The organism is Ruegeria sp. K11, from assembly GCF_056531905.1.
In genome coordinates, this window is the sequence record NZ_JBQFMP010000015.1 from 1 (window position 1) to 102485 (window position 102485).

The 102485-nt window shown below is 57.6% G+C and carries 95 protein-coding genes and 1 tRNA gene; 40 read left to right on the forward strand and 56 right to left on the reverse strand.

The window, feature by feature from the left end; all coding sequences use genetic code 11:
- Positions 1–108: 108 nt before the first annotated feature.
- The 6 genes from ACR0K4_RS19285 to ACR0K4_RS19310 form a co-directional block, all read right to left on the reverse strand.
- A complete protein-coding gene (locus ACR0K4_RS19285) occupies positions 109–441 on the reverse strand; it encodes an L-rhamnose mutarotase (protein ID WP_480424497.1) in 333 nt (110 codons plus the stop codon).
- A complete protein-coding gene (locus ACR0K4_RS19290) occupies positions 438–1547 on the reverse strand; it encodes a mandelate racemase/muconate lactonizing enzyme family protein (RefSeq protein WP_480855325.1) in 1110 nt (369 codons plus the stop codon). Before ACR0K4_RS19290 ends, ACR0K4_RS19285 begins: the two co-directional genes overlap by 4 nt.
- Positions 1548–1553: 6 nt before the next feature.
- Positions 1554–2648 carry an ABC transporter ATP-binding protein gene (locus tag ACR0K4_RS19295; protein WP_480855327.1) on the reverse strand — a complete coding sequence of 365 codons (1095 nt, stop codon included), beginning with the start codon at positions 2646–2648 and terminating at the stop codon, positions 1554–1556.
- 4 nt (positions 2649–2652) lie between these two features.
- Positions 2653–3516: a carbohydrate ABC transporter permease gene (locus ACR0K4_RS19300; RefSeq protein WP_480520606.1), complete on the reverse strand. Its 864-nt coding sequence runs from the start codon at positions 3514–3516 to the stop codon at positions 2653–2655.
- A 4-nt stretch (positions 3517–3520) separates the two neighbouring features.
- A complete protein-coding gene (locus ACR0K4_RS19305; protein WP_480855329.1) occupies positions 3521–4414 on the reverse strand; it encodes a carbohydrate ABC transporter permease in 894 nt (297 codons plus the stop codon).
- 69 nt (positions 4415–4483) lie between these two features.
- Positions 4484–5806 carry an extracellular solute-binding protein gene (locus ACR0K4_RS19310; protein WP_480520610.1) on the reverse strand — a complete coding sequence of 441 codons (1323 nt, stop codon included), beginning with the start codon at positions 5804–5806 and terminating at the stop codon, positions 4484–4486.
- A gap of 157 nt (positions 5807–5963) precedes the next feature.
- Between ACR0K4_RS19310 and ACR0K4_RS19315 the strand changes: the two genes are divergently transcribed.
- A complete protein-coding gene (locus ACR0K4_RS19315) occupies positions 5964–6746 on the forward strand; it encodes an IclR family transcriptional regulator (protein ID WP_480520612.1) in 783 nt (260 codons plus the stop codon).
- 363 nt (positions 6747–7109) lie between these two features.
- A complete protein-coding gene (locus tag ACR0K4_RS19320; RefSeq protein ID WP_480855331.1) occupies positions 7110–8114 on the forward strand; it encodes a LacI family DNA-binding transcriptional regulator in 1005 nt (334 codons plus the stop codon).
- A gap of 19 nt (positions 8115–8133) precedes the next feature.
- Here ACR0K4_RS19320 and ACR0K4_RS19325 read toward each other — a convergent pair whose 3' ends face one another.
- The 9 genes from ACR0K4_RS19325 to ACR0K4_RS19365 all read right to left on the reverse strand — a co-directional run bounded on the left by ACR0K4_RS19325 (position 8134) and on the right by ACR0K4_RS19365 (position 18125).
- A complete protein-coding gene (locus ACR0K4_RS19325; protein WP_480855332.1) occupies positions 8134–8643 on the reverse strand; it encodes a hypothetical protein in 510 nt (169 codons plus the stop codon).
- Positions 8644–8652: 9 nt separating this feature from the next.
- On the reverse strand, positions 8653–10170 hold the full coding sequence (locus tag ACR0K4_RS19330) for a sulfatase-like hydrolase/transferase (RefSeq protein WP_480855334.1): 1518 nt from the start codon (positions 10168–10170) through the stop codon (positions 8653–8655).
- The gene (locus ACR0K4_RS19335) at positions 10163–11179 is read right to left on the reverse strand and encodes an ABC transporter ATP-binding protein (protein ID WP_480855335.1); all 1017 of its coding nucleotides are present in this window, start codon (positions 11177–11179) and stop codon (positions 10163–10165) included. The genes ACR0K4_RS19330 and ACR0K4_RS19335 overlap by 8 nt, the downstream gene beginning before the upstream one ends.
- Entirely contained in the window at positions 11166–12179 is a 1014-nt protein-coding gene (locus ACR0K4_RS19340) for an ABC transporter ATP-binding protein (protein ID WP_480855336.1), read from the reverse strand. Before ACR0K4_RS19340 ends, ACR0K4_RS19335 begins: the two co-directional genes overlap by 14 nt.
- Entirely contained in the window at positions 12176–13306 is a 1131-nt protein-coding gene (locus tag ACR0K4_RS19345) for an ABC transporter permease (RefSeq protein ID WP_480520624.1), read from the reverse strand. Before ACR0K4_RS19345 ends, ACR0K4_RS19340 begins: the two co-directional genes overlap by 4 nt.
- Positions 13306–14310: an ABC transporter permease gene (locus ACR0K4_RS19350; protein ID WP_480520626.1), complete on the reverse strand. Its 1005-nt coding sequence runs from the start codon at positions 14308–14310 to the stop codon at positions 13306–13308. Before ACR0K4_RS19350 ends, ACR0K4_RS19345 begins: the two co-directional genes overlap by 1 nt.
- 70 nt (positions 14311–14380) lie before the next feature.
- The gene (locus ACR0K4_RS19355) at positions 14381–16411 is read right to left on the reverse strand and encodes an ABC transporter substrate-binding protein (protein WP_480855339.1); all 2031 of its coding nucleotides are present in this window, start codon (positions 16409–16411) and stop codon (positions 14381–14383) included.
- A 251-nt stretch (positions 16412–16662) separates the two neighbouring features.
- The gene (locus tag ACR0K4_RS19360; RefSeq protein ID WP_480855340.1) at positions 16663–17112 is read right to left on the reverse strand and encodes a MaoC family dehydratase; all 450 of its coding nucleotides are present in this window, start codon (positions 17110–17112) and stop codon (positions 16663–16665) included.
- Entirely contained in the window at positions 17109–18125 is a 1017-nt protein-coding gene (locus tag ACR0K4_RS19365) for an aldo/keto reductase (RefSeq protein WP_480520631.1), read from the reverse strand. The genes ACR0K4_RS19360 and ACR0K4_RS19365 overlap by 4 nt, the downstream gene beginning before the upstream one ends.
- Positions 18126–18281: 156 nt before the next feature.
- Between ACR0K4_RS19365 and ACR0K4_RS19370 the strand changes: the two genes are divergently transcribed.
- From ACR0K4_RS19370 to ACR0K4_RS19385, 4 genes are read left to right on the forward strand one after another with little or no spacing between them, the layout of a single operon-like run.
- On the forward strand, positions 18282–19427 hold the full coding sequence (locus tag ACR0K4_RS19370) for an acyl-CoA dehydrogenase family protein (protein ID WP_480520633.1): 1146 nt from the start codon (positions 18282–18284) through the stop codon (positions 19425–19427).
- Positions 19424–20194 carry a 3-ketoacyl-ACP reductase gene (locus ACR0K4_RS19375; RefSeq protein ID WP_480855342.1) on the forward strand — a complete coding sequence of 257 codons (771 nt, stop codon included), beginning with the start codon at positions 19424–19426 and terminating at the stop codon, positions 20192–20194. The genes ACR0K4_RS19370 and ACR0K4_RS19375 overlap by 4 nt, the downstream gene beginning before the upstream one ends.
- A gap of 9 nt (positions 20195–20203) precedes the next feature.
- Positions 20204–21352, forward strand: coding sequence for a dihydrodipicolinate synthase family protein (locus ACR0K4_RS19380; RefSeq protein WP_480855343.1), 1149 nt, complete (start codon positions 20204–20206; stop codon positions 21350–21352).
- A 3-nt stretch (positions 21353–21355) separates the two neighbouring features.
- Positions 21356–22216: a sugar phosphate isomerase/epimerase family protein gene (locus tag ACR0K4_RS19385; RefSeq protein ID WP_480855344.1), complete on the forward strand. Its 861-nt coding sequence runs from the start codon at positions 21356–21358 to the stop codon at positions 22214–22216.
- 12 nt (positions 22217–22228) lie between these two features.
- Here ACR0K4_RS19385 and ACR0K4_RS19390 read toward each other — a convergent pair whose 3' ends face one another.
- On the reverse strand, positions 22229–24085 hold the full coding sequence (locus ACR0K4_RS19390; RefSeq protein ID WP_480855345.1) for a sigma 54-interacting transcriptional regulator: 1857 nt from the start codon (positions 24083–24085) through the stop codon (positions 22229–22231).
- A 202-nt stretch (positions 24086–24287) separates the two neighbouring features.
- On the opposite strand from ACR0K4_RS19390, the gene ACR0K4_RS19395 reads away from it, so the two are divergent.
- From ACR0K4_RS19395 to cynS, 4 genes are read left to right on the forward strand one after another with little or no spacing between them, the layout of a single operon-like run.
- Entirely contained in the window at positions 24288–25676 is a 1389-nt protein-coding gene (locus ACR0K4_RS19395) for a CmpA/NrtA family ABC transporter substrate-binding protein (protein WP_480855346.1), read from the forward strand.
- A 3-nt stretch (positions 25677–25679) separates the two neighbouring features.
- Complete coding sequence (ntrB, locus tag ACR0K4_RS19400) at positions 25680–26516, forward strand: nitrate ABC transporter permease (protein WP_480855347.1); 837 nt, start codon at positions 25680–25682, stop codon at positions 26514–26516.
- Positions 26517–26527: 11 nt separating this feature from the next.
- The gene (locus ACR0K4_RS19405; protein WP_480855348.1) at positions 26528–27433 is read left to right on the forward strand and encodes an ABC transporter ATP-binding protein; all 906 of its coding nucleotides are present in this window, start codon (positions 26528–26530) and stop codon (positions 27431–27433) included.
- A 45-nt stretch (positions 27434–27478) separates the two neighbouring features.
- Positions 27479–27949, forward strand: a complete 471-nt coding sequence (cynS, locus tag ACR0K4_RS19410) for a cyanase (protein WP_480520649.1) — start codon at positions 27479–27481, stop codon at positions 27947–27949.
- Positions 27950–28053: 104 nt separating this feature from the next.
- On the opposite strand, the gene ACR0K4_RS19415 is transcribed toward cynS, so the two are convergent.
- From ACR0K4_RS19415 to ACR0K4_RS19425, 3 genes are read right to left on the reverse strand one after another with little or no spacing between them, the layout of a single operon-like run.
- On the reverse strand, positions 28054–28365 hold the full coding sequence (locus ACR0K4_RS19415) for a Dabb family protein (RefSeq protein WP_480855350.1): 312 nt from the start codon (positions 28363–28365) through the stop codon (positions 28054–28056).
- An 18-nt stretch (positions 28366–28383) separates the two neighbouring features.
- Positions 28384–29154 carry an enoyl-CoA hydratase/isomerase family protein gene (locus ACR0K4_RS19420; protein WP_480855352.1) on the reverse strand — a complete coding sequence of 257 codons (771 nt, stop codon included), beginning with the start codon at positions 29152–29154 and terminating at the stop codon, positions 28384–28386.
- Complete coding sequence (locus tag ACR0K4_RS19425; protein WP_480855353.1) at positions 29151–30731, reverse strand: acyl CoA:acetate/3-ketoacid CoA transferase; 1581 nt, start codon at positions 30729–30731, stop codon at positions 29151–29153. The genes ACR0K4_RS19420 and ACR0K4_RS19425 overlap by 4 nt, the downstream gene beginning before the upstream one ends.
- 146 nt (positions 30732–30877) lie before the next feature.
- Here ACR0K4_RS19425 and ACR0K4_RS19430 point away from each other — a divergent pair, with 146 nt between their 5' ends.
- The gene (locus ACR0K4_RS19430; protein ID WP_480520657.1) at positions 30878–31696 is read left to right on the forward strand and encodes an aldo/keto reductase; all 819 of its coding nucleotides are present in this window, start codon (positions 30878–30880) and stop codon (positions 31694–31696) included.
- Positions 31697–31768: 72 nt separating this feature from the next.
- On the opposite strand, the gene ACR0K4_RS19435 is transcribed toward ACR0K4_RS19430, so the two are convergent.
- The 8 genes from ACR0K4_RS19435 to ACR0K4_RS19470 form a co-directional block, all read right to left on the reverse strand.
- Entirely contained in the window at positions 31769–33370 is a 1602-nt protein-coding gene (locus tag ACR0K4_RS19435) for a GMC family oxidoreductase (RefSeq protein WP_480855355.1), read from the reverse strand.
- A complete protein-coding gene (locus ACR0K4_RS19440; protein ID WP_480855356.1) occupies positions 33370–34872 on the reverse strand; it encodes an aldehyde dehydrogenase family protein in 1503 nt (500 codons plus the stop codon). Before ACR0K4_RS19440 ends, ACR0K4_RS19435 begins: the two co-directional genes overlap by 1 nt.
- 27 nt (positions 34873–34899) lie before the next feature.
- Positions 34900–35457, reverse strand: coding sequence for a hypothetical protein (locus ACR0K4_RS19445; protein ID WP_480520663.1), 558 nt, complete (start codon positions 35455–35457; stop codon positions 34900–34902).
- A 21-nt stretch (positions 35458–35478) separates the two neighbouring features.
- Positions 35479–36516, reverse strand: a complete 1038-nt coding sequence (locus ACR0K4_RS19450) for a zinc-dependent alcohol dehydrogenase (protein WP_480855357.1) — start codon at positions 36514–36516, stop codon at positions 35479–35481.
- A complete protein-coding gene (locus tag ACR0K4_RS19455; protein WP_480855358.1) occupies positions 36513–37454 on the reverse strand; it encodes an ABC transporter permease in 942 nt (313 codons plus the stop codon). Before ACR0K4_RS19455 ends, ACR0K4_RS19450 begins: the two co-directional genes overlap by 4 nt.
- Positions 37455–37464: 10 nt before the next feature.
- On the reverse strand, positions 37465–38973 hold the full coding sequence (locus tag ACR0K4_RS19460; protein WP_480855359.1) for a sugar ABC transporter ATP-binding protein: 1509 nt from the start codon (positions 38971–38973) through the stop codon (positions 37465–37467).
- A 10-nt stretch (positions 38974–38983) separates the two neighbouring features.
- On the reverse strand, positions 38984–39949 hold the full coding sequence (locus ACR0K4_RS19465; RefSeq protein ID WP_480855360.1) for an ABC transporter permease: 966 nt from the start codon (positions 39947–39949) through the stop codon (positions 38984–38986).
- A 93-nt stretch (positions 39950–40042) separates the two neighbouring features.
- Positions 40043–41149 (reverse strand): sugar ABC transporter substrate-binding protein, encoded by a 1107-nt coding sequence (locus ACR0K4_RS19470; protein ID WP_480520673.1) that lies wholly within the window; start codon positions 41147–41149, stop codon positions 40043–40045.
- A gap of 254 nt (positions 41150–41403) precedes the next feature.
- Here ACR0K4_RS19470 and ACR0K4_RS19475 point away from each other — a divergent pair, with 254 nt between their 5' ends.
- Entirely contained in the window at positions 41404–42078 is a 675-nt protein-coding gene (locus ACR0K4_RS19475; protein WP_480855362.1) for a TetR/AcrR family transcriptional regulator, read from the forward strand.
- 145 nt (positions 42079–42223) lie between these two features.
- On the opposite strand, the gene ACR0K4_RS19480 is transcribed toward ACR0K4_RS19475, so the two are convergent.
- From ACR0K4_RS19480 to ACR0K4_RS19490, 3 genes are all read right to left on the reverse strand, one after another.
- Positions 42224–42844, reverse strand: a complete 621-nt coding sequence (locus ACR0K4_RS19480) for a rhodanese-like domain-containing protein (protein WP_480855363.1) — start codon at positions 42842–42844, stop codon at positions 42224–42226.
- Positions 42841–43041 carry a YgaP family membrane protein gene (locus ACR0K4_RS19485; protein ID WP_480855365.1) on the reverse strand — a complete coding sequence of 67 codons (201 nt, stop codon included), beginning with the start codon at positions 43039–43041 and terminating at the stop codon, positions 42841–42843. The genes ACR0K4_RS19480 and ACR0K4_RS19485 overlap by 4 nt, the downstream gene beginning before the upstream one ends.
- Positions 43042–43106: 65 nt before the next feature.
- Positions 43107–43748 carry a Crp/Fnr family transcriptional regulator gene (locus tag ACR0K4_RS19490; RefSeq protein ID WP_480855366.1) on the reverse strand — a complete coding sequence of 214 codons (642 nt, stop codon included), beginning with the start codon at positions 43746–43748 and terminating at the stop codon, positions 43107–43109.
- A gap of 151 nt (positions 43749–43899) precedes the next feature.
- On the opposite strand from ACR0K4_RS19490, the gene ACR0K4_RS19495 reads away from it, so the two are divergent.
- The 13 genes from ACR0K4_RS19495 to ACR0K4_RS19555 all read left to right on the forward strand — a co-directional run bounded on the left by ACR0K4_RS19495 (position 43900) and on the right by ACR0K4_RS19555 (position 56722).
- A complete protein-coding gene (locus ACR0K4_RS19495; protein ID WP_480855367.1) occupies positions 43900–45135 on the forward strand; it encodes an ABC transporter substrate-binding protein in 1236 nt (411 codons plus the stop codon).
- Positions 45132–46109 carry a GntR family transcriptional regulator gene (locus ACR0K4_RS19500; RefSeq protein WP_480855368.1) on the forward strand — a complete coding sequence of 326 codons (978 nt, stop codon included), beginning with the start codon at positions 45132–45134 and terminating at the stop codon, positions 46107–46109. Before ACR0K4_RS19495 ends, ACR0K4_RS19500 begins: the two co-directional genes overlap by 4 nt.
- Positions 46110–46347: 238 nt before the next feature.
- On the forward strand, positions 46348–47430 hold the full coding sequence (locus ACR0K4_RS19505) for an ABC transporter ATP-binding protein (RefSeq protein WP_480855370.1): 1083 nt from the start codon (positions 46348–46350) through the stop codon (positions 47428–47430).
- The gene (locus tag ACR0K4_RS19510; protein WP_480520689.1) at positions 47427–48293 is read left to right on the forward strand and encodes an ABC transporter permease; all 867 of its coding nucleotides are present in this window, start codon (positions 47427–47429) and stop codon (positions 48291–48293) included. The genes ACR0K4_RS19505 and ACR0K4_RS19510 overlap by 4 nt, the downstream gene beginning before the upstream one ends.
- 2 nt (positions 48294–48295) lie before the next feature.
- Positions 48296–49147, forward strand: coding sequence for an ABC transporter permease (locus ACR0K4_RS19515; protein ID WP_480855371.1), 852 nt, complete (start codon positions 48296–48298; stop codon positions 49145–49147).
- Entirely contained in the window at positions 49144–49866 is a 723-nt protein-coding gene (locus ACR0K4_RS19520; protein WP_480855372.1) for an SDR family NAD(P)-dependent oxidoreductase, read from the forward strand. Before ACR0K4_RS19515 ends, ACR0K4_RS19520 begins: the two co-directional genes overlap by 4 nt.
- On the forward strand, positions 49863–50618 hold the full coding sequence (locus tag ACR0K4_RS19525; protein ID WP_480520695.1) for an SDR family NAD(P)-dependent oxidoreductase: 756 nt from the start codon (positions 49863–49865) through the stop codon (positions 50616–50618). Before ACR0K4_RS19520 ends, ACR0K4_RS19525 begins: the two co-directional genes overlap by 4 nt.
- A 67-nt stretch (positions 50619–50685) precedes the next feature.
- Complete coding sequence (locus ACR0K4_RS19530) at positions 50686–51903, forward strand: ABC transporter substrate-binding protein (RefSeq protein WP_480520697.1); 1218 nt, start codon at positions 50686–50688, stop codon at positions 51901–51903.
- Positions 51904–51985: 82 nt separating this feature from the next.
- Positions 51986–53089: an ABC transporter ATP-binding protein gene (locus ACR0K4_RS19535; protein WP_480855373.1), complete on the forward strand. Its 1104-nt coding sequence runs from the start codon at positions 51986–51988 to the stop codon at positions 53087–53089.
- Between the two features lie 15 nt (positions 53090–53104).
- Positions 53105–54457, forward strand: a complete 1353-nt coding sequence (locus tag ACR0K4_RS19540; RefSeq protein WP_480855375.1) for an amidase — start codon at positions 53105–53107, stop codon at positions 54455–54457.
- A 47-nt stretch (positions 54458–54504) separates the two neighbouring features.
- Positions 54505–55407, forward strand: a complete 903-nt coding sequence (locus ACR0K4_RS19545; protein WP_480520703.1) for a polysaccharide deacetylase family protein — start codon at positions 54505–54507, stop codon at positions 55405–55407.
- Between the two features lie 52 nt (positions 55408–55459).
- Positions 55460–55753 carry a hypothetical protein gene (locus tag ACR0K4_RS19550; protein ID WP_480855376.1) on the forward strand — a complete coding sequence of 98 codons (294 nt, stop codon included), beginning with the start codon at positions 55460–55462 and terminating at the stop codon, positions 55751–55753.
- Positions 55754–56722: a CobW family GTP-binding protein gene (locus ACR0K4_RS19555; RefSeq protein ID WP_480855377.1), complete on the forward strand. Its 969-nt coding sequence runs from the start codon at positions 55754–55756 to the stop codon at positions 56720–56722.
- Here ACR0K4_RS19555 and ACR0K4_RS19560 read toward each other — a convergent pair.
- From ACR0K4_RS19560 to ACR0K4_RS19580, 5 genes are read right to left on the reverse strand one after another with little or no spacing between them, the layout of a single operon-like run.
- On the reverse strand, positions 56719–57690 hold the full coding sequence (locus ACR0K4_RS19560; RefSeq protein ID WP_480855378.1) for a 5-oxoprolinase subunit C family protein: 972 nt from the start codon (positions 57688–57690) through the stop codon (positions 56719–56721). The two genes, ACR0K4_RS19555 and ACR0K4_RS19560, sit on opposite strands and share 4 nt — an antisense overlap.
- Positions 57680–58555 carry a 5-oxoprolinase subunit B family protein gene (locus ACR0K4_RS19565; protein WP_480855379.1) on the reverse strand — a complete coding sequence of 292 codons (876 nt, stop codon included), beginning with the start codon at positions 58553–58555 and terminating at the stop codon, positions 57680–57682. The genes ACR0K4_RS19560 and ACR0K4_RS19565 overlap by 11 nt, the downstream gene beginning before the upstream one ends.
- A 15-nt stretch (positions 58556–58570) precedes the next feature.
- Positions 58571–59938, reverse strand: a complete 1368-nt coding sequence (locus ACR0K4_RS19570) for an acetyl-CoA carboxylase biotin carboxylase subunit (RefSeq protein WP_480855380.1) — start codon at positions 59936–59938, stop codon at positions 58571–58573.
- A gap of 4 nt (positions 59939–59942) precedes the next feature.
- Positions 59943–60179 (reverse strand): acetyl-CoA carboxylase, encoded by a 237-nt coding sequence (locus ACR0K4_RS19575; RefSeq protein WP_480520715.1) that lies wholly within the window; start codon positions 60177–60179, stop codon positions 59943–59945.
- A gap of 21 nt (positions 60180–60200) precedes the next feature.
- Complete coding sequence (locus ACR0K4_RS19580; protein WP_480520717.1) at positions 60201–60980, reverse strand: 5-oxoprolinase subunit PxpA; 780 nt, start codon at positions 60978–60980, stop codon at positions 60201–60203.
- 120 nt (positions 60981–61100) lie between these two features.
- On the opposite strand from ACR0K4_RS19580, the gene ACR0K4_RS19585 reads away from it, so the two are divergent.
- Together ACR0K4_RS19585 and ACR0K4_RS19590 are read left to right on the forward strand one after the other, a co-directional pair.
- Positions 61101–62003 carry a LysR family transcriptional regulator gene (locus ACR0K4_RS19585; protein ID WP_480855381.1) on the forward strand — a complete coding sequence of 301 codons (903 nt, stop codon included), beginning with the start codon at positions 61101–61103 and terminating at the stop codon, positions 62001–62003.
- Between the two features lie 61 nt (positions 62004–62064).
- Positions 62065–62979, forward strand: coding sequence for an AEC family transporter (locus tag ACR0K4_RS19590; RefSeq protein WP_480855382.1), 915 nt, complete (start codon positions 62065–62067; stop codon positions 62977–62979).
- 109 nt (positions 62980–63088) lie between these two features.
- Here ACR0K4_RS19590 and ACR0K4_RS19595 read toward each other — a convergent pair whose 3' ends face one another.
- The 3 genes from ACR0K4_RS19595 to ACR0K4_RS19605 form a co-directional block, all read right to left on the reverse strand.
- Positions 63089–63805: a response regulator gene (locus tag ACR0K4_RS19595; RefSeq protein ID WP_480855384.1), complete on the reverse strand. Its 717-nt coding sequence runs from the start codon at positions 63803–63805 to the stop codon at positions 63089–63091.
- Positions 63802–66027, reverse strand: a complete 2226-nt coding sequence (locus tag ACR0K4_RS19600; RefSeq protein ID WP_480520725.1) for an ATP-binding protein — start codon at positions 66025–66027, stop codon at positions 63802–63804. Before ACR0K4_RS19600 ends, ACR0K4_RS19595 begins: the two co-directional genes overlap by 4 nt.
- A gap of 406 nt (positions 66028–66433) precedes the next feature.
- Positions 66434–67057, reverse strand: coding sequence for a TetR/AcrR family transcriptional regulator (locus tag ACR0K4_RS19605; protein ID WP_480520726.1), 624 nt, complete (start codon positions 67055–67057; stop codon positions 66434–66436).
- Positions 67058–67229: 172 nt separating this feature from the next.
- On the opposite strand from ACR0K4_RS19605, the gene ACR0K4_RS19610 reads away from it, so the two are divergent.
- The 5 genes from ACR0K4_RS19610 (at position 67230) to mtnA (ending at position 72219) form a co-directional block, all read left to right on the forward strand.
- Entirely contained in the window at positions 67230–68159 is a 930-nt protein-coding gene (locus tag ACR0K4_RS19610; RefSeq protein WP_480520728.1) for an AEC family transporter, read from the forward strand.
- A 101-nt stretch (positions 68160–68260) separates the two neighbouring features.
- Positions 68261–69094, forward strand: a complete 834-nt coding sequence (fghA, locus tag ACR0K4_RS19615; protein WP_480520730.1) for an S-formylglutathione hydrolase — start codon at positions 68261–68263, stop codon at positions 69092–69094.
- Between the two features lie 3 nt (positions 69095–69097).
- Positions 69098–70558 carry a Si-specific NAD(P)(+) transhydrogenase gene (sthA, locus tag ACR0K4_RS19620; protein WP_480855385.1) on the forward strand — a complete coding sequence of 487 codons (1461 nt, stop codon included), beginning with the start codon at positions 69098–69100 and terminating at the stop codon, positions 70556–70558.
- A complete protein-coding gene (locus ACR0K4_RS19625) occupies positions 70555–71010 on the forward strand; it encodes a YaiI/YqxD family protein (RefSeq protein WP_480855386.1) in 456 nt (151 codons plus the stop codon). Before sthA ends, ACR0K4_RS19625 begins: the two co-directional genes overlap by 4 nt.
- Positions 71011–71124: 114 nt before the next feature.
- The gene (gene mtnA / locus ACR0K4_RS19630) at positions 71125–72219 is read left to right on the forward strand and encodes an S-methyl-5-thioribose-1-phosphate isomerase (protein ID WP_480855387.1); all 1095 of its coding nucleotides are present in this window, start codon (positions 71125–71127) and stop codon (positions 72217–72219) included.
- Positions 72220–72314: 95 nt separating this feature from the next.
- On the opposite strand, the gene ACR0K4_RS19635 is transcribed toward mtnA, so the two are convergent.
- Positions 72315–73553 (reverse strand): MFS transporter, encoded by a 1239-nt coding sequence (locus ACR0K4_RS19635; protein WP_480855388.1) that lies wholly within the window; start codon positions 73551–73553, stop codon positions 72315–72317.
- Positions 73554–73699: 146 nt separating this feature from the next.
- Here ACR0K4_RS19635 and zapE point away from each other — a divergent pair, with 146 nt between their 5' ends.
- A complete protein-coding gene (gene zapE, locus ACR0K4_RS19640) occupies positions 73700–74758 on the forward strand; it encodes a cell division protein ZapE (protein WP_480855389.1) in 1059 nt (352 codons plus the stop codon).
- Between the two features lie 66 nt (positions 74759–74824).
- On the opposite strand, the gene ACR0K4_RS19645 is transcribed toward zapE, so the two are convergent.
- From ACR0K4_RS19645 to ACR0K4_RS19660, 4 genes are read right to left on the reverse strand one after another with little or no spacing between them, the layout of a single operon-like run.
- On the reverse strand, positions 74825–76099 hold the full coding sequence (locus ACR0K4_RS19645; protein ID WP_480520742.1) for a bifunctional folylpolyglutamate synthase/dihydrofolate synthase: 1275 nt from the start codon (positions 76097–76099) through the stop codon (positions 74825–74827).
- Positions 76096–77028 (reverse strand): acetyl-CoA carboxylase, carboxyltransferase subunit beta, encoded by a 933-nt coding sequence (gene accD, locus ACR0K4_RS19650; RefSeq protein ID WP_480520744.1) that lies wholly within the window; start codon positions 77026–77028, stop codon positions 76096–76098. Before accD ends, ACR0K4_RS19645 begins: the two co-directional genes overlap by 4 nt.
- Positions 77029–77088: 60 nt before the next feature.
- Positions 77089–77985: a CPBP family intramembrane glutamic endopeptidase gene (locus ACR0K4_RS19655; protein ID WP_480855390.1), complete on the reverse strand. Its 897-nt coding sequence runs from the start codon at positions 77983–77985 to the stop codon at positions 77089–77091.
- Positions 77969–81064: an ABC transporter transmembrane domain-containing protein gene (locus tag ACR0K4_RS19660; protein ID WP_480855392.1), complete on the reverse strand. Its 3096-nt coding sequence runs from the start codon at positions 81062–81064 to the stop codon at positions 77969–77971. The genes ACR0K4_RS19655 and ACR0K4_RS19660 overlap by 17 nt, the downstream gene beginning before the upstream one ends.
- Positions 81065–81305: 241 nt before the next feature.
- Here ACR0K4_RS19660 and ACR0K4_RS19665 point away from each other — a divergent pair, with 241 nt between their 5' ends.
- From ACR0K4_RS19665 to ACR0K4_RS19675, 3 genes are all read left to right on the forward strand, one after another.
- Positions 81306–82067 carry a DUF6478 family protein gene (locus ACR0K4_RS19665; RefSeq protein WP_480855393.1) on the forward strand — a complete coding sequence of 254 codons (762 nt, stop codon included), beginning with the start codon at positions 81306–81308 and terminating at the stop codon, positions 82065–82067.
- A 10-nt stretch (positions 82068–82077) separates the two neighbouring features.
- The gene (locus tag ACR0K4_RS19670; protein ID WP_480855394.1) at positions 82078–82443 is read left to right on the forward strand and encodes a hypothetical protein; all 366 of its coding nucleotides are present in this window, start codon (positions 82078–82080) and stop codon (positions 82441–82443) included.
- 93 nt (positions 82444–82536) lie between these two features.
- Complete coding sequence (locus ACR0K4_RS19675) at positions 82537–84063, forward strand: MFS transporter (protein ID WP_480855395.1); 1527 nt, start codon at positions 82537–82539, stop codon at positions 84061–84063.
- 62 nt (positions 84064–84125) lie between these two features.
- On the opposite strand, the gene ACR0K4_RS19680 is transcribed toward ACR0K4_RS19675, so the two are convergent.
- The 6 genes from ACR0K4_RS19680 to ACR0K4_RS19705 all read right to left on the reverse strand — a co-directional run bounded on the left by ACR0K4_RS19680 (position 84126) and on the right by ACR0K4_RS19705 (position 91162).
- Positions 84126–85469 (reverse strand): S41 family peptidase, encoded by a 1344-nt coding sequence (locus ACR0K4_RS19680; protein WP_480520756.1) that lies wholly within the window; start codon positions 85467–85469, stop codon positions 84126–84128.
- 6 nt (positions 85470–85475) lie between these two features.
- Entirely contained in the window at positions 85476–86606 is a 1131-nt protein-coding gene (locus ACR0K4_RS19685) for a murein hydrolase activator EnvC family protein (RefSeq protein WP_480855396.1), read from the reverse strand.
- Positions 86603–88120, reverse strand: coding sequence for a 2,3-bisphosphoglycerate-independent phosphoglycerate mutase (gene gpmI / locus ACR0K4_RS19690; RefSeq protein ID WP_480855398.1), 1518 nt, complete (start codon positions 88118–88120; stop codon positions 86603–86605). The genes ACR0K4_RS19685 and gpmI overlap by 4 nt, the downstream gene beginning before the upstream one ends.
- A gap of 84 nt (positions 88121–88204) precedes the next feature.
- Positions 88205–89875, reverse strand: a complete 1671-nt coding sequence (locus tag ACR0K4_RS19695; protein ID WP_480855399.1) for a sulfatase-like hydrolase/transferase — start codon at positions 89873–89875, stop codon at positions 88205–88207.
- A 15-nt stretch (positions 89876–89890) separates the two neighbouring features.
- Positions 89891–90121, reverse strand: a complete 231-nt coding sequence (nqrM, locus tag ACR0K4_RS19700; protein WP_480520764.1) for a (Na+)-NQR maturation NqrM — start codon at positions 90119–90121, stop codon at positions 89891–89893.
- Between the two features lie 15 nt (positions 90122–90136).
- Positions 90137–91162, reverse strand: a complete 1026-nt coding sequence (locus ACR0K4_RS19705; protein WP_480855400.1) for an FAD:protein FMN transferase — start codon at positions 91160–91162, stop codon at positions 90137–90139.
- A 375-nt stretch (positions 91163–91537) separates the two neighbouring features.
- Here ACR0K4_RS19705 and ACR0K4_RS19710 point away from each other — a divergent pair, with 375 nt between their 5' ends.
- Entirely contained in the window at positions 91538–92062 is a 525-nt protein-coding gene (locus tag ACR0K4_RS19710) for a CBS domain-containing protein (RefSeq protein ID WP_480855401.1), read from the forward strand.
- A gap of 165 nt (positions 92063–92227) precedes the next feature.
- Positions 92228–93241, forward strand: coding sequence for an NAD-dependent epimerase/dehydratase family protein (locus ACR0K4_RS19715; protein WP_480855402.1), 1014 nt, complete (start codon positions 92228–92230; stop codon positions 93239–93241).
- A gap of 33 nt (positions 93242–93274) precedes the next feature.
- On the opposite strand, the gene nqrF is transcribed toward ACR0K4_RS19715, so the two are convergent.
- From nqrF to ACR0K4_RS19745, 6 genes are read right to left on the reverse strand one after another with little or no spacing between them, the layout of a single operon-like run.
- A complete protein-coding gene (gene nqrF, locus ACR0K4_RS19720; RefSeq protein ID WP_480520772.1) occupies positions 93275–94498 on the reverse strand; it encodes an NADH:ubiquinone reductase (Na(+)-transporting) subunit F in 1224 nt (407 codons plus the stop codon).
- A gap of 10 nt (positions 94499–94508) precedes the next feature.
- Positions 94509–95117: an NADH:ubiquinone reductase (Na(+)-transporting) subunit E gene (gene nqrE, locus ACR0K4_RS19725; RefSeq protein WP_480520774.1), complete on the reverse strand. Its 609-nt coding sequence runs from the start codon at positions 95115–95117 to the stop codon at positions 94509–94511.
- Positions 95117–95770 (reverse strand): NADH:ubiquinone reductase (Na(+)-transporting) subunit D, encoded by a 654-nt coding sequence (locus tag ACR0K4_RS19730; protein ID WP_170710614.1) that lies wholly within the window; start codon positions 95768–95770, stop codon positions 95117–95119. The genes nqrE and ACR0K4_RS19730 overlap by 1 nt, the downstream gene beginning before the upstream one ends.
- On the reverse strand, positions 95770–96597 hold the full coding sequence (locus tag ACR0K4_RS19735; protein WP_480520776.1) for a Na(+)-translocating NADH-quinone reductase subunit C: 828 nt from the start codon (positions 96595–96597) through the stop codon (positions 95770–95772). The genes ACR0K4_RS19730 and ACR0K4_RS19735 overlap by 1 nt, the downstream gene beginning before the upstream one ends.
- Positions 96590–97798, reverse strand: a complete 1209-nt coding sequence (locus ACR0K4_RS19740; protein WP_480855403.1) for an NADH:ubiquinone reductase (Na(+)-transporting) subunit B — start codon at positions 97796–97798, stop codon at positions 96590–96592. The genes ACR0K4_RS19735 and ACR0K4_RS19740 overlap by 8 nt, the downstream gene beginning before the upstream one ends.
- A 5-nt stretch (positions 97799–97803) precedes the next feature.
- Positions 97804–99147: a Na(+)-translocating NADH-quinone reductase subunit A gene (locus ACR0K4_RS19745; RefSeq protein WP_480855406.1), complete on the reverse strand. Its 1344-nt coding sequence runs from the start codon at positions 99145–99147 to the stop codon at positions 97804–97806.
- A 291-nt stretch (positions 99148–99438) separates the two neighbouring features.
- On the opposite strand from ACR0K4_RS19745, the gene ACR0K4_RS19750 reads away from it, so the two are divergent.
- Together ACR0K4_RS19750 and ACR0K4_RS19755 are read left to right on the forward strand one after the other, a co-directional pair.
- Positions 99439–100554: a THUMP domain-containing class I SAM-dependent RNA methyltransferase gene (locus tag ACR0K4_RS19750; RefSeq protein WP_480855404.1), complete on the forward strand. Its 1116-nt coding sequence runs from the start codon at positions 99439–99441 to the stop codon at positions 100552–100554.
- 124 nt (positions 100555–100678) lie between these two features.
- Positions 100679–100755, forward strand: a tRNA-Pro gene (locus ACR0K4_RS19755).
- 741 nt (positions 100756–101496) lie between these two features.
- Here the strand turns inward: ACR0K4_RS19755 and ACR0K4_RS19760 are convergent.
- On the reverse strand, positions 101497–102485 hold a 989-nt coding region (locus ACR0K4_RS19760; RefSeq protein ID WP_480855405.1), incomplete at its 5' end, for a Gfo/Idh/MocA family protein.

Sequence of the window (102485 nt, forward strand, 5' to 3'; positions counted from 1 at the left end):
CCCTCGGCCACGTATTTCTCGACGCTCGCGCGGCCAATGCCCTGCCCTGCGGCGGTAATCAGCGCTTTCTTTCCGGCCAGACGGCCCTGTGATTTGCTCATGTCGTCCTCAATCCGTGTGGAATACTTCAATCATGGGTGCCCATTTCTCGCCTTCGGCGCGGCTAGGCAGCGGGTTTTGGCAAGGATCGGTGAAACGCCACCATTCCTGCGTTCTGGGGTCTTGCGCCATGCGGGCCATGTCCCCTTCGAAATCGGTGCCGTGATATTCCCAGTACCCAAACAGCAGGTTCTCGGGCTCGCGCAGGAAGATCGTGTAGTTGCGGATATTGCTGTTGGCGATCTGCGCCAGCACATCCGGCCAGACAGCAGCGTGCAGACGTTTGTATTCGTCCAGTTTTTCGGGCTTCACCCCGATCACCATGCCCATACGTTTCATCATGCGCCCTCGTTGATTGTGATCGCCGTGGACTGGGCCGAAATCGCCTGCCAGTCCCATGCGATGCCCAGCCCGGGCACGTCTGACGGAATGGCAAACCCGTCCTCGATGCGCATCGCGTCGGTGGTCACTCTGTCAAGCTGCGGGATGTATTCCAGCCATTTCGCATTCGGCACCGCGCAGACCAGCGGCAGGTGCAGTTCCATCAGGAAATGGGGGCAGACCATGACGTTATACGCCTCGGCCAAATGCGCCACCTTCAGCCACGGGGTAATCCCCCCGATGCGGGCGACGTCGACCTGCACGATGCTGGCCGCGCCCGCTTGCAGATAGTCCTTGAACTGGCTCAGCGAATACATGCTTTCGCCGACGGCAATCGGCACCGAGGTCCGGCGCGACAGCTCGGCATGGCCTGCGACGTCATCGGCGGGCAGGGGCTCCTCGAACCAGCCGATATTATAGTCTTCCAAGACCTGCGCCCGGCGGATCGCTTCGGACAGGGTAAAGCCCTGATTGCCATCGGTCAGGATTTCATAGCCCGGCCCAACCGCCTCACGCACAGCGGACAAACGGGTGGCATCCTCGCTCAGATGGTCGCGGCCGATCTTGATCTTCGAGCCCCGGAACCCCTGCGCCTGCATCGCCAGCGCGTCATCGACCAGGGCCTGGGTCTCAAGATGCAGCCAGCCGCCCTCGGTCGAATAAAGCGGGATGCGATCCCGCGTCCCACCTGCGGCTTTCCAAAGCGGCAGCCCCTGTTTGCGGCAACGCAAATCCCAAAGCGCAGTATCAATCGCGGCCAATGCCAGCGACGTAATCGCCCCCACCGCCGTCGCATGGGTCAGGAACAGCAGATCGCGCCAGATGCCTTCGATCCGGTCCGCATCGCGCCCGATCAGCGCGGGCGCCAACGTTTTCTCAAGCAGTGCCATCACCGACGGGCCACCGGTGCCGATGGTATAGCAATAGCCCACACCCTGCGCCCCGTCGCTGTCGGTCACGGTCACGATGGGCGTTTCCTGGCTGACAAAGGACTGGATCGCATCGACGCGTTTGACCTTGGGGATCAGGTCGATCATGCGCAGTTCGATATGGGTGATGGTGGCCACGGTTGCTTACCCTCTCAGTGCCTCGCCGGTGCCCGCATCGAAGACGTGGCACTTGTCGAGAACAAGGTGGAACGGCAGCGTCTCGCCGGGATGCACGGGGCGAGGGTTGAACATCTTGGCCTGAACCTCAACCCCCGCCAGTTCGGCGAACAGCAGGGTTTCGGTGCCTAAAGGTTCTTCCAGCGCGACGGGCAGTTCCAGATCGACCAGATCACCCTTTTCCTCGACCGCATGGCCGACAGGCATCAGGTTGTCGGCGCGGAAGCCGAATTGTATCGCCTGTCCGGCCCGCACGTGGTCGCGTGCGGAGGCCGGGACGGGCACCGTGACCGCATCCTTCAGAACGATGGTTCCCGCATCGGTGACGACGCCATCCACAAGGTTCATCGGAGGCGAGCCGATAAAGGTCGCCGCGAAGGTGTTCACGGGTGTGTTGAACAGCTCAAGCGGGGTTCCGACCTGAACGATATGGCCATCGCGCATCAGAACGATGCGGTCGGCCAGTGTCATCGCCTCGACCTGATCGTGGGTCACGTAGACGATGGTATTGCCGACGCGTTGGTGCAGTTTCTTGATCTCAACCCGCATCTGGGTGCGCAGCTTGGCGTCAAGGTTCGACAGCGGCTCGTCAAACAGAAACACATCGGGGTGGCGCACGATGGCACGGCCCATGGCGACGCGCTGGCGCTGACCACCAGACAGTTCCGCCGGTTTGCGGTCCATCAACTCGTCGAGCCCAAGGATCGCCGCCGCCTCGGTCACGGCCTTGGTAATCTCGGCCTCAGGACGCTTGGCGATCTGCAGCGTAAAGCCCAGATTTTCGCGCACGGTCATATGCGGATAAAGCGCATAGTTCTGGAACACCATCGAGATGTTGCGCTCGCGCGGGGGCAGGTCGTTGACCACCCGGTTGCCGATAGAAATCTCTCCGTCGGAAATGTCCTCCAGCCCCGCAATCATGCGCAGCGTGGTGGATTTGCCGCAGCCCGAGGGGCCGACCAGCACCAGAAACTCTCCGTCATGGATGTCCAGGTCGATACCATGCACGGCCTGTTGTTTACCATAGCGCTTGACGACGTTGGTGAGTGTGACTTCGGTCATTTCATTATCCTTTCACGCCGCCAAAGGTCAGGCCGGCGATCAGGTGCTTTTGCACGATAAAGGTCAGGATCAGGGCGGGCAGGATCATCAGCACGGCCAATGCGCACATGCCACCCCAGTTGATGGTGAATTCAGCGGTGAAATCCAGCAGGCCCACGGGCATCGTCTTGGACCCCACCGAGCGGGTCAGCTGCGAGGCCAGCGCGAATTCGTTCCACGAGGTCAGGAAGGCGAAGATCGCCGCTGAGGCCACGCCCGAGCGCGCCACCGGAAACTCGACCCGCCAGAAGGCCTGCCAGCGGGTGCAGCCGTCGATTTCAGCGGCTTCGTGCAGTTCCTTGGGGATCTGGCGGAAGAAGCCATCGGTCAGCCAGATGGTAAAGGGCACATTCATCGCCACATAGACAAGGATCAAGCCGAAATGGGTGTCGATCAGGCCCGCACGGGCAAAGACGATGAACAGCGGCAGCGACAAGGCCACACCGGGTACAGCGCGGAACAGCATCAGGCCGACGAAATAGCCGTTCTTGAACTTGAACCGATAGCGCGCAAAGGCATAGCCGCCGCCCATCCCGATCAGGATGGCAATCGCGGTCGACGTGACCGAGACGATCAGCGAGTTGCGAAAATACTGGAACACCGGCACACCGCCCTCGCCCGCACCACCGAACATGGCGCGGTAATGGTCCAGTGTGAAGGTCGGGGTCCAGACCGGCGGTTTTGCCATGATCTCAACCGTCGGGCGGAACGAGTTCAGCACGATCCACAGGCCGGGAATGCAAATCACGGACATGACCAGAAACAGGCCGGTGAGATGCAGTGCTTTCATCAGGCGGCGCTGGTTGCGGTAGGATTGATTGCGGTCCATGCGCTTAGCCCCCCATGCCCAGCTCGGCGCGTGCGGAGCTGAGTTTGCGGAAGAAATAGATGGTGAAGGCAATCGACAGCAGGATCGAGACATAGCCCATCGCATTGGCCAGCCCCATTCGGGCATCGACATAGCCGGTGCGGCTCATCAGCGTCCACAGCAGCTCGGTCCGCCGTGCCGGGCCACCACCGGTCATGATCTGCACGATGTCATAGGCCCGCGCCACGTCCAGAGAGCGGATGGTCATCGCGATGAAAATGAACGGCATCAGGAAGGGCAGCGTGATGTGGCGAAAGGTCTGCCATGCGGTGCAGCCATCGACCTTTGCGGCCTCAAGCGGGTCACGCGGCATGGCGAACAGACCGGCAAGGATCAGGATCGCGAAGACGGATGTGCTCATCCAGACCTCGGCGAAGATGATCGAGAACATCGCCAGCTTGCCATCCACCAGCCACGGCAGCGCCGCATCGGTGAAGCCCAGTGATTGCAGCACGTTGTTCACCAGACCGATATTGTCGTTGAAGATGAACTTGAACTGAAAGCCCACCAGAATGGGCGAGAACATCATCGGGAACATCAGGATCGTGCGCAGGGTGCGCTGTCCCCATGTGACCTTGTTCATCATCAGCGCGATGCCCAGACCCAGCAGCAATTCCACGTTCAGAGCGATGGTCAGGAACAGAACGGTGCGGCCAAAGGCCGACCAGAATTTCCAGTCTCCAAGGATTTTCTCGTAATTCGCCGTGCCAATCCAGCGCCACAGCGACGACGGGCGCGTCAGCTTATACGGCGTAAAGCTGGAATACAGCGAGAAGAGGAGCGGGATCAAAACAACGGCTGCCATGATGATGAAAGCAGGCAACAGAAGGACAAACCACTCCGGTAAGCGGCGGCGCATAACGTCTTTCCTTGGATTGAGTAAATGGTGCGGGGGTGTCAGCCACCCCCGCTTGGGCCGGAGGAGCCCTTAGTAGTAACCGGACTCGCGCATCAGCTCGTCCACCGCCTCGGCGGCATCGTTCAGTGCGTCCTCGACGGATTTGTCACCGACGATAGCAGCTTGCAGTTCGGGGAAGACGATATTGGTGGTCTCACCCCATTCCGGGATCGGCGGAACCGCGAACGCGTATTCGGCACCGGCAGCAAAGGCGGCCAGAGCTTCGGCGCGGAACGGATCGTCACCCGCTTGAGCGGCTTTTACGTTCGCATCCCAAACAGCGCTACGGGTGGGCAGCGAACCGCCCGAGGATTCAGCCAGCTGGCTGTCTTCGCTGGTCAGGAATTTCACCAATGAAACGGCGGCTTCCTTGTTTTCGCAGTCATTGGTGACCGAGAAGCCGTGATGGCCCGACCAGCCAGTGCGCGTGACCGACCCCATCGGCTGGATCGCAACACCGACATTGCCTGCGGCCTTTGAGGATTCAGGATCGTTGAAGAACCCGGCCCAGCCCGGCCAATCCAGGTTCAGCGCGACGGTGCCGCTGGCAAAGCCCTGGCCCAGATCATCCCAAACATAGGATGTGGTGCCTGCCGGAACCGCTTGCGCTTCGTACAGATCGACGAACCACTGCAATGCGCGCTGGCCCGCTTCCGAGTTGAAGATGGGCTTCTTGTTTTCATCCAGATAGTTGCCGCCCTCAGCCACGACCATCTCGTAGAACCGGCCAACGATGGCCTCGTCCTTGCCGGCATATTGCGTGCCATAGAAGTTCGGCGGATCTGCGAAGAAGATCGCCTGATCCTTCACCTGCTCCCATGTTTCAGGAACGGCCAGATCATAACCGTATTCCGCTTTAAAAGCTGCTGCCTTGTCGGCGTCTTCGTAGTTCGACTTGAGGTAATACAGAACCGAGACATCAAACTGCGCGCGCGGCAGCATCAGAAGCTCGCCGTTCACGGTCGACGCACCGATGTTTCCGGGCACGAATTCTGCAACCGTTTCTGCGGGAACCAAATCGGTCAGGTCAACATAAAGACCTTCGTACTGAGGCGCAAAGGACGAGTGGTTCGACCCCACGCACCACGAGGTGGTGCCCGCCGCCATGTCCGACTTGATTTCCTTGTCGATCTCAAAATGGCTTTTCTTCGAAATGATATCGACCTTTGCCCCGGTCGCGGCCTCCCAGTCCGCAATCCGGCCATACAGCGCTTCGTACTGCTGACCCCCGATCAGCTTGGCCTCGACGACGGCCCCGGGGAACGAACCCCAATCTGATTCGGCGTAAGCTGCACCTGCGGCCACGACGGCGCAGCTGGCAAGCAACCCGCTGATTTTTTTCGACGATTTCATCACTTGCTTCTCCCTAAATTTGATTATGGCGATCCTTGCGCACCGCTATAATTCGTATTTAAAACATTTATTCACAAATAAATCAACATTGACATCCGCCGCTAATTCAAGACAATTTCACGGTCAAAGGTTCGCAAATACGGCCCGGGAGAACATTTTGGTTGCTGCTTCAGAAAAGTACCGCGCCCCTGCGCTGGAAAAGGGGCTGGATATTATCGAACTGCTCTCGCGCCATGCGGATGGACTGGCGCAAGGCGATATCGCGCGCGCTCTGGATCGATCCCAAAGCGAGATCTACCGGATGCTGTCGACGTTGGTGCGACGCGGGTATGTCATTCGATCTACTGAGGATGACCTCTATTCGCTGAGCCTCAAGATGTTTGCGATTTCTCAAGCCTATCCACCGGTGGAACGGCTCCTTGAGATGGCAACGCCCAAGATGCGCGCGGTTACCCGCAAGGCGTGGCAATCCTGTCATATGGGCATGGAAAGCAACGGTGATATTGTCGTCGTGTCCTCAATCGCGTCGCCGGGGAATTGGGGCTTGGCCCTGCGTGTCGGAACGGTGATCGGATTGGGAAACACCGGGACGGGCCGCGTGCTGGCCGCCTTCCGCAGCGATGCCGAGCTTGATGAGTTGCTGGATAAACACCGTCTTGCACAAGGTGAGCCCGACTTGGACCCGGTCGAGTTTCGGGAGCACATCGCCAGAATCCGCGAGTGGGGATACGAACGAATGCCATCAGCGACCGCCGTTGGCGTGACGAACCTGGCCTACCCGGTACTCAACCTTGAAGGGCGGGCCATCAGCGTGGTGAACTGTCCGTTTCTGGAGCGCATCGACCAGTTGGACGTCCCAGGAATTGAAGAAGTTCACTTGCTTTACGAAGCGTTGGCCACGGAACTGACCGATTTCTATACCGGTAAGTCACAAGGTTGACGCGCCGCCAGGTCACGGCACTTCTGTTCTGTCTTTAGCGGAGAGTGAAGTTATCTACGCTATCGTATTCTCCTCTACGGAGTGTCTTGATTGTTTGTCTCTCTCAGAACGGATCGAAAGAACTTCCCTCAAACTCGACGGGATGAGCTCGGTCTTGGTGTTTCAAAACACCTGCCCAGTAGTGCGTCGTGATCATAACGATCAAACATAAACCGACCCTCTACGGACATATTGATTAGTACCTGTAAAACGATAAAATCTTGTTGCGAAATCATTGAATTTGTTCCAGCAAATTCCGGCCTGATCATGTAAGATACACTGGAACGCGTCTTAAGCGTTGGCTTGGATGGACAAGGTGAGACAGTGTTGAAGCGTGGACGGCGTGTTACAGCCCAAGATGTTGCCGAGAAGGCTGGTGTTTCACGCCATACAGTGTCGCGGTGTTTTCGTGATGGCACATATGTTTCAGAAGAAAAACGCCGCGCAATTCTGGCGGCTGCAGATCAGCTGGGGTATCGGCCCAACGCTTTGGCAAGCAGCCTGAAAGGTGCCGACTCACGCCTTGTGGGCATCGTGTCCGGCAACATTTCGAATTTCTACGATACTCAGGTGATCAGTGGGCTGGTCGAGCGCCTGACTCAGATGGGGAAATGGCCTGTTGTTCTAGGCGGTGATGGCGACGGAATTCGGGATTCCCGCGTGCTGGATGTATTATCCTACCCTCTTGAGGCGATGATTGTCCGCGCCGGGAGTATCGACGCCGCCCTTGCCGAACAATGCGGGCGCCTCGGAATACCGCTCATCCTGTCTGGTGCTCAGCCCGAGCACTCCGATTTTGCCGATTACATCGTCTGCAAAAACACGCAGGGTGCCAGCTTGGCTGCGCATTGTTTGATTGAGCGTAAACGTGATCGCATCGCCTATGTCGGCGGACCCACGCAACTAAGTTCGGAAAGAGAACGCTTCGACGGGTTCGTGAACACTCTCAACGAGCACAACATGGAACCCATCAAAATTGTTCACAGTGATTTCAGCTTTCATGGCGGTGAACGAACGGCCACTAAGCTGTTCTCGGACAACGTCGCCCCGGACGCTGTGTTTTGTTCGAACGATGCATTGGCCTTGGGGGTTTTATCGGCGGCGCGGGAGACTTTTGGGATTTCAGTTCCAAGAGAGCTTTCGGTTATTGGGTTTGACGACATCCCGATGGCTGGATGGCCCGTGTTTGAATTGACGACGGTGCGTAATTCGATCACCGAGACCGTGAACGGGATCATCCAGTTGTTAGAGCAACGGCTGGAACACCCCGAAGAACCAACACGTCAGTTGCTGATTGAACCGCAACTGGTTCTGCGTAAATCGCACTGAGTTTTTGTAATAAATAGGCCTATTGCGCGGACAGAGAAAACTTCTCGAGACTGCGCCAATGATCTACTGGGCGGTCCTCGGACGAGGCCATGACGACGAGGTCCGAAAAGCGGGCCACACAACCGGAAAATTCCTGATCGATTCTGCTCAGATGCTCGACCAGCATGTTGATATCATCCACGCCATAAGCCAGGCTGACATGGGGCGGATACTCTGCGGACAAATCGAGTTGCGCCAACAGCGATGACCTAAGCCCGTCCAAAGCCTCGCGCAGTTTTATTGTTAGGAATACCGATTGGAAATATGTCGCCCCAAAGCCGATATTTCCAAATTCGCCAGATTCGTGCTGAAAAGCCAACCGGATCGATTTCGCCAGATGCAGCACCTCGTGACGTGGAAGGTCCAGATCACCGACGACGGTCAGATGCGGCTCAAACACCGGGCCACCAGTTTGGCGGGCCAGTGTCGAAATCTGATCTCTCAGCTTTTGGGCCAGAGTCTCTTCAAAGGTAAGCCAAATCGAGTACATCCTTCGTCCTCAGAGATCTGGCGCACCAACACGTTTCACACCTTCAGGTCCCACGCGCAGGTCTGCCAATGTCTGGTCGTTCCGTCTTTGTCGAAACCGCAAGAGCGCTTCCGCCGCATGCAGACGTTTCCCCTGAAATGACGTCTGCTCGGCGACGTTTTCAGCGCAAATGGCGGTGGCGCCCGTTTCGAACAACAGTGGCGGACTTGCAGGTGAGCTGACATAAAGCATGTCGGCGTCCAACCGCGCCTGAAGGTGGAAATCAGCCAGATGTTCTGTCGCTTCTTCGCCCATTGGAACGCGGTCTCGGTAGTCAAACTCCCAATATGCAGCGTCTTGTCCTGTTTGATCGGTCTGCGCCCGCAGAATCGGGCCGAGATCCTGACCATCCAGGGCGTTGGTCGCGCTGCCGCCGATCTGGCCCAAAAGCGTCGGAAACAGGTCGACCGCTGATGTATAGCTGTTGCACACACGCCCATCTGTCTGGCCCGGCAAGCGGATGATCAGTGGAATTTGCTGGCTGTCCGGGAAAAAACCACCTTTTCCGAACAACCCGTAATCTCCCATCATCTCACCATGATCCGAGGTCATGATGATGATCGTGTTGTCCCATTGCCCTGCCGCTTTGATGTGATCGAACAGCCGCCCCAGTTGCGCGTCCACCTCGCTTATCAAGCCAAAATAAACGCTGCGTATGCGGCGCTTGTCTTCGACACTCAGGTCAGGAAGGTTCCCTTCGACACCCGGCACAAAATCGTCGACGGGTTTGTTCAACAGCATCTGCACGACCGGGTCCGCCATGACCTCGGGACTGGTGGTCTGAAAGTCGCGCCCCAGATCCGGGTCGTACATGTCGTTATAGGGGGCGGGTGCAATAAAGGGCGGATGCGGATGGATCAGGGAAAGATGCGCAAACCAGCCTTGATCCGCGTCATGCTGTTCCAGCCAGTCCATCAAACGTCCTGTCAGATAAGCCGTCTGACTGTGTTCGGCCTTGAACCCGGCAGGGCCGGTGGGCACGCGTTCGTTTTCCTCGGGTGCCAACCAGTAGGGGTCATCGACAATCTCTGGGGCGTAGCCAAGTGACTTGAGCCAGCGCTTCCAGGGGGCCTGATCCCCGATCAGCGGCTGCTCGACGTCAAAACCCGGCAAAACACCTTCATAGGTTCGCCCGGCGGGATCACTCGGATCGTGGGCGCGCGGATCCGCGGCGATATCCGTATAGCCAAACAGTGTTGGCGCATATCCCGCCCGTCGCGCGGCGCGGGCCACATTGTCGAACCGGTGATCCAGAGGAGCACCGTTTGCAACAACCCGATTATTCATCTGATACAGGCCTGTATACATCGCGGCCCGCGCGGGCGAACAAGGTGACGCCGCAGCGTAGTGCTGCATAAACGCTGTCCCCTCAGCAGCCAGCGCATCCATATTCGGGGTCTTTACAACGTCATGCCCGGCATAGCCCAGACAATCGCCACGCCATTGATCGGCCGTAATGAACAGGATGTTCGGGCGTGTGTCAGACATTGGAGGGCTCCAAAGCGTCGTGGAAATGACAGGCAATCGTCCGGTCCTTTGCCACCGTCTCAAGCTGCGGAACATCGGTCCGGCAACGCTCTTGCGCAAAAGGGCAACGGGTGTGGAACCGGCAGCCCGATGGCGGGTTCAGCGGCGAGGGGATTTCGCCTTTCAACTTAGTGCGCTTGCCGCGTTTGCGAGGGTCGAGCTTGGGCACTGACCCGATCAGTGCCTGCGAATAAGGATGCAGCGGCTTGCGGAACAGATCGGCGGGTTTCGCAATCTCGACAATGCGGCCCAGATACATCACGGCCACCATATCGCAGACATGCGCCACAACGCTCAGGTCATGGCTGATGAACAGCACGGTCAGATGCAGCGTCTCCTGCAGCTCGCGCAACAGGTTCAGAATATCTGCCTGCGTCGATACATCGAGCGCCGCGACGCTTTCGTCCGCCACAACATAGTTGGGACCCATGGCCAGAGCACGCGCAATCGAAATCCGCTGCCGCTGGCCGCCCGAAAACGCATGCGGAAACCGGCGGAGATGTTCGAGGTTCAGCCGGCAACGGCGCGCCATCTCGCGCACCCGTTCATCGGTCTCCTTGCGCGAGCGTGTGATCTTCATGATTTCCAGAGGCTCGGCGATAATGTCCCGCACCGTCATGCGCGGGCTTAACGCCGCATAAGGATCCTGAAAGATCATCTGCGCTTCGCGCTGAAAACCCCGCAGCTTGTCGCCTTTCAGATCGCCCAGATCAAACTCGTGCCCGTCATCGCCGGTAAAGTGAATCGACCCTTCGCTGACCGGCGCAGCGTTGAGCGTGGCGCGTCCCAGCGTGGTCTTGCCACATCCGGATTCTCCCACAAGGCCAAAGAAGCTGCCCTTGGGAATATCCAGCGAAACCCCATCGACAGCCGTCAGGTATTTGTGCCCGCCCATAAAAGCACCGCCGACGTCATAGCGCACGATCAGATCGCGGATACTGATGGTCGAGACCGGTTCAGTCGTGGTCATGTACGTAATCTCCGATCTCTTGCGCCAGATGACAGGCGGCACTGTGTCCGGCAACTTCGGTCATCGGGGGAACCTGACTGTCACACAGCCCGGCCTGGGCAAACTGACAGCGCGTATGGAAGACACATCCACCGGGTCGCTCCAACGGGCTGGGAATATCGCCCGGAACAGGCGTCAGTGCAGCCGTCAGATCCGAGAGCTTCGGCAACGCATCCAAGAGACCCCGCGTGTAGGGATGCGCCGGACGCAGGATCACATCCTCGACGGCGCCATATTCGACAATCCGGCCCAGATACATCACGGCGACCTTGTCCGCCGTTTCCGCAATCACGCCCAGATCATGGGTGATGAACAGAACGCTCATCCTGTTTTCCTGCGCCAGTTCTTCGATCAGATCGAGCACCTGCGCCTGAATGGTCACGTCCAGCGCCGTTGTCGGCTCATCCGCGATCAGAAGGCCGGGATGTGTGGACAGGGCCATGGCGATCATCGCGCGCTGCCGCATCCCCCCCGACAGCTCAAACGAATACTGGCCGAACCTCGTGGCCGCATCCGAGATACCGACCCGTTCCAGCATCTGGATCGAGACCTGTTTCGCTTCGGCCTTGGACAGGTTCCGATGCAATTGCAGCTGCTCGACCATTTGCTTGCCGATGGTCAGTGCCGGGGCGAAACTCGCCATCGGCTCCTGAAAGATCATCGACACGCGATCTCCGCGCACCACGCGGCGCTCTTTTTCCGAACGCAGCTGCATGACCTCGACAGGGTCGCCATCGCCACGCACTGCAATCCGGCTGCCATCGCTATAGCGCGTGTTGCCCGCATTCAGCTGCATGATCGCTTTGGCCGTCACCGATTTGCCTGATCCGCTTTCGCCGACCAGACCCAGCACCTCGCCTTCGGCCAGTTCAAAGGAAACATCATCGACCGCAAGCACAGGGCCTTCGCCTGTATGGAAGGTTACAGTCAGGTTTTCGACGCTCAGGATTGGCTCGCTCATCCTTTTCGCTCCGCATAGGGGTCGGCTGCATCGCGCAGGCCGTCACCAACAAAAACAAACGCCAGGACAAGCGTGACGAAGATCGGGACCGGGATGAAATACCAGGAATAGTTCAACAGCACGTCCACATTGGTCACGTTCTGAAGCATGACCCCAAGCGAGTTCACCGGATCCTTCAGCCCCAGCCCGATAAAGCTGAGCGCGGTTTCGCTGAGCACCATATACGGGAAAGAAATCACTAGATCGACGATGATATAGCTGGTGAAGCTGGGCAGCAGATGTCGCCTGATGATGTGACCCGGACGGGCGCCGGCCATCTGCGCCGCCAGTACATAATCTGCCGTACGCTCGGCCAGAACATGGGTGCGGATGCGGCGCGCCAGCGTTCCCCAGCCAACAAGGCCGAGGATCATCGAGATGAAGAAAAACCGCATCTCCGCCGACCATTCCTGCGGGATAAACGCTGCAAGCGCCATGAAAAGCGGAATCGTCGGCACCGCCTTGACCGTGTCCATCAGCGCCTGAAGAACAATATCGACCCGCCCGCCGAAATACCCCGCGCACCCGCCAATGATCAGCGCGAGAACGAAGGAAATCAGCACTCCGACGGTTCCGACCGCCAGGCTGACCCCCACCGCATGCAGGGTGCGCGAAAAGATGTCCTTGCCCCCCGCATCAGTCCCGAAAACGTGGATGAACCCTTCTTCAACGCCGAACAGGTGCCGGTCGAAGGTGATCCCCAGCATTTTGTAGTCCCAGCCTTTGGGCAGAAACGTGAGGTAATTGCGTTCATCAGTTTCGCGGGTCACCCAGCGAAAATTGGTATCCGCGCCGCGGTGTCGTTCCACCTTATGGATAAAGGGCCTCAGGCTGCAGCCTGCTGCGTCACAGAATTTCGGCAGCTGAGGCGCTCCGTTCACGTATTCCGTATCACGCCCCGCCGCATTGGGTTCGTATGGCGACAGAAACGAGGCAAAGATACCGCTAAGGATTATGAATATCAGGATATTGGCAGCAATCCGGGCCGATTTCTTGCGCCGGAACCGTTCCCAGATCAGCTTGCTCTGCGAGGCGGTGAAATAGTCTTCTTTGGACAGGCTGCGTTTCTTGAATATGCTCAAAGCCATCAGAAAAACCCTTTCCGGACACGCGGATCGATAACGGCCAAAAGGATATCGGTCAGAAAGTTGAAGAAGACGATCACCGCAGTCATCATCAGGATGATTGCACCAGCAAGCTGTTGATCATTGGACTTTGCCAACGCGTCCAGCAACAGCGCTCCGGCATCTGTTAAAACCAGAACCGCAGCCACGATAGGCAGATCGTTGAACACGCGATTCAGGTCGAAGCCAAGGCTGTTGATCACCGGTCCCAGCGCGTGGCGTCCGGGATACTTCAGCAACAACCCCGTCCCGGATTGCCCGCGCGCGCGGGCGGCAGTCACATATAATTTGTCCTTTTCATCGGACATCAATGCCCGCACGGTTTGCAGTTGAATTGCCGTGGCCGACCAGGCCAGTATCACGATCGGCAGCCAAGCCCGGCTCATCATGTCCTTGAATTTATCCCAGGACCACGGAGCGTCCCGATATTCGGGACTGAACAGTCCGGTCAGGGTCTCTCCGAACACGATGGTCGAAAACAGCATTACACACAGCGCCAGAAGGAAGTTCGGCAAGGCCAGACCCAGATAGCTGATCACCCGCAGAGAGCTGTCGAACCAGCTGTCACGCATGGTGGCCGAGGCCATCCCGACGGGGATCGAAATCGCATAGGTGAGCATCAACGCGGTAAACGACAGTGCCAGAGACAACACCATCTTGTCTCCGACCAATTGAGTCACATCGACGCGCCACAGACAGCTTTCGCCAAAGTCAAACCGGAAGAAAATGCCCGACACCCAGTTCAGCCAACGGATGACATAAGGACGGTCAAGGCCCATGCGCACCTCTTCGGCGCGAATATCTTCGGCTGTGACCACCACACCTTGCGTGTCTTTGTAGGCCAGAAAGCGCTCGGCGCAGTTTCCGGGGACCAGTTCCATTAGGGTAAACACAAGAAACGACACCAGCAGCATCGTGGTCAGTGCTGCCCCGAAACGAGACAACAGGAAGCGGGCGAAAGAGGACATGTTTGGTAAACTCTTCAGATGCGGCAAGGACGGCCGGCACGGGCCGTCCTTGCCTTGTGGTCATGTTCGATTATTCGTCGAGCCACCACTGGTCAGCGTGATAGGGATAGGTCCGGTAATAGTCATAAGACCATGTCTTGAACTCATCCATATTCTGCAGCTTGTTGGACCGGTAGACGATGTTCTGTGTCTGGACCGTCCCAATATACTGCATGTTAGCCAGCTGCAGGTCGATAATCTTCGATCCAAGCTCATTATAAGCATCCGAGCCCGGCGTGGTTGTCTGCCACTCTTTGGCCAGGGCAGCCAGCTCGACCGTCCATGCGGGCGGCTCAACCCCTTCCGCACCATTGGTTGTCAAATGGCGATCCCACAACATCCCGTTGCGCTGGTGGAAAAACGTGCCGAACGGAACCACCAAACGGTCGATATTGCCCTGCATGAGGGCCGCCGGACGACCGTTGTTCCACGCAGTGATATCCAGCTCGTTGGCCGATTGCGCCGCGCGGTATTCATCCGAGGTGACCTCTTTGATGTTGGTCTGAATACCTGCATCACTCCAGTATTGGGCGACGGCTTCGGCGGTTTGAACGGTCATACCTTGCGTCGAGAATTGCAGGTTCAGGACCAGCTTGGCACCCGACGGCAATTCGCGGAAACCATCACCATCTGTATCTGCCAGACCCAGACCGTCCAAAAGGGTTTTGGTCTTCTCGGGGTCATAGGCGGTAGCAAACGAGGTCTGCTCTTCGCTGGCAAATTCCGGCACCGGATCGAAGGCAATATATTGCGAAGGCTTGCCAAGACCGAAATTGGCCAGCTCATTCAACTCATCCCGGTTGATGGCGTGAGACATGGCCAGGTTGAAGTCCTGCGACGAGAAAATTGCCCGCTTTTCCTCATCCTTGGCTGTGTGGTTGAAACCAAGGGTCGGAATTGTAATCGCTGGGCGCAGGCTGACCGTGTAATTGCCAGCTTCCTGACCGTCCAGCAATGTCGGCGCCTGGGTCAGCTGGTTGGATTGCGATTTATAGTCCGCCTCACCATTCAGCATCTTCAGCAAACGTACTTCCGCGTCTGGGATATACTGCTCGAAGATTTCATTGACATATGGCAATTGCTGACCCGCTGTATCCACGACGTGATAATAGGGGTTTGCAACCACGCGACGGGTTTCCGTCGTGTCTTCGATTACGATATGGCTTTCCAATGTCGGAACAACAGCCGCGGGCAAGCCATCGATCTTGGAAGCATCCTTCAGGTAGGGTGACGGGACATCTTTCCAGTCTGACCCGCCAAAGTAGAAGGCGATGACTTCGTACCCGTTTTCAAACCCGGCTTCTTGCGCCAGCTTGTCCGCATCCGGATTGATCTCGGGATGGAACTGACCCAGGAAGTGCTTTGGCTGAAATGGCTGTCCGTAATATTGCGACAGCGCAGCCAGGAAGCCCGGATTCGGAGCAGCAAAAGTGAACGTGAAAGTCTGGTCATCAATGATCTCGATGCCCATGACCTCATCGGCCACGACCCAGATATCTTTGACCGAACCGATGACGTTCTCGTCCTTGGTCATGTTCTCGAGCCAGAACTCGACGTCAGCCGACGTGAATGGCGCACCATCGGACCATTTGTGGCCTTTGCGCAACGTGAATGTGATGGCGGTAAAGTCATCATTCCATTCGAACGACTTGGCGACATTCGGCTTGATGGTCAGCAAATCGCTGTCGAACCGGGTCAGGTTCACATGACGTACCGACAACAGGTCCGAGGTGCCGGATTCCGTCGCATTCGAGTACCCGTCCAAGACACCGCCATATTTGCCGATCGAGGTGAGAGGCATGACAACCAGCGGCTCTTCCGGCAGCCGGTCCGCGACGGCAGGCAGATCGCCATTCCCGACAATGCGTGCGTTCAGCGCGCCAATATCAGGGTTCTCGCTGAATGCCAGGTCACAGTTTGCAGCCGCTTCGAATTCGGCCAGCTCAAGCTGTTTCGGAAAAGCGCCGCTGATGTTTTGCGGATCGCTGACGGTGATTGCCGGACAGGCTGCAAAGGCGGCATTGGCCAGCACCATGAAGCTGACGGAAGCTAAGTATTTCATTATTGTCCCCACTGGTGTTTCAGTTGCACTGTTATTGTGCTCTCGTGAGCATACTCACAATTAATAACGTTTTTACGACAGAGTCCAAATTTTTTTTGCACCCTTGTTCGGAACGAAACTGAGCCGGTTTACGGCTTGTCAACGAAATGCCTCGCGAATGAGCTGCGCGCAATTTCCATCGGAGTTACCTTAAAAGCAGGCTGATCACTTCTCGTCTGTCCATATACGCACTGCGTACTGAACTCCGGATTTTACTCAAAAATCAAGTCATTGGTGCCGTGCTGCACGCGCTGACCGTCCTGGTTCAGCACGTCAAACCGGAAGGTGGCGATTCCGCGCCCCGACCCTTTTGTGACACGCTTGGATATCACAGTCAGTTCGGCCCGGATCACATCCCCGGCGAAAACAGGTTTTTCAAAGCGCCAGTCCCAACCCAATGATGCCAATCCATCAATTTTTGCATCTGACCGAAATTTCAATCCATCGACCACCGACAAAATCAGTAGGCCATGCGCCACCCGCGATTTGAAACCGCGGGCCTGCGCCGCGTCATCGTCGAGGTGCAGAACATATTTATCGCCAGTCAGATTGGCAAAATCGGATATCAGGTCCGCCGAAATTTCGGCAGACCCGGTGCGAATGACATCTCCGACCTGCAGATCGTGAAACCCATAGACGCCAGAGGGCAACGAATCTGTCATGCCGGAACCGGGGCATCCTCGCGCAGCAACCCTTTTGATTTCAGATCGGCCCAGAACGCGGTCGGGATATCATGGCTGAACCAGTTCAGGTTCTGATCCAGCTGCTCGACCGTCCGGGTGCCGGCCATGAAAGTCGGGACAGCAGGGTGCGCGACAACAAACTGCAGCGCGGCAGCTGGCAGCGGTACATTGTATTCGGCGCACACCGTCTCAATCTTGCGAACCTTGTCCATGATATCTGCGGGTGCGGGTGCGTAATTGTATTTTGCACCCTCTTTCGCACCGGTGGCCAGAATGCCCGAATTGAAGCCGCCACCCACAACAACAGCAGCACCGCGGTCTTCACATAGCGGCAGGAACTTATCCAGCGCGTCCTGTTCCAGCAGCGTATAGCGCCCGGCCAGCAGGAAACAGTCAAAGTCGCGCTGTTCCAACGCGGCGTGGCAGACTTCCCATTCATTCACCCCGACACCAATGGCCTTTACAACGCCCTGATCGCGCAGGCTTTCCAGAGCCTTCCACGCGCCATCCATCGCCTGCCTGAACACCTCGGGCTGCTCGTCGCCGCGCGTAAACACGTCTATATCGTGAATGAAACAGATATCCATCCGCTCCAGCGCCATACGTTGCAAACTGTCTTCGACCGAGCGCATCACGCCATCATAGCTATAGTCGAAATGCATCGTGAATGGCGCGGCGTTGGTCCAGGGCTCATAGGCGATATCCTGACGACGGGCGGGCTTGAGCACACGGCCAACTTTTGACGACAACACAAAGTCATCGCGGTTCTTCCAACGCAGACTTTGACCGGTTCGCAATTCGGACAGACCATGGCCGTACATGGGCGCCGTGTCGAAATAGCGAACCCCCGCATCCCAAGCGTGCTGAATCATGGCATCCGAAGTCTGTTCATCGATTTCACGAAAGATGTTGCCGATCGGCGCGGTTCCAAACCCAAAGGTAGAGACCTCAAGATCGACGCGGCCAAATTTGACCTTGGAATTCGGTGTCATGCAAACCTCCCTGATGCAAACCGCTTTGTTGGATTTGCGTGATTTTAAGTAACTGATTGGTTATTTATATCAGTTTCCCCACGCGATCAACCCACTTGACGAACCAGTAGGTGGCATCATATTAGTAACTGATTGGTTACATTAAGGTGCGATACCATGTTTCTGACCGAAACACATATCCAAGTCCGTGACATGACCCGCCAATTCGCGCAGGACGTTATCCGCCCGGCCGCAGAGGAGCTGGACCATGAGTCGCGATTTCCTTCTGAAATCTATGATCAAATGGCCGAGCTTGGCCTGTTCGGCATCTGTGTTCCCGAAAACCTGGGCGGACCGGGTTTCGATACCCTGACCTACGCATTGGTGATGGAAGAACTGTCGCGTGGCTATGCCTCGATCGCGGATCAGTGCGGGCTGCTAGAGCTGGTGACCACCTTGCTCGTGCGTCACGGGACCGTCGAGCAGCAACAGAAGTGGCTGGGCAATCTGCTCACCGCCAAACTGCGCCCAGCCTATTGCATCACCGAGCCCGAAGCAGGGACCGATGTCTCGGGCATTCGCACCACCGCTGTTCGGGACGGGGACGGATGGGTGCTAAACGGAGGCAAGATATGGATTCACAACGCGCCTGTGGCCGATGTTGGTTTTGTCCTGGCCCGCTCCGACCCCGAGGCCGGGCATCGCGGTATGTCGATTTTTCTGGTCGACCTGCACGCAGATGGGGTAACGCGCGGCCCCAAAGAGATCAAGATGGGTCAGCGCGCCAGTCAGGTTGGGCCGCTGTCTTTCGACGATGTGCGTCTGCCTGCTGATGCATTGCTGGGCACCGAAGGGCGCGGCTTTCATATGATGATGAGCGTTTTGGACAAGGGCCGAGTTGGCATCGCCGCGCTGGCCGTGGGGATCGGTCAGGCCGGGCTTGAGGCCGCCACGGAATATGCCCAGCAACGCAAACAGTTCAACAAACCGATTGCCGATTTTCAGGGCGTGCAATGGTTGCTGGCCGATATCGCCAAGGATGTCGAAGCAGCACGCTTGCTGGTGTTCTCGGCCGCGTACAAGATCGACACTGGGCAGGACGCGACCAAAGCCTGTTCCATGGCCAAGTGTTTTGCCGGTGACATGGCGGTACAGCGCTCGTCCGACGCTGTACAAGTCTTTGGGGGATCAGGTTATATCCGAGGCTTTGAGGTCGAACGTTTGTACCGCGATGCCAAAATCACTCAGATTTATGAAGGCACAAACCAGATTCAACGTATGATTATCGCGAGGGAATTGCTGGCAAAAGGGGCCGCCGCATGAGCAAACAGGCAGCACTTGTAACGGGGTCATCACGCGGTATCGGCCTTGCAACAGCCGTGGCCCTGGCACGAGAAGGGTTTGCGATTGCCGTCAATGGCCCGCAACAGGATGCCGAATTGAAGGCTGCGCTCGAGACGATCCGCGCTCTTGGAGTTCCGGCTATGGCTGCTGCGTTTGACGTCTCGGACATCAAAAGCCACGATGCGCAACTGGCCGCGATCGAAGACCGACTTGGCCCGCTGACCACTCTGGTCAACAATGCAGGTGTCGGCGTCCTGCAACGCGGCGATCTGCTGGAGGTGTCCGAACAGAGCTATGACCGCTGCATGGCAATCAACACCAAGGCGATGTTCTTTCTGTCACAGAGTTTCGCCAAACGCCTGCTCGCGCGCGACCGGAGCGCCGAGGCCTTTCATTCCATCGTCAATGTGACCTCGTCCAACGCTATAGCCGTCGCCGCGCCCCGTGCGGAATATTGTGCGTCGAAGGCCGCGGCCGCGATGATCTCGAAAACCTTTGCCGTGCGACTGGGCCCCGAGGACATTGCGGTCTATGACGTGCAACCCGGTCTGATCGCCACCGAGATGACCGCCCCGGTTATCGAGATGTATGACCAGCGCGCCAAAGACGGGCTGACACTGTTCCCGCGCGTCGGGCAGCCCGAAGATATGGGCAATATCATCGCCGCGCTTGCGAGCGGAAAGCTTCCCTATACCACCGGACAGGTGATCTCGGCTGATGCCGGGATGCTTGTACCCCGTTTTTGAGGTCGACCGATGAAAATCAAACTGCCCGACACCACCGGCAAACTTCACGACTATGCGCTGGTGGGTACGCCGGTTACGCCGTCGAAGCTGAGCGAAAATTCGGCCCGAGTGTTGTATTCCGCCGCGCATGTGGTGGCCGACCCGTTTGGTGATCACGACCCGACCGGCCCGGCCCACGTGGACTGGGCCAAAACCATGGAGTTCCGCCACTATCTGGCAGACATGGGCATGGGCATCGCCGAGGCGATGGACACGGCCCAACGCGGCATGGGGCTGGATTGGCCCGGTGCACTGGAACTCATCCGCCGCACGAAAGAAGAGCTCCCTGACGCATTAGTTGCCAACGGATGCGGCACGGACCACTTGGATCCGAAAGATGCAACATCGTTGGATGATGTCCGCCGCGCCTATTTGGAACAGGTCGAAGCAATTCAGAAACTGGACGGGCGGATCATCCTGATGGCCTCGCGCGCGCTGGCCAAGGTGGCGCGCGGACCGGACGATTATATCTCGGTCTATACGGACGTGCTGAATGCCTGCGACCACCCGGTTATTCTGCACTGGCTGGGCGAGATGTTCGATCCTCAATTGGCCGGGTATTGGGGCGGCAACAGTTTTGACAACGCGCTTGAAACCGCTTTGACCGTGATCCGATCCAATCCCGGCAAAGTGGACGGAATCAAGATTTCGCTTCTGGATGCTCAAAAAGAAATCATTATGCGCCGCCTGTTGCCCGATGGTGTCAAGATGTATACGGGCGACGATTTCAACTATCCTGAGTTGATCGAAGGTGATGATCAGGGCTTTTCGCATGCGCTGCTGGGCATTTTCGACCCCCTCGCCCCGGCGGCGGCCTATGCGGTCAGCAAGCTGAGCGAAGGAGATTCCAAAACCTTCCGCGCGACGCTCGATCCCACCGTTCCATTGGCCCGACACATCTTCCGCGCGCCCACACAATACTACAAGACCGGCGTGGTCTTTCTGGCATGGCTGAACGGGTTCCAGGATCATTTCATCATGTTGAACGGCGCCCAGTCCACACGTTCTTTGCCCTATTTCATCGATTGCTTCAAAATGGCCGACGAATGCGGATTGCTGCGTGACATCGATCTGGCGGTGGAGCGTATGGAGCATATGTTGAAACTCTACGGAGTCTGAGACTTGCGCGACTTCTCGAACGATCATTCCGCACTCGCGCTGAATACAGCAACGCTGGGTCATAACCTGGATGGGCACGGCGCGGGATGGTCGCCCGAGCGGGTAATTGATGCCTGCGCTGCACGCGGCTATGGCGGGATCACCTTCTGGCGACGGGAACTGGACGGGCGCGCAGCCCAGATCGGAGAACGAGTCCGCGCCGCAGGCATGCAGGTGGTTGGCTTGTGTCGCACGCCATTTCTGACCGGCCCGCTTGCGTTGCCCTCGGATCAGCAGATCATGGACGATTTCCACATGTCCATCGATCAGGCGGCAGATCTTGGCACCTCGGTCCTGACCATTGTCACCGGCGGGCCCGAGCCCGGCACCAAGGGCGTTTTGGATAGCCAGAAGATTCTGGCGGACCGCGTCGCGCGCGCGGCCCCATACGCGGCGCAGCGCGGGGTTCAACTGGCGTTGGAGCCGCTGAACCCTGCGACCGCAGGTAACCGAACATGCCTGATGACCGCCGCAGATGCGCTGAACGTTTGTGATGCTGTCGGGGCTGATAACGTGGGCGTTGCCATCGACGTCTATCACGTGTGGTGGGACACGACTTTGGCTGACACGTTAGCCACCCGGGCAAACGGCCGCATCCTGGGGTATCACTTGTGCGACTGGTTGGCGGATACGACAGACATCCTGCTGGATCGTGGCATGATGGGAGACGGGGTAGCCGATCTGCCTGCGATACGCGCCGCAGTCGAACACGCCGGCTACGACGGGTTGTGTGAGGTCGAGATCTTCTCGGCCAACAACTGGTGGAAACGTGACCCGGACGAGGTTCTGGACACCATCGTCACCCGGTTTCGCTGCCAGTGCTAGGCCGGTCTCATCTCACTCCCACTCTGCGTCAGAGATACCCATCGATTTAATGCGCGAATGCAGCGTCGTCGGTTTCACACCAAGCAGGGCTGCCGCTCCAGATGCGCCGGAAACCCGGCCTTTTGTCTCGCGCAATGTGGCGACCAAATTTGCGCGCATCAACTCTTGCATCTGTGTTTCCGTCCGAAATGGCGCGTTGGTCTGTGGCGTCGGTGTTGTGCCTGTCAGTTCGATCACAAGCTTGGTGCCATGTGACACGATCGCCGCCCGTTCGATCACATTGTGAAGCTCGCGAACGTTGCCGGGCCAGTCATAGGCCTGCAACTGCTGCACCCCCAAGGCAGTCAGCACGGGAACCGGCCGGTTCAGGCGGCGACATGCGATGTTCAGCAGATGGGTTGCAAGCAAGGGGATGTCCTCTTGCCGGTCGCGTAACGGCAAACAGGTGATCGGAAAAACGTTCAGGAACAAATAAAGATCCTCGCGAATACGGTCCGCGCGGCGCGCCTGCGAGTCGGTCAGGGATGTCGATGCGATCACGCGAATGTCGATGGGCTTTTCGCGCGTGTCGCCCAGCCTTTTAACCGTTCCATTCTGCAGCGCAGCCAACAGCTTACCCTGCAACTCAAGCGGCAATTCCTCGACATCATCAATGAACAGGGTGCCCCCATGGGCCAGCTCCAGCTTGCCCGGCTTGTCGCGCGTGGCCCCGTTGGGCGCACCGCGCACATGGCCGAAGAGCTCGGCCTCGATCTCGTCCCGTGCCAGCGATCCGCATTTGAAATGGATCAACGGGCGGCGGGCACGTGGACTGGCTTTGTGGATTTCAGTCGCGACCAGTGATTTTCCGGTGCCTGTTTCACCAGACACAAGCACTGTCGCATCTGTTTCTGCCACCAGATCGATCCGGGTTACGATCTGACGGATTGCGGGTGAGGTTCCGATGATGTCGTGATGGGCGCGCTCCGAGGTAATCGCCTCTTGCAAATACGCGTTTTCCTGTTCCAGCCGGTCACGCAACGCGGCCACCTCGTCCAAAGCATCCCGCAACTTGCGCTCGTTTTCCTTGCGGTCCGTTATGTCACGGAAAATCACCACCGCCCCGGCAAGAACCTTTTGGTCGTAGATCGGGGTCGAGACATATTCGACGCGGATCGGCTTGCCATCCTTCCGCCAGAACACCTCATCTTCGATCCGATGCACCTGTTCGAAACGAAACGAGCGGTAAATCGGGCATTGCTGCGAGGGATAGACGTCACCGTTCAGATAATGGTGATGGATCATCGAGTGGATGTCCTTGCCCAACAGATCCTCGGTCGTCCAGCCCAGCATCTCTTGCGCTGCGCGATTGACGAATGTGGTCTTTCCTTCGGCGTTCACACCGTAAATCCCCTCACCCGCCGCGTTCAGGATCAACTGGTTTTGGCGTTCGAGCTCGGCAAAGAAACCCTCCGTACGCCTCCATTCCAGAATACCTGCGCGAAAGGTCTGGGCCGTCGCAGTCAGTTCCGCCCGTTGATCCAGCGCGTCCAGATCGGTGATCGTCATCATCAACCAACCGGCTTTTCCTCGCACAGGACGGGCGCGCAGCTCGACCCGAATGGCTTTTCCCTGCACGGAGGTCAGAGTAACGTCGCGGGTCCAGCTTTCGCACCTGTGATCCACCTCCTCGATAAACACAATAAACTCGGGCAGCGCCCCTTTCAGGTAAGACGAAAAGGCGCGCGGGGATGCGTTGGGCGCACCCGACAACAATGTTGCGGCGGGCCGATTCCAACGAACCACGCGATCAGACGCGGTGTCGAGAACCAGTGCGGCCTCCGGCATAGACAGCAAAACGGAATCAGGTGGCAGTTGATCAAGGGACATGGGATCAGTGTATCGCTGCGATGCAGCGTCAGAAAACGAAATTTCGTAACTTACGATTTATCGTAATATCTAAACCGCACGACTCTCTCTAAGATCATGATATTAATAATTTTTTATGAGTGCACAAATTTTGTGCCCCTACTGTTTCACGCGACATCCGGCTGGCACGATGATGGCAACTCCATTGCGAAAGGGTGAAGCCATGACACTGAAGAGCCTGGGAAATCCGTTTTCCGAGAAAACCGATCTGCGACATGGGGCCGATTGCGGCTGCGAGGGATGCTTGTCGGGGCACGGGCATGACAAGGACCATGTCGAGGCCACAACCATGTCCTCGGAAGAAATGACCGAACGCGTGGTTGAAAGCGCGATCGTCCGGTCGATTTTTGGTCAGAGCGACATCAGCCGCCGCTCATTCATGGGGATGCTGGGCGGTGGCACGGCTGCTGCTGCGCTGGCCTCGGTCTTTCCTCTGGATCAGGCCAAAGCGGCCATTCTGGACAACCTTGGCACACCCGAAAAAACCGATCTGAACATCGGTTTTGTCCCGATAACCTGCGCCACGCCGATCATCATGGCACAACCGATGGGTTTCTACGAACGTTACGGTCTGAACGCGCAGGTGATCAAGACGGCCGGTTGGGCCGTGGCGCGCGACAAATCTCTGTCGGGCGAATATGACGCCAGCCATATGCTAACCCCGATGCCTCTGGCCATGACGTTGGGCGCAGGCTCGGTTGCGACCCCATACATTATGCCAGCGGTCGAGAACATCAACGGACAAGCCATCGTGCTGTCGAACGAGCATCTGGACAAGCGCGACCCGAAGCAGTGGAAGGGGTTCACCTTCGGCGTGCCATTCGAATACTCGATGCACAACTTCCTGCTGCGCTATTACGTGGCCGAGTTCGGGCTGGACCCCGATGTCGATATCCAGATCCGCGTTGTGCCGCCGCCAGAGATGGTGGCCAACCTGCGCGCCGGAAACCTCGATGGCTACTTGTCGCCCGATCCGTTCAACCAACGCGCGGTCTGGGAAGGGATCGGGTTCATCCACACCCTGACCAAGGACATCTGGGAAGGTCATCCCTGCTGCGCCTTCGCCGCGCCGCTGAGTTTTGCGACCGAGCTGCCCAACACCTACGGCGCACTGCTCAAGTCGATCATCGACGCCACTCAGTTCGCGTCAAACCCCGATAACCGCAAGGATATCTCGGAAGCGATTGCGCCGACCAATTACCTCAATCAGCCTGTTCCGGTGATCGAGCAGGTCCTGACCGGCACCTACGCCGATGGTCTGGGCGAGGTGCAGCAAGTGCCTGACCGGATCGATTTCGATCCGTTCCCGTGGCATTCGATGGGGGTCTGGATCCTGACGCAGATGAAGCGTTGGGGATATATCGAAGGAGATGTGGATTACAAAGGTGTGGCCGAGCAGGTTTACCTGGCCGCGGATGCCAAGAAGATCATGAACGATCTTGGGTATGACGCACCCGATGTGACTTACAAATCCCATACAATCATGGGCAAAACTTTCGATCCCAAAGACCCCGAAGGTTATGTCTCCAGCTTTGCGATCGGGAAAGCCTGACAGATGCTGGACACTCTTTCCATTAACCAGCGGGCCGCGCTTTTGTCGGTGGTTATGCTGGTGGTCGGCCTCCTGATCTGGGAGGCCGCCATTCCCGCCCAGAAAGCCGCCGGAGAACTCACTGAATACGAGCGCCTGACAGGTGGAGGAGCGCAAAAGGCTGGCGTCCCCCCGCCTAGCCAGGTCATCGCCAAGGCATGGGAGCAGCTGTCGAACCCGTTCTATGACGCAGGCCCGAATGACAAAGGCATCGGCATCCAGATCGGCTATTCTATCTACCGTGTTCTGACCGGGTATTTCATGGCCGCCCTTGTAGCAATCCCGCTGGGCTTTCTGATTGGTATGAGTCAAGTCGCCTACAAAGCCTTCAACCCGTTCATACAGGTGCTGCGGCCCATATCTCCCCTGGCATGGATGCCATTGGCGCTGTTTATCATTCAGGACAGCGAGGCAAGTGCGATCTTTGTGATCTTCATCTGCTCGATCTGGCCGATGCTGATTAACACGGCCTTCGGAGTGGCTGGTGTCCGGCAGGATTGGGTCAACGTGGCGCGCACGCATGAACTAGGGCCGTTTCGCACTGCCTTTACCGTGATCCTGCCCGCTGCTGCGCCAACGATCATTACCGGCATGCGTATCTCGATCGGCATTGCCTGGCTTGTGATCGTGGCGGCCGAGATGCTCGTTGGCGGCACAGGCATCGGCTATTACGTGTGGAACGAGTGGAACAACCTCGATCTGACTTCGGTCATCTTTTCCATCCTCATGATCGGCGTCGTCGGAATGCTGCTGGATTCGGCTTTTGCCTACCTGCAACGCGCCGTGGCCTACGCGGAATAAGGAGCAGCATCATGAGCAAACCGTTTCTGAGTATCGAATTGCTGACCCAGCAGTTCCCGGATGGACAGGGCGGCACCCTGACCGTGTTCGAAAACGCCAGCTTCGGCATCGAGAAAGGCGAATTTGTCTGCATTCTCGGGCATTCAGGCTGCGGCAAATCCACGATCATGAACATCCTTGCCGGACTGGCCGAGCCGACCTCGGGCGTCGTCAAGATGGACGGGTTCGAAGTCTCTGGCCCGTCGTTGGATCGCGGTGTCGTATTTCAGAACTATTCGCTGCTGCCATGGCTGTCGGCGTTGAAAAACGTAACCTTCGGGGTCAAGGCCCGATATCCGGATTGGCCCGCCGCCAAGGTAGACGCGCATGCCCGGGCCTTTCTGGCCAAGGTCGGGCTGGAGGGGGACGTGGTTCACCGCAAACCCAGCCAGTTGTCCGGCGGTATGCGACAGCGTGTCTCGATCGCGCGGGCCTTTGCCAACCAACCCAAGCTGCTGTTGCTGGACGAACCCTTTGGCGCATTGGACGCTTTAACAAGGGGCACCATTCAGGACGAACTGTTGAAAGTCTGGAGCGAAACCGAACAGACGGTATTCATGATCACCCATGACATTGACGAGGCAATCCTGTTGGCCGACCGCATCCTGCTGATGACCAATGGTCCGTTTGCACGGGTCGCTGAGTCCGTTGAAATTACGATCCCCAGACCGCGCAACCGAACCGAAATCGTCGAGCATCCGAACTACTACGCGATCCGCAATCATCTGGTGCAATTCCTGGGTCAACGCTCGAAAGAACTGGCCGGACAAGCCAGTGATGGTGCGGCGCAGACACCGGACTCGGTCGTTATCGATCTGACCGAAGCCGCCCCGGCCGAAGCTGAAATCAACCCCCCATTACGCGCGGTCAATGACTGACCCGACCGGCGCTTTGACACCACGACCAAGCAGGAGGAACCCCCTATGAAAGATACACTTGAACTGCCTCAAATGATGACCAAAGAAGATGTAACGCTGATGATCCTGTCCGCCAAGAAACAGGCGGGGCTGACATGGGAAGGTATCGCGGAAAAGATTGACATGTCGCCGGTCTGGACCCACTCCGCCTGCATGGGCATGAACGCCTTTCCCAAAGACAAGGCCCAAGCGCTTGTGTCCATGATGGGCCTGCCGCAAGAAGCGGCGGGCGTGCTGGAAGAGCCCCCCACCAAGGTCTGGGAACAAAGCGTCCCGACTGACCCTTGCATCTATCGGTTCTACGAAATCGTCGGCGTCTACGGCCCGACACTGAAAGCGCTGATAGAAGAAAAGTTCGGAACCGGGATCATGTCTGCGATCGATTTCGACATGCAGGTCACACGCGTACCGCACGAAAAAGGAGACCGGGTCAAGGTCGAGATGTCCGGCAAATACCTGTCTTACAATTCCTGGTAGACCAGACCCTTACGCGGTTTTTTTCACTCAGATAAACAAGCCTGTTGGCTGCCTTGCCTCACCGCTTTTGGTTTACGCGGTGAGGCATATTCAGAAGGCCGTCATCAAAGCTCGATATCGCACACGAAAACGCCATCCGCGCCACCTTCTAGCTGCGCGACGATACGGCCACCGATTTCCTGATGAGTCGGGTCTTCAAGATAGGTGTCACGTACAGGTGTGTCGCGAAAGTCGAACCAGAACATATCGGTGAACCCACGCACCAGCGGCGTTTCAACCGAGACGTTTTTGCGGTGCTGAAAGTCCAAAATACCTTCGATATGGCCTGACAAATAGGCCAGATCGGCATAGAGGGCCTGCTTGTCGGCCTCCGGCACGTTTTCCCTGAATCGCAGATGGACGAGGTGGCGGATCATCAAAGCCTCCCTTCGATTTTATTTCCAGAAATCAGGCTTTTTGCGGGCTTTAAAGGCGGACAATCCGGTTTGCAATTCCGGCTGCATGGCTGCGGCGCGACCAGCCAGAACTTCAAACACGCGCTCACGCTCTTCGCCTTCGGCAGCGTTAATCAGCATCTTGACCAACTCGGTGGCAACGGGCCCGCGATGACGCAGGTTTTGGGCCACCTCATAGGCGGCGGCCATACCTTCACTTTGCGGGACAACCTGATCCACCAGCCCCAGACCCGCAGCCTCTGTCGCGTCGAACTGTGCACCAAATACGGCCATACGCCGAACGATCTGCGCCCCAAACCGGCGTACGGTGCGCTGCGTGCCGGACCAGCCCGGAATGATACCCAAAGCAGGTTCAGGTTGACCGATGCGAATATGCGCCTCGGCGATACGCAAATCGGCGCAGGCGGCAAGTTCCAACCCACCCCCCAGCGCATGACCGTTCAAGACGGCAATCACCGGTTGTCGCAGTCGCGCCAGCGCGTCCAGCGCCTGATGCCCGTCCCGCAGCCAATGGCGTGCGAACCCGTCCGCTGAATGATCGGCCCAAGCATCAATGTCACCACCTGCACAAAATGCACGCCCGGCACCGGTCAGGATGACCACATGCGCATCTTCGGCCCGCTCAATACGACGGCACAAAGCCAGCAGATCGTCCATCATTGCTTCGGTCAGCGCATTCAGCCGCTCGGGGCGGTTGAGCGTAAGACGGGCAATGCCGGCCTCAATATCAAGCAGGAAATGGTCCATCATGCGGCAGGCAGCGCCAGACCCATCAAGGCTGGGTCAAACAGATTGGCGTCCATGACCTTCAGATCATCTGCCACCAAAAGTGGCGTTGCCGCCTGATCCAGAATATCCCGCTGCAGAGCAATACCAGGCGCGATTTCCGTAACCATCAGGCCCTGATCGCTCAACCTGATCACGCAACGCTCGGTCACATAGGTCACATCCTGACCCTGAAGCCGCGCCCTTTTGCCCGAGAACGAGATCTGATCAACCTCATCCACGAATTTGGCGACTTTGCCCTCTTGCAGGATATTCAGTTGCCCGTTTTCGATAGTCATCTTGGCGCCTGCGTTGAAGTTGCCAGAGAATACGATTTTACGCGCCCGAGCCGTGATGTCCACAAATCCCCCTGCCCCGGCAGTGCGATGTGGGATAGCCGACAATCGAGACACGTTCACCGATCCGTGCTTGTCAACTTCGAGGAAAGACAACAGCGACGCGTCGAAACCGCCCGCCTGGAAATAGCAGAACTGATGGGGTGACGGCACGAAAGCCTCGGCATTGGCAGAGCAGCCGAATTTGAAATCCAGCAACGGCACGCCGCCTACGGCACCCTGCTCGATCATCCATGTAACCGATCCATGAAGCCCTTCTTCGACCAGAATACGCGGCACGTTGGCCGAGATGCCAAATCCGATATTCACGGCCCAGCCATCCTTGAGTTCCTGAGCGACCCGGCGGGCAATAACTTTGCCGACATTGAATTCCGCCGTGCGGAAACTTTCAATCGGGCGGGTCAATTCACCCGAGATGGCCGGGTCATATTCTGTGGCCGTGGTCTGCAACTGCTCTGGCGCATCGACAATCGCATCTACCAGAATGCCCGGCACATGCACGTCATGGGGGCGAATACTGCCCGCAGCGGCGATACGCTTTGCCTGCGCGATCACCACGCCGCCGTTATTTCGTGCGGCCAGAGCCATTTCCATCGCGCCCAGATACGCCCCTTCATGTTCGAAACTCAGGTTGCCCTTTTCATCGGCCGTCGTGGCCCGAATGATTGCGACGTTTGGGGCCATGGATTTAAAGTACAACCAATCTTCGCCCTCAAACGCCATCCGTTTGACAATGGGTTCGGCGCGGGCTGCCTCGTTCATGGCGCAACCTTCGATATCGGGGTCAACAAAGGTGTCCATCCCAACTTTTGTCAGAACGCCCGGACGTTTGGCTGCCGCTTCGCGCAGCATGTCAAAGATGATGCCCGAGGGAACATTATAGGCGCGCACCTGCTCGGCGGTGATCATTTGCCAGATCAGCGGCGGCTCCGCCTTGCTGGGCCCCGATGGGTACGAGCCGCCTATGATCCGTGTCAGCAAACCCGGTTTGGCGATGTGATCGACCCCTTTTGTGCCGAACATATCCCCCGCCGCAATCGGATGGATCGTAGTCAGATTCCTTGGCGCCCCTTCCGCATCGAACCGCTCGCCCAAACCTTGCAAAACCGCGTCCGGACAGCACAATCCGCTTGAGGAGTTCACCGCCACAGTTGCCCCATCCGGTATCAGGTTGGCGGCATCGCGCGCTGTCATCTGCTTGGTCATAAGGCCCTCATCAAGTAACCGTTTGGTTATATAATGTATGACCCAGCCATCGCCCGAAATCAATACATAATCTGTTACATGGAATGAATTGACCTGACCTCAAGTAACCATTAAGTTACTTTTCAGATCTATATGGGAGACACCCGATGAACATATACTATCAGGGCACAAATCAACGCACTTTCGGCACTTTTCCGTTGACGGGAAACGAATTGCGCGACGCGATGATGATCGCTGCCGAAGTCGGGTATCGATCATTCGACACAGCACAGATGTACGAAAACGAAGCGGAAACCGGCGCCGCGCTGGCCGAGCTTGGATTGCCGCGCGACGAAATCTGCGTCACCACCAAGGTCCATCCCGACAACTTCACTGATCAGGCTTTTCTCGCATCCGTCGAAGAAAGCCTGAAGAAACTGAACCTGGACTATGCTGACGTCCTGTTGTTGCACTGGCCACCCGTCGGAGGCGATATCGGCCCATCCCTGAAACTGCTGGAACAGGCACACACAAAAGGGCTGGCGCGCAATATCGGAGTGTCTAACTACACCGCTCAGATGATGCGGGATGCGACCCAAATCATAGACGTTCCTTTGGTCACAAATCAGGTGGAATTCCATCCGCTGCTAAATCAGGACATCCTTCTGACTGCCGCAACCGAAACTGGCATTCCGCTATCGTCCTATTGTTCGGTTGCGCGCGGAGAAGTCTTCAAACACGCGATCTTCGAAGAAATCGGACAAGGCTATGGCAAGACTGCTGGTCAGGTCGTGCTGCGGTGGATTCTGCAAAAGGGTGTTTCGATCAACACCATGTCCACCAAGCGCACGAATATTCAGGCGAATTTTGACGTGATGGACTTTACTCTGTCCAGTATTGACATGGACAGGATCGATGCCATGACCCAAACCGGATATCGCATCGTCAGCGCTGATCTGGTGCCTTGGGCGCCCGATTGGGACTGACAAAAAAGGCGGTGCCCATCTGCGGCACCGCCAGTCTGGGGAGAAACCCTACACCTTCAAAAACCGCGAACCTCAGTGGTTGCCCCGGATCATGTCCGAGGCTTTTTCCGCCATCATGATCGTTGGCGCATTGGTGTTTGATCCGATCAGGCTTGGCATGGCCGAGCTGTCGCAAATCCGCAGCCCGTCAACCCCGTGCACCCGCATCTGCGGATCAACCACGGCCATATCGTCCACACCCATCTTGCAGGTACAGGTGGGGTGATACGAGGTCCGGCCATATTGCCGTGCATAAGCCTCGTACTCCGCCTGTGTCTTTACATTTTCATCGGGGAAACGAATTTGGCGAATGTACTTCTGCAAGCTTTTCTGCCGGAAGATCTCAACGCTGTGCTTCACACCCTCGACCGAGGTTTTCAAGTCATCAGGATGCCCGAGGAAGTTTGGATCAACCAACGGCATGTCTTCCACCCGATTTGACCGCAGCCGCACAGTTCCACGTGCCTTTGGCCGCACCGTGTACGAGTTCAAGGTAATGCCGGAACTGCCTTTGGGCACGCTCGGAACGCCTGCTTCAGCCCCTGCTCCGGCCAGGAAATGGAACTGCAGGTCAGGCACTGGCGCGGACGTATCCCCATACCAGAACGCACCGCCTTCGACCACGTTCGATGCCACCGGGCCCGAACCGAAAAGGTAGTATTGAATACCTGCCCATGCGGCCCAATGGGGTTTGTTGTATTTGTCCAGACTTTGATGGCCCGTCAACTCTGCCACGATATCAATACCGAAATGGTCGTTGAGGTTCTCGCCCACGCCCGGCAAATCATGTTTCACATCGATCCCATGCTCTTGCAGATGCGCCGCCGGGCCAACACCCGACAGCATCATCAGCTTGGGCGTTCCGATTGCTCCCGAGGTGACGAGAACCTCCTGATCTGCGGTGACGGTCTGAACCTCGCCGCCCTTGTCATATTCGACACCGGTCGCGCGCCCGTTTTCAATCACGACCCGATGAACCTGACATCCGGTTTCGACCGTCAGGTTAGCCCGTGACAAAGCAGGTTTCAGGTAACCCACCGCCGCCGAACACCGCCTGGCGTTCCAGGTTGTCGTCTGATAAACACCCGCACCTTCCTGAACTGCGCCATTGAAGTCAGGATTATAGGGAATCCCGGCCTCCTGGCAGGATCGCACGAAGGCGCGGGTCATCTCTTGCGGCGCGTCCAGATTCGAGACCCCCAGAGGGCCCTCGGTTCCGTGCCAGTCGCCGGATAGAATGGCGTTGCGTTCTGACCGGATGAAATAATTCTGGATATCCTTGAACGCCCAGCCTTCACATCCTTCTTCATTGGCCCAACGGTCATAGTCCACGGGGTTGCCACGGGTGAAGACCTCGGCGTTGATCGAGCTACCGCCGCCGATCACCCGACCCTGAGCATAAGGTATCTCGCGGTTGTTGGCGTTGACTTGCGGAACCGTTGTAAAGCCCCATGTGTGAGGCCCGTCGGTCATCTTGGCAAAGCCCACCGGCATGTGGATCAACGGATGGCTGTCCTTGCCACCCGCCTCCAGCAACAGGACCTGCACATTGCTGTCCTCGCTCAGACGACGCGCAAGAACACACCCGGCGGCACCACCGCCGACAATCACATAATCGTACCCGCCTTTTACCATCACTCCACCCAATGTGCACGCTTACCGATCTCGACATGGATCGATTTGACCTGCGTATATTCTTCGACCCCATGCATCCCGGCTTCCCGCCCCCAGCCCGAGGCTTTGAAGCCCCCAATGGGCAGCTCGGGCCCACCGGCCAGCGTGGTGTTGACCCAGAACCGGCCCGCCTGAACGCGGCGCGAAATGGTCAGGGCCTTGTCTATATTCTTGGTCCAGACGCTGGCGGCCAGACCATATTCGGTATCGTTGGCGATCGCGATCGCGTCGTCAATCGTATCGAAAGGGATGACGCAGAGAACAGGGCCGAAAATCTCTTCTTTCGCGATCACCATGTCGTTGGTCACATCGGTGAACACGACCGGATCAATATACTGCCCACCCGAGATCTGAGGTGTGGTTCCCCCGGTCAACAAGGTCGCGCCCTCTTCCTGACCTTTGGCGATATAGGACAGGATCGTGCGGTTCTGCGCGTCCGTCGTAATGGCCCCGGCCTGAGTGCGCTCATCCAGTGGATCACCGACGCGAACCTTGCGCAGCTTGTCGGTCACCATTGCGGCAAACTGGTCCGCAACCGAGCGTTCAACCAGCAACCGCGCACCCGACACACAACACTGTCCGGTATTGAAGGCAATCCCAAAGGCGACGCCGTCCGCCGCATCCTCAAGATCGGCATCCGCAAACACGATCTGCGGGTTCTTGCCGCCCAGCTCCAATCCCAGCTTCTTGAAGTTGCTCTGGCCCGAAGCCGCCACGACCGACCGACCCACCGCCGTAGATCCCGTGAAGGACAGCATGTCCACGTCCATATGCTCGGCCAGCTTTTGACCGATGACGCTGCCCGAACCGGTGACCACATTGAACACGCCGTCGGGCAATCCGGCTTCCGACAATATTTCGGCCAACATCAGAGTGGTCGCGCTGGTCACCTCGGACGGTTTGGAAACGATCGTGCAGCCCGATGCGAGGATATAAGGAACGCGTTCGCACAGGATGAGGAACGGGAAGTTCCAAGGCGTGATGAGGCCGACTACACCCACAGGTTCGCGCGTGACGATCCCCATCGCGCCGTCACCGCTGTTGTTGAAACTGTCGCCATGCAGCGCTCGGGCCAGACCTGCGGCGAATTCGAACATGCCAACGCAGCCCGACACCTCGGCCCGCGCCTGGCTGATTGGCTTGCCGTTCTCCAGCGTTTCCCAATAGGCAATCTCATCCGTCCGCTCCCGGATCAGCGTCGCCGCTTTCAGCAACACCGCCGCCCTGTCAGCGCCGGACAATCCGCACCAGCGCCGATCATCAAACGCGGTGCGGGCCGAAGCGACCACCGCGTTCAGATCATCCTCAGTACAACGCGGAATGCGCGTCACCGGGACTCCATGCCCAGGAGAGGCGCGTTCAAACACATCGCGGTCTGCCGCGGCCACGGATTTACCATCCATAAAAAACCCGAATTCGCGCGGTTCAGAGGGCGGGGTCAGAATTTGACTTTGTTGATCCATCAGAAGGGCTCCAGAATTGGGGCGCGGTCAGGACGATGCGTCCAGCCCGTCGCGGAAATCGTTCCAGCCACCGTCAACGGACGACGGCGCATCGTGCCACTGGTGCAGTATCTCACCGGTGGCGGGGTCTTTGTCAGGGATCGGTAGCATCATGATACGCTTGACCGCAGCCTGAAACATCTCGGGCGTCAAGTGGGCTTCCTGAATATTGTCCCAATCGCGCCCGCCTGCGTAACCGCCAACCATCATGATATCGTCGGAATGGCCCACCATCTCGTGGCTGATACCAGCGGGCATGACGATCACGTCGCCGGCAGATATCCGGACCTTGGTCCAGCCTTCCACAGACAGGTTGAACTCCATCCAGCCTGTGGCACATCCCAAACATTCGTGCGAGGTCGAATGGAAATGCGGATACTCATAGACACCCGGATATTCCCAATTGTTGCCCCAACCGTTCTCGCGAAACCGGGCCTTGACCGCATCGATCCCACCGCCGGGAATGGCATTGCGGTGAATCAACAGCGGAAAACGGCTGTTGGGGATCATACCTTCGGGCTTGGATGTATAGGCTTCAACGGTCATCGGGGTGTCCTCCGTGTTTGGTTAATGGGCCAAAACGATCTGTGTCTTCAGGTCTCCGGGTCTGTCGGAAAAAGTGTCAAAGGCGTCTTGAATGCGGTCCAGCGGGTAGGTCGCGCCGGTAAAGCGGTCGGTCTTGATGCGACCGTGGGTCAGGAGTGTCAGCGCATCGTGCATGTCCTGCCCCATCCCGGCCACAGACCCCTTGATCGAGTTTTCCTGCAGGATGGTCTGCAGAATATCGACGGGCAGAGTTTCGCCCACACCGGTCAGACCAAATGCCGCGATATGGCCGCCTTTGCGGATCAGTCGGGTGGCTTGCTGGTAGAGCGCGGGCAGACCGACGCTTTCGATCACCACATCTGCACCGCGCCCCTCCGTGTGCTGCAGAACCACGTCTTCCAGTTGGGCAGGGTCAGTAACACCGATATCGGCCCCGGAATCCAATGCCATGTCCACCCGATCTTGCGACAGATCAGCGACGATGATCGGCGCTGCCCCAATGGTGCGCAGCAACTGCACATGCAGGTTGCCGATGGGACCAGCGCCCAGCACCACCACCGATTGTCCAAAGGTGATACCGGCCTTACGCGCGCAACGCACCACGCAGGCAAGCGGCTCGGTCAGCGCCAGAGTTTCAGGCGGTATGTCCTGTGCGGCGGGTATCACCAACCGGGCGGGAACCGAAATGTATTCGGCAAAAGCCCCATCCATCGTGATGCCCATCTGCTGCATCTCGGGGCAGTTCAGGATCTCGTTACGGCGACACCAATAACAGGTGCCGCAACCGATGTTCATATCGACGACGACCGGCGCACCAAGGGTCAGGCCAGAGACACCCTCGCCCAGTTCGGCGATTGTGCCAGTGAACTCATGGCCGGGGATCATCGGCAGATTTTCCGCCGCATAGTGGCCGTTGAAAATATGAATATCCGTACCGCAGATACCGACACGTGAAATGCGCACCAGCACCTCGTCTCGCCGAGGCACAGGGCGCGGCACATCTTGCACCTCGAACCTGCCGGGTTCGACCAGAACGGCGGCGCGCATTGTTTGTGTCATTTGACTACCCTCAGCTTGGTTCGGTCGATGGTCAGGGCAATCGCGACGATCAGGATGAGGCCGAACACCATCTGCTGCTGGGTCGCGTCCACCTCAAAATACAGCATCGAGGATCGGATCACGGCCACAATAAGCGTGCCGATCAGCGTGTTGATGACCCCGCCAACGCCGCCGGTCAGCGGCGTACCTCCAACCAGAACCGCAACGATCGCAGGCAGCAGGAACCCGTTTGCCAGAGTGGGAGAACCTCCGGACAACTTGACCGAGAACAGCAAGCCCGCAATCGCCGCCAGTCCACCGGACAAGGCAAAGGCCATGATCTTGATCCGGTTGACGTTCAGACCCGAGGCCACAGCGGCGGGTTCACCCGCCCCCACGGCCTTGAGCGCACGGCCAAAGGTAGTGCGCGATTGCAGGAACCACGCGCCCAGAACCAAAACAGCCGCAATGAAGAGTTCGCTCGGCAACCCCGCAACCGAGCCGGTCATCCAACCAAAGGTGGAATCCCGCAGCGTGGCATCCATGAACAGTGCCCGTTGGCCCGACATGTACTGCGCCGCCGAAAAGGCGATGCCGCCCACCGCGAGGGTCGATATGAAGGACGGCACATAAAGCCGCGTCGTGACATAGCCCGAGATACTGCCCAGAACCACGCCGGACAGAATACACAACAGCGCCGCGCCGATCCCGAATGTCGGCAGGGCTATCGTGGCGACCACCGTGGTCATATTGGCGACCGACTGCGCCGACAGGTCGATCCCGCCGATATAGATCGCGAAGGTCATGCCAAGTGCCATGATGAACAGCGGCACGATATCTGCGGCCATCGAGATCAGGTTGGCCGGGCGCAGAAAGTTGGAATCCGCAGCGCCGACGACCAGCACCAGAACCAGCAGAGTGATCCAGGGTAGATGGGGTTTGATACGTTCAAAACTCATGAGTCCGGCCTCAGATCATGTGGTGGACAAGGTCGTAAAGCGACGGCTTGTCCCCCGGGCTGCAATCGAAACGTTTTTGGGCGACACCGTCTTTCAGAACGATAATCGTATGGCTGAGGCCGATGGCCTCTTCCAGCGTGTCGGCCACCAGAATGATACCGACGCCGTCATCCGACATCTCGCGCACCATGTCATAGACATCTTCCTTGGCACCGATATCCAGACCACGCGTCGGGTGATCCAGCAGGATGATATCCGACCCAGCCGAGCGCCATTTGGCCAAAACCACCTTTTGCTGGTTGCCACCGGACAGCCCGCCACAATCCTTGTAGACATCCGGTGTCTTGATCGCCAAACGGTCGATCCATTGGCGGGCCAGCGATTTTTCCTCGCCAATCCGCAGCACGCCGGAATTGGCATAGTTCCCCATTTGGCTGAGCGTCATATTCTCATACACGTTCATCCCTGCGACGATCCCTTCGACCTTGCGTTCGCGAGGGATGTAACCAACGCCGCTGGCGACGCCTGCCTGTGCTTTGAATTTGCTGACAGCAGATCCTTTTAGGCTGACCGCACCCGAAGACGGGGTTTCAAGACCAAAGATCGTCCGCAGGATCGCCTCGCGCCCCGAGCCTTCGGTGCCGACCAGACACAGCACCTCACCCGGGCGCAGATCGAAGGAGATGTCCGAATACCGGCCGGTGATCGAGACATTTTCGAAGGACACCAGCGGCGGCGCATCGGCCTGATAGGGTTTCTGCTTCTGCTCGCGATAGTATTCCTTGTCGACATCGCGCCCGACCATCTTGTGCTGGATCGCATCGACATTCGCGTCGTCATGGGCCACGACGTCCACCACCTCGCCATCCTTCATCACATAGATACGGTCAGACAGGTCCAGAACCTCGTCCATGCGGTGACTGACGAAGATAAAGGACGCCCTCTTGGTCAGTTCGCGTACCAGCGAGAACAGCAACTCTACCTCTTCCTTGGCCAGAACCGAGGTCGGTTCGTCCAGTAGAATGACCAGATCGCCGTCGATCCGCTCTTCCAGCGTCAGAACCTTTGCAAGCTCTACCAGTTGCCGCTGCGCGAAGGACAGTTTCGAGGTCGTCGTCGCCGGATCGATATCCAGCTTGACTTTGGCCAGTTGCTTACGCGCGGCCTCGGCCATGGCTTTCCAGTTGATAACGCCGTAACTTACGAATTGCTGCTCGAACCCCAGAAAGATGTTCTCCATCACGGTCAGGTTGGTGATCAGGGATTGTTCCTGAAACACCATGCCGATGCCGTGATCCATCGCCTGACGTGGATTCTGGAAGCGAACCTTGGTGCCATCGATGGTGATGTCGCCGCCGTCGGGCTGATAGGCGCCGTAGATGACCTTCATCAGCGTGGACTTGCCCGCGCCGTTTTCACCAACGAGGCCCACGATCTCGCCGCGCCCGATCTTGAAGTCCACGGATTTCAGCGCGTGGACGCCGGGGAATTTCTTGTCGACATTGATCAGTTCGTACATCTGCCCGCCCCTATTTCACGAAGGTTACGGATTTGCGGTCGGTCGACAGAACCACCGCGGCGATGACCAATATGCCCAGAACACCGTCTTGCACATAACCGGGCAACCCGATCACAACCATGCCGTTGTTGATGACATTCACGATCAGCACTCCGATCAGAGTGTTCCACACTCCGCCGATCCCGCCCCACAGCGCGGTGCCACCAACGACGACCGAGGTGATCGATACGAACATGAAATTCGACCCCGTAGCTGTCTCGGCAATACCGATCCGGCCCACGGCCAGCAGCGCACCGACCGCATAGAAGACGCCGGCCAGCGCAAAGCCCATGATCCGCACGCGGTTGACGTTCAGACCCGAGGCATGGGCCAGTTCCTCGCCCCCGCCCACGGCGTAGAAGTTGCGGCCCAGCGTGGTGCGGGACTGGATGAACCATGCGATCAGCAGGAAGACCAGCGCGACGTAACACATGATCGGAAAGCCGAACCAGCGCTCGGTCAGAAGCGAGCGAAACAGCTCATCTTCGACGCGCACGCGGTCGCCTCCGGTCAGGAGAAGGGCAAAACCGGTACCGACAAATCCCATCGCAAGCGAGGCCATGAAGGACGGGATTTTCAACAGCACGTGAACCAGCCCGTTCACCAGCCCGATGGCTGCCCCTACCAACAACGCCAGCGGAATGGCCAGCCACGCCCAGGACGCCAGCGTGCCGCCCAAGGCAATAAACGCAAAGGCGAACACGACGGCACACACCGAAACCGTGCCCTCCATCGACAAGTCAATTGAACCCATGATGATGATGAACGTCACACCGATCGCCACCATAAGCGCGGGCGCGGACGAAATTCCGATCCGTGCGAAATTCCGCAGCGAGAAAAAGCGCGGTTCCATCACTGTGAAGAACAGCACCAGAACCAAAAGGACGATCAGGGGTGCCCATTTGATCAGAACATCCCGTGTCAGCACATTGCTCATGTGCGTCCTCCAACTGAGTGAATTGGCTGAGCCTGCTGTCATGGGATCAGGCCCGGATGCGCGGACCGACGCTTTGGCCGGTCCGCGTCTGGTTTACTTGTATTGAATCTGACCGTTCGACGTGGACCAGAAATCTTTCCAGTCATAGGACGGAACGCTGTCCAGATATTCGGCCTTGAACGCCTGAGCATCTTCGGGCTTGACCATGATGGTCGGGCCATAGAATTCGCGATGCTCGTTGGGTTCATCCGACGGCTTAAAGTGACCGGTGGCCGCGTAGTAGGCCAGCGCCGCCGTGATGCCGCCACCCCAATGCGGGTTGGTGAACACGGTCGCCAGGATTTTACCTTCGCCCACCAGCTGAACCGCCTGTGGGTTGCCGTCATAAGAGACGATGGGCATATCCTCGATACCTTCGGCGCGCAGAGCCTCAAGTACACCGTAGGCGATGGTGTCGTTGGCGCAGTGAACGCCTTTGATGTCATCGCCATAGCGGGTCAGGAAGGCGCTCATGACCTGGTTGGCTTTCTGCGTATCCCAGTCCGCAGGTTCCGCCGCCAGCAGTTCGGCATTCGGATAGTCGTTCAGCGCGGTTTTCAGACCGGCCAGACGCTCAATCGCCGGGTTGTTCGACGCGATACCGCCAAGATGAACAACGCCGCCGGAGCCGCCCATGGCATCAAGCAGGATGCGTGCAGTCTGCTCGGCCGGGCCTTCGTCGGACCAGCTCATGTGGCTGACATAGTTGTCACCGAAATCCCACGGGTGCAAATCGTCGGTCTTGTTCCACAGGGTCGAGACATAGGCCCCGGCCTCAACACAGCTTTCCACCACCGGGCGCGCGTTCGGCGCGTCATTGGTGTCGATGGCCAGCGCCAGTTCGCCATTGGTTTTCGACAGCAGCGCCTTGACGTCGGCCAGCGATTTTTCGGACGAGCCTTCGTTGATCAGGTGCGTCAGGAAATCCTTGGGCTTGCCCAGGCTTTCGACAAAGGCCTCACCGCCTGAAACGATCTCGTTCCAATACGGGTTGGTGCGGTTGCGGTATGACCACGCAACTGTCGGGTCAGTGATGGCTGCGCGCGCCATACTGCCGAACATGCTTGAGACTGCAGCACCACCCACCCCGTAGGCGGATGCCAGCAGGAAGTTCCGACGCGTGAGTGTCTCTTGTTCGATGTATTTCTTGATGAATGACATATCTTCCTCCCTTTTCGATCTGCACCCGGAGCCAAAGGCACTCCCGCGCCCTTCTCCCTTGATGCAAGTCTCGCCTGGCCGTGACCTTGCGAAGCTTATGCACTAACTAGTTACTTCTTTACGAAAGCGTGTGTCAAGCGTTAAGAATAAGTGTGTCGGGTTTCCGGCACCCCTGACGACAACCTGAATTCCGGATGGAAATAGCGGTTCAGTTGGCCTGAGTTATTGGGTATGACCCCCAACTGAACGTACGAATGAACGATAGCCCAAGGGACATGGCCGTGGCCGAACCAGCGAAGAAAAGCAAAAAGCGGGACGCGCAGGCAACCAAGGCCCGGATTCTGAACGCGGCCAAGAAGGAATTTGCCAAACACGGTCTCGGCGGCGCCCGCGTCGATGAAATTGCCGAACGGGCAAACGCGAACAAGCGCATGCTGTATCACTATTTTGGCAGCAAGGAGGACTTGTTCCGCACGGTTTTGGAAGAAGCCTATCTGGACATCCGCAAGGCCGAACAAAAGCTGGACCTCGACCGCCTTTCACCACCGGACGCGCTTGAGGCACTGGTCCGGTTCACCTGGAAATACTATCTCAGAAACCCCGAATTCATCACCTTGGTCAACAGCGAAAACCTGCACCGGGCGCGACATATCAAATCCCTTCCCAGCCTGCCGGTAACGATGCGGGGCCTGGTTGACCTGGTGGACAATATTCTCAAACGCGGGCAGCAAACTGGCGATTTTCGCGAGGGAATTGACGCCACTCAGTTGAACATCACCATCGCCGCGATCGGCTATTATTACCTGACCAACCGCTTCACCGGCTCATTTCTGTTTCAACGGGACATGATGGACGAAAATGCCCTGAACGAACGGCTCGATTTCAACGTTGACAGTATTCTGCGGATCGTACGCAAGGAACGGGGCTGAAAAAGAAGACAGCCGAGGCCAGAGCACTGTCGATCCAGGCCATACGCACATTCCCTTGGCACAAAATCTGGACCGGCCAGCGCCGGTCCTTTCTGTTTACGACGGCAAGACTTCACTGGGCTTATGGCAAACGCAACGCGCGTGTCTACGCAGGACGCGACCACGCCACGCCGGGCTTCAGGCGATAGCCCCAGGGCAAACCCGCATTGCGCCACCCATTTACGGCCCGGACCCCGTTTGCGTCCTTGTCCCCTTCAAAGCCTTCGACCAGGTTCCAGACATTTGTATACCCAACCGCAATAAGCTGCCGCGCGGCCACAGCCGAACGCGCGCCGGACCGGCAGGTCACAAACACCGGATCGTCCTTGGATTTACCTTTCAATTGCAGCAAAGCATCGAATTCTGCCACCACGTTCGGGTTGCCGGTCATGCGATACTGCCCGCTGTTGGGATCGACCTCATGGGTCACCACAGCCAGCGGAATGATTTTGTCCAAACCTTCAGGGTGGCCGACAAATGAAATCTCGATGGGGTCGCGGACATCCACAAACAGGATACCCGGATCTTGCTGAAGGGCCGCATGAGCCTCGTGCGGCGTCAGGTACAGGCCAAGTGGTGTGCGCTGGCGATCTTCAAGCGTTGCCGGGTCCAGCTTTGATGTCACGGAACCACCAGCAGCCGAGGCGATAGACGCGGGCGCAACCAGCACACTGGCTGCCCCCAATTTCAGAATTGCCCGGCGGGTTGTTTGGGTTTTGGGGCTCATTGCTCGGCCCTTTTTGCGGTGCACAGGCCCAACATCGCGTAAATCGGGCAGAATTTGATAGAAGAGGTCAGGACCAGCACAACACCAACCCATCCCCACACGCCGATGACCCCGACCACTGTGGCCGCAATAAGCGCAAGGCCCAGAATAAGGCGAAGTACACGGTCGGCGGACCCTACATTGACGGCGAATTTCATAGTCGAATCTCCTTTGTTGTTCGGCCTGAGATTCTCATATTCCGCTCATCCTTTATGTGACGCGGTCACACAGAATCGGATCGCGCATGGCCGGTCAGGGCCGGAAGATTTTCGACGTGGATCGTACCGCGTTCCAACACCACCCATCCGCGATGCTCAAATTCCTTGAGGATGCGCGACATCACCTCGCGCGCGCTGCCCAGTTCGGTTGCAATACGCTGATGCGTTGTGCGGAGCACGGATCCCTGACGGCTTTGCTCTACCAACCATTGCGCCAACTTCCGGTCCATGCGATTCAGCAACAGATCATCAATAACCTCGGACAGTTCGACAATTCGTTGCGAGAAGGCTGCAAAGACCGATCCGCGAAACTCGGCATCCGATGCCAGCAACGCATTGAAACGTTCTTTTCCGATTGCCAGCGCCACGACTGGACCTTCTGCATATCCGAAACCCGAATACGGTATATCTGACAGCATACAGGACGTGGTCATCACGCAGCTGTCGTTCGGTCCAACACGGTACAGGACCACCGTCCGCCCGGATGGGCTGGTTTGTTCAACCCGAACAACCCCGGATAGAACAATCAAAAACATCTCGCCATATGCGCCTGGCGCAAACAGTTCGGTTCCATCGCTGATCTCAAGACGCGTTCCAACCTCATCCAGGCGATCCAGAATGGCGTCGGTCCAGTTCTGCAGTGTCACGGGGCGCACCTCTTTTATCCAGCAGGCACTATGTAGGCGCAGCGCGTCGCGAATACACCCTTCGGGCAAAACTCATCATTTACGGTCGAAACCCCCGACGTTAGATTTGGCGGCAACGCGTGTTCGCGACGAGCTACAAACTGGATCACCAATGCCCATCGACCTGTCCGTCGAGCACAAACTTGCCGCACCACCTCGGGTCAAGCGCCGTACATTAAGGGTCATTGGAACAGACGTCACCCTATTGGAACCCGTGCGCCAAATGGCCATGTCGGATTTGCAGTTCGATATCGAATATGAATCGCTGGACTTCCTGACCTGCCAACGCCGGGCCGCCACACACCCGGAACATTACGATATCTACGAGCAGTGTTTTCACAACCTCGATATTGTCTGGTACTGGGGCGCCCTACAGCCGATTGATACCCAACGCATCGCGGAATGGGACAATATCGGCGATCTGTCCAAACTGGGCGGCGTTAGTAAATACATGCGGCGGGGATACGGTGACGCGCCGGTGCGTAAGCTTTATGTCCAGCCCGACGGTGTGATCGGGCAGCAACCGATGCAGTTTATCTCGATGCTACCGACAGCGCACAATGTTGACTCGTTCGGCTATGACCGACGGGTCTTTGGCGAAGAAGGCTCTGAAGGGTCAAGTTGGGCCTGGCTTCTGGACAAGCGCGCCAAGGGACGGATCGCAATTGTGGATGAGCCTGCGATCGGCCTGTTCGACGTGGCTCTGGCAGCCGAAGCCAGCGGTGATCTCAGTTTTGCCGATATCGGCAATATGACGATTGATGAAATTGACAGCCTGATGGCACTGCTGGAAACGCTGCGCCAGCAGGGGTTCTTTTGCGATAGCTGGAAATCGGCTCAGGATGCCGAGGCTCTGTTACATGCCCAAAAAGTGGCCGCGCAAAGCATGTGGTCGCCATCCTATGGAAACCTTGGGCCGATGGAGGCGCATTTTGTCGAAAGCGTGCCGCGCGAAGGGTATCGTGCATGGCATGGCGGCGCGTCGCTGGCCCGACATCTGACCGGAACCAAGCTGGGCATGGCCTACGAGTATCTGAACTGGTGGCTGACCGGCAAGGCGGGCGCAGTCATGGCGCGGCAGGGATATTACATGACGGTCCCCGAAAACACCCGGCAATACCTTTGCGAAGATGAATGGGATTACTGGTATGACGGCCAGACCGCCCGATCCGATCTTGTCGGCACCAATGGCCAAACCGTTGTCCGCAAAGGTCATCGCCGTCCCGGAGGCGCGTATCATGAACGGGTAAGTCGCATCGCGCTTTGGAACACCGTGATGGACGAATACAACTATGCTGCCCGCGCCTGGAAGCGCTTTATCTCGGCCATCCGGGAGGGCAAGCCATGAGCCGGGTATCGGGACTGCGCGGGCAGGAACCTCTGTATGAGGTCATCAGCGAGATACTCAGACGCAATATCCAGTCCGGCCGCCTGCCGCGTGGACTTGTATTGATTGAAGGCCCGATTGCAAAGGTCATGCTGACCAGCCGAGCGCCGGTTCAGGTGGCATTGCGAAAGCTGCACGAAGAGGGCTTGATCCACCGGTTTCGCGGCCGCGGCTATCTGGTGGGGCAAGGCGATCTTGACCCGATCCGCCGACCGATTGACGAGTTTCAGCTGGATATCCCCGATCGGTCGAGATCAGCCCTCGCGGTGCGCGGCACATGGATGCGTGTCTATGATCAGGTCGAAGCCGACGTAGCTGCCTGTCAGGTTTTTGGCGAGTTCCGGCTGATCGAAACTGAGCTGGCGGATTTTCTGGGTGTCAGCCGTACGGTCGCGCGCGATGTGCTTAGCCGCTTGAACGAGCGCGGTATCATTCGCAAAGGCGCATCCTCGCATTGGCTGGCAGGTCCGCTGACCGCGCGTGTGCTGCGCGAGAAATACCAGTTGCGGGCCATTGTCGAACCCGCCGCGCTGACCCTTGCCGCGGATTTTATCGACACAACCGAGATCAACAAGGTGCGCGATCAAATTCGCCAGGGTCTGACGCGTGAATCCTATGCTTACGAGGCCGCGTTCCAGAAGCTCTGTCTTGAACGCGCGCCAAACACCGCATTGGTCGACATGATCCGAAACAACCGGCTTTTGCTGTCATCGGTCAACGCGGCCCTGAACCGTCTGGGGCTGCCGGCGGATCACGTCGCTGTCGATCAGTACCGTATTCTGTTTGATCTGATCGGCTCGCGCCAGATCAATGCGGCGGCGGAGTATCTGAGAGAGCATTTGCGCCTGTTGGCGGACAAGAATGTGGCACGTTTGAAGATTGTTGCATTGGTCCCAGAAACCGAAGCGATTCCGCGATACCTTTCACCTTTATAAATGGCTTGAGTGCCCAATATTCATTTTACGAATTGGTGATATCGGTATTTTCTGGATTTTTTCTGTTATTTTGATGAAAAAATATTTAAAAAATGAACATTGACCTGTTCTTTATTGCCAACTTTCATACGAAGTACGTTTTACAAGGCTGCGATTTCTGACCCCGCTCACGCGTCTGATTGGGGTTAAGCAAAAGGCGGAAAGCTGTCGGTGGCCTGAGTACCAAGTGGGGAAGTGAATGGGTCAGGTGGATTCCATCTTCAGGCTGGACGGTGTCTCGCGGCACTTCGGGGCGTTGACCGCGTTGGACAACATCTCGTTCGAGGCAACGCAGAATGAATATATTTCTCTGCTGGGACCGTCAGGTGCGGGCAAAACCACATTGCTTCGCGTGATGGCGGGATTTGAAAAACCTGACACGGGCCGTATTCACTTTCTGGGTCGCGACATAACCGACCTTCCGGCGCACAAGCGCGGTATAGGTTTTGTGTTCCAGAACTTTGCCTTGTTTCCGCATCTGACGGTGTTCGAAAACATCGCCTTTGGTCTGCGCAACGGGGTCGAGGACATTGCCGCCTCGGACACCGACGCCCGCGTCACCGAGATGGTGGGGCTGGTCGGGTTAGAAGGTCTGGAGGATCGCGTGCCGGACCAGATTTCCGGGGGCCAGAAGCAGCGTGTCGCCCTGGCCAGAACGCTGGTCATGCAGCCTAAACTGGTGCTGCTGGATGAACCGCTGGGGGCGCTGGACGCCAATCTGCGCGGTCGTATGCAGACCGAGTTGCGCCAGATCCGCGAGCGTCTTGACGTCACCTTCCTGCATGTGACCGGCAGCGAAACCGAGGCGCTGGCCATGGGCGATACGATTGCGGTGCTGGACCGGGGGCGGATCATACAATCCGGCACACCCGAGCAAATCCATGACGCGCCCTCCAGCTCGGACGTTGCCTTGTTCCTCAACCGTTTCAATCTGTTTGACGGAACGCTGAAAGCCGGTGCCTTTAGTGGTCCTTTCGGAACCGTGCCAGTGACAGATGCCTGCCATAACGCCACGGATGTCTACGCCATTCGCTATGACCGAACCAAAGCGTTCAGAAAGGGCGACGCCCTGCCCGGTCCGGCCCTGCCAGCCCGCTATCTGGCAAGTGAATATCTTGGATCATCCGTGATTTCGTTCTTTGAAACCGCCGATCACAAACGGGTCGAGGTCGATCATCACCTGAGCTTTGGCGACCCGGACGAATACGAGGTGGGGCAGGATTATCTGCTGTCGTGGGACCCGAAACACGCCATCGTCTTCGGCAAGGAAGCAGCGGCATGAGCACAGCACCTTCGACGCAGCGCAACGGCTTTACCGGCTGGCTTCTGGCGCCGGGTGTCTTCTGGATGATCCTGTTTCTGGTCGCGCCAATCATGATGATTGTCTACGTCTCCTTCTGGACACAGACCACATTCGCCATCAACTCCACCCTGACGCTGGATAGCTGGAAGAACTTCTTCAGCTCCGAGGCGTATGTCGGCGCGCTCTGGACCACCTTGCGGCTGTGGCTGATTGTTCTCGCTCTGACCTTCATCATCGGATACCCGGCAGCGCTGTTTGTCGGATTGCTGGTCAAAAGCAAGACGGTCTCGACGGTGTTGCTGGTGCTGTGCGTCATCCCGTTCTGGACTTCGTTCCTGATCCGCGTGCTGGCGTGGCGGCCGATGCTGGGTAAAGAAGGCGCGATCAACATTATCCTGCAAAAGCTGGGCCTGATCGACAGCCCGATCGAGGTTCTTCTGTTCTCGGAGCTTTCGGTCATCATCGGCATGACGCAGATTTACGTCGTGTTCATGGTCGGCCCCATTGCCTTCATGCTGGGCCGCATCGACCGCAACATCATCGAGGCCGCACGCGATCTTGGCGCGGGCTTCGGGCGCATATTCTGGAAGATCATCTTCCCGCTCAGCCTGCCAGGTGTGGTCGTCGGCGCGATTTTTGTCAGCGTGATGGTTCTGGGTGAATTCGCCACGTCCGGCGCCCTGTCCGGGCGCAAGGTGAACTTGCTGGGCAATATCATCGTCACACAGGTGGGCTCACTGAAATGGGCGATGGCCTCGGTCGTGGGTGTGATCCTGACCATCCTGCTGGGCATCGTCGTCGCCGGTTTCCTGCGCATCGTTGATCTGAAAAGCGAGTTGTGAGCATGGAATCCAAGGTCCTCAAACCCATCCTCGCCGTCTATGTCGCCGCGTTCATCCTGTTCCTTTACGGCCCCTTCATCGTGTTGGGCATCCTGTCCTTTCAACAGGGCCCCGAGGGCGGACCGCAATTCCCGATCATCGAATGGTCGACCTATTGGTATCGCCACCTGTTCGGCCTGACACCGCCGTCGCGGATTGCGCCCCTTCCCGTGGGTGAGGCGCTGTTGCGTTCGTTGACGCTGGCCTTCATGACGATGGTCACGGCCACGGTGCTTGGCGTAATGGCAGCACAAGCCTTTCGCCGCCGGTTCAAGGGGGCGGGCATCGTCTTTTACCTGATCGTTCTGGGTATGATGGTGCCCGGCGTGCTGACCGGGCTGGGCACATCGCTGCTGGCAAATAACGTTGTGGGAATCGAACGCCACTGGTGGACCACCGCTTTCGTTGCTCATGTGGTCTATACATTTCCCTTCGCCTTTCTGGTGATGCTGGCGATTCTCAACCGCTTTGACGGATCGGTGGAAGAGGCCGCGTGGTCGTTGGGCGTCCCGCCCGCGCGCACCTTTCGCAAAGTGACCTTCCCGCTGATTTTTCCCGGCGTGCTGTCGGCGATGCTTTTTGCCTTCACGCTCAGTTTTGATGAGTTCCCCCGCACGCTGTTTGCGTCGGGCCGCGATCAGACATTGCCACTGGCCATCTACGGTACCTTCTCGGTCGAGATACATCCTAACATCTTTGCCTTTGGGGTGATGACCACCCTGTTCTCATTCTCGTTGCTGGCGGTTTACGGCATCCTCATGGGCCTCAGCGTGCGTCGGGCCAAGAAGATCGCGATGCAGGAAGAGATCTCATGAGCATCGCGATTGTCACAGGTGCCGGATCGGGTATCGGGCGGGCCACCGCCGAGAAACTGGCGGCGGAGGGCTACAAGGTTCTGGTCAATGACTACGATTCCCAGGCCGCTGAGGCGACTGCGGCACAGATCGGACCATCTGCGGCACCTCATCAAGGCGATGTATCCGACCCCGCAGACGTGGCGCAGATGATCGAGCAGTGCCACGTGGTCTTCGGTACGCCCACCCATCTCATCAACAATGCGGGTCATGTGCATCAGGCGACGTTTGCCGATCTGAGTGTTGAGGATTTCGACCGGATGATCGCCGTCCATCTGCGTGGCACCTTCCTGTGCACCAAAGCCGTGCTGCCCGGCATGCTGGAGGCCCAAAAAGGCTGCGTGGTGAATATCGCCTCGCAATTGGGTCAGATCGGTGGCGTCGAACTGGTGCATTATTCTGCCGCCAAGGCGGGCATCATCGGTATGACCAAAGCGCTGTCACGCGAAGTTTCAACACAAGGCGTGCGTGTGAACGCAGTGGCGCCCGGTCCGATCAACACGCCGCTGGTGCGCGCTCTGTCCCCCGACTGGCAGGCAGCCAAGGCAGCCGAACTTCCGTTGGGCTATTTCGGTGAACCCAATGACGTGGCGGACACCGTTGCGTTCCTGTGTTCGGACGCGGCGCGCATCTATGTCGGCCAGACCCTCTGCCCCAATTCAGGAGATGTGATGTTATGAGCAAAACCGTGTTCATCACCGGCGGCGGTATCGGCATTGGCCGCGCCTGCGCGCTGGCTTTTGCAGCGCAAGGTGACACTGTGATCGTTTCGGACGTGCTTGAAGCCGAAGGCCGCGCCGTCGTATCCGAAATCGAGGCTGCGGGCGGCAAGGCCGAATTCCAACATCTCGACGTGCGCGACACGCCCCGCGCAGACGCTGTCATTGCCGATATTCAGACGCGCCACGGGGCCATCGACACAATCGTCGCCAACGCTGGTATCGCCCATCGGGTGCCGCTGGACAAGCTGACCGATGAGAAATGGGATCACACCTTCGACATCGACCTGAAAGGCATGTTCCGCGTGATCCGGCCGGCGCTGGCCGGGATGAAGGCGCGCCGATCAGGCAGCGTCATCTGCCTGTCCTCGATCATGGGCGTCGCCTATGGCTGGGACGAACATGTCCACTATTCCTCGGCCAAGGCCGGGGTAGTGGGGCTTGTGCGCGGACTGGCCGTGGAACTGGCCCGTGACGGCGTGCGCGTGAACGGGGTGGCCCCGGGCTATGTCCGCACCGCGCAACTTCTCTCAGAAGAACATTCGCTGGGTCCTGCGGGCGCGGAGACGGCGGGTGAGAACATCCCGATGGGCCGCATCGGCGAACCTGACGACATCGCGGATGTCGTTGTTTTTCTTGCCTCAAACGGGGCGCGTTACCTCACCGGACAAGTGATTGCTGTAGATGGTGGCCTGTTGGTCGGACGGTACTGAATGCAGCGGGGCCACTGGCCTCAAAACCAAGAAAAAGACACTCGACCTCAACAAGGAGTAAACAGAAATGAGTACATATTCACGACGGAGATTCCTTCAGACAACCGCCGGCGGCGCGGCGCTGGCTGCAAGCGGCATGCCATTCATGGGCGCGCAACAGGCCTTTGCCGCAAATCTGGGAAATCAGGAATTGCGCACTGTCGGCTTGTCGGTGACGGTTCAGGAACGCATTCTGAATGACTTCCAACAGCAATCGGGTGTGGGTTCGGTCAATGGCAAAGCCGATATCTTCCCCAACACCCAGACCGAGATTCTGTCAGGCACCGACGCCTATGACTGCTGGGAGATCATTGGCGAGCGCCTGGCCGCGATGGTTGCAACCGACAAACTGGCCCCTGTTGCCGCATCCGATCTGAAAAACTGGTCGGGTATCCGTGACACGTTCACAACCGCATCTGACCGGTGGGATCGCAACCGCCAGATCGTCGGCCAAATTTGGGAAGACGACAGTCAGACACGCCTGAACATGGTGCCGACGGTCTATAATTATGACTCCATTGGATATCGCCCCGATCTTGTGGACGCCGAAGAGGCGTCGACCTGGGCGGCGCTGTTCGACCCCAAGTTCAAGGGCAAAACCGGCCTGAACGTCGACCCGCTGATTGCTTTCGGTCAAGCCATTCTGGCGATGAACGCTCTGGGTCTGCTTGAGGTCGAAAACCCCGGCAACCCGGATGCGGCCTCGATCGAGGAAGCCTCGAAGTTCCTGATCGCGAAGAAGAAAGACGGTCAGTTCCGCGCTCTGTGGGGCGATTTTGGTGAACTTGTAAACCTGCTGGCCTCGGGCGAGATGGTCATTGCCGACGCATGGCAACCCGCTGTGATGGCGGTCAAGGCGCAAGGTGTCGAATGCTCCTATGCCACCATGAAAGAAGGCTATCGCGGCTGGTCCATCGGGGTGTCCCCGCTCAAGACCTCACCCAATCTCGAAGCAGTGACAGCTTACGCTGATTACTGGCTGTCCGGTCCACCCGCCATTGCCGTGTCAGAGCAAGGCTATTATTCGCCCACCGTCAACGTCAAAGAGGTTATGGACCCTGATAAATATGCCTTCTGGTATGAGGGCAAGCCATGGGTCGGCGCAACCGAACGCGGCATCAAGGAAGGTGATCTGCGCGATGGCGGTTCGCTGGAAACCCGTGCAGCAAACGTCGCCTACTGGCATCAGTGGCCGGATGAGTACGACCTTCTGATCCAGAAATGGGACGAATTCCTGTCCGCGTAAAATCCTTGTGGCTCAGCCGGGCAAAACCGGCTGACCCGCCTCCCCGCCGTTCAAGAAATCACTTCAAAAGGGTGCAACGTCCTTGGCTTACGATCTGCAACTCAAAAACGTCGGCAAAGTCTATGATAACGGCACACCTGCCGTCATCGACTTTAACCTGGACGTTGAAAAGGGTGAGTTCATCGCCTTTCTGGGCCCGTCCGGTTGCGGCAAGTCGACGACGTTGCGCATGATTTCGGGATTCGAAAGCGTCACCACAGGGGACCTTCTGATCCGCGGCCAAAGGGTCAATGATCAGCCTCCCGAACGACGTCCAACCTCGATGATCTTTCAGAACTATGCGCTGTTTCCGCATATGAACGTGCGCCAGAACGTGCGTTTCGGGCTTGAGGTCAAGGGCCTGCCAAAGGCCGAAGCGGACCAGAAGGTCGACGGTATTCTGGATAAGCTGGGCCTTCTCGATATTTCGGAAATGCCGACCAGCCGCTTGTCCGGTGGTCAGCGTCAGCGTATCGCGCTTGCCCGATCATTGGTGGTTGAGCCGGATATTTTGCTTTTGGATGAACCGCTTGGCGCTTTGGATGCCAACCTGCGCAAGAGCATTCAGAACGAATTGAAATTATTGCAACGCGAGTTGGGCATTACCTTCGTATTCGTCACCCACGCCCAATCCGAGGCGCTGGCCTTGTCGGACCGGATCATCGTGATGAACGCCGGGCGGGTCGAACAGATCAGCCCCCCGCATGAGCTTTACACCCGCCCGACCAGCGAGTTTGTCGCGCGGTTCATCGGATCGAACACCATCATTCCCGGTACGGTCACAACGACCGATGGTCAGACCATAACGCTTGATACACCCTTTGGCGAAATTTCCGGAACCAACCGCATCGATGTGGCTCATTCCAAAGGTGAGAAGATGAGCGTTGTGCTGCCTGCCGAAGCCGTCGAGTTGATCCCTGGCGAGACCGATGAGGCCGAATTGCGCAACACTTTTGGGTCGAACATCATCCCCTGCACGATCGAGCGCCTGCAGGTCATCGGTCACATCATGCAGATGCTGGTCCGGCTGAACAATGGCGAGACCATCAACACCGAAGGCCACGTGGACAAGTATCGCGGCCGCTTGTCGGTGGGCGCATCAGCCTATGTCGCCTGGCACGCCAGTGGCGCAACGATGATCGCGTGACGGAGACCAAGTGAGATGACACATCAGACCATCACGCAAATGGCCGCCGATCTCAAGGCCGGGCGTACCGATCCGGTCGCGCTGGTCGAAGACGTCTTTGACCGGATTGCCGATCACAATGATCCGGCCTTGTTCATTGATCTGCTGAAAGAGCGCGCCATGGCCGAGGCCGAGGCCTCACGCCTGCGGTTGCGCGCGGGTTTCCGCGCCAGCGCATTAGATGGGGTGCCGACCGCGTGGAAAGACCTTTTTGACCTCAAAGGCCGCGTAACGACTGCCGGGTCCGTCGTTCTGAAGACCAATGCACCAGCTAAAGCTGATGCGCCCATCGTTGCACACGCGGCGCGGGCCGGGATGACCTCGGTTGGGACGGTTAACATGACCGAATTCGCCTATTCCGGCATTGGCCTGAACCCCCATTACGGTACACCGCGCAATATCCATGCCGCCAAAGAGGTGCCGCGCAGTCCCGGCGGGTCATCCTCGGGCTCGGGGGCGGTGGTGGCGGCAGGCATCGTGCCAATGTCAATGGGGTCCGATACCGGCGGCTCGGTGCGAATCCCGGCCTCGTTCAACGGGGTGGTCGGATACAAGCCTTCGATGGGGCGCTATCCGATGGATGGCGTGTTTCCCCTTGCGCAGTCTCTGGATACGATCGGGCCGCTTGCCAACAGCGTCGCGGATTGCGTTTTGGTCGACGCGGTTCTGCGTGGGTTGGATCAGCCCGAGATTGACCCGGGCGCGCTGTCGAAGCTGACTTTCGTCATCCCCGATCAGGTCATGTTCGATGGTGCCAGCGCCGATGTGCTGACCAATTTTGACGCTACAATTGCAAGGTTGGAACGGACTGGCGCGCGTGTCTCGCGCATCTCTCTGCCGCAGTTGCAAGAGATTCTGGACCTTATGGCTCAGCATGGTTTCTTGGCCGGGGCCGAGGCGCTGGCGATCCACAAAGACCGTGTGAACGGCCCCGAAGCGGCGCAGATGGATGCCCGCGTTGTGCGCCGCGTGCTGCAGGCCAGCCCAATGAGCGCAGTTGATCTGGTCATCCTGCAACAGGCCCGCACCCGCCTGATGGCGGAAACCGCGGCGCTGATCGGTGACTGTATTCTGCTGTGCCCGACCACCGCCACCACCGCAATGGCAATCGCCCCGCTTGAAGCCGATCAGGACGTGTTTTTTCAGCATAACGGCCTGACGCTGCGCAACACATCACTGGGCAATTTTCTGGATTGGCCCGGTGTGTCCATTCCCAACGGCACAGACCAGGACGGAATGCCGACCGGCTTTCTGCTGTCAGCCCCCCATGGTCGGGACCACGCCGTGCTGGCCGCAGCGCTTGCGACCGAGGACATCATACGCGGCTGATTCAACCCCACAACTCAGAAACTTTGAATGCACAGAGGAGAAATATCATGACAAAGAAAATTCTATGCGCCTTTGGGACGGATATCGACTCCGTCGCGGGCCAGATCGGCTCATATGGCGGTGGAGATTCTCCCAACGATATTCAACGCGGCATCTTCGCGACCGAGGTCGGCATCCCGCGTCTTTTGCGGCTTTTCAAGAAATACGACATGCGTACGTCATTCTTCATTCCGGGTCACTCGCTTGAGACGTTTCCGAAGGAAATGGACATGATCATCGAAGCGGGTCATGAGATCGGTGCGCACGGTTACATGCATGAAAACCCCGTGGCCATGACCCCCACGCAGGAAGAGGACGTACTGGTCAAGTCGATCGAGCTGATCAAGGGTCTGACCGGTGAAGCGCCCAAGGGCTATGTTGCGCCCTGGTGGGAAATGTCGAACGTCACCGCTGCACTTCTGGGCAAATATGGTTTCTCCTACGATCACAGCCAAAGCTATCGCGATTTCCAGCCGTTCTATGCGCGTGTCGGCGACGAGTGGAATGTGATCGATTATTCCAAAACCGCTGGCGAGTGGATGCACCCGCTGAAACACGGTAAGGAAATCGACCTCGTGGATATTGGGGCCAACTGGTATGTGGATGACCTTCCCCCCATGATGTTCATCAAAAACGCGCCCAACAGCCACGGGTTTGTCAGCCCCCGCGACATCGAACAGCTTTGGAAGGATCAGTTCGACTGGGTCTATCGCGAGATGGAGTATGGCGTATTCCCAATCACCATTCACCCCGACGTTGCGGGACGACCGCAGGTTCTGCTGATGCTGGAACGCCTGATCGATCACATCAACAGTCATTCCGGCGTCGAGTGGGTCGATTTCAACACCATCGCTGACGATTTCCGCGCGCGCTTCCCGTTCGACAGCGACAAGCGCCCCGAAGTGATCTGATCGAAACCTGTGTCAGAGGGGCACCCCTCTGACACACCTGAAGGAGAGCGCGATGTGCAGCGCCTGCGGATTCCCCACCAAACCGGGCCATTGGACAGATGCGGGCGCGGATGCCTCGGGCGACAAGTTACAGCTCAAGTTTCGCCGCGCGCGGATACTGAACAAGATCCTGAACAGCTATGGACTGGCGGTTCACGATGATGGGCTGACACCCGGTATCCAGCTACGCTCATTCACCGGGCGCACCGTGATCCTACCCGATCTTGAGGCGGTCTGGGCCGAGGCCGAAGCCCAGAGTGGAACCGCGCTTGACCCGCTGGATGCGCGGTTTCTGGTTGCGGCCTGAATGTCTGACGCCGCCGCCGATACCCGCTTGCGCCTGACCATTCTGGGCGGCTATCTGGGATCGGGTAAAACCACATGGCTGCGCCATCAGCTGTTCCAGGGCCGGTTCGGACGCGCGCATATTCTGGTTAACGAGGCCGCCGAAACTCCGGTAGACGACACGCTGTTGCAGCAACACGCCAGCGGGATAACCCTGCTGGCCGGGGGGTGCGCCTGTTGTGCGGGCAAAACTGATTTGCTGAACGCGCTGCGCCAGATTTGCAATGATCGCAGCCAGATCGCATCCGACAAGGCCCGGCTTGAACGGATCGTGCTGGAAACCAGCGGGCTGGCCGATCCTGCGGCCATCGCCACGGCCATTCAGCAGGACCCGATGCTGGTCCATCACATCCTGCTGGACGATATCATCGTTCTGGCGGATGCGGTCAACATCATCGACCAGTTGGGGACCGAGCATCTGGGACGGGCGCAGATCGAAGCGGCCGACCGGATCATTCTGACCAAGGTGGACGCACAGATGCAAGGGGCATTCAGCGCCGTGCATGCAACGCTGAAACAGGTGAACCCCGGCGCAACAATTTCGGCTGCCGTCAAGGGCGAAGCCGTGGTGCCTGATCTTGATCCGGACGCGCATCCGATCCCCATTCCCGCGCTGGCCGAGTTGTCCCGATTGCCCGAGATCCAACCCACGCGCCTGAAGATCGACGCCTCGGTCGACTGGGCCGCGTTTTCCGTCTGGCTCTCTGCGCTGCTGCATGCTCGTGGTCATGACATCGTCAGGGTAAAGGGCGTGTTCGACACACCCGCTGGCTACCTGCTGCTGCAAGGTGTGCGCAATTCGGTTCAGGCCCCCGAGATTTTGCCCTCTTCGTCAACGCAGCGGGCCAATGAAATCGTATTCATTGGCCGCAATTTCGCAAAAGAGGACCTTGGCAAGTCTCTCAGGTATTTCTCGCTCAGCGCGGGCTAGCCCAGATGTGTGCGAACCTGCCTTAGCATGTCTTTTCGCGCATGGCGCGCGGCCAGTGCCTGTTCCATATCGACCTGCACGAATTTCACCGGCGTGTGCGGCTGCAGCTGTCCGATCAGGTCCATATCCGCTGATATGATGGCCCCCAGCGTAAAGTATCCGCCACCAGATACGGCGTCACGATGCAGAACGATCGGCTCCAGCCCGCCCGGCACCTGGATCGAACCGTAAGAATAGCAGCCGTCCACGATGTTGGACGGATCGGCCCCGGCCCCGAAGGGTTGTTCGCGGTCGACAAATTCCAGCGGTTGGCCGCCTTTGAACCGATAGCCCATCCGGTCCGCCTCGGGCGCGACGGACCAGTCATCGGCAAAGAAGCCTTCTTGTGCTTTTTCAGTCAGACGGTGCCAGTACAGACCTGGCAAAACCCGCAATTCGGCAGGTGAGCCGGGGCCGCGACGCAGGTTCTCCGGCACGCTGAAGCCCGGCTCGATTGTGTCCGCTTCGCCCAACGGAATCATGTCTCCGGCCTGTATCGCACGTCCTTCGATGCCGCCCAATGCGCCAATGGGATAGGTTGATCGGCTGCCAAGCGCGGTTGGCGTATCGATGCCGCCGCTGACCGCGATGTAAGCGCGCGCCCCGGATTTGAGGAAATCAAAGCTGAGCGTCTGTCCCTTTTTGACCGGAAACGCCGTCCATGTTGGTTGCGGGGCGCCATCGACCTTGGGCGGCAATTCAGCCCCTGTCACCGCAACAAGCACGTCTTGCATGAACTCGATCTCGGGCCCCATGAACACCACTTCGAACCCTGCAGCCCCTTCGGGGTTGCCCACCAGCATATTGGCGCAGCGCAGCGCAAAGCGATCCATCGCACCGCCGATTGGAATACCCAGATGGAAATAGCCGGGACGCCCAAGGTCCTGAATAGAAGTCGACAGGCCGGGAGAGAGTATCTTAAGCGTCATTGAGGGCCTCCATCAGCTTGGCATTGGTGCCGGTCATGTCGGCGTTGAACGCATCCAGATCGAAATCGACCTGAGCGATACGCGGGGCATAGGTGCCCGCCTCGACCTCGGCCAGGATGCGGTCGTATTCGGCGCGGTCGATGGGTTTCCATTTCACGATGTCGCCGGGTTTGAAGAACACCATGAAATCACGCAGATAGCTGACCTGCTGCGTTGGGTCGAAGATGGTCATCGGGGTGATCCCGAACATCTGATATCCCCCTGCCCCGCGCACGGAATAGATGCAGGAAAAACACCCGCCATACCCAACGGTCTGCTTGGGCGTGTCGGTCCTGGGACGCAGATATTTGGGAACCTGCAACTGTTTGTCCCGCTCGACCAGTTGATACAGGAACGGCAAGCCAGCAACGAAGCCCACCATTGACACGAACCACGGCTGCGAATGGTGCGCCTCGATAAACGCTTCGGCACTTTCATAGCCGTTGATGCGGGCGGCATAGTCGAGATCTGTGCCATTCGGGTCCTGATGGCGTTCGCGGAACCGCATCAGCGTCTCGTGCGTCCACGGGTCCTGATAATAAACCGGGATTTCTATGATCCTGGTTTTCAAGCGCTTTTCAGCGTCTTCCGCTTTATGCTCAAGGTTTTTGATCTGCCCCATCATATGTTCGGGGCTGATCACATCCGGATCGAACTTGACCTGAAAGGAAGCATTGGCGGGGCAGATCTCGGTCACGCCGTCGATATTTGCATCGCGCACGGCGTTGCTCATGGACAGGGATTTGAAAAAAGCGTCCAGCGACATTTCATCATCCATCTCGACATAGATGTGTTCGTCGCCACCATAGGTATAACGTGTCTTCACGGTGCGTCTCCTTGGTTACGGTGTCGCGTTCAGATGGCCCGCATCCAGCCACGGTTCCAGCCATTGGGTGTGGATGTCATCGGCCAGAACACTGGCATCTGCAGCCAGCGCCTGATGCAGGGGAATGGTGGTTTTCAAACCTTCAAGAGACAGGTCTTGCAGCGCTTTGCTCAGTTTGCTGATCGCATCTGCACGAGACGGGGCATGGACAATCAGCTTGCCCAGAAGCGAGTCGTAAAAGGGCGGGATTTGATAACCTTCATACAAAAAGTGATCAAACCGGACACCTTCGCCTTCGGGCACGCGTATCTGTCCGACCTGACCCGGAAACGGCATGAATTGAAGCGCCGGGTCCTCGGCGTTGATCCGCACTTCAATCGCATGTCCCTGTCGCTTGATCTGATCCTGCGTAATCGAAAGGGGTTCGCCCCCTGACACCCGGATCATTTCCTGTACAAGGTCCAGCCCTGTGATCATCTCGGTCACGGGGTGTTCGACCTGAATACGCGTGTTCATTTCGATAAAGAAGAACTCATTCGTGGCGCTGTCGTACAAGTATTCCAGCGTACCTGCGCCGACATAGTTGACAGATTTCGCTAGGGCGACAGCGGAGGCGCACAGGCTGGCGCGTGTAGCGTCCGTCAGACAGACGGCACCGGCCTCTTCCCATACTTTCTGGCGTCGGCGCTGCATCGAGCATTCACGTTCAAAACAATGGACCGCGTTGGTGCCATCACCCAAAATCTGAACCTCGATATGGCGCGGGGATTGGATTGCGCGTTCCAGATAAAGCCCGCCGTCTCCGAAGGCGGCCTGCGCCTCGGCTTGCGCCTGCGGGGCCATCTGCGCCAACTCCTGTGCATTCTGCGCGACGCGGATGCCCTTTCCACCGCCCCCGGCCGAGGCTTTGATCATCACCGGATAGCCGATCTGTTCCGCGACATTCAACGCGTCATCAGTTGTCTCCACCCGCCCCTGAGAACCCGGCACGACCGGTACGCCTGCGGCTTGTGCCGCCTGGCGGGCCGACACCTTGTCGCCCATGCGGTCAATCGTTTCGGCAGACGGACCAACGAAATGCATCCCTGCGGCCTCGACTGCGCGGACGAAATCTGCATTTTCAGCCAGAAACCCATATCCGGGATGAACTGCGTCGGCACCACAGCCCTGCGCCGCCTGAACCAGCCCGTCAATGTTCAGATAGGACTGAGCCGCCTGCGCAGGTCCGACACAGATACTTTCGTCAGCCATGCGGACTCCAAGCATGTCGCCATCAGCCTCGGAATACGCCTGAATTGTGTGAATCCCCAATCCTTGCGCCGCGCGATTGATGCGCACCGCAATCTCTCCACGATTGGCTATGAACAAGCGCTTGATGGCCATAAGGTCAGCTGTCCAGTTGTGCCAAGGTCTGGCCGGCTGTCACAGCGGCCTCGTTTTCGACCGTGTAGCCCGCGAAGGTTCCTGCGGCATCGGATTTGATCTCGATGAAGGTCTTCATCACCTCGACCAGCCCAATCACATCGCCGACGGCGACAGCATCGCCTTTGGACTTGTAAACAGGCGCATCAGGTGAGGCCTGAGTATAGAACGTTCCGGGCACGGGCGATTTGATCTCTGCCATCGGTTATCTCCTACGTGTCGATTAAAGCGTCGCGACGATTTCGCCAGCGGTTGCGATGCGAATTCCGTTGTCTGTCAGACCTTTACGAATAGCCCGACCCATCTCGAGCGCCCCGGGCGTATCCGAGTGAAAGCAGATCGATTCAAATTCGATCTCAAGCTCATCACCTTCAACCGTCGTGACCCTGCCGGTCTTGCAGGCCTTTACGCATTTCTGGGCCACCTGCTCAGGGTCGGGGCGACCTACCTTACGGGCAAATACGATAGAGCCGCTGTTGTCATAGTCGCGATCGGCAAAAAACTCGCGGATCACCGGGTGACCAGCCCGCTTCGCGGCAGAATACGTCTTGGAAATCCCCATGCAAAACAGCAAAGCGTCGGGACTGATCGCCTGCAATGTGTCGACAAGCAACTGTGACAGATCCTCGTTCACCGCCGCTTCCATATAGAGCGCACCGTGTGGTTTGACGTGCTGCAACGGAGCCCCATACCGGCGCCCGAATTCGCGCACAGCACCGATCTGATAGACCATGTCATTGATCAGTTCGGCCGGATCCATGTTGATATAGCGCCGCCCAAACCCCCTCAGATCGGCATACCCGGGATGCGCCCCAAGCCCGACACCATGGGTCTGTGCCAGCTTGGCCATACGGTCGATGGAGTTGGGATCGCCTGCATGAAACCCGGCGGCGACATTGGCCGAACTGATGATCTCCATGATTTTGTCTTCAGGGGCATCGCCCAGCACCCAATGGCCGAAACCCTCGCCCATATCGCAGTTCAGATCGACGATCTCTCGCATCCACCTAGCCCCTAATTCCAATGCACGGAGCTATCATTGTCTTTTTATCCAAAATTGATATTTCTTTTTTTCGTTCATGCATTATCATTATTTCTGATATTCTTTCCGAGTGATCTCACCGTGAATTTCAAACATCTGAAATATTTCGTCGCGACTGCGGAAACCGGACAGGTCAGCCGCGCGGCCAAGCTGTTGTCAATCTCTCAATCCGCCGTCACCGGGGCGATCCGCGAACTCGAGGCCATACTTGGCGCGGCCCTTTTCGTGCGCCGCGCCCAGGGTATGGAACTGACTGAGGCCGGACAGCAATTCCTGCATTCGGCACGAGATATTCTGGAACGTTTGGATGCGGCCCGTGTGTTGGATCAGCGCGATTCAGATGTGTCCGGTGTGATCCGTCTAGCGGCAACCTATACGGTGATCGGGTATTTCCTGCCATATCATCTGGGGCGTCTGACACAGCTGTATCCGGGGCTCGACATCCAAATTGTCGAGTTGAACCGTCAAAGTATCGAGCAGCAATTGTTGAGCGATCAGATCGACATGGCCGTGGCACTGACCTCGAATATTCAGAACCCGGCTATCGAAACAGTCACACTGCTGAAGTCACAGCGCAGATTATGGCTACCCACCGGCCACCCGCTGAGCGCAAATGACCCGGTTGCTTTGCAGGACATCGCTCGTGAGCCTTATATCATGCTCACCGTGGACGAGGCTGCGCATACCAGCATGAAATACTGGAACGCGCATAACTGCGCCCCCGACATCAAGTTGCGCACATCGTCGGTCGAAGCCGTACGGTCGATGGTGGCCAATGGCCACGGTGTCACGATCCTGTCGGACATGGTCTATCGCCCCTGGTCATTGGAGGGCCGGCGGATCGAGACAGTCGAGACCCGTATCGACATCCCGACCATGGATGTTGGCATGGCGTTTCGCAAACAGGCTACCCTGTCTGACGCAACGCGCGTGCTGCGAAACTATTTCAACGACACGTTCCTGTCGCCCAAGCCTGTATTCTGAGACCGGACGAGACCAAAACGTTGCTTGCAGTCAGCTGATTTTCTTGCAACCAATGCCGACAATGATTGTTGGCCTTGGGCTGGTTGCGCCCTTTTTCGTCTATATTCTCGCAGGCGTCATCGCCGAAAGACTCCTCCGGCTTTCAGCCGAGGGGCAGAAATGGTTGGACGCGTTTGTATTCTACATCGCACTACCCGCATTGCTGTTCCAATCGGTTCGGGACCTTCCTCCCGGCGCGTCGAACATCGTCGGGTTCCTGACGCTGACCACAATGGCAACCGGGCTGATGTTCGTGTTTGGTTGGGGCACAGGGCGCTTGTCCAAGTCCGAACATCATGCCGCCGTATACGGCCTGTCGGCCAGTTACTCTAATATTGGTTACATGGGCCCGACATTGACCGTCGCAGTTCTTGGACCCGCTGCAGGAGCCCCGGCGGCCTTCATTTTCTGCGCCGATGTATTGCTGATCTTCACGATCTGGCCAGCGATGATCCGAGATGACGGCCTTTCGCTCCGAGGGCTCGTGGGGTCTCTGGGTCAGGTCATACGACATCCGTTCATCCTGGCGACACTCGCGGCGCTTGTGTTTGCCGCCAGCGGGCTTGGCTTACCCGCGTTCATCAATACACCGTTGGACGGGTTCCGAAATGCGGCGGCTCCGGCCGCGCTGTTTTCGCTGGGCCTGACTCTGTCGCGCCACAAGGCCAACCATCTGGATGTCCCATTAGGGACATGCCTTTTCGGCAAACTGGTGCTGCACCCTGTGTTGGTGGCCTGCATCTTCCTGATCTTTGGCGGTTTTGATCCTATATGGGTTGCAACGGCCATCATCATGGGCGCTCTGCCACCGGCGGCAAATGTCTATGTCATGGCGCGTGCCGAAGGCATAAGTGTCGGACTGGCGGCCCGCGCCGTGCTGTTTGGCACCGCGCTTTCCGCCGTTAGCCTTCCGATCGTCATTTCACTTGTCGGATGACTGCGACATGTGTCGCACTCTGATTTACGATCTAAAATAAAGACTTATGAAACACGCAGCACCGTAGCCGAGGCATTGACGTTGCACCACATTCCAATTCCCTACCTTGTCACTTCGGATCGTACACATATCCGATGCCACGCACGGTTCGGATAATTTCCGGCTTTTCCGGATTTGTTTCAAGCTTGCGGCGTAGCCGGGAAATCCTGATATCGATACTGCGATCAAACGGGTCCCAGGACCGGTCATGCGCCTGTTCCAGCAGTTGGTCCCGGTTCAGCACACGACCCTTGTTTTCCGCGAACACTTTCAACAAGCTATATTCCATCGCCGTCAACTGAACCTCAGAGCCATCTGCCGCCAGCAGCTTTGCTGCCTCCAGATCCAGCGTAAACTCGCCAAACATAGCACCGTTACCTTCCGATTGCCCGGTTTCCGGTGTACTTCTGATGGCCTCGCGCCGGATGATTGCTTTGATCCGGGCCTCCAGCTCCCGAAGGTCCACCGGCTTGCCAAGATAATCATCCGCGCCCATTTCCAGACCAATGATCCGGTCCACTACATCGCCTGCTGCAGTCAGCATTATGACTGGGGTCGTGTTTTCAGGACGCAGTGATCTCAGGATAGACAGACCGTCCTCCTTTGGCATGTTGATGTCCATGATCATGACATCAACTGTATCCACCGAGAGAATGTCGCGAAGTTCCTGCCCCCCAGATGCTGCCGACACCTTGTAGCCGCGTTTGCCAAGATATTCCTGCAGCATTTCGCGAACATCCACCTCGTCATCACAAACCAGGATATGGTTGACTTGTTTATCCATCATGAGTGGTCCTTTTGGTCGGCCAACAACTTGCCGACAAGTGTCCTCAATTCGACTGGCGACACCGGCTTTTCCAGATAAGGCAGACCGGATTCCTGTAACAGCGCCGACGAGCTTTCCCCCATCGTGTCGCCCGTGACATAGGCCGTCCGAGTCAACATGTCCGGGAATTGGGCCTGCAACGTCTCGTAAATGCGTCGTCCATCGACATCAGGCATGTTCAAATCGCTGATAAGGACATGGTACCTCTCCCTCTGCAGACAGCGGATCGCTTCTTCTCCAGAGGTCACAAAATCGACGTCAAACCCGTCTTTCCTCAGAATTTCAGCGTTCAGTTCACCGACTTCAGCCTCATCGTCCACGACCAGTACCCTGCGATTTGCCAAAGGCGAACCAAGCGCTGCAGGTGTTTCGGTGTCAGCGGCCTGATCGGCCGCCATTGGCAGCGTGATCCGAAAACAGGTACCGGACACCCCGGACGAGTCGAGCCTTATCTGACCCCCATGAGCCAGAATGATGCGGTGACAAAAGGCCAGACCAATCCCGGTGCCTTCTCCGACTTCTTTGGTCGTAAAAAACGGTTCAAAAATACGGGGGCGAAGCGCTTGCGGGATACCGGGCCCATTGTCCCGGACCAGCACTTCGACCATCCTCGTCTCGGGCTTCGCTGTGGCGGAGAGCTCAATAAAATCTCCGTGCCCAGAGGCGTTTATCGCCTGTTCGGCATTGATAATCAGGTTGATGATAACCTGTGTAATCTGATCCGCATCGACCGCAATCGGCGGCAGCCCAACGGGGAGGCTTTGCCGGATCGAGATGTCACCGGATTTGCCCCCATATCCCACCACATCAGCTGCGGTTTCGATCACACTGGCCAAATCCACGGGCTCGATCTTACTGGGTTTCTGCCGCGCCATGGCTAGAAATGTCTTGACGATTTTGGCGCACCGCTCCGCCGATTTGCCGATCTTCTCGATCCTGACTGTCAAATCGGGATCGGTGATCTCTTCCTTCAGCATAAGCGAATGCCCAACCACGACCGATAACGGGTTGTTCAATTCATGCGCCACGCCAGCAAGCAATTCACCCAGCGCGGACATCTTTTCATTCTGGAACAGCAATTCGCGTTGTTTCGAAAGCTCTTCTTCAATGGCCAGCTCATCCGTCAGGTCCCGCGTATTCGAGACAATCACTTCTTCCCCGTTGAATTCGATCAAGCGCGAGGAATCCGCCGCCCAAAATCGCCGCCCATTTGCATCGATGAATTCGACCCGCCGGTCTTTCAGCGATTTTGCCTCGCGCAGCTCGTGCAAGTATCGTGCACGTTCGGTCGGATCGGCGTAATAGGTTTTCGAACTTGCCGAATTGCCTAAGAGCGCAGTCATCTCCGGTGTGGCATAAAGCACTTCACCGGTTTCCGCTTTCGTCATGTTTATTGCGGCGGGGTAGGCCTCCAGAACTTGCCGGATCAAGGCATCCGCCTCTTTCTGGACCGTCAGATCGATGATACTGGTGACAATGACGTCTTCGCCTTTGTAGTCGATCAACTGCGATGAGATCGATGCCGGAAACACCTGCCCCTTGGCGTTCAGCAAATCCAGCTTGTAGTCATCAACCCGCCCATCAGCCAGCAACTGCGTGACGAAATCGGCGCGATCATCCGGCGTGGCATAATGTTCGCGGGCCGACTTGGCAGGCCCGAACATCTCCAGCGCGGCGGGCGAACGATACAGTAGCTGCCCATCGCCAATTCTGGCCATGGTCACCACGGCGGAACTCGCATCCAATACTTTCCGGATCAAAAGATCGCCGTCGCGTTCTTCGACTTCGATCCGCTTCCGCTCGGTGATGTCTTCCCGGGTGACGACAAACCCACCCAACTGGGTGGGATGGACAGACACTAGGTATGTGCGCCCATCAGTTTCAGTCAGCTCGAAATCCTGGATGAACTCGATCCCGTTGGCCAGCCTGTCCGACACCCATTTTTCTTCGTTGCCGATGGCATCGGCATAGATGCCCCGGCGCGCTGTCTCGCGCATCAGGATTTCCCAATCCAGCCCGGGTTCCAGCAGATCGCGTACGCCTTTGTTCATTTCAGCATATCGCTGATTGAACATCACAAGCCGACGGTCATCGTCATAAAGGGCAAACCCTTCTTTCAGCGACTCGATGGCATCACGCAACAAATCGCGTGCTTTCTCGATTTCCTTGAAATCATTTGCCATACCAACCGTCATCCCAACTTTCTAAAACATGGGTGTTTCAGTGCTGTTTCAATACCCAAATCTCGTGTTTCAATTGTTTCAGAACATCCCCTCTGAAACCGCTAGAAAAACCTCGATCTGAAACTGACTCGATCAATACAAAGAACCTGGCGTGTACTAGTCAGTATAACGCGCGGTGGTCCTTCCACCATCTTTACAGTTTGGCTCTGCGCGCCATGTCAAAAATGTGAAGTTTCAAACCTAATAACGCGGGGGCACGAGACTGGCGCGCTCTCGTTACATCTCACAACAAGGCAAAGTAGGAATATATTCTCAATTAAGGTGTCTTGGACGCAGCGCGCCCTTTTTTTGACGCGATGTGTGCACCAACAGTTCGAAATGGCTAATACAGAGCCCCTAAACGCCGTCAGCTCCGGGCGCCGTACCGGGCCATAAACATATCAACGGCCTGCAACGCGACTTCGTCGATTTCGTGCTGGCCAAAGCTGCTTTGAATTCCAAAAGCCGCACGCCCCCACAGCCGCACCTTGCACAGTTCCGAGAACTGTTCCGCCGCCATGTGAATATCTTCGATGACCAGCTCGCCCTTAGCCACGGCTTTTTCAAGATAAGCAGCCAGGTGATTGGTTCCGTTTTTTGGCCCGGCCTCGTAAAAGGCCTTGCCCAGTTCCGGGAACCGGTCCCGTTCCGCAACGCATACACGAAAAACCTGCTGAGCAAAGTCAGAGACCAGAAACGCCGTCAACTGGGTGGCGGCAATCGTCAGAACCTCGCGCGCCGGTTTCGTCTCGTCTATCATCGAAAGAATGCGTTGCGCCATCAGGCTGCATTCTGTTTGGGCAACTTCCGTGAACAACAGGCGTTTATCGGGAAAATAACTGTACAGGGTCGCTTTCGATACACCCGCAGCCCGCGCAATGTCGTCAACACTGGCGCCTTCGAACCCATCCGCCATGAACACCTCTCGTGCTCCGCGCAAAACTTGATCGAACTTTCGGCCCGTGCGGAGGATGGTGGCGGCTTGGGACATGAGGTCTCCTGACGTGATACTTTTCGTGAATCTATAAACCGAGCGGTTCAGTTTCAACGATTCTCACGTCGCATGACGTGTCCGTGTCTTGACGTCACTTCAAATACCCGTGACTGGATAAGCAAATCCCTTAGGTCTTGAAGCGCGTGCAAACCGTGCTAACACGTTGCACATGGTCGAGATTTTCCTGCGCACCCTGCCCTTCTTCGCAATCATCGGCCTTGGATACTGGGCCGGGCGCAGCCGCTTCTTTCCAGAAGAAGCGACGGCGTATCTGACAAAGTTCGTCTTCTATTTCGCGCTCTCCGCAATGCTGTTCCGCTTTGCGGCGACGCTCCCGTTCGAGCAGATATTCGACGCTCGCCTGATCGTCGGCTACCTGATCGGCACCGTCGCCGTTTATGGGCTGGCAACACTGGTGGCGTATATCCGGGGGCTGGACGTTCCCACTGCCGCAGTCGAAGCGCAATGCGCCGCTATCGGAAATGTCGGCTTTCTGGGTCTGCCCATGCTGGCCGTGCTTCTGTCTGACGCGGCAATCGGGCCGGTCATGCTGGTTTTGACTGTCGATCTGGTGGTCTTTTCCTCTTTGATCGTCATCCTGATCAATGGTGGTCGTGATGGGCGGCTTAGCTTGCAAACCTTGCATCTGATCGGACTGGGCCTGCTTAAAAACCCGATGATCCTGTCAATATCTGCGGGAATGATCTGGTCGGCCCTGCGCATTCCCGTCCCCGGCCCCGCCGTTGATTTTCTGACCATTCTCGGCGGGGCTGCCACCCCCGGCGCGCTGTTTGCGATCGGGGCATCCCTGGCGACAAAATCCGCCGAGCGCGTCGAAATCGCAGGCTGGCTAAGCTTCTGCAAACTTGTCCTGCACCCCATTTGCGTCGCGGCTATGGTCATCTACGTCATCCCGGTTCAACCGTTCACAGCAACGGTTGCCGTGGCCGCAGCGGCCTTACCCGTGGCAGGCAACGTTTACATGCTGGCAGCTCATTACCAGATCGCACCCCACCGCGCGTCTGCTGCAATATTGCTGTCGACCATGATCAGCATTCTGACCGTGCCGCTGGTCATCAGTTGGGTCGGCACCCTCTAGACTTCATCTTTTCAAAAATACTCCCGCCGGAGGCTCCCGCACTTTACGCCAGCGCAACAGGACGCTAGCCATGGCGCAACGCAACACAAGGAATGTTCCTGATGGAAGCTCTTTCAGAAAACGCTTGCTTTGGCGGTGTGCAAGGCGTGTATCGCCATGTGTCCTCGGCCTGTCAATGTGACATGACCTTTGGCCTCTTTCTGCCAGCCGAGGCCAAGGATGGGCCGGTTCCGGTTCTGTGGTATCTCTCAGGCCTGACCTGCACCCATGAAAACGCCATGACAAAGGCCGGGGCGCAGGGCTGGGCCGCCGAACAGGGCATCGCATTGGTCTTTCCCGACACCTCCCCCCGAGGCGAAGGTGTCGCTGATCACGAAGATTATGATCTCGGTCAGGGTGCCGGATTCTACGTTAACGCAACTCAGACCCCCTGGGCTCCGCACTTCAACATGTGGGATTATGTGGCCGAAGAGCTACCGAGCTTATTGGCCGAAAATTTTGCCATCGATAGCGCCCGGCAAGCGATCACCGGGCATTCCATGGGCGGGCATGGCGCTCTGACTCTGGCTATGAACCTGCCCGGACGATACCGGTCTGTTTCGGCTTTTGCACCCATTTCAAACCCGACCGGAGCGGATTGGGGCCGCAAACAGCTCGGGGCCTATCTGGGTGACGATTCCGCAGCATGGGCAAAACATGACGCCTCGTTGATGATGGAAGACAAAGGCTTTGACGGCCCTATTCTGATCGACACGGGCGCCAGTGATCAATTCATGGATTTGCTACGTCCCGAGGCCTTGGCGCAAGCGATTGCAAAACGTCGTCAACAAGCCACCTTCCGCCTGCAACCCGGTTACGATCACTCTTACTTTTTCGTCTCTTCCTTCATGGAAGATCACATAACCTTCCACGCCGAAGCGCTGTACGGGGATTAAAGTATGAGCGATTTCGACTATGACCTTATCATCATCGGATCGGGCCCATCGGGACGGGCAGCTGCAATTCAGGCGGGCAAGCTGCAGCGTCGCGTTTTGGTCATTGACCGCAAGGATCGGTTTGGCGGCGTATCAGTTCATACCGGGACAATCCCTTCGAAAACTCTGCGCGAGACGGTTCTGAACCTGTCCGGCTGGCGCGAGCGCAGCTTTTATGGCCGCTCCTACCGGGTCAAGGATCAGATCAGGGCAGAAGACCTGAAAGCGCGATTGCACATGACGCTGGACCACGAGGTGGATGTGCTGGAGCATCAGTTCAACCGCAACCATGTCGAAACCTTGAACGGGCTGGCAAAATTCGTCGGCCCACACGAGATCGAGGTTGCGACCGATGCGGGCGAGACCACGCGCCTGACCGCCGCCAAGTTCCTGATCGCCACCGGGACCAAGACCTACCGTCCGGATTACGTGCCATTCAACGGCAAAACCGTTGTGGATGGCGATGATTTCCTTGAGATGGAGGAAATCCCCCGCTCGCTCTGCGTGATCGGGGCCGGTGTGATCGGCGTTGAATATGCCACGATGTTCTCGGCGCTGGATGTCCGGGTCACTCTGATTGAACCCCGTGACAGCTTTTTGGATTTCATAGACAAGACCCTGATCCATGATTTCACACATCAGATCCGGGAGAATGGCGTCGATCTTCGTCTTGGATCGGCAGTCGAGAAAATCGAGGACGCCGGCACGCATGTCGAAGTGACGCTGGACAATGGCCGCCACATCCGGGCCGAGATGCTGTTGTTCGCTGCGGGTCGAATGGGGGCCACATCTGCATTGAATCTGGATGCGGTGGGCATCGAAACCGATCATCGAAACCGTATCGGCGTGGATCGTAAAACCTACCAAACTTCGGCTTCCCATATCTACGCGACCGGTGACGTGATCGGCCACCCATCCCTGGCTTCCACGTCCTTGCAGCAAGGTCGTGTCGCGGCATGCCACGCCCTTGAAACCCCGACCCTGCCGGAAAGCCCGTGGTATCCCTACGGCATCTACTCGGTCCCCGAAATCTCGACCTGCGGCATGTCGGAAGAGGAACTGCAAGAGAGAGGAATTCCATACGAGGTCGGTGTGGCTCGGTTCAGAGAAACGTCACGCGGGCATATTATGGGATTGGAACATGGCATGCTGAAAATGCTGTTTTCCCTGAAAACCCGCCGGGTGCTCGGCGTTCAGATCGTTGGCGAAGGCGCAACCGAGCTGATCCACATTGCGCAGGCGGTCCTGAACCTGAAGGGGACTGTGGATTACTTTGTCCAGAACACGTTCAACTACCCCACTCTGGCCGAGGCATACAAAATTGCCGGGCTTGATGCGTTCAACCGGATGCCGATCCCCGAAGAGTTCAAGGTGCGCAAGGCACCCAAGACCAAACCGGCATCCAAACAGGCGAAACAGGCGTGACAACCCTGTATGTGGATGGTGACGCCTGCCCGGTAAAAGCCGAGGCAGAACGCGTCGCCACACGCCACAAAGTGCCGGTCAAGCTGGTCTCGAATGGCGGCCTGCGCCCGTCTGCCAATCCACTGGTCGAAATCGTGGTTGTATCTCAGGGCGCGGACGAGGCGGACAAGTGGATCGCCAATCGGTGCGGTCCCGGGGATGTGGTTATCACATCCGATATCCCGCTGGCCGCCAGATGTATCGAGGCGGGTGCGCGTGTACTGCGGCCCAATGGCGAGGCGTTCACAGCCGCCAATATCGGCCAACAACTGGCGATGCGTGATCTGATGGCTGACCTGCGCGCCTCGAACCCGCTGGGACAGCAAGGGGGCGGGAAACCTTTTGGCAAGGCCGACCGCTCGCGCTTTCTGGACCGGCTGGAGCAGGAACTGCGTGCCGCCCGCCGGGTTTGATGCGGTTTTCGGAGACCATCAGGGCCCGTATTATGACCCACTGGTTTACAACGCCGGGTATAAGACGCAGGTTAGGCACCAAAAGCCCACATATTTCAGTTCAGAGGTTAGATTATGAAAGTCAAAGGCGCGCATTACAGGTCGATCTGGTGGGACAAATCAGAAGCGGAAGTTCGCATCATCGACCAGCGATGGTTGCCCCATGACTTTCGGATCGTGACGCTGAAGTCACTGGATGATTTTGCCACCGCCATTCGGGACATGTGGGTTCGGGGCGCCCCTCTGATCGGCGCGACAGCCGCGTTCGGGATCGCAGAACAGATGTCACGCGACAGCTCTGACGCTGCATTCGAACACGCCTATGAGGTTCTGCACGCAACCCGCCCGACGGCAATCAACCTGAAATGGGCGCTGGAAAGATGCCGCGATGCATTGATGCCGCTGGCGCGGAGCGACCGGTCCGAGCGCGCCTGGCAGCTGGCTCAGGAGGTGGCGGACGAAGATGTTGAGATCAATGCCTCGATCGGGCGGCACGGATTGCAGCTGATCAAGGACATCGCGGCCAAGAAACCGGAAGGCGAACCTGTTCGTTTACTGACCCATTGCAATGCGGGTTGGCTGGCAACCGTGGATTGGGGCACAGCCACCAGCCCGATGTATCATGCCCATGAAGCAGGTATTCCCATCCATGTATGGGTGGATGAAACCCGCCCCCGCAATCAGGGTGCGCTGACATCCTGGGAACTGGGTGAACACGGCATTCCGCATCGCTATATCGTGGACAACGCAGGAGGACACCTGATGCAGCACGGGATGGTGGATGCGGTGATCACCGGGACCGACCGCACCACCGCGCAAGGGGACGTGTGCAACAAGATCGGCACGTATCTCAAGGCGCTGGCCGCGCATGACAACGGTGTTCCGTTCTACGTCGCGCTGCCTTCCCCCACGATTGATTGGACAGTGCATGACGGTGTGTCTGAAATTCCGATTGAAGAACGCGATCAGACCGAGGTGACGCATGTGATGGGTATCGACGATCGGGGTGAAATTGCCAATCTTCGCGTCACTCCAGATGGCACCGAGGGCGGAAATCCGGCCTTCGACGTCACCCCCAATCGTCTGGTGACCGGGCTGATTACCGAACGCGGCGTATGCGCGGCCTCAGAGAACGGATTGGCGGGGTTGTTTCCGGAACATCAGGGCTGAGCCGAACCCTGCGTGACGGCATGTCGGTACCTGCCGGAGCTCTGGCGATCCGCTAAACGCTGTGTTCACCTCACAATTAAAGCCGGTGGACCTGCTCAGGCCACAGCGAGAGACGCGCGGTTCTCTCGGATGGGCAAATGCACCACGGCACTGAATGCACCGATGGCGATACCGATCCACCAGACCACAGTGTAGTCGCCATATTGGTCATACATCCGCCCGCCCAACCAGATGCCGAGAAAGCTCCCGACCTGGTGGCTCAGGAACACAAGACCATAAAGCGTGCCCATGTAGCGCACACCGTAAAGATGCGCGACAAGACCCGATGTCAGCGGAACCGTCGCCAGCCAAAGCGATCCCATGACAAGCGAGAAAACGATAACCGACAGCGGCGTGATCGGGAAAACGATGAATGCGGCTGCGGCCAAAGTCCGCCCGGTGTAGACCAATGCCAGCAGGTATTTCTTGGGAAAGTGATTACCCGCCCAACCTGCAAGAAGGGTGCCACTGATATTTGCCAGTCCGATCAATGAAATCGCAACCGCGCCAAGGGCGGAGGTGGACGTTATTCCGATTGAGTCCAGAACCCCGCCGGGCTGTATCGGGCCGCACATTTCGGTCACAAATGCGGGAAAATGCGCAGTCACAAAACCCAATTGATATCCGCAACTGAAGAACCCGATGGCGATCAGTGCAAAAGATGGATCATGGAAGGCCTTGCGCAGGATTTGTCCCATCGTCTCTTCAAGCCCGGCCTTGCTGATTTGCTGCGGCGCCCGCATGAGTGGCAATGTCAGGATCAGCGCCAATATCGCGAGGGCGAAGACGATAAAGACCTGTTGCCAGGGCAGAAAAGTCAGCATCCATTCGGCGGTTGGGGCACCAATGACCTGCCCCATGCTACCGGCCGCTGTGACAATCGCGAGAGACATGGAACGGTTTTGATCAGAGGACGCGCGCCCGACGACGGCAAGGACAACACCAAATCCTGTACCCGCAACGCCAAACCCGACAAGCCAGGCATAGGTCTGATGTTCGAACGGAGTGACGGACCAAGCGGACAGGACCAGGCCCGCCGCATAGGTCAGCGTCCCCAGAATAATAGCGCGTCGATCGCCGATTTTTTCGGCAATGGCCCCGAAGATGGGCTGACCGATGCCCCATGCCAGATTCTGGATCGCGATGGCCATCGAAAACTCGCTGCGAAGCCACCCGAACTCGTCAGCAATCGGAATCTGAAAGACACCAAAGGACGCGCGTACGGCAAAGCTGACCGTGATGACGATACAGCCGACGATGAGGATCGGATTTAGCATTCGGGCATGCTGCGGCATGGTGCCTCCGGAAGTTTCTGGCGGCAGTTGTCACCTGATACCTCTGCTCCGTCAATTCAGGAGTTTTGCGGCGGAGGATAAGTAAATTTGATGAATCGTGGGAAACGTTTCTTTTCAATGCTCAGACGGGACGTTATGGCTCGGGTATGACGGATCTGATTTCGCTCTATGAGACCCGCATCGCGGATGGCACCCTGACCCGTGATGATGCGCAGGAAGCAGTACTGCCCCATTTCGAGCGCATCCGCACGGCACTCAACGAACCGGTGAAACGCGGATTTTTTCGCAAGGCTCCTGCCCCACCCAAGGGGTTGTATTTGTGGGGCGGCGTCGGGCGCGGCAAGTCGATGCTGATGGATATGTTCGTCGATACTATGGACGATGTGCCCGTACGCAGGGTTCATTTCCATGCCTTCATGCAAGAGATACATGCGGGTCTTCACAAAGCCCGGGAGGATGGTGTCGAAGACGCTTTGGCACCTGTAGCCGACCAGGTCGTCAGATCTGTAAAGGTCCTGGCCTTTGACGAGATGCAGATTACCGATATCACCGATGCGATGATTGTGGGCAGGCTGTTTGACATGCTGCATGAGGGGGGTGTGGTGGTTGTCACGACCTCGAACCGGCACCCGGATGACCTTTATAAAGACGGGCTGAACCGTCAGCTGTTCCTGCCCTTCATCCAGCACATCAAGGAACAGCTTCAGGTCTGGGAACTGATATCGCCAACCGACTATCGTCAGAGCAGGCTTGAGGGCGCACCGGTCTATTTCTCGCCAATTGGACCCGAAGCCCGATCGAAAATCCGCGCGGTCTGGATTGATCTTTCGGGTGGTCCTGCCGAACCGCTGGTGCTGCATGTAAAAGGGCGCGAGGTTGTTTTGCCCGCATATCGCAATGGGGTCGCGCGCGCCTCGTTTTATGACTTATGTGGTCGAATGCTGGGCCCAGGGGACTATCTGGCGATTGCCGAGGCGCTGAAGGTGCTGGTGCTTGAGGATGTTCCTCGTCTATCGCGAAACAATTTTAATGAAGCCAAACGGTTCGTGACTCTGATCGATGCCCTCTATGAGGCCCATGTCCGATTGATCTGTTCGGCCGCCGATGCACCGGAAATGCTGTATGTCGAGGGCGAAGGCACGTTTGAATTTGAGCGCACCGCGTCGCGACTGCGCGAAATGCAGGGCAAAGATTGGGGCAAATAGGGGGCTCTGCCCCCGCCCAGCCCGATAGGCCGGTCTCCCCCGGAGTATTTTTAAAAAGATGAAGATTTAACTGTGCTTGCGCAGGATGTTTCCGGCCAGGTAGAGGGACCCGCAAATCAGGACACGAGCGTCCGGGGACTTGGTCAGGATGGCCTTCAGGGCGGCAGACACATTGTCTGCCGTGCTTGCGGGCAGGTTGACCCGCGTTGCGGCGGCTGCCGTGTCCTCAGCGCTGAGTGTATTGGGTTCTCCGGGGATGGAAACTGCGGTGAGGCTCTGAGCCTGAGCGGCCAGCGGAGCCAGGTAACCAGTGATATCCTTGGTATTCAGCATACCGCAGATTAGATGAGTCGGGCGATCCGGCAAATCGTTCAGAACCTTCGCCAGAGCCTGTCCGGCGGCCGCGTTATGACCGCCGTCCAGCCAAAGCTCCGCCCCACCGGCCTGCGCCACCAGCGGGCCGGATTTTAAGCGCTGCATCCGTGCGGGCCATTCGGCTTTGGTCACGGCGGCTTCGTATGCGTCATCCCCCAGCTTGAGATGTCGAAGTACAGCCAGCGCGGTGCCTGCGTTCTGAATTTGATGCCCGCCCAGCAGGTTCGGCAGGGGCAAGTCGCGAAGACCCGTTTCGTCTTGGTAAATCAGACGTCCGTTTTCTTCTTGGATGTGCCAATGCTGGCCATGCACCAGCAATTGCGCGCCCAAGCGGGCAGCAGTGTATTCGATCACCTCGAGAGCATCATCCTCTTGGGGACCAACGATACAGGGTACACCCGGCTTGATGATGCCCGCCTTCTCCGCCGCGATCTTACCCAGCGTGTCCCCCAGGAACTGTTCGTGGTCAATTGATACCGGCGTGATCACTGTGACTGCCGGTTGTTCGATTACATTCGTTGCGTCCAGACGCCCTCCGAGGCCAACCTCAAGCAAGGCAAAATCGGCGCTGCTGCGTGCAAAAGCCAGCAGGGCAGCGCAGGTTGTGATCTCGAAATAGGTAATATTCTCGCCCCCATTGGCGGCATAGCACTCGTCCAGCACTGCCGTCAGATCGGGTTCCGAGATTAACGCACCAGACAATCGGATGCGTTCGTGGAACCGCGCCAAATGGGGCGAGGTATAGGCGTGCACGGACAACCCTGCCCCCTCAAGCCCGGCGCGGAGCATGGCTTGGGTCGAACCTTTGCCATTGGTGCCTGCGATGTGGATCACAGGGGGCAGTTTTAACTGAGGGTTATCCAGCGCCGCCAGCAAGCGCCAGACGCGATCCAAGGTCAGATCGATGATCTTGGGGTGCAGGGCCATCATCCGGTCAAGGATGACGTCCGATGTCGGGCTGGTCATGACTCCGTCTTGTCCTTGGCGGGCGCTTCTTCCCCGATCGGATCCGGTGAAGGCGCGGGCAGATCCCCTTTGACCGCAGGTGGCTGATTCATCAGCATCCGGGTGATCGTGATCAGTTCGTCGCGCATCTGGGTCCGCTTGGTGACACGGTCCAACATGCCGTGATCCAGCAGGTATTCGGCGCGTTGAAAGCCTTCCGGCAGTTTTTCCCGAATTGTCTGTTCGATAACACGCGGTCCGGCGAAGCAGATCAACGCATTGGGTTCCGAAATATGGATATCGCCCAGCATTGCATATGACGCGGTCACACCCCCTGTTGTCGGGTGGGTCAGCACGACGATGTAAGGCAGGTTCGCCTCTTTCAGCATCTCGACGGCGACCGTCGTGCGCGGCATCTGCATCAGGCTCAGAATACCTTCCTGCATGCGCGCGCCGCCTGCCGCCGAAAACAGAACCAGCGGGCGCTTGAGCTTCACGGCCTCTTGTGCAGCAGCAATGATGGCGTTGCCGACATACATACCCATTGAACCGCCCATAAAGGAAAAATCCTGCGCCGCAGCCACGATGGGTGTGCGTCCTATTTCACCTGTGACGACGAGCATGGCCTCTTTCTCGCCTGTCTTCTTCTGCGCCGACTTCATTCTGTCAGGGTATTTTTTCTGATCGCGGAATTGCAGCGGGTCATCTTTGGGTGCGGGCACCTCGACCTCGGTGAAAATACCCCCATCGAACAGATGCGCAAAACGTTCGCGCGGCGTAATCGGCATATGATGGTCACACTGGGTGCAAACATTCTGGTTTTCCGCCAATTCACGATGGAACAGCATGGTGCCGCATTCATCGCATTTGTGCCAAAGGTTTTCGGGCACTTCGCGGCGCGAGAAGATCGAGTTGATCCGGGGGCGGACGTAGTTTGTGATCCAGTTCATGTCGGAACCTTGGCTAGAGCGGCGTTGACGTCAAATAAGACGCAACGGAAGGAATTGCAATCAGCGCCTAAGCACCAGCCTGACCGTAAGCCAACCCACAAACATGATCGCGAAATCGACAAAGAGCCACGGTCGCAGGGATTCTGTGTCCGCTGGATCGAACGGGATATGATACAACGCCAGGCCGCTGATGTTATCCGAAAGCGAAATCAACAAAAGCGCTGTGAAATTATTGAAAAAATGCAGGGCGATAGCAGGTCCCAACGTGCCCGCTCGTGCAGTCAGATCAGCTGTCAGTATCCCGAAAACGAACGCCCAAAGGGAGACCAGCAAAGCGTTGTCACCTGTGGTAAGCGGATCAAAGTGCCCAATGGCAAACAACAGGGACGGAACGCCCATCCAGATCACGCGTGAGTTGAATCGAACTGCCAGGCATTGCTGAAGGTAGCCACGGAACAGGATCTCTTCGGCGCTTGTCTGAATCAGAACCGCAGTTGCAGAAAGTGGCAGCAACAATAGCCATCTGGACAGTGGCAGGTTCGGTTCCAGTGGGGTTCCGAAATCGTAAGGTGGCAGAACCGTCAGGACGAAACCCAGAAGGAAAAGCGCCCATAAGACCGCCCGGAATTGTTGTTTCAGCAACGAAACCGGGCCCAGAATACTGGTAAACCCGCGATGCTGCGCCACGCGGGCAGCCACTGCTACCCCCAGCGTGATGAAGCCGAAGCTGGACAGCAGCAGCAGCACCGCAACCGGAGACGAGCCATCGAAAACCCCGTTGACACTATCAGCAGGTCCTAACCCCACAAGCACGCTCAGTAAAACACCGTTCATGGCGATGACCACCACGACCACAAGCATCAACCCCAGGAACAACCGCCACAATTCCGGATACTGACGGGCGTCGGTCAACAAAAGCCGATGGGCGCGATATGCCTGATCAGCGTGACGCATCATGTTCTGATGCCTGAGGCTGATCATCCGCGTTGATCGACGTGTTCGTGTTGCGCAATCGTTCTCCGGCCGTTGTCAGGTAACCGGCCACAGTAATCAGAAGCTGGGTTGCGACGCCGGCATCGCTTTCGATGACAGCCCGCAATTCCTCGGCACCAATTCGCAAGAAGGTGCAATCGGTTGTTGCAACCAGATCCAACTGTCGTGTGTCACCGGTGATGATCGCCAGATCCCCGATCAATCGACCGGCCTCGACCGTGGACAATGAACGCATTTGCCCATTTTCCTCCATCCACTCAAGGCTGGCCTGGCCCGAGATACAAAGATAGGCCGCATCGGGGACCTGACCGCGCGAAAAGATCACTTGCCCTTTTGCCGCCTCATACCATTGGGCAGAAAATGCCAGAAGGCGTTGATTTCGCCCATCGAGACGCGAGAACAATTCGGTCGAAGAGATAATCTTGAGTTTACGCGAAAGATCATCCGAGGCGGTGTCCTCAGTCTCGGCTTGGGTGCGCGAGACACCGTCGATACGGCCATCCTTGACATCGACAAAAATATCATACGCTTCGGGGTGGGCAAAGTGATCCTCCATGAAGATCATGATCGAATCCGGTAGCAATTCGCGCAGTTTCAGCCGGGTTCGTAAGCGGCTCTCGGAATCGTGGCTGGCCAGAATTTTATCAAGAATCAGAATGTCCGGGCGTTTGATCCCAGCACGGGAAAATGCGGCGCGTTCCTGAAAGACGGTTGGAAGGTTATTCCCCCCCAGACCGGCTGGCAAATCATAGATGATCGCAGCGGCGCGACGACGCAACCCAGCTTCATTGAGAACCTCTGCGACCACGTCCTCGATCTCGTCCGCCTTGGCACCCGCCATCAAAGACACCCGCCCGTAAAGTGCATTCTCCATCGCGGTCAGACGCGGGACATAGACGTCGGGGCACACCGGCAAGAACATATCTCCCATGGTCTGTCGCAACTTTTCTGCCTGCTCGCGACGGATCGACAAAATCTTGTCCTTGTATTTGTCCGGAAAGCTCGGGCCAATCTGTTCCGCAGTCAGCATGAATGGAACCGTCAGCAACAACGCCAGGTCCTTGTCACTCAGATTGGTCTCACCTTTGGTCTTACGCCGGTCTTCGATATCCAGAAGACGGTGATACATTTCCTTGGACAACCCAAGCCGCAGGAATAAGGGGTGATCCGCCCCATCCCGACCAAATGTCTGGTTCAGAATTTCCAGGACAGCTTCCGAGATTCTCAGCGCCTCATCATCCAATTCATGGGAGGTCAGCATCGACAGGAACTGCCGGTCACCGGCCAGAAGATCGGGCGCGATATTCCTGGACGGCGAGGCAAAAAGCAGGTTGCCGCCCAACGGCACCGCCGGATTGAACTTGTCGGGTTCAAACCGGTAGACGAATTGATCCAACCCTTTCTCCTTCAACCGCTCAGCAACCGTATCGCGCAGATTGACGATCTCTTGCGCCAACACCGGATGAACGTCAGGATCGAACTGCGATCGCAACGTGCGGCGGAACATGAACTCATCAATGCCCATCGCTTCGACCAGTTTGAACCACCAGTCCCGGATCTCTTCGATATCGTCCAGCCCGGCCAGGCTGGGGTCCACCCACTCGTCGCTAAGCGAATCCGGCGGATTTCCGGCGCGCACCGCCTCGATCTGACGGCGTGAGGGAGGCTGGCTCGCTTCGCTTTCCTGTTGTGGTCGAGTGCGCAAGGGCATCAGAAGGTTGTCACCCAAAGTGCCATCAAACAGGTAGGGCCGCGAATACGCATATCCGATCCGGGCGGCAATCACCGATTGATGCAGCTCGTTCAGATTGTGTTCGCCAATGATTACATCTCCCTGCACCGGCAACAATTCCCGGGTTAGAACCTGTGCAAGGGCCGAGCGCTCGGAAGCATGCGTCGATTGGATCGCCACGCGTGCACCCTGCGGGATTTTCAGGTCGATATCTTCCAGTATCGTTTTGCCGTCATCATCGCGCACCGTCACGTTCCGTAACTCGATGTCACCAGTCAGGCGCGGGATGGTCTTGGGTTCTCCTTCAAACAGATGTTCGGGGATCATGTTGGATGGTGCAAACCGCTCAGTCACGATCTCCCACCGCAGCGACATATCTTGTACCTGATTGTAATAGGTTAACAAATCCTTCCACGGACCGCTCAGATCCTTATACGCCCCTAAGGCGGCCACTAGCGCGCCGACCGTGACCTCACCTTTAATGGCCAGATACCCGCCGACCGAAAAGAACAGGAAAGGGGTCATCTGGGTGATCAGATTGTTGAGGAACTTCATGAAGAATTTCTTGTTGTAGATCCGATAACGAATCTCGAACAATGCGCCCAACCGGTAGCTGAACTGCGCCAATCTGTATCGCCAGCCGCCATTGGTGCGCAGGTCGCTGATACCAGCGGCGCTTTCGCCGATTTCCGAGCTCAGCTGCCGAACCTCCTGAATGCGTTCCTTGTTCAATAGGTTGATCTGACGTTGCAGTTTCGGGATCAGCCACGCTTGCAGGGGAATCAAGGCAATGCTGGCCAGACCGAACCAGACGCTTTGAAGAAAAAGAAACGTCACGATGGTCATCATCTGGCCGAACTGAAACACCGGCTGTGCAATCGCATCGCCCATCAGCCCGCCCATGGGCTCGGCCTCGGATGTTATCATGGACACCAGTTCACCCTGACTGGTCGTCGCGAAATAGGATTTGGGAAACCGCATCGTGCGGCTTATCAGGACAAAACGCAGGCGGCGCAGCATCCGTTCCGCCAACACACCCTTCATCGTGTTGATGCGCATCTTCATCAACCCGCTTGCAATCACCGTGGCAAGAAAAGCGAAACACAGGATCAACAGATACTGAACCTGCGTGACGGTCATTCCGAACACATCGACACTGTCTGCAGGCGCACCAATAGCATCGTTGATAATCTGTTTGGGCAGCTCAAGCGATGCATACAGAAACGGAAACGAAAGAACCGTCAGCGCCAGAAGCACCAGTTGCTGTTTCTTTGAGTGTTTCCAGATAAAGGAAAATAGGGTAGGTTCCATGCCCTGCCTCAATTTGAAAATGCGCGGTGTATGCACTGCTCGGGCCGCATACCATAACGGAAAGCAGACCCTAAGCTGCAGCCTGATCTATTGCAAGAAAACAGCGCAGACCCGCAAGCAGAAAGCACCCTTCTGCAAAGCCCGGTTCACTTTTTGGCAAAATTCACATTCTATGGTCAAACACCGCTTGGCGCATTGGGCTTCATCCTCTACCACGGCGCCCAGTTTCGGAAAAACGACAATGAGCAAGATTCTGGATCGCATTCTCAACACTCGGGCGACGGCGCGGTGGAGGCGTGCTGTTGACCAGGCGGATCAGACCGCCCTGCCAAACTTGCGAAGTCAGCGCGATCACGCGCGCCTGCTGAAAACGCAACTGGATCGGTTGATCCAAAAGGCGGACGGCCGACTGATCCATCCCATCGCGGGATCCGAACAGTTTCCCAAACCGCTTGGCACCGATTGGTCGTGGCGACCAGATGTGTGGAAAGACCCTCTGACAATGCCGGGCATCGCCCCTGCATCCAGAAAGGCAAAGCTCGATCCGCAAGTTACTCTGTTTCACGACTGCGATCTGGCCGAGATCGTTATCCGCCAACTGCGAAATCGCGAGGATCGCGACCTTTCGCCGTTCAGCGTATCGCTGGAAGTGTTCTCGTTTCGCGGGTCATTTTTATCGCTTTCCGTCGAACTCCCGCCCGAGGCCGCGACGGGTATGACGCGGCAGCATCTGGTGCGCCTCGACGCAACTCTTTTGACCGAACGGCAGACCGGCATCTATGCGCGTCTGAACATTCAGCACGGCCCGAACAGTGAACAGGTTCTGCGTGAGCTGGACATGTCTGATCCGACGGTGACGATCGACTTCGATCTTGCCCATTTGCCGCTGAATGAACGCCGAATTGACAAATTATGGTTGGATCTGATCATTCAGAACCCCGCGATGAACCGGGTGGTCGTGCGCGATTTGACGTTCTGTCGCCATCACCGGGCCGATCTTTAAGGGAGATCTCATGTCGCACGCCACACTGACCCCGATCCGATTTGAGAACGCCCTTTGGGAGGCACATCTGGCCACCGAGTCGGAACCCCGGGTTATCGCGACCCTGCATGGCCAGCCTATTCCGGATGTTGATATCTCGCCAGTTGACAAAGGTTGGCTGATACAGATTCCGGTCCCGCCAACGGTCATATCCGACGGGGTTCATACGATCCTGGTGCACGATGCAACCACCCAACAGAAATTGGGCGCATTCACCATCGTCGCAGGAGATCCAGCAGCCGACACCCTGCTGGCCGAGGTCAGCTTGCTGCGGGCGGAACTGGATATGCTGAAGCAGGCCTTCCGCCGAACGCATGCCCCGCAAGATCAGGACTAAGGTTCCGCCACCACGAGAAATTCACCTGTCAACCTATCTTTCGAGGCGCATTCATGCATCATGGACGCATGAAATCATGAAAACGGGTGTCCAATGGATCGCAGCAGCATCGTCAAGATCATAGCGTTGATGGTCACTGCATTCGGGATCGGTATCGATTTCACGGGCGCCTTGATGCTGGTTCCGGCCATTGAAAACACCTTTGATGCGGACATCACCAGCACCCAATGGGTTCTGAACATCTATGCCTTGTTTTTCGCCATGACCATGGTCGCGGGCGGACGCCTTGGCGATATGTACGGGCACCGCAAGATGATGATCATTGGATTGTCGATCTTTCTGTTCGCCTCTGTCTTTTGCTTCGTTGCGCCTGGTCTGGATTACCTGATCGGCGCACGCGCATTGCAAGGGATCGGGGCTGGCTGTGTCTGGCCCTGCACACTGGCGTTTGGCGCGACTAAAGTTGCCAAAGAAGAGCATCGGGCGATGGTAATGGGGCTTATTCTGGCAGGTGTCACCACCGGCAATGTGTTTGGTCCGATGATCAGCGGAGCCGTGGTCAATCTTGGCGATTGGCGGCTGTTCTTTTTGGCCAATGTCATCTTCTCATGCATTTCCATGGCCGTCGCGATCTTCCTGATGGAGCGAGAAACCCAACACAAACAGGGCGAGCATATCGATTTTGCGGGCATGGGCATGCTGTCCTTGGCGGTCTTGTTGCTGCTTTATGGCTTGGATGTCGGCGCTGACTGGGGCTGGACCTCGGTTCCGATCCTTCTTCTGTTCTTTGTCAGCGCGATCCTGTTGGTGTTCTTCCCCAAAGTGGAAAAACGGGTCGAAGAACCGCTTTTGATGCCTCAGTTGATGCAGAACCGCGAGTTCATGATCACCCTCGGCCTTAATATGTTCAATGTCTCGGCGGCTTTTGTCGGCCTGCTTTACTTTCCGCAATACATGCAAAAGGTGCTGGGCTGGTCTGTCTTCCACTCGGCGCTCGGGTTGGCGCCGTTGACCGTTTTGCTTGCAGTTGGCTCGATTGTTTCGGGCACGTTGTATAACGATTTCGGGCCGAAACGATTGCTCTTCTGGGGTTATGTATGCGCAACGGTCGGGGCCGCACTCATCGTGGTTCTGCCACAAGGGTGGGGATATTTTCAGATCTTGCCGGGCATGGCGCTGATCGGTCTGGGGGCCACCCTGACTGTGGGCCCATCTGGTACGGCCGCTGTATGTGCGGTTAAGCCCGAGCGTGCCGGTCTGGTCGGCGGGCTCAGCTTCATGACCCATCTGGTCTATGGCGCGATCTCGGTCGCCTGCGCGACAGCCATCATGTATGTCACCAGCCTTTCCCGCCTGCGCGTACAGCTGCAGACGGAGGGAATCGATATCTCCGCCGCCGATCAGAAAATCATCAATGGCAGCACGCTGACAGCTGAATCAGCGCAACACATCATGGCAAAGCTGAGCACGGCTGAGGCAGAGAAAGTCAGATCAGCTGTTGCGACGGCATTCGACAGTGGGATGAACATGGCGTTTGTCTTCTCAATGCTTTCGGTTTCAATGGGCATCGTTCTTGCGGTGATGCTGGACGAGAAAAAGCTGCACAAAGTCGAAGGCTAGCGAAACCACGAAAACGAAAGGGCCGCCTTCACGGCGGCCCAGTTATCAGATTTTGTGGCCAATTACTGCGATGGGCCAGCTGGGCTGAATGCCGACAAACCTTTCAGGATGTCAATGGCATACGCCAGCTGATAATCTTCTTCACGCAATTCGGCGGTTGCCTCGGCCTTGGCGCGATCTTCTTCGATCTGACGGATTTCATCCTCGCTCAGACTGTCATTGTTCAGGCTACCGCGCAGATCGGCCTCGGACCGTGTGCGGGGGTTCGTCGTTTCTTCCTCGTCCTCATCGGGTCGGACGCGGGGTTGTTCGACGATAATATCCGGGCTCACACCCAAAGACTGGATTGAGCGTCCGGAGGGCGTGTAATACCGAGACGTCGTCAAGCGCATCGCCCCGTCACCGCGCAAGGGCATAACCGTCTGGACCGAGCCTTTGCCAAAGCTCTTGGTTCCCACCACAATGGCGCGGTGGTGATCTTGCAGCGCTCCCGCAACAATCTCGGACGCCGAGGCCGAACCGCCGTTGATCAGCACAACAATCGGTTTGCCGCCTGTCAGATCGCCGGGGGTTGCGTTAAACCGCTCACCGTCTTCCGGATCACGACCCCGGGTCGAGACAATCTCACCCTCATCCAAAAATGCGTCTGACACCTTGATCGCCTGCGTCAACAGCCCGCCGGGGTTGTTACGCAGATCAAGCACGATGCCGTTTACATTCTCGATACCACCGGCTTCGTCGATCTGCTTTTCCAGCCCGTCCTTGAGATTCGGGTAGGTCTGGTCATTGAACGTCGTCACCCGCAGCACAACGCTGGTGCCTTCGGTGCGGGCACGCACGGCGGTCAGCTTGATGGTGTCGCGTATGATGGTGACATCAAACGGGTCGGTTTCACCCTCCCGTACAACGGTGATTATGATTTCCGAGCCCACAGGCCCGCGCATCAGATCAACGGCCTTATCGAGTGTCAGACCCAGAATGCTCTCGCCATCAACATGGGTGATGAAATCTCCGGCCTCGATGCCGGCCTCATCGGCAGGGGTCCCGTCGATCGGAGAGACAACTTTGACAAACCCTTCTTCCTGCGTGACTTCGATACCCAGCCCGCCAAATTCTCCACGGGTCTGCACACGCATCTGTGCCGCATCCTTGGGCGAAAGATAGCTGGAATGAGGATCAAGTGACGTCAGCATCCCGTCAATGGCCGCCTCGATCAGCTCCTCGGTTTCGACCTCTTCGACATATTGGGCGCGGATGCGTTCGAAAATGTCACCAAACAGGTCCAGCTGCTCATAGACGCTCGCCTTGTTTTCCGCTTCTTGTGCCAGCAAAGGGCCAGCAATCTGAGTGGTTGCTATGATCCCTGCCACGGTGCCGGCCAAACCGGCCATCACAAATTTCTTCATGCTTGTTTATCCATCCTTGTCCGTCCGGAACCACGATTCCGGATCTACGGGGCTGTTGTCTTGTCTTACCTCTATATAGAGCGTTTCTGACCGGTCAGTTCCAGTGCCATCACTGCTTGTTGACATAATAGCGCCAATTTCCGGGGATTCACCTGGCATCAATCCGACCGGAGAGCCTTGTGGGATCACCTGCCCCGGATGACCATAGACCTCTTGCATGCCGGAGAAAACAAACAGCAAGCCCGGTTGCGGTTCCAGAATGACCAGATTGCCAAGCTCCAGCAAGGGTCCGCGATAGCGGATCGTCGCAGCGGTGGGCGACACCACCAAAGCGCGGGGGCGGGTGCCAAGAATTAGGCCCGGCCGGGTGACGCCTGCCGCATCTGTTTCGCCCGAACGGTGCAGAATCACACCCGGGGTTGGCAGCGCGACCTGCCCTTTCAGGTCCGACACGTCCGCATCGGTTTCGGCAATGTCGCCGTCGGAAATTTCAGAAAGACCACTGGCGAACCCGTCCAACGTCTCGGTCGAAGATATCAGGATCGCTGTGCGCACAGGGTCTTCGACAAACCGCCGTGGCAGATCGGTTCGATCCGCAATAGCGGCGCTCAGGCGTGTGCGGGCATCCTGCACGCCGGTCAGACCCTCGGTCAGCGTGTCAGCGGCGCTTTGTTGCAGTTGCCGCAGCGTCTGCACCTCTTGCAGATCGGCGGCCAGGGCGCGGGCCTGTGCGTTCAGGCCCGGCGTGACCTCGGACAGCATCATGCCCGTCCGCGCGGCCCCCAGCGGCCCCGAAGAATGCAGCATCAGCACCGGAGGCGCGGTCGTTTCGATAGTCTGCAACACACCCAGCAGCTGCGCCACATCCTGTTCGCGGGCCTGCAACTCGGCGCTCAGTTGTGCCTCGCGTAGGGTGGCGCGGCGCAGACTGTCGCGCATCGCGGCCAAACCGGCTTCATAGGCCTGTATCGTTTCGGTCAGGGCGCGCACCCGATCGCGGGCACTGTCCGCATCGGTCAGGGCGACCGAGGCTTGCTCCAGCATTTGCGCCGCCTGCAACGCGGCCTCGGATGGGCTTTGCTGCGCCATGGCGGGCCATGGGCAGAGCAGGGTCAGGCAGAGCCAGAATGCCCTCATGTCAGCAGGCTTTCTCCGGTCATTTCCGGCGGTACGGGCAACTCCATCAGTTGCAACAGCGTCGGGGCCAGATCGGCCAGACGCCCGTCGCGCAGCCCTGCCCCTTTGGGTCCACCAACAAGCGCGACCGGGACGGGGTTCAGGGTGTGTGCCGTGTGCGGGCCGCCGGTTTCGGGATCGACCATCATCTCGCAATTGCCGTGGTCGGCTGTGACGATCATCGCGCCACCGACCTGCTGCAGCGCCTCAACGACCTGCGCCAGACCCTGATCCACCGCCTCGCAAGCCTTGATCGCCGCCTGCAGATCGCCGGAATGACCCACCATATCGGGGTTGGCATAGTTGGTGACGATCAGATCATATCCCTCATGGATCGCTCGAACGAATGCCTCGGTCACCTCGGCCGAGGACATTTCGGGCTGCAGATCATAAGTCGCCACCTTGGGCGATTTCGGCATATGGCGGTGCTCGCCTCCCTCTGGCTGCTCTTTACCGCCGTTCAGGAAGAAGGTGACATGAGGGTATTTCTCGGTCTCGGCCAGTCGGAACTGGCGCAGGCCTTGCTTTGCCACCCATTCGCCCAGCGTGTTCACGATATCCCGCTTGGGGAAGACCGTGGTCATATAGGCGTTGTGGCCATCGGAATACTCGACCATGCCCAGCAGCGCCGACAGCTGCGGGCGCGGACCGGTGTCGAAATCGGCAAAACCGGGCTCACCTATGGCGCGCAGAATCTCGCGGGCTCGGTCGGCGCGGAAATTCAGGCAAAAGAACCCGTCGCCGTCTTTCAGACCCGAATATCCCTCAAGCACCGTAGGCGCGATGAACTCGTCGGTTTCCGACTGGTTATAGGCATGATCCACGGCGAAATGGGCGGAGTTTTCCACCCTGCCCCGCGCTTTAACCATGGCGTTATAGGCTTCGGCCACGCGATCCCAGCGGTTGTCGCGGTCCATGGCAAAGTAACGTCCGCAGACGGTGGCGATCTTTGCGCCGTCGGGCAGCCGGTCTTCCAACTCTGCGATGTAGGTGAATGCCGATTTCGGGGCCACATCGCGCCCGTCGGTGATCGCGTGCAACGCCACCGGGACGCCCGCATCGGTGATAGCCTTGGCAGCTGCAACAATATGATCCAGATGCCCGTGCACCCCGCCATCCGAGACCAGCCCCATCAGATGCGCCGTACCGCCTGTGGCTTTGACCTTGGCGATGAAATCCTGCAGCGCGTTGTTGTCAAAGAATGAACCGTCTTCGATGGCCAGATCGATCTGCCCCAGATCCATCGCCACAACGCGCCCTGCCCCGATATTGGTGTGGCCAACCTCGGAATTGCCCATCTGGCCGCTGGGTAGACCCACATCCGGCCCGTGCGTGATCAACTGCGCATGGGGACCTTCCGCCATGATCGCATCGAAGGTCGGCGTGTTGGCCAGATGCGGCGCGTTGGCGGTTGTGTCATCGGACAGGCCCCAGCCATCGAGGATGCACAGAACAACGGGTTTGGGGGCGGTCATGAAAACTCTCCGAGTGCGGTGTTGCCATCTTCTACCCCCTGCCCGCGCAAGGTTGAACCGTCTTTTCGGGCCGCTGGCACAGAATTAGTCCGGCTTGTAGTCGCCAAAGGGCCGGGCCTTGCGGTTGCGGTACTTCACCGTCAATTCCAGCGGCATATCGTTTTCGTCATAGATGCCGATCACCACGCCGGTTCCCCGGCTTGATCCGCGCATGTTCAACAACTGCTCTTCGGACCGCGTTGTGCGCTGCGACGGACGCCGCGCCCAGGCGAACAGGTGGTCATACATCTCGGCAATGACCTCTGCGTGCTGGGTGCTTTCGCCCAGATCGGTCAGTTCATTGGGATCATTCTCAAGATCGAACAGCAGCGGGCGATATCCACCTTCACAGTGGATCAGCTTCCATTTCTCGTTCGCGACCATGAACATGACCGCATCGCGGACCGAGGCATTCAGCACCTGCGCAATGGGCGAGGCGGAATAGTCATATTCGCAGATCACCACATCGCGCGGGGTGCTGTTCGCCTGACCGCACAGGATCGGCAACAGTGAATGCCCTTCGAGGATGTGCCCGGCGGGTTCTCCGCCCGCGATCTCCAGAAAGGTGGGGGCCAGATCGATGGATTCGACCAGCGCATCACAGGTGGTGCCGCGTGTGGCGTCGGCCTCGGGCGACGGATCGTAGATGATCAGGGGCATTCTGGTCGAGGCGTCGTGGAAGAAGGTCTTCTCTCCCATCCAGTGATCGCCCAGAAAATCTCCGTGGTCCGAGGTCAGCACGATCATGGTATCCTGCATCCGCCCGGTTCGTTCCATCCAATCAAACAGCCGCCCCATCTGATCATCGGCCTGTTTGATCAGGCCCATATAGGCGGGGATTACAGCCTCGCGCACATCCTGACGCGAGAATGTCTGACCGATCTTCGTATCCATAAACGCCTTGAGCACCGGATGCGCGTTCTGCCGCTCGGCCTCGGATCGGACAACGGGCAAAACATGCTCGGGACCGTACATCGAGGCGTAGGGCTCGGGCACGATATAGGGCCAATGCGGCTTGATATAGCTTAGGTGGCAGCACCAAGGCTCGTCATGGGTTTCCATGAACTCGATCCCACGGGTCGTCAGATAGGGCGTTTCGCTATCTTCCTCGGCGATATTCGCCGCCTCAGATGAGTTCTTCAGGAACCAGCCCGACAGCACGTTGCCATCGGCATCCAGCCCGGAATTGGCAAAGTCGTGCCACGGGTTGTCGCTCTCATACCCTTTGTCTTTGAGGTATTCATTGTATTTTTTGGCTCCGTCCGGGTCATAGAAGCCGTCTGGTCCTTCGGGTCGCATCCCGTCATCGCGTTCAAAGACGTCAAAGCCGCATTCCGCCACGCGCGCGCCGATCAGGCTGTCGGGTTCCAGCCCCAGCCGGGCCATCCCTTCGGCATCGGCGCGCATGTGGGTTTTGCCGACCAACCAGCAATCCATCCCCGCCTTGCGCAGGTGATCGCCCATCGTCATCTCGCCCACCTTCAGCGGGATGCCGTTCCATGACGCACCGTGAGAATGCACATACCGCCCGGTATAGGTCGACATGCGGGAACTGCCGCAGATCGGGGACTGGATGTAGGCGCGGTCAAAACGTACGCCCATCGAAGCCAGACGGTCGATATTCGGCGTTTGCAGATGCGGATGCCCGTAACAGCTGAGGTAATCCCAGCGCAGTTGATCGAACATGATGAAGAGGATGTTCTTGGCTTTGCTCATGCCAAGAGGGGTATCCTAGCCTTCCATCTGTTGCAGCATCTTTTTCGCGCGCTTGCACTGCAACTGGTCCCGCAGGGGGCTGTCGGGGTCGATATCTTTCTGACAGACCACGCATTTGTCGGCACCCGAAATCGCATTCAGACCACCGCAGCTGCCCTTGATGGTTTTGCCCATCAGCATCACGCCCAAGGACATACCGACCATGATGATAAGCAAAATGACAAAAGCCAGAATAAAGGTGGTCATGTCAGGACAGGTCCTTCAGTTCGATCCCAGCAAGGTTTGAAACGCGCTGCTTTGGACCGTGATATAGGTTTCTTCGTCGCCTGTCACATCCCGCGAGATGAAAAACACGGCAAGTTTATGCTCCTCGGCCAGCTCCAGACCGGCCTCCTGCCCCAGCGCCAGCATCGCCGTGGCCCAGGCATCCGCCATCATGGCATTCTCGGCCAGCACCGTGACCGACGTCGTTCGGTGCGTGATAGGTCGCCCGGTGGTCGGATCGATTATGTGCGAGTATCGAACACCGTCCTGTTCAAAGAAATTCTTGTAATCCCCGGATGTGGCCATACCCAGATTGTCAAGTGGTACAACAAGTTGAATGGCTTGCACGCCTGCTTCGGGTTTTTCCACACCAATGCGCCAGCTTTCACCCTTGTCGTTTTCACCCATGGCCACCAGATCACCGCCGATCTCGACCATGTAGTTTTCAATCTCGGCCTCACGCAGGGTCCCGGCAACTGCGTCGATCCCATAGCCTTTGGCAATTGCGGACAGGTTTATCCCGACCGCCGGATCAGACTTGGTCAAAGTGCCCGCCACACGATCCAATGTGAGCAACCGCGCCTGACCAACCTTGCTCAATGCGGCCGCAATCTCTTCTTCCGCAGGCACCGGGTCTTCGGGTTTGCGCGGGCCAAAGCCCCAAAGTTCGATCAAAGGTCCCAAAGTCACGTCAAAAGTGCCGCCGGACTTCGCATGTACGTCATTGGCCGCCTCGATCACCAGCGCAAATTCGTCCGACACCGATTGGGCGTCAGTGCGATCCGAGGCAGAGAAGACAGACACTTCGGAATTTGGGTCCCAGTTGGACATTTTTGCATTCACATCCGCCAGGGTTTGATCCACTGCGCGGGCCAGCCCGGCCTCATCCAGATCGTCCCCAATGGCCGTGATGTTGAACGTGGTCCCCATTGTCTCGCCAGACAGGCGCACGACGTCGGGTGCGCCGTCAAACCAGCATCCGGCGGTGATCAGAACCAAGGCAAAAACTGTCAGGTGACGCATAGGGCAACCTTTTGGAATAGTCGTGCCCGGCATATGCCAGTGCCCCTTTTCAGAGTCAAACGAAGCTCAGATTTTCAACGGCAGAAACGCCAGAACGCACAGGCCGATTGCGGCCGGAATTCCGAACAACCAGGCCCGCCTCTGCCAACCCGGCGGCTGGTTTTTCCATGCCATCCGGAAATTGTGACCACAGACCACGACAACAAAGAAGATCACAACGGCCACGGGTGGAGTCAGGTAGATTTGGCTTAGCAGCGTAATCATCCTTACAATTTGACCGGGAAACAAAGGATTTCAAAAATGCACCCTATACAGCGCCTGCGCCTGCGGTAAGGTGGTTCCAACAGGCAGATCAAATGAAAAAGGAGATCGCTCATGGCTCCAAGCTCTTACCAGCCGCCCACACGGGGCGACAAGACCGATCCGGCAACCCGCAGTCAATCGGCCGAGACGAATTTGTCGCATTCGCATTCCACGGTCGCGAAACTTCTGGAAGGCAAAGGAGACGCGGTATTTTCCGTGCGACCCAATGACACGATCCACTCGGTGGTTGAGATTCTGAAAGAAAAACGCATCGGCGCCGTTGTTGTCACCGACCAGAACGGTGCGTTGCAGGGAATTCTGTCCGAGCGTGACATTGTGCGTCGGATGGCTGAAACGCCCGGCCAGACCCTGCCACAATCGGTCCAAGACCTGATGACCCGCGAGGTGAAATCCTGCGCCCCCGAAGACCCGTTGATGAGCGTGTTGAAAACCATGACCGAAGGCCGGTTTCGTCACATGCCGGTTTTGCGGGACGGCAATTTATGCGGTGTCATCACCATAGGCGATGTGGTCAATTTCCGCTTGAACGAGCTGGAATATGAAGCCCTGAAGATGAAGCAGATGATCGTGGGCTAAACAGGCCTGCTGCGGCGTCAGAAACAATGGCTGCGGCGACAGGCGCTTTGTGTGTAGAAACACTGTTGTCAAAACACGGCTCGGGCAATTGCTGGCGACGTACTTGACGGCGTGCCCGAGAACGTATCTGTGACAACAGAAGTTGCTCCAGCATCCGGGATGGCCATGAAACGAGTATTGATTACGGGAACCGCAGGGTTCATCGGGTTTCACCTTGCCAGATTGCTTCTAGCCGACGGATTCCGTGTGCATGGCTATGACGGAATGACCGACTACTATGACGTCGCGCTGAAGCGCCGCCGTCATCAGATGCTGTTGCAGAACCCGGCCTTTTCGGCGACCGAGGACGTTCTGGAAAATCATGACCGGCTGACGCAGATCGGCGATGAGTTCGAACCCGATGTCATCATCCATCTCGCAGCTCAGGCCGGCGTGCGCTACAGCCTTGAAAACCCGCGCAGTTACGTCGATTCCAATGTCGTGGGCACGTTCAACGTGATGGAGCTTGCACGGCAGCATAACGTTGATCACCTGCTTATGGCCTCAACCTCGTCCATCTACGGTGCGAATGAGGACATGCCCTTTACCGAGGTCGACAAGGCCGATAATCAACTGACCATCTACGCCGCGACCAAAAAGGCGAATGAGGCGATGGGCCATTCCTACGCGCATCTGTGGAATTTGCCGACGACGATGTTTCGCTTTTTCACCGTCTACGGCACCTGGGGGCGACCTGATCTGGCTTATTTCAAATTTGTCGATGCCATTCTGAACGAACGCCCCATCGATATCTATAATCACGGAGAAATGTACCGCGACTTCACCCATGTCGAAGACCTGGTGCGCGGCATCCGATTGCTGATCGATGTCCCTCCCGAACGTCCAAGCAGCTCTGATGAGATCGAAGTGGGCGACAGCCTGTCTCCGGTTGCACCGTATCGGGTCGTCAATATCGGCAATGGGGAAAAGGTGCGCCTGATGGATTTCATCGAAGCCATCGAAGAGGCGGTCGGGCAGAAAGCCATCCGAAACTACATGCCCATGCAACAGGGCGACGTACCTGCCACATGGGCCGACAACAGTCTGCTGCAGCGTCTGACCGGTTACCGACCCGAAACACAGCTGAAAGACGGTCTGGCGCAGTTCGTCGCCTGGTACCGGGACTACTACAACAAATGAAAACCGGCGCGTGTTGCGCCGGTTTCATCTGAATTATCCGCCGAAATCGTCCAGCATGATGTCTTCGCGGTCCACACCCAGATCCAACAGCATGTTGATGACCGACTGGTTCATGATCGGGGGGCCGCACATATAGTATTCGCAATCCTCGGGCGCCGGGTGGTTCTTGAGGTATTCCTCGAACAGCACGTTGTGGATGAAGCCGGTATAGCCTTTCCAGTCATCCTCGGGCTGCGCGTCTGACAAGGCGACATGCCAGTCGAAATTGTCGAACTCTTTGGCCAGAGTGTCGAAATCCTCGACAAAGAACATCTCTTTCTTGGACCGCGCACCATACCAGAAGCTGATCTTGCGGTTGCGGTTCTCAAGGCGCTTGAGCTGGTCGAAGATGTGGCTGCGCATAGGTGCCATGCCCGCACCACCACCGATAAAGACCATCTCTTTCTCGGTTTCACGCGCAAAGAATTCACCAAACGGGCCCGAAATCGTAACCTTGTCGCCCGGCTTCAGGTTGAATATATACGACGACATCTGACCCGGTGGGATACCTTCGGAGCCCGGAGGCGGTGAGGCCACGCGGACGTTCAGCATGATCATGCCCTTCTCGTCCGGATAGTTGGCCATGGAATAGGCCCGTTCGATAGGTTCGCCCACGACGGATTTGTACTGCCACAGATTGAAGCGATCCCAATCCTCGCGGTACTCTTCCTCGACATCGAAATCGGTATAGGCCAGCTGGTGCGCAGGCGCTTCGATCTGAATATAGCCGCCGGCGCGGAAATTGACGTCTTCGCCTTCTGGCAGGTCCAAAGTCAGAGCCTTGATAAAGGTCGCGACGTTTTCATTGGACCGGACGGTACATTCCCATTTCTTGACACCAAAAACCTCTTCTGGGACTTCGATATCCATGTCCTGCTTGACCGCGACCTGACAGGACAGGCGGTCGCCACAAGCAGCCTCACGCTTGGTGATATGGCTTTCTTCCGTTGGCAGGATCGACCCCCCGCCCGAATGCACTTTGACGCGGCATTGTGCGCAGGTGCCGCCACCGCCACAAGCCGAAGGCACGAACAGCTTCTCGGCCGCGAGCGTTTGCAGCAATTTGCCGCCCGCTGGCACGGATACCGTTTTTTCACCGTTGATGGTGATGTTGACATTCCCGGTTGAGACCAGTCGGGAGCGCGCAGCCATGATGATGGCCACCAACCCGATCACGATCAGAGTGAAAAGAGCGACGCCTAGAGTGAAAGTTTCCATCGACGCCTCCTTACAGCTTCACGCCCGAGAAGGACATGAAGGCCATTGCCATCAGACCTGCGGTGATGAAGGTAATCCCCAGCCCTTGCAGGCCATCAGGGATGTCCGAATACTTCAGCTTTTCGCGCACGCCCGCCATTGCGGTGATCGCCAGCGCCCAGCCAAAGCCCGAGGACAGGCCATAGGTGGTTGCCTCGGCAAAGTTGTAGTCACGCTCAACCATGAACAGAGAACCCCCGAGGATGGCGCAGTTCACTGTAATCAGCGGCAGGAAGATCCCCAGCGCGTTGTAGAGCGGAGGGAAGTATTTATCGAGCACCATCTCGAGGATCTGCACCATCGCCGCGATCACGCCGATGTACGAGATCAGGCCGAGGAAGGTTAGGTCCACATCCGGGAACCCCGCCCAGGCCAGCGCGCCGGGTTTCAGCAGATAGTTCAGCAGCAGGTTGTTCGCAGGCACGGTGATGGCCTGCACCACCATGACCGAAATCCCCAGACCAAGCGCGGTCGAAATCTTCTTGGACACGGCGATGAAGGTACACATCCCCAGAAAGAAGCTGAGCGCGAGGTTTTCGACAAAGATGGCCTTTACGGCCAGTGAAATCAGGGCTTCCATCAGTGCGCCTCTACCTGCTGGATTTTGTATTCACGTTCCTCAACCTGGTTCGGCTTCCATGTGCGGAAGGCCCAGATGATCAGACCAATGATGAAGAACGCCGACGGTGGCAGCAGCAGCATGCCGTTGGGCACATACCACCCGCCATTGTTGACGGTCTGCAGGATGGTGACGCCAAATAGCGAGCCCGCGCCGAACAGTTCGCGAATGAAGCCGACCAGCAGCAGGATCAGGCCATAACCCATCCCGTTGCCCATCCCGTCGATGAAAGATGCGACCGGCGGATTTTTCATGGCAAACGCCTCGGCCCGGCCCATCACGATGCAGTTGGTGATGATAAGGCCGACGAAAACCGACAGAGTTTTCGAAATCTCAAAGGCGTATGCCTTGAGTATCTGATCCACCAGGATCACCAGCGAGGCGATGATGACCATCTGCACGATGATCCGGATCGAGCCCGGAATCTGGTTGCGCAGGCACGAGATGAAGAAGGACGAGAACGAGGTCACGAAGATCACCGCCAGCGCCATCACCATCGACACCTGCAGCGAGGATGTCACCGCCAGCGCCGAACAGATACCCAGCACCTGAAGCGTGATCGGATTGTTGTCGACAAGCGGGTCGACCAGCATCTCTTTTTTGGTCTGGGACATCAGATCTCTCCTGCTTGCAGATTGGCCAGGAATGGAGCGTAACCCGCATCGCCCATCCAGAACCGCACAAGGTTATCGACACCGACCGAGGTCAAAGTCGCACCGGCCAACGCATCAACGTAGAAGTCAGGACCTGCCGCAGGCTGCGACTTGGCAACGGTGATCTGCAGATCACCCGCGTCATCGCGCAGCCGCTTGCCGTTCCACAGCGCCTTCCAGCGCGGGTTGTCCACTTCGGCCCCAAGACCGGGTGTTTCGCCATGCTGATAGAATTGCAGGCCGTAAATGTCGTTGCCGTTGTTTTCCAACGCAATGAAACCATAGAGCGTGGACCAAAGGCCGTACCCGTGCAGCGGCAGGATCACCTTGTCCAACTCTCCCGCATCGTCGCGCAGCAGATAGATCACGCGATATCTGGACTTGCGTCCGATCCCGGCCGGGTCATCATCCAGCGCGACGCTGAGGTCCGGATCGCTGGCGGCTGCGAGATCGTCGAACGTAGCCGGATCGAACTGATCATCGACGAATTTGCCGGTTTCCAACTCAAGCACATGCGGCTCGAACGCGGCAAAAGCCTCGGTCACGTCGATACCGGGCTCATAAACACCTGCCACCTGCAGAACGTTGACCTGCTTGTCTTTCAGCGCATTTGCTTCCTGCACCGGACGCAGGCTGACTGCGGCTGCCGAAACGACCATCGAGGCCACCAAGCACACAGCAACAGCGATGATGATGGTCTTGCTGACCGAATCCGGCGAGGCCGCCAGAAACTTGGCAAACGCGCCCTTGGGGGCCTCGTTTTGATCCGGGGATTGCGTATCAGACATGGCGACGCGCCCTCCGTTTGATGTTGGCTTGCACGACGAAATAGTCGATCAGCGGCGCAAAGACGTTGCCGAACAAGATTGCCAGCATCATGCCCTCGGGGAAAGCGGGGTTAATGACGCGGATCATCACAACCATGACACCGATCAGCGCGCCGTAGATATAGCGGCCCAGGTTGGTGTGGCTGGCGGAAACGGGCTCGGTCACCATGAAGGCCAGACCGAAGGCGTAGCCACCCAGAACGATGTGCCAGTACCAGGGCATTGCGAACATCGGGTTCGTGTCGGACCCGATCAGATTCAGCAGTAGTGAAAAGCCGATGGTTCCGGCCAGACAGCCCACAATCAAGCGGAAGTTGGCGATCTTGGTTGTCAAAAGGAAGGCCAGACCAATCATACAAGCCAGTGTCGAAGTTTCCCCGAAGCTGCCCTGAATCGTTCCGAAAAACGCGCTTGCCCAGGTGATGCCTTCACTCGCCAACGCCTGAACGCCCTGTGCAGCAGTCACACCCAGCGCTGTCGCGCCAGAGAACCCGTCTACCGGCGTCCAGACCGAATCTCCGGACATGCTGGCCGGATAAGCGAAGTACAGGAACGCCCGCCCAACCAGCGCGGGGTTTAGGAAGTTCTTGCCAGTGCCGCCGAATACCTCTTTGCCGATGACGACACCAAAGATGATCCCCAGCGCCACCTGCCAAAGAGGCGTGGTAGCGGGCAGGATCAGCGTGTAAAGCATTGAGGTCACAAGGAAACCTTCGTTCACCTCGTGCCCACGCACTGTGGCAAAGATGACCTCGAATATACCACCCGCGACCAGTGTCGTGATGTAGATCGGCAGGAAATACAGCAACCCATGTATCACATTGGCAAACAGGCTTTCCGGGCTCAGCGATATGCCAAACATCTGCAGCAGAGTAATCCGCCAGCCTGTTGCCGCATCCGGCCCCAGCGTCGCGATTGCCGAGTTGGCCTGATAGCCGGTGTTCCACATCCCCCACAGAATACAGGGGATCGTCGCGATCACGACATATGTCATGATCCGCTTCATATCCACGTAAGACCGCGCATGCGGCGCGACGGTGGTGACAGTTTTCGGTGTGTAGATAAAGCTTTCGACCATCTCGTAGATGGGGAAATACTTCTCGTACTTGCCGCCCTTGGTAAAGTTCGGCTCAATCCGGTCAAAGAAGCTGCGCAGACCCATGTGGCTTAGCCCTCCTTCTCAATCTTGGTCAGGCAGTCGCGCAGCGCCAGCCCGTATTCATATTTCGCCGGGCAGGCAAAGCCCACAAGGCCCAGATCTTCTTCGTCCAGTTCCAGCGCCCCCAGCGCCTGCGCCGTGTCGGTGTCCATCACCAAAAGCGCGCGCAGCAGTTGCGTGGGCAGATAGTCCTGCGGCATCAGCTCCTCGAACACGCCGGTCGGCACCATCGCACGGCGACCTCCGTTCAGGTTCGACGTGAAGGCGTAGAGTTTCTTGGCAAATGCCGACCCCAACACCGGCTGGACTGAGTATTTCGACGGCATAGGAAGAATCCAACCCAGCGTGATCTGGTCATGATCTTCACGAATAATCGCAACTTGCCGCGCAAAGCGGCCAAGATATGCCGTTGGGCCCTCGGCGTGACGTCCGGACAGGATCGAGCCGGAAATAATCCGCGCAGTCCCATCAACATCGACCTCATCACGGGTCAGATCGTCCGTTGACGCCCCCATTACGGTGCGAATCAATCGCGGCTGGCGGGCACCCGGTCCGGCCAGTGCAATCACGATATTGGGATCCAGATGGCCGGTCTGCATCAGACGACCAATGGCGATCACGTCCTGATAACCGATGGTCCAGACCTGCTTGTCCCCGGCCAGAGGTTCGAGAAAGTGAATATGTGTTCCGGCCAGGCCCGAGGGGTGAGGACCAGAAAACGCCGCAGCTTCGACGCCTTGCAAATCGGCACCGGGAATCGATGCACCTTCCTGATGACACAGGTATGTCCTGCCCTCGGTCAACTGCGATACGGCAGCCAGCCCGGCAGCGAACGCCTCATTGGCATCGCCAATGATCAGCGCTGCGTCCCCCGCCAGCGGATCACTGTCCATCGCGGTGACAAAAATAGCGGCAGGCTTGGTGCCCGGTTCAGGCATCTTGGAATAGGGTCTGGTGCGGAACGACGTCCACAGACCCGCAGCGCAAAGCTTGGCCGTAATCCCTTCGGCACTGTCAGCATCGCCAATGGCAGAGAAATCGACGCCAGCGTCATTGGCGTCCGAAACCTCGATCACAACACTCTGCAACACCCGGCGGGCGCCGCGGTTGATCGCCACGACCTTTCCGCTCAGCGGCGCAACCATCATCGCATCGGGCGCATCCTTGTGGCAGAACAGCGGTGTGCCACGTTGAACCTCGTCGCCTTCCTGCACCAGCATCTTCGGCTTCAGACCAATGTAATCCGCGCCCAGAACGGCAACAGATGTAAATTCTGGTCCCGGTTGAATCTTCTGTTCCGGCGCACCTTGCACCGGCAGTTCCAACCCTTTTTTCAGTTTGAAAGTTTGCATGTCGCTACGGTCTTCCAAGCCTCTTTCCTGCACCACGTCGCTTCGGCCCCGGCATCGTGGCACAAAACGGCATCAACGCGTAAGCCTTTGAGCGAGAAAAAGTGCGCAAGCACCCGTACCCGACCGAAAGCCCTCCAATGATCAGAGACCCTTTACGCGGGGACGGCTCCAAACGCAAACCTGTTACCGCTCAAACCAATCTGTCGGGCGCAATTATCGCAGGCACACCCGGTCATCCGGCGAGTCAATTTGCTTGTCGCGCCGGGAATCGTTCCGGTGTAAGCAATCGAAATGGAACAGACCGACACATTAGGCATCTTCTTGATAGCAACACCTGGCCTGGAGGCCCCATTGCTGGCCGAGGCTGTCGAACACGGGTTCTCACAGTCGAAAATCGGACCAGGTGGTGTCACGTGCCGGGGGACCTGGGCGGATGTCTGGCGCGCAAACTTGTACCTGCGCGGCGCAAACAAGGTTCTGGTACGTCTGGGCAGTTTTCCTTCCGTGCATCTGGCGCAACTGGACAAGCGATTGCGCAAGTTTCCATGGGCCGACACCCTGCGCCCCGATATCCCTGTGAAGGTCGAGGCCGTTTGCCGCAAGTCGCGAATCTATCACGCCGGAGCCGCGAAACAACGGGTTGAAGGCGCAATTTCGGAAACGCTTGGCGCTCCAATCTCAAACGATGCTCGCCTGCGTGTTCTGTTGCGCATCGAAAAGGACATCTGCACTATCTCGGTCGACAGCTCAGGAGACCCCCTTCATAAGCGCGGTCACAAATCCGCAACCGCCAAAGCCCCCATGCGCGAGACGATGGCGGCTATGTTCTTGCGCGATTGCGGCTTTTCTGGGCACGAACCCGTTCTCGATCCGATGTGCGGCTCGGGCACCTTCGTGATCGAAGCCGCCGAGATTGCGTGCGGATTACGTCCCGGCAGATCCCGGAGCTTCGCATTTGAAGATCTGGTGGGATTCGATGCTGAGACTTGGTCTGAGATGACTGCCTGTCACACGCAAGGCGCATCTGACTTCCGTTTTTATGGATCCGACAGAAACAGTGGCGCGATTGACGCTGCAACCGCCAATGCAAGCCGCGCTGGCGTAACAGAGGTCGTGCAATTCCATCAACGATCTGTCAGTGACATCAAACCCCCTTCCGGGCCAGTCGGACTGGTCATCGTCAACCCGCCTTACGGCGCGCGCATTGGTGACGAAAAGCGCCTGCGTGCGCTTTACGGAAGCCTTGGAAAGGTTTTACTGAGCCGCTTTCAGGGCTGGCGCGTTGGCATCGTGACCAGTAACCACTCCCTCGCCCGCGCCACACGCCTGCCCTTGCTTGCGCCCGGTCCAGTCGTTGACCATGGTGGCACCAAGGTCAGATTGCATAGAACAGAGGTACTAAGCTGAGCTCGCAATTCACGACAAATTAAACCCACGGCGAACTTCAAGCCTGAGCCCTCCTTTCGGTTATGCCCAAACCAGAATCCCTCTTGCGCATCCCATTCCCCGGGTATAGATCACCCGCCACGGTCGGAGTGTAGCTCAGCCTGGTAGAGCACTGTCTTCGGGAGGCAGGGGTCGGAGGTTCGAATCCTCTCACTCCGACCAAATTTCTAAATGTCAAATGCAGAGACATTTTGCCTTTTGACCAAATGATTTACCTTTTTGCCAACTAAAGTTACCTCCGGTTGCCTGGAGTGTTGCTAGTTCAACTCTTAAATTTGAACGTACGGCCCTCAAGGGTCATCGTAAGCCAGATTTCACACGGCAATGCAGCGTTCTCTAAATCGGCGACTCAGAAATTTGCATGGTGCCCAAGGTAACGCTTTGAGATTACGGTTTGGTAAACGCATGGCCTCTTCCGGATCTGCTGCGGGAAGGTACGACTGGCAACTGCAAGCGCTTGAGGACATCCGAACTTTTCGGTTGTTGTTATTACAATAGATGTCGTGCGCACTCGTTTGCGCACCTTTGTGCCGGCACAGCATGCAAGACCTTATACAACGATGATTTTGAAACCGTTGTTTGACGATTAAATCTTTATAAGAATAGAGAAGTTTATGTTGGCCCCGTACGCTGCCAGCGGTCATGCGCGACGTTTGATCCACTGGATCAAACGCTTAACGCTTTGACTTATCACATCGACTTAAACAGCCCCAGTGGCGCTGACGTCAGACAGAGGTGCCTTGTCATGATTGCCTCCCGCCTGCCGATGACAGAAGGGAAGCCAATCAAGACCTCAATGGAAATCCGCCAATTGAATACGCCCCCTAAGCCCGTTACGCGGAATTGCCCTACGAATGGATTTCTGCCGGGCACTTCTTTCCTGAACGCCAATGGCGTGACAGTTCAGGAATCGCCAATATTCCCAGGCAATTTCTGCCAACTACAATCTGCCTCAGATGACGCCAGTGTAGCGGCGATAAAGTGCATGCCTAGAAGTCCATCCGCGATGCCGGGTAGAAGGCTGCCTTCGTCTGCGCCGTTTCGGATCAGGTCGGCGGCCTCGGTGTAAAGCGTTGCGAAGCCTTCCAAATAGCCTTCGGGATGACCGCCCGGCACGCGGGTCACCGCGTTGGCTGCATCATTTGCACCGGCCCCGCCGCGTGTCAGGGTCTGCGTGGGCTGGCCAAAGCGCGTGAACTGCATGTGGTTTGGGTGTTCCTGAGCCCATTCCAGCCCGCCGGTTTCTCCATAGACCCGCAATCGCAGGCCGTTTTCGTTGCCCACGGCAACCTGACTGGCCCACAGCACCCCACGCGCGCCGCTGGCATAGCGCAGCAGGATATGGGCATTGTCGTCGACCAAACGGCCCGGCACCATGCTGGACAGGTCCGCAGCCAGATGCGAGGGGACCTGACCGGTCACAAAATGCGCCAGATTGAAGGCATGGGTCCCGATATCGCCGATGGCGCCCGCCCCCGACCGGGCCGGATCGGTGCGCCAGTCGGCCTGTTTGTTGTCGGATGCCGCTGGTTCAGTCAGCCAGTCCTGCGCGTATTCCACTTGCACCAGCCGCAGCTTGCCCAGATCACCCGCCTGCACCATCTCGCGCGCCTGCCGGATCATCGGATAGCCGGTGTAGTTATGCGTCAGGATGAAAAGCGCCGCTGAGGCCTCGGCGGCGGTTTTGATCCGCGCTGCATCCTCAGCCGTGGCCGCCAGCGGTTTGTCGCAAATGACATGGATACCCGCGTCGAGAAACGCAATCGCCGGGTCGGCATGCATGTGGTTCGGCGTCACGATAGCCACGGCGTCGATCCCGTCATCACGGGCGGCCTCGGCCTGCGCCATCTGACGGAAATCGGAATAAGACCGTTCGATCCCCAACTCCTGCG

Excerpts from the sequence above, each read along its gene's own strand:
- zapE (WP_480855389.1), top strand. The coding sequence starts at position 73,700 with ATGACGGATCTGATTTCGCTCTATGAGACCCGCATCGCGGATGGCACC.
- ACR0K4_RS19675 (WP_480855395.1), top strand. The coding sequence starts at position 82,537 with ATGGATCGCAGCAGCATCGTCAAGATCATAGCGTTGATGGTCACTGCA.
- ACR0K4_RS19455 (WP_480855358.1), bottom strand. The coding sequence starts at position 37,454 with ATGAGTTTTGAACGTATCAAACCCCATCTACCCTGGATCACTCTGCTG.
- ACR0K4_RS19635 (WP_480855388.1), bottom strand. The coding sequence starts at position 73,553 with ATGCCGCAGCATGCCCGAATGCTAAATCCGATCCTCATCGTCGGCTGT.
- sthA (WP_480855385.1), top strand. The coding sequence starts at position 69,098 with ATGAGCGATTTCGACTATGACCTTATCATCATCGGATCGGGCCCATCG.
- ACR0K4_RS19380 (WP_480855343.1), top strand. The coding sequence starts at position 20,204 with ATGAAAATCAAACTGCCCGACACCACCGGCAAACTTCACGACTATGCG.
- ACR0K4_RS19540 (WP_480855375.1), top strand. The coding sequence starts at position 53,105 with ATGACACATCAGACCATCACGCAAATGGCCGCCGATCTCAAGGCCGGG.
- ACR0K4_RS19395 (WP_480855346.1), top strand. The coding sequence starts at position 24,288 with ATGACACTGAAGAGCCTGGGAAATCCGTTTTCCGAGAAAACCGATCTG.
- ACR0K4_RS19595 (WP_480855384.1), bottom strand. The coding sequence starts at position 63,805 with ATGATGGATAAACAAGTCAACCATATCCTGGTTTGTGATGACGAGGTG.
- ACR0K4_RS19665 (WP_480855393.1), top strand. The coding sequence starts at position 81,306 with ATGAGCAAGATTCTGGATCGCATTCTCAACACTCGGGCGACGGCGCGG.
- ACR0K4_RS19465 (WP_480855360.1), bottom strand. The coding sequence starts at position 39,949 with ATGAGCAATGTGCTGACACGGGATGTTCTGATCAAATGGGCACCCCTG.
- ACR0K4_RS19470 (WP_480520673.1), bottom strand. The coding sequence starts at position 41,149 with ATGTCATTCATCAAGAAATACATCGAACAAGAGACACTCACGCGTCGG.
- ACR0K4_RS19610 (WP_480520728.1), top strand. The coding sequence starts at position 67,230 with ATGGTCGAGATTTTCCTGCGCACCCTGCCCTTCTTCGCAATCATCGGC.
- gpmI (WP_480855398.1), bottom strand. The coding sequence starts at position 88,120 with ATGACCGCCCCCAAACCCGTTGTTCTGTGCATCCTCGATGGCTGGGGC.
- ACR0K4_RS19705 (WP_480855400.1), bottom strand. The coding sequence starts at position 91,162 with ATGCGTCACCTGACAGTTTTTGCCTTGGTTCTGATCACCGCCGGATGC.
- ACR0K4_RS19575 (WP_480520715.1), bottom strand. The coding sequence starts at position 60,179 with ATGGCAGAGATCAAATCGCCCGTGCCCGGAACGTTCTATACTCAGGCC.
- ACR0K4_RS19300 (WP_480520606.1), bottom strand. The coding sequence starts at position 3,516 with ATGGACCGCAATCAATCCTACCGCAACCAGCGCCGCCTGATGAAAGCA.
- ACR0K4_RS19520 (WP_480855372.1), top strand. The coding sequence starts at position 49,144 with ATGAGCATCGCGATTGTCACAGGTGCCGGATCGGGTATCGGGCGGGCC.
- ACR0K4_RS19390 (WP_480855345.1), bottom strand. The coding sequence starts at position 24,085 with ATGTCCCTTGATCAACTGCCACCTGATTCCGTTTTGCTGTCTATGCCG.
- ACR0K4_RS19680 (WP_480520756.1), bottom strand. The coding sequence starts at position 85,469 with ATGAAGAAATTTGTGATGGCCGGTTTGGCCGGCACCGTGGCAGGGATC.
- ACR0K4_RS19340 (WP_480855336.1), bottom strand. The coding sequence starts at position 12,179 with ATGAGCGAGCCAATCCTGAGCGTCGAAAACCTGACTGTAACCTTCCAT.
- ACR0K4_RS19310 (WP_480520610.1), bottom strand. The coding sequence starts at position 5,806 with ATGAAATCGTCGAAAAAAATCAGCGGGTTGCTTGCCAGCTGCGCCGTC.
- ACR0K4_RS19440 (WP_480855356.1), bottom strand. The coding sequence starts at position 34,872 with ATGGATCAACAAAGTCAAATTCTGACCCCGCCCTCTGAACCGCGCGAA.
- ACR0K4_RS19375 (WP_480855342.1), top strand. The coding sequence starts at position 19,424 with ATGAGCAAACAGGCAGCACTTGTAACGGGGTCATCACGCGGTATCGGC.
- ACR0K4_RS19545 (WP_480520703.1), top strand. The coding sequence starts at position 54,505 with ATGACAAAGAAAATTCTATGCGCCTTTGGGACGGATATCGACTCCGTC.
- ACR0K4_RS19525 (WP_480520695.1), top strand. The coding sequence starts at position 49,863 with ATGAGCAAAACCGTGTTCATCACCGGCGGCGGTATCGGCATTGGCCGC.
- ACR0K4_RS19505 (WP_480855370.1), top strand. The coding sequence starts at position 46,348 with ATGGGTCAGGTGGATTCCATCTTCAGGCTGGACGGTGTCTCGCGGCAC.
- ACR0K4_RS19330 (WP_480855334.1), bottom strand. The coding sequence starts at position 10,170 with ATGTCTGACACACGCCCGAACATCCTGTTCATTACGGCCGATCAATGG.
- ACR0K4_RS19590 (WP_480855382.1), top strand. The coding sequence starts at position 62,065 with ATGATTGTTGGCCTTGGGCTGGTTGCGCCCTTTTTCGTCTATATTCTC.
- ACR0K4_RS19660 (WP_480855392.1), bottom strand. The coding sequence starts at position 81,064 with ATGGAACCTACCCTATTTTCCTTTATCTGGAAACACTCAAAGAAACAG.
- ACR0K4_RS19480 (WP_480855363.1), bottom strand. The coding sequence starts at position 42,844 with ATGAGCCCCAAAACCCAAACAACCCGCCGGGCAATTCTGAAATTGGGG.
- ACR0K4_RS19515 (WP_480855371.1), top strand. The coding sequence starts at position 48,296 with ATGGAATCCAAGGTCCTCAAACCCATCCTCGCCGTCTATGTCGCCGCG.
- ACR0K4_RS19600 (WP_480520725.1), bottom strand. The coding sequence starts at position 66,027 with ATGGCAAATGATTTCAAGGAAATCGAGAAAGCACGCGATTTGTTGCGT.
- fghA (WP_480520730.1), top strand. The coding sequence starts at position 68,261 with ATGGAAGCTCTTTCAGAAAACGCTTGCTTTGGCGGTGTGCAAGGCGTG.
- ACR0K4_RS19325 (WP_480855332.1), bottom strand. The coding sequence starts at position 8,643 with ATGTACTCGATTTGGCTTACCTTTGAAGAGACTCTGGCCCAAAAGCTG.
- ACR0K4_RS19710 (WP_480855401.1), top strand. The coding sequence starts at position 91,538 with ATGGCTCCAAGCTCTTACCAGCCGCCCACACGGGGCGACAAGACCGAT.
- ACR0K4_RS19550 (WP_480855376.1), top strand. The coding sequence starts at position 55,460 with ATGTGCAGCGCCTGCGGATTCCCCACCAAACCGGGCCATTGGACAGAT.
- nqrF (WP_480520772.1), bottom strand. The coding sequence starts at position 94,498 with ATGGAAACTTTCACTCTAGGCGTCGCTCTTTTCACTCTGATCGTGATC.
- ACR0K4_RS19425 (WP_480855353.1), bottom strand. The coding sequence starts at position 30,731 with ATGACCAAGCAGATGACAGCGCGCGATGCCGCCAACCTGATACCGGAT.
- ACR0K4_RS19430 (WP_480520657.1), top strand. The coding sequence starts at position 30,878 with ATGAACATATACTATCAGGGCACAAATCAACGCACTTTCGGCACTTTT.
- ACR0K4_RS19750 (WP_480855404.1), top strand. The coding sequence starts at position 99,439 with ATGGAACAGACCGACACATTAGGCATCTTCTTGATAGCAACACCTGGC.
- ACR0K4_RS19460 (WP_480855359.1), bottom strand. The coding sequence starts at position 38,973 with ATGTACGAACTGATCAATGTCGACAAGAAATTCCCCGGCGTCCACGCG.
- ACR0K4_RS19605 (WP_480520726.1), bottom strand. The coding sequence starts at position 67,057 with ATGTCCCAAGCCGCCACCATCCTCCGCACGGGCCGAAAGTTCGATCAA.
- ACR0K4_RS19560 (WP_480855378.1), bottom strand. The coding sequence starts at position 57,690 with ATGACGCTTAAGATACTCTCTCCCGGCCTGTCGACTTCTATTCAGGAC.
- ACR0K4_RS19360 (WP_480855340.1), bottom strand. The coding sequence starts at position 17,112 with ATGACAGATTCGTTGCCCTCTGGCGTCTATGGGTTTCACGATCTGCAG.
- ACR0K4_RS19335 (WP_480855335.1), bottom strand. The coding sequence starts at position 11,179 with ATGACCACGACTGAACCGGTCTCGACCATCAGTATCCGCGATCTGATC.
- ACR0K4_RS19530 (WP_480520697.1), top strand. The coding sequence starts at position 50,686 with ATGAGTACATATTCACGACGGAGATTCCTTCAGACAACCGCCGGCGGC.
- ACR0K4_RS19405 (WP_480855348.1), top strand. The coding sequence starts at position 26,528 with ATGAGCAAACCGTTTCTGAGTATCGAATTGCTGACCCAGCAGTTCCCG.
- ACR0K4_RS19345 (WP_480520624.1), bottom strand. The coding sequence starts at position 13,306 with ATGGCTTTGAGCATATTCAAGAAACGCAGCCTGTCCAAAGAAGACTAT.
- ACR0K4_RS19740 (WP_480855403.1), bottom strand. The coding sequence starts at position 97,798 with ATGGGTCTGCGCAGCTTCTTTGACCGGATTGAGCCGAACTTTACCAAG.
- ACR0K4_RS19305 (WP_480855329.1), bottom strand. The coding sequence starts at position 4,414 with ATGCGCCGCCGCTTACCGGAGTGGTTTGTCCTTCTGTTGCCTGCTTTC.
- ACR0K4_RS19365 (WP_480520631.1), bottom strand. The coding sequence starts at position 18,125 with ATGACACCGAATTCCAAGGTCAAATTTGGCCGCGTCGATCTTGAGGTC.
- ACR0K4_RS19555 (WP_480855377.1), top strand. The coding sequence starts at position 55,754 with ATGTCTGACGCCGCCGCCGATACCCGCTTGCGCCTGACCATTCTGGGC.
- ACR0K4_RS19645 (WP_480520742.1), bottom strand. The coding sequence starts at position 76,099 with ATGACCAGCCCGACATCGGACGTCATCCTTGACCGGATGATGGCCCTG.
- ACR0K4_RS19695 (WP_480855399.1), bottom strand. The coding sequence starts at position 89,875 with ATGAGCAAAGCCAAGAACATCCTCTTCATCATGTTCGATCAACTGCGC.
- ACR0K4_RS19580 (WP_480520717.1), bottom strand. The coding sequence starts at position 60,980 with ATGCGAGAGATCGTCGATCTGAACTGCGATATGGGCGAGGGTTTCGGC.
- nqrM (WP_480520764.1), bottom strand. The coding sequence starts at position 90,121 with ATGACCACCTTTATTCTGGCTTTTGTCATTTTGCTTATCATCATGGTC.
- cynS (WP_480520649.1), top strand. The coding sequence starts at position 27,479 with ATGAAAGATACACTTGAACTGCCTCAAATGATGACCAAAGAAGATGTA.
- ACR0K4_RS19285 (WP_480424497.1), bottom strand. The coding sequence starts at position 441 with ATGATGAAACGTATGGGCATGGTGATCGGGGTGAAGCCCGAAAAACTG.
- ACR0K4_RS19485 (WP_480855365.1), bottom strand. The coding sequence starts at position 43,041 with ATGAAATTCGCCGTCAATGTAGGGTCCGCCGACCGTGTACTTCGCCTT.
- ACR0K4_RS19730 (WP_170710614.1), bottom strand. The coding sequence starts at position 95,770 with ATGTCCCAGACCAAAAAAGAGATGCTGGTCGACCCGCTTGTCGACAAC.
- ACR0K4_RS19715 (WP_480855402.1), top strand. The coding sequence starts at position 92,228 with ATGAAACGAGTATTGATTACGGGAACCGCAGGGTTCATCGGGTTTCAC.
- mtnA (WP_480855387.1), top strand. The coding sequence starts at position 71,125 with ATGAAAGTCAAAGGCGCGCATTACAGGTCGATCTGGTGGGACAAATCA.
- ACR0K4_RS19450 (WP_480855357.1), bottom strand. The coding sequence starts at position 36,516 with ATGACACAAACAATGCGCGCCGCCGTTCTGGTCGAACCCGGCAGGTTC.
- ACR0K4_RS19475 (WP_480855362.1), top strand. The coding sequence starts at position 41,404 with ATGAACGATAGCCCAAGGGACATGGCCGTGGCCGAACCAGCGAAGAAA.
- ACR0K4_RS19350 (WP_480520626.1), bottom strand. The coding sequence starts at position 14,310 with ATGTCCTCTTTCGCCCGCTTCCTGTTGTCTCGTTTCGGGGCAGCACTG.
- nqrE (WP_480520774.1), bottom strand. The coding sequence starts at position 95,117 with ATGGAAGCCCTGATTTCACTGGCCGTAAAGGCCATCTTTGTCGAAAAC.
- ACR0K4_RS19370 (WP_480520633.1), top strand. The coding sequence starts at position 18,282 with ATGTTTCTGACCGAAACACATATCCAAGTCCGTGACATGACCCGCCAA.
- ACR0K4_RS19570 (WP_480855380.1), bottom strand. The coding sequence starts at position 59,938 with ATGGCCATCAAGCGCTTGTTCATAGCCAATCGTGGAGAGATTGCGGTG.
- ntrB (WP_480855347.1), top strand. The coding sequence starts at position 25,680 with ATGCTGGACACTCTTTCCATTAACCAGCGGGCCGCGCTTTTGTCGGTG.
- ACR0K4_RS19655 (WP_480855390.1), bottom strand. The coding sequence starts at position 77,985 with ATGATGCGTCACGCTGATCAGGCATATCGCGCCCATCGGCTTTTGTTG.
- ACR0K4_RS19745 (WP_480855406.1), bottom strand. The coding sequence starts at position 99,147 with ATGCAAACTTTCAAACTGAAAAAAGGGTTGGAACTGCCGGTGCAAGGT.
- accD (WP_480520744.1), bottom strand. The coding sequence starts at position 77,028 with ATGAACTGGATCACAAACTACGTCCGCCCCCGGATCAACTCGATCTTC.
- ACR0K4_RS19415 (WP_480855350.1), bottom strand. The coding sequence starts at position 28,365 with ATGATCCGCCACCTCGTCCATCTGCGATTCAGGGAAAACGTGCCGGAG.
- ACR0K4_RS19670 (WP_480855394.1), top strand. The coding sequence starts at position 82,078 with ATGTCGCACGCCACACTGACCCCGATCCGATTTGAGAACGCCCTTTGG.
- ACR0K4_RS19685 (WP_480855396.1), bottom strand. The coding sequence starts at position 86,606 with ATGAGGGCATTCTGGCTCTGCCTGACCCTGCTCTGCCCATGGCCCGCC.
- ACR0K4_RS19435 (WP_480855355.1), bottom strand. The coding sequence starts at position 33,370 with ATGGTAAAAGGCGGGTACGATTATGTGATTGTCGGCGGTGGTGCCGCC.
- ACR0K4_RS19355 (WP_480855339.1), bottom strand. The coding sequence starts at position 16,411 with ATGAAATACTTAGCTTCCGTCAGCTTCATGGTGCTGGCCAATGCCGCC.
- ACR0K4_RS19445 (WP_480520663.1), bottom strand. The coding sequence starts at position 35,457 with ATGACCGTTGAAGCCTATACATCCAAGCCCGAAGGTATGATCCCCAAC.
- ACR0K4_RS19420 (WP_480855352.1), bottom strand. The coding sequence starts at position 29,154 with ATGATGGACCATTTCCTGCTTGATATTGAGGCCGGCATTGCCCGTCTT.
- ACR0K4_RS19495 (WP_480855367.1), top strand. The coding sequence starts at position 43,900 with ATGCCCATCGACCTGTCCGTCGAGCACAAACTTGCCGCACCACCTCGG.
- ACR0K4_RS19735 (WP_480520776.1), bottom strand. The coding sequence starts at position 96,597 with ATGTCTGATACGCAATCCCCGGATCAAAACGAGGCCCCCAAGGGCGCG.
- ACR0K4_RS19500 (WP_480855368.1), top strand. The coding sequence starts at position 45,132 with ATGAGCCGGGTATCGGGACTGCGCGGGCAGGAACCTCTGTATGAGGTC.
- ACR0K4_RS19510 (WP_480520689.1), top strand. The coding sequence starts at position 47,427 with ATGAGCACAGCACCTTCGACGCAGCGCAACGGCTTTACCGGCTGGCTT.
- ACR0K4_RS19295 (WP_480855327.1), bottom strand. The coding sequence starts at position 2,648 with ATGACCGAAGTCACACTCACCAACGTCGTCAAGCGCTATGGTAAACAA.